The sequence below is a fragment of the Halomonas campaniensis genome (genome assembly GCF_014193375.1).
Taxonomy (GTDB): domain Bacteria; phylum Pseudomonadota; class Gammaproteobacteria; order Pseudomonadales; family Halomonadaceae; genus Halomonas; species Halomonas campaniensis.
The window spans coordinates 1-111,898 of the sequence record NZ_JACHZF010000007.1; the positions used below are offsets into that span (position 1 = coordinate 1).

At 68.9% G+C, this 111,898-nt stretch carries 101 protein-coding genes and 2 tRNA genes (1 of these 103 cut by a window edge); 63 read left to right on the forward strand and 40 right to left on the reverse strand.

Annotation, left to right across the window (positions count from 1 at the left end):
* The 7 genes from trkA to BDK63_RS05595 all read left to right on the forward strand — a co-directional run.
* The coding region (gene trkA / locus BDK63_RS05565; RefSeq protein ID WP_183330380.1) for a Trk system potassium transporter TrkA at positions 1 to 609 on the forward strand (609 nt) is incomplete at its 5' end.
* Between the two features lie 138 nt (positions 610 to 747).
* Positions 748 to 1,596 carry a hypothetical protein gene (locus tag BDK63_RS05570; RefSeq protein ID WP_183330381.1) on the forward strand — a complete coding sequence of 283 codons (849 nt, stop codon included), beginning with the start codon at positions 748 to 750 and terminating at the stop codon, positions 1,594 to 1,596.
* A 59-nt stretch (positions 1,597 to 1,655) separates the two neighbouring features.
* Positions 1,656 to 3,122, forward strand: coding sequence for an esterase/lipase family protein (locus BDK63_RS05575; protein WP_183330382.1), 1,467 nt, complete (start codon positions 1,656 to 1,658; stop codon positions 3,120 to 3,122).
* Between the two features lie 126 nt (positions 3,123 to 3,248).
* Positions 3,249 to 5,375 carry a type I restriction-modification system subunit M gene (locus BDK63_RS05580; RefSeq protein ID WP_183330383.1) on the forward strand — a complete coding sequence of 709 codons (2,127 nt, stop codon included), beginning with the start codon at positions 3,249 to 3,251 and terminating at the stop codon, positions 5,373 to 5,375.
* The gene (locus tag BDK63_RS05585; protein WP_183330384.1) at positions 5,372 to 6,520 is read left to right on the forward strand and encodes a restriction endonuclease subunit S; all 1,149 of its coding nucleotides are present in this window, start codon (positions 5,372 to 5,374) and stop codon (positions 6,518 to 6,520) included. The genes BDK63_RS05580 and BDK63_RS05585 overlap by 4 nt, the downstream gene beginning before the upstream one ends.
* Positions 6,517 to 7,992 (forward strand): ATP-binding protein, encoded by a 1,476-nt coding sequence (locus BDK63_RS05590; RefSeq protein ID WP_183330385.1) that lies wholly within the window; start codon positions 6,517 to 6,519, stop codon positions 7,990 to 7,992. The genes BDK63_RS05585 and BDK63_RS05590 overlap by 4 nt, the downstream gene beginning before the upstream one ends.
* Positions 7,992 to 11,231: a type I restriction endonuclease subunit R gene (locus BDK63_RS05595; RefSeq protein ID WP_183330386.1), complete on the forward strand. Its 3,240-nt coding sequence runs from the start codon at positions 7,992 to 7,994 to the stop codon at positions 11,229 to 11,231. Before BDK63_RS05590 ends, BDK63_RS05595 begins: the two co-directional genes overlap by 1 nt.
* A gap of 90 nt (positions 11,232 to 11,321) precedes the next feature.
* On the opposite strand, the gene BDK63_RS05600 is transcribed toward BDK63_RS05595, so the two are convergent.
* The 6 genes from BDK63_RS05600 to BDK63_RS05625 form a co-directional block, all read right to left on the reverse strand.
* The gene (locus BDK63_RS05600) at positions 11,322 to 11,762 is read right to left on the reverse strand and encodes a DUF411 domain-containing protein (protein WP_183330387.1); all 441 of its coding nucleotides are present in this window, start codon (positions 11,760 to 11,762) and stop codon (positions 11,322 to 11,324) included.
* On the reverse strand, positions 11,759 to 11,920 hold the full coding sequence (locus BDK63_RS05605; RefSeq protein WP_183330530.1) for a hypothetical protein: 162 nt from the start codon (positions 11,918 to 11,920) through the stop codon (positions 11,759 to 11,761). Before BDK63_RS05605 ends, BDK63_RS05600 begins: the two co-directional genes overlap by 4 nt.
* A gap of 82 nt (positions 11,921 to 12,002) precedes the next feature.
* Entirely contained in the window at positions 12,003 to 12,320 is a 318-nt protein-coding gene (locus BDK63_RS05610; protein ID WP_183330388.1) for a hypothetical protein, read from the reverse strand.
* A gap of 84 nt (positions 12,321 to 12,404) precedes the next feature.
* Complete coding sequence (locus tag BDK63_RS05615; protein WP_183330389.1) at positions 12,405 to 12,587, reverse strand: hypothetical protein; 183 nt, start codon at positions 12,585 to 12,587, stop codon at positions 12,405 to 12,407.
* Entirely contained in the window at positions 12,584 to 15,091 is a 2,508-nt protein-coding gene (locus BDK63_RS05620) for a heavy metal translocating P-type ATPase (RefSeq protein WP_183330390.1), read from the reverse strand. Before BDK63_RS05620 ends, BDK63_RS05615 begins: the two co-directional genes overlap by 4 nt.
* Positions 15,092 to 15,171: 80 nt before the next feature.
* Positions 15,172 to 15,864 carry a Spy/CpxP family protein refolding chaperone gene (locus BDK63_RS05625; protein ID WP_246385857.1) on the reverse strand — a complete coding sequence of 231 codons (693 nt, stop codon included), beginning with the start codon at positions 15,862 to 15,864 and terminating at the stop codon, positions 15,172 to 15,174.
* A gap of 643 nt (positions 15,865 to 16,507) precedes the next feature.
* On the opposite strand from BDK63_RS05625, the gene BDK63_RS05630 reads away from it, so the two are divergent.
* From BDK63_RS05630 to BDK63_RS05660, 7 genes are all read left to right on the forward strand, one after another.
* A complete protein-coding gene (locus BDK63_RS05630) occupies positions 16,508 to 18,274 on the forward strand; it encodes a multicopper oxidase family protein (RefSeq protein WP_183330391.1) in 1,767 nt (588 codons plus the stop codon).
* An 82-nt stretch (positions 18,275 to 18,356) separates the two neighbouring features.
* On the forward strand, positions 18,357 to 19,220 hold the full coding sequence (locus BDK63_RS05635; RefSeq protein ID WP_183330392.1) for a F510_1955 family glycosylhydrolase: 864 nt from the start codon (positions 18,357 to 18,359) through the stop codon (positions 19,218 to 19,220).
* Positions 19,221 to 19,235: 15 nt separating this feature from the next.
* Positions 19,236 to 20,024, forward strand: a complete 789-nt coding sequence (gene lgt / locus BDK63_RS05640) for a prolipoprotein diacylglyceryl transferase (RefSeq protein WP_183330393.1) — start codon at positions 19,236 to 19,238, stop codon at positions 20,022 to 20,024.
* Positions 20,021 to 20,386, forward strand: a complete 366-nt coding sequence (locus tag BDK63_RS05645; protein ID WP_183330394.1) for a cation transporter — start codon at positions 20,021 to 20,023, stop codon at positions 20,384 to 20,386. Before lgt ends, BDK63_RS05645 begins: the two co-directional genes overlap by 4 nt.
* Positions 20,387 to 20,427: 41 nt before the next feature.
* Complete coding sequence (locus BDK63_RS05650; protein ID WP_221202532.1) at positions 20,428 to 20,937, forward strand: hypothetical protein; 510 nt, start codon at positions 20,428 to 20,430, stop codon at positions 20,935 to 20,937.
* A gap of 124 nt (positions 20,938 to 21,061) precedes the next feature.
* On the forward strand, positions 21,062 to 22,459 hold the full coding sequence (cls, locus tag BDK63_RS05655; protein WP_281379240.1) for a cardiolipin synthase: 1,398 nt from the start codon (positions 21,062 to 21,064) through the stop codon (positions 22,457 to 22,459).
* Positions 22,460 to 22,618: 159 nt separating this feature from the next.
* On the forward strand, positions 22,619 to 23,671 hold the full coding sequence (locus BDK63_RS05660; RefSeq protein WP_183330396.1) for a L,D-transpeptidase family protein: 1,053 nt from the start codon (positions 22,619 to 22,621) through the stop codon (positions 23,669 to 23,671).
* A gap of 46 nt (positions 23,672 to 23,717) precedes the next feature.
* Here BDK63_RS05660 and BDK63_RS05665 read toward each other — a convergent pair whose 3' ends face one another.
* Positions 23,718 to 24,365: a c-type cytochrome gene (locus tag BDK63_RS05665; protein ID WP_183330397.1), complete on the reverse strand. Its 648-nt coding sequence runs from the start codon at positions 24,363 to 24,365 to the stop codon at positions 23,718 to 23,720.
* A gap of 269 nt (positions 24,366 to 24,634) precedes the next feature.
* On the opposite strand from BDK63_RS05665, the gene BDK63_RS05670 reads away from it, so the two are divergent.
* A complete protein-coding gene (locus BDK63_RS05670) occupies positions 24,635 to 24,847 on the forward strand; it encodes a hypothetical protein (RefSeq protein ID WP_183330398.1) in 213 nt (70 codons plus the stop codon).
* Here the strand turns inward: BDK63_RS05670 and BDK63_RS18750 are convergent.
* The 4 genes from BDK63_RS18750 to BDK63_RS05690 are packed head-to-tail and all read right to left on the reverse strand — an operon-like array spanning position 24,829 to position 28,414.
* Entirely contained in the window at positions 24,829 to 25,494 is a 666-nt protein-coding gene (locus tag BDK63_RS18750) for a response regulator (protein WP_183330399.1), read from the reverse strand. The two genes, BDK63_RS05670 and BDK63_RS18750, sit on opposite strands and share 19 nt — an antisense overlap.
* A 17-nt stretch (positions 25,495 to 25,511) precedes the next feature.
* Positions 25,512 to 27,095 carry a PAS domain S-box protein gene (locus BDK63_RS05680; protein ID WP_183330400.1) on the reverse strand — a complete coding sequence of 528 codons (1,584 nt, stop codon included), beginning with the start codon at positions 27,093 to 27,095 and terminating at the stop codon, positions 25,512 to 25,514.
* Entirely contained in the window at positions 27,095 to 27,763 is a 669-nt protein-coding gene (locus BDK63_RS05685) for a 2OG-Fe(II) oxygenase (RefSeq protein WP_183330401.1), read from the reverse strand. Before BDK63_RS05685 ends, BDK63_RS05680 begins: the two co-directional genes overlap by 1 nt.
* A gap of 6 nt (positions 27,764 to 27,769) precedes the next feature.
* Positions 27,770 to 28,414, reverse strand: coding sequence for a CoA pyrophosphatase (locus BDK63_RS05690; protein WP_183330402.1), 645 nt, complete (start codon positions 28,412 to 28,414; stop codon positions 27,770 to 27,772).
* Positions 28,415 to 28,517: 103 nt separating this feature from the next.
* Here BDK63_RS05690 and BDK63_RS05695 point away from each other — a divergent pair, with 103 nt between their 5' ends.
* From BDK63_RS05695 to BDK63_RS05755, 13 genes are all read left to right on the forward strand, one after another.
* A complete protein-coding gene (locus BDK63_RS05695; protein WP_183330403.1) occupies positions 28,518 to 29,075 on the forward strand; it encodes an NUDIX hydrolase in 558 nt (185 codons plus the stop codon).
* Between the two features lie 10 nt (positions 29,076 to 29,085).
* Positions 29,086 to 30,039 carry a sugar-binding transcriptional regulator gene (locus BDK63_RS05700; protein ID WP_183330404.1) on the forward strand — a complete coding sequence of 318 codons (954 nt, stop codon included), beginning with the start codon at positions 29,086 to 29,088 and terminating at the stop codon, positions 30,037 to 30,039.
* A gap of 152 nt (positions 30,040 to 30,191) precedes the next feature.
* Entirely contained in the window at positions 30,192 to 31,508 is a 1,317-nt protein-coding gene (locus BDK63_RS05705; protein WP_183330405.1) for an ABC transporter substrate-binding protein, read from the forward strand.
* Positions 31,509 to 31,576: 68 nt separating this feature from the next.
* Positions 31,577 to 32,464 carry a carbohydrate ABC transporter permease gene (locus BDK63_RS05710; RefSeq protein WP_183330406.1) on the forward strand — a complete coding sequence of 296 codons (888 nt, stop codon included), beginning with the start codon at positions 31,577 to 31,579 and terminating at the stop codon, positions 32,462 to 32,464.
* A 74-nt stretch (positions 32,465 to 32,538) separates the two neighbouring features.
* The gene (locus BDK63_RS05715; RefSeq protein WP_183330524.1) at positions 32,539 to 33,399 is read left to right on the forward strand and encodes a carbohydrate ABC transporter permease; all 861 of its coding nucleotides are present in this window, start codon (positions 32,539 to 32,541) and stop codon (positions 33,397 to 33,399) included.
* A gap of 109 nt (positions 33,400 to 33,508) precedes the next feature.
* Entirely contained in the window at positions 33,509 to 34,654 is a 1,146-nt protein-coding gene (locus tag BDK63_RS05720) for an ABC transporter ATP-binding protein (RefSeq protein WP_183330407.1), read from the forward strand.
* 9 nt (positions 34,655 to 34,663) lie between these two features.
* Positions 34,664 to 35,332 (forward strand): HAD family hydrolase, encoded by a 669-nt coding sequence (locus BDK63_RS05725; protein ID WP_183330408.1) that lies wholly within the window; start codon positions 34,664 to 34,666, stop codon positions 35,330 to 35,332.
* Between the two features lie 36 nt (positions 35,333 to 35,368).
* On the forward strand, positions 35,369 to 36,157 hold the full coding sequence (locus BDK63_RS05730; RefSeq protein WP_183330409.1) for an L-iditol 2-dehydrogenase: 789 nt from the start codon (positions 35,369 to 35,371) through the stop codon (positions 36,155 to 36,157).
* A gap of 124 nt (positions 36,158 to 36,281) precedes the next feature.
* Positions 36,282 to 36,920, forward strand: coding sequence for a nucleoside triphosphate hydrolase (locus BDK63_RS05735; RefSeq protein ID WP_183330410.1), 639 nt, complete (start codon positions 36,282 to 36,284; stop codon positions 36,918 to 36,920).
* Positions 36,921 to 36,972: 52 nt separating this feature from the next.
* Positions 36,973 to 38,460, forward strand: coding sequence for a mannitol dehydrogenase family protein (locus BDK63_RS05740; protein ID WP_183330411.1), 1,488 nt, complete (start codon positions 36,973 to 36,975; stop codon positions 38,458 to 38,460).
* Complete coding sequence (xylB, locus tag BDK63_RS05745) at positions 38,460 to 39,950, forward strand: xylulokinase (protein ID WP_183330412.1); 1,491 nt, start codon at positions 38,460 to 38,462, stop codon at positions 39,948 to 39,950. The genes BDK63_RS05740 and xylB overlap by 1 nt, the downstream gene beginning before the upstream one ends.
* A 50-nt stretch (positions 39,951 to 40,000) precedes the next feature.
* The gene (gene tal, locus BDK63_RS05750; protein ID WP_183330413.1) at positions 40,001 to 40,951 is read left to right on the forward strand and encodes a transaldolase; all 951 of its coding nucleotides are present in this window, start codon (positions 40,001 to 40,003) and stop codon (positions 40,949 to 40,951) included.
* Positions 40,952 to 41,056: 105 nt separating this feature from the next.
* On the forward strand, positions 41,057 to 42,574 hold the full coding sequence (locus BDK63_RS05755; protein ID WP_183330414.1) for a mannitol dehydrogenase family protein: 1,518 nt from the start codon (positions 41,057 to 41,059) through the stop codon (positions 42,572 to 42,574).
* On the opposite strand, the gene BDK63_RS05760 is transcribed toward BDK63_RS05755, so the two are convergent.
* A complete protein-coding gene (locus tag BDK63_RS05760; RefSeq protein ID WP_183330415.1) occupies positions 42,529 to 42,840 on the reverse strand; it encodes a YqfO family protein in 312 nt (103 codons plus the stop codon). The genes BDK63_RS05755 and BDK63_RS05760 overlap by 46 nt on opposite strands.
* A 244-nt stretch (positions 42,841 to 43,084) precedes the next feature.
* On the opposite strand from BDK63_RS05760, the gene BDK63_RS05765 reads away from it, so the two are divergent.
* Both BDK63_RS05765 and BDK63_RS05770 read left to right on the forward strand, forming a co-directional pair.
* Positions 43,085 to 43,600, forward strand: a complete 516-nt coding sequence (locus BDK63_RS05765; protein WP_183330416.1) for a fasciclin domain-containing protein — start codon at positions 43,085 to 43,087, stop codon at positions 43,598 to 43,600.
* Positions 43,601 to 43,744: 144 nt separating this feature from the next.
* Positions 43,745 to 44,590, forward strand: a complete 846-nt coding sequence (locus BDK63_RS05770) for a fructosamine kinase family protein (RefSeq protein WP_183330417.1) — start codon at positions 43,745 to 43,747, stop codon at positions 44,588 to 44,590.
* Positions 44,591 to 44,594: 4 nt separating this feature from the next.
* Here BDK63_RS05770 and cynS read toward each other — a convergent pair whose 3' ends face one another.
* From cynS to BDK63_RS05790, 4 genes are read right to left on the reverse strand one after another with little or no spacing between them, the layout of a single operon-like run.
* A complete protein-coding gene (cynS, locus tag BDK63_RS05775) occupies positions 44,595 to 45,035 on the reverse strand; it encodes a cyanase (protein WP_183330418.1) in 441 nt (146 codons plus the stop codon).
* Positions 45,028 to 45,975, reverse strand: coding sequence for an ABC transporter ATP-binding protein (locus BDK63_RS05780; protein ID WP_183330419.1), 948 nt, complete (start codon positions 45,973 to 45,975; stop codon positions 45,028 to 45,030). Before BDK63_RS05780 ends, cynS begins: the two co-directional genes overlap by 8 nt.
* 15 nt (positions 45,976 to 45,990) lie before the next feature.
* Positions 45,991 to 46,851, reverse strand: coding sequence for a nitrate ABC transporter permease (gene ntrB, locus BDK63_RS05785; RefSeq protein WP_183330420.1), 861 nt, complete (start codon positions 46,849 to 46,851; stop codon positions 45,991 to 45,993).
* Between the two features lies 1 nt (position 46,852).
* Entirely contained in the window at positions 46,853 to 48,274 is a 1,422-nt protein-coding gene (locus BDK63_RS05790; RefSeq protein ID WP_183330421.1) for a CmpA/NrtA family ABC transporter substrate-binding protein, read from the reverse strand.
* 292 nt (positions 48,275 to 48,566) lie between these two features.
* On the opposite strand from BDK63_RS05790, the gene BDK63_RS05795 reads away from it, so the two are divergent.
* Entirely contained in the window at positions 48,567 to 50,495 is a 1,929-nt protein-coding gene (locus BDK63_RS05795; RefSeq protein WP_183330422.1) for a sigma 54-interacting transcriptional regulator, read from the forward strand.
* A 10-nt stretch (positions 50,496 to 50,505) separates the two neighbouring features.
* Here the strand turns inward: BDK63_RS05795 and BDK63_RS05800 are convergent, their stop codons facing one another.
* Complete coding sequence (locus BDK63_RS05800) at positions 50,506 to 51,420, reverse strand: alpha/beta fold hydrolase (protein WP_183330423.1); 915 nt, start codon at positions 51,418 to 51,420, stop codon at positions 50,506 to 50,508.
* A 485-nt stretch (positions 51,421 to 51,905) separates the two neighbouring features.
* Here BDK63_RS05800 and BDK63_RS05805 point away from each other — a divergent pair, with 485 nt between their 5' ends.
* The 4 genes from BDK63_RS05805 to BDK63_RS05820 all read left to right on the forward strand — a co-directional run bounded on the left by BDK63_RS05805 (position 51,906) and on the right by BDK63_RS05820 (position 58,591).
* Positions 51,906 to 53,168: an efflux RND transporter periplasmic adaptor subunit gene (locus tag BDK63_RS05805; RefSeq protein ID WP_183330424.1), complete on the forward strand. Its 1,263-nt coding sequence runs from the start codon at positions 51,906 to 51,908 to the stop codon at positions 53,166 to 53,168.
* Positions 53,168 to 56,311: an efflux RND transporter permease subunit gene (locus BDK63_RS05810; protein ID WP_183330425.1), complete on the forward strand. Its 3,144-nt coding sequence runs from the start codon at positions 53,168 to 53,170 to the stop codon at positions 56,309 to 56,311. The genes BDK63_RS05805 and BDK63_RS05810 overlap by 1 nt, the downstream gene beginning before the upstream one ends.
* Complete coding sequence (locus tag BDK63_RS05815; protein WP_183330426.1) at positions 56,304 to 57,713, forward strand: efflux transporter outer membrane subunit; 1,410 nt, start codon at positions 56,304 to 56,306, stop codon at positions 57,711 to 57,713. Before BDK63_RS05810 ends, BDK63_RS05815 begins: the two co-directional genes overlap by 8 nt.
* Before the next feature lie 122 nt (positions 57,714 to 57,835).
* A complete protein-coding gene (locus tag BDK63_RS05820) occupies positions 57,836 to 58,591 on the forward strand; it encodes an enoyl-CoA hydratase/isomerase family protein (RefSeq protein WP_183330427.1) in 756 nt (251 codons plus the stop codon).
* Between the two features lie 45 nt (positions 58,592 to 58,636).
* Here the strand turns inward: BDK63_RS05820 and BDK63_RS05825 are convergent, their stop codons facing one another.
* Positions 58,637 to 59,266 (reverse strand): TetR family transcriptional regulator, encoded by a 630-nt coding sequence (locus tag BDK63_RS05825; RefSeq protein ID WP_183330428.1) that lies wholly within the window; start codon positions 59,264 to 59,266, stop codon positions 58,637 to 58,639.
* 193 nt (positions 59,267 to 59,459) lie between these two features.
* Here BDK63_RS05825 and BDK63_RS05830 point away from each other — a divergent pair, with 193 nt between their 5' ends.
* Positions 59,460 to 60,491, forward strand: a complete 1,032-nt coding sequence (locus tag BDK63_RS05830; protein WP_183330429.1) for a succinylglutamate desuccinylase/aspartoacylase family protein — start codon at positions 59,460 to 59,462, stop codon at positions 60,489 to 60,491.
* Between the two features lie 25 nt (positions 60,492 to 60,516).
* On the opposite strand, the gene dusA is transcribed toward BDK63_RS05830, so the two are convergent.
* From dusA to BDK63_RS05850, 4 genes are all read right to left on the reverse strand, one after another.
* Positions 60,517 to 61,530 (reverse strand): tRNA dihydrouridine(20/20a) synthase DusA, encoded by a 1,014-nt coding sequence (gene dusA, locus BDK63_RS05835; protein ID WP_183330430.1) that lies wholly within the window; start codon positions 61,528 to 61,530, stop codon positions 60,517 to 60,519.
* A gap of 189 nt (positions 61,531 to 61,719) precedes the next feature.
* On the reverse strand, positions 61,720 to 62,133 hold the full coding sequence (locus BDK63_RS05840) for a type II toxin-antitoxin system HicB family antitoxin (RefSeq protein ID WP_183330431.1): 414 nt from the start codon (positions 62,131 to 62,133) through the stop codon (positions 61,720 to 61,722).
* A 38-nt stretch (positions 62,134 to 62,171) separates the two neighbouring features.
* A complete protein-coding gene (locus BDK63_RS05845) occupies positions 62,172 to 62,354 on the reverse strand; it encodes a type II toxin-antitoxin system HicA family toxin (RefSeq protein ID WP_183330432.1) in 183 nt (60 codons plus the stop codon).
* 200 nt (positions 62,355 to 62,554) lie between these two features.
* Positions 62,555 to 62,770 (reverse strand): hypothetical protein, encoded by a 216-nt coding sequence (locus BDK63_RS05850; RefSeq protein WP_183330433.1) that lies wholly within the window; start codon positions 62,768 to 62,770, stop codon positions 62,555 to 62,557.
* A 170-nt stretch (positions 62,771 to 62,940) separates the two neighbouring features.
* Between BDK63_RS05850 and BDK63_RS05855 the strand changes: the two genes are divergently transcribed.
* Positions 62,941 to 63,180, forward strand: a complete 240-nt coding sequence (locus tag BDK63_RS05855; protein ID WP_183330434.1) for a hypothetical protein — start codon at positions 62,941 to 62,943, stop codon at positions 63,178 to 63,180.
* A gap of 35 nt (positions 63,181 to 63,215) precedes the next feature.
* Here the strand turns inward: BDK63_RS05855 and BDK63_RS05860 are convergent, their stop codons facing one another.
* Complete coding sequence (locus tag BDK63_RS05860) at positions 63,216 to 64,022, reverse strand: sulfite exporter TauE/SafE family protein (RefSeq protein WP_183330435.1); 807 nt, start codon at positions 64,020 to 64,022, stop codon at positions 63,216 to 63,218.
* A gap of 230 nt (positions 64,023 to 64,252) precedes the next feature.
* On the opposite strand from BDK63_RS05860, the gene BDK63_RS05865 reads away from it, so the two are divergent.
* Together BDK63_RS05865 and BDK63_RS05870 are read left to right on the forward strand one after the other, a co-directional pair.
* On the forward strand, positions 64,253 to 64,576 hold the full coding sequence (locus tag BDK63_RS05865) for a TraR/DksA family transcriptional regulator (protein WP_183330436.1): 324 nt from the start codon (positions 64,253 to 64,255) through the stop codon (positions 64,574 to 64,576).
* Positions 64,577 to 64,683: 107 nt separating this feature from the next.
* Positions 64,684 to 65,235, forward strand: a complete 552-nt coding sequence (locus tag BDK63_RS05870) for a hypothetical protein (RefSeq protein WP_425485936.1) — start codon at positions 64,684 to 64,686, stop codon at positions 65,233 to 65,235.
* Positions 65,236 to 65,269: 34 nt separating this feature from the next.
* On the opposite strand, the gene BDK63_RS05875 is transcribed toward BDK63_RS05870, so the two are convergent.
* Positions 65,270 to 65,860 carry a helix-turn-helix domain-containing protein gene (locus tag BDK63_RS05875; protein ID WP_183330438.1) on the reverse strand — a complete coding sequence of 197 codons (591 nt, stop codon included), beginning with the start codon at positions 65,858 to 65,860 and terminating at the stop codon, positions 65,270 to 65,272.
* 138 nt (positions 65,861 to 65,998) lie between these two features.
* A complete protein-coding gene (locus tag BDK63_RS05880; RefSeq protein WP_183330439.1) occupies positions 65,999 to 66,739 on the reverse strand; it encodes an SDR family NAD(P)-dependent oxidoreductase in 741 nt (246 codons plus the stop codon).
* A gap of 138 nt (positions 66,740 to 66,877) precedes the next feature.
* On the opposite strand from BDK63_RS05880, the gene gltX reads away from it, so the two are divergent.
* The 3 genes from gltX (at position 66,878) to BDK63_RS05895 (ending at position 68,594) form a co-directional block, all read left to right on the forward strand.
* Complete coding sequence (gene gltX / locus BDK63_RS05885; protein ID WP_183330440.1) at positions 66,878 to 68,359, forward strand: glutamate--tRNA ligase; 1,482 nt, start codon at positions 66,878 to 66,880, stop codon at positions 68,357 to 68,359.
* 58 nt (positions 68,360 to 68,417) lie between these two features.
* A tRNA-Ala gene (locus tag BDK63_RS05890) sits at positions 68,418 to 68,493 on the forward strand.
* A gap of 25 nt (positions 68,494 to 68,518) precedes the next feature.
* A tRNA-Glu gene (locus BDK63_RS05895) sits at positions 68,519 to 68,594 on the forward strand.
* 498 nt (positions 68,595 to 69,092) lie between these two features.
* Here BDK63_RS05895 and BDK63_RS05900 read toward each other — a convergent pair.
* Together BDK63_RS05900 and gltA are read right to left on the reverse strand one after the other, a co-directional pair.
* Complete coding sequence (locus tag BDK63_RS05900) at positions 69,093 to 69,983, reverse strand: NAD(P)-dependent oxidoreductase (RefSeq protein WP_183330441.1); 891 nt, start codon at positions 69,981 to 69,983, stop codon at positions 69,093 to 69,095.
* A gap of 94 nt (positions 69,984 to 70,077) precedes the next feature.
* Positions 70,078 to 71,361, reverse strand: coding sequence for a citrate synthase (gene gltA / locus BDK63_RS05905; RefSeq protein WP_183330442.1), 1,284 nt, complete (start codon positions 71,359 to 71,361; stop codon positions 70,078 to 70,080).
* A 451-nt stretch (positions 71,362 to 71,812) separates the two neighbouring features.
* On the opposite strand from gltA, the gene sdhC reads away from it, so the two are divergent.
* The 9 genes from sdhC to sucD all read left to right on the forward strand — a co-directional run bounded on the left by sdhC (position 71,813) and on the right by sucD (position 83,428).
* Positions 71,813 to 72,190 carry a succinate dehydrogenase, cytochrome b556 subunit gene (sdhC, locus tag BDK63_RS05910; RefSeq protein ID WP_110068261.1) on the forward strand — a complete coding sequence of 126 codons (378 nt, stop codon included), beginning with the start codon at positions 71,813 to 71,815 and terminating at the stop codon, positions 72,188 to 72,190.
* Complete coding sequence (gene sdhD / locus BDK63_RS05915) at positions 72,184 to 72,531, forward strand: succinate dehydrogenase, hydrophobic membrane anchor protein (protein WP_183330443.1); 348 nt, start codon at positions 72,184 to 72,186, stop codon at positions 72,529 to 72,531. Before sdhC ends, sdhD begins: the two co-directional genes overlap by 7 nt.
* Positions 72,532 to 72,534: 3 nt before the next feature.
* Positions 72,535 to 74,307: a succinate dehydrogenase flavoprotein subunit gene (gene sdhA, locus BDK63_RS05920; protein WP_183330444.1), complete on the forward strand. Its 1,773-nt coding sequence runs from the start codon at positions 72,535 to 72,537 to the stop codon at positions 74,305 to 74,307.
* Positions 74,308 to 74,333: 26 nt separating this feature from the next.
* Positions 74,334 to 75,038: a succinate dehydrogenase iron-sulfur subunit gene (locus BDK63_RS05925; protein ID WP_183330445.1), complete on the forward strand. Its 705-nt coding sequence runs from the start codon at positions 74,334 to 74,336 to the stop codon at positions 75,036 to 75,038.
* Positions 75,039 to 75,290: 252 nt separating this feature from the next.
* On the forward strand, positions 75,291 to 78,125 hold the full coding sequence (locus BDK63_RS05930; RefSeq protein WP_183330446.1) for a 2-oxoglutarate dehydrogenase E1 component: 2,835 nt from the start codon (positions 75,291 to 75,293) through the stop codon (positions 78,123 to 78,125).
* Between the two features lie 39 nt (positions 78,126 to 78,164).
* Entirely contained in the window at positions 78,165 to 79,745 is a 1,581-nt protein-coding gene (gene odhB, locus BDK63_RS05935; RefSeq protein ID WP_183330447.1) for a 2-oxoglutarate dehydrogenase complex dihydrolipoyllysine-residue succinyltransferase, read from the forward strand.
* Between the two features lie 64 nt (positions 79,746 to 79,809).
* On the forward strand, positions 79,810 to 81,249 hold the full coding sequence (gene lpdA, locus BDK63_RS05940; RefSeq protein ID WP_183330448.1) for a dihydrolipoyl dehydrogenase: 1,440 nt from the start codon (positions 79,810 to 79,812) through the stop codon (positions 81,247 to 81,249).
* Positions 81,250 to 81,389: 140 nt separating this feature from the next.
* Positions 81,390 to 82,556, forward strand: a complete 1,167-nt coding sequence (gene sucC / locus BDK63_RS05945) for an ADP-forming succinate--CoA ligase subunit beta (RefSeq protein WP_183330449.1) — start codon at positions 81,390 to 81,392, stop codon at positions 82,554 to 82,556.
* Positions 82,556 to 83,428, forward strand: coding sequence for a succinate--CoA ligase subunit alpha (gene sucD, locus BDK63_RS05950; RefSeq protein ID WP_183330450.1), 873 nt, complete (start codon positions 82,556 to 82,558; stop codon positions 83,426 to 83,428). Before sucC ends, sucD begins: the two co-directional genes overlap by 1 nt.
* Positions 83,429 to 83,510: 82 nt before the next feature.
* Here the strand turns inward: sucD and siaD are convergent, their stop codons facing one another.
* The 9 genes from siaD to BDK63_RS05995 all read right to left on the reverse strand — a co-directional run bounded on the left by siaD (position 83,511) and on the right by BDK63_RS05995 (position 92,911).
* Positions 83,511 to 84,293 carry a biofilm regulation diguanylate cyclase SiaD gene (siaD, locus tag BDK63_RS05955; protein ID WP_183330451.1) on the reverse strand — a complete coding sequence of 261 codons (783 nt, stop codon included), beginning with the start codon at positions 84,291 to 84,293 and terminating at the stop codon, positions 83,511 to 83,513.
* Positions 84,290 to 84,688 (reverse strand): biofilm regulation phosphoprotein SiaC, encoded by a 399-nt coding sequence (gene siaC, locus BDK63_RS05960; RefSeq protein ID WP_281379238.1) that lies wholly within the window; start codon positions 84,686 to 84,688, stop codon positions 84,290 to 84,292. The genes siaD and siaC overlap by 4 nt, the downstream gene beginning before the upstream one ends.
* Before the next feature lie 8 nt (positions 84,689 to 84,696).
* Positions 84,697 to 85,230 carry a biofilm regulation protein kinase SiaB gene (gene siaB / locus BDK63_RS05965; RefSeq protein ID WP_183330452.1) on the reverse strand — a complete coding sequence of 178 codons (534 nt, stop codon included), beginning with the start codon at positions 85,228 to 85,230 and terminating at the stop codon, positions 84,697 to 84,699.
* A gap of 9 nt (positions 85,231 to 85,239) precedes the next feature.
* Positions 85,240 to 87,291: a biofilm regulation protein phosphatase SiaA gene (siaA, locus tag BDK63_RS05970; protein WP_183330453.1), complete on the reverse strand. Its 2,052-nt coding sequence runs from the start codon at positions 87,289 to 87,291 to the stop codon at positions 85,240 to 85,242.
* Positions 87,292 to 87,579: 288 nt separating this feature from the next.
* Positions 87,580 to 89,520 carry an exoribonuclease II gene (locus BDK63_RS05975; RefSeq protein ID WP_183330526.1) on the reverse strand — a complete coding sequence of 647 codons (1,941 nt, stop codon included), beginning with the start codon at positions 89,518 to 89,520 and terminating at the stop codon, positions 87,580 to 87,582.
* 202 nt (positions 89,521 to 89,722) lie between these two features.
* Entirely contained in the window at positions 89,723 to 90,166 is a 444-nt protein-coding gene (locus BDK63_RS05980) for a universal stress protein (protein ID WP_183330454.1), read from the reverse strand.
* 92 nt (positions 90,167 to 90,258) lie between these two features.
* Complete coding sequence (locus tag BDK63_RS05985; protein WP_183330455.1) at positions 90,259 to 91,311, reverse strand: YcjF family protein; 1,053 nt, start codon at positions 91,309 to 91,311, stop codon at positions 90,259 to 90,261.
* The gene (locus BDK63_RS05990; RefSeq protein WP_183330456.1) at positions 91,308 to 92,699 is read right to left on the reverse strand and encodes a YcjX family GTP-binding protein; all 1,392 of its coding nucleotides are present in this window, start codon (positions 92,697 to 92,699) and stop codon (positions 91,308 to 91,310) included. The genes BDK63_RS05985 and BDK63_RS05990 overlap by 4 nt, the downstream gene beginning before the upstream one ends.
* Positions 92,700 to 92,719: 20 nt before the next feature.
* A complete protein-coding gene (locus tag BDK63_RS05995) occupies positions 92,720 to 92,911 on the reverse strand; it encodes a hypothetical protein (RefSeq protein ID WP_183330457.1) in 192 nt (63 codons plus the stop codon).
* A gap of 86 nt (positions 92,912 to 92,997) precedes the next feature.
* Here BDK63_RS05995 and BDK63_RS06000 point away from each other — a divergent pair, with 86 nt between their 5' ends.
* Positions 92,998 to 93,549 carry a DUF924 family protein gene (locus BDK63_RS06000; protein WP_183330458.1) on the forward strand — a complete coding sequence of 184 codons (552 nt, stop codon included), beginning with the start codon at positions 92,998 to 93,000 and terminating at the stop codon, positions 93,547 to 93,549.
* 26 nt (positions 93,550 to 93,575) lie between these two features.
* Positions 93,576 to 93,818: a GlsB/YeaQ/YmgE family stress response membrane protein gene (locus tag BDK63_RS06005; RefSeq protein WP_183330459.1), complete on the forward strand. Its 243-nt coding sequence runs from the start codon at positions 93,576 to 93,578 to the stop codon at positions 93,816 to 93,818.
* Positions 93,819 to 93,876: 58 nt separating this feature from the next.
* Here the strand turns inward: BDK63_RS06005 and BDK63_RS06010 are convergent, their stop codons facing one another.
* Positions 93,877 to 94,482 carry a hypothetical protein gene (locus tag BDK63_RS06010; RefSeq protein ID WP_183330460.1) on the reverse strand — a complete coding sequence of 202 codons (606 nt, stop codon included), beginning with the start codon at positions 94,480 to 94,482 and terminating at the stop codon, positions 93,877 to 93,879.
* 258 nt (positions 94,483 to 94,740) lie between these two features.
* Between BDK63_RS06010 and BDK63_RS06015 the strand changes: the two genes are divergently transcribed.
* The 6 genes from BDK63_RS06015 to BDK63_RS06040 are packed head-to-tail and all read left to right on the forward strand — an operon-like array spanning position 94,741 to position 101,524.
* The gene (locus BDK63_RS06015) at positions 94,741 to 95,685 is read left to right on the forward strand and encodes a TAXI family TRAP transporter solute-binding subunit (RefSeq protein WP_183330461.1); all 945 of its coding nucleotides are present in this window, start codon (positions 94,741 to 94,743) and stop codon (positions 95,683 to 95,685) included.
* Positions 95,682 to 96,641, forward strand: coding sequence for a TAXI family TRAP transporter solute-binding subunit (locus BDK63_RS06020; RefSeq protein WP_183330462.1), 960 nt, complete (start codon positions 95,682 to 95,684; stop codon positions 96,639 to 96,641). Before BDK63_RS06015 ends, BDK63_RS06020 begins: the two co-directional genes overlap by 4 nt.
* A gap of 11 nt (positions 96,642 to 96,652) precedes the next feature.
* Complete coding sequence (locus BDK63_RS06025) at positions 96,653 to 97,042, forward strand: DUF1850 domain-containing protein (RefSeq protein ID WP_183330463.1); 390 nt, start codon at positions 96,653 to 96,655, stop codon at positions 97,040 to 97,042.
* Positions 97,043 to 97,065: 23 nt separating this feature from the next.
* Positions 97,066 to 98,673 carry a HAMP domain-containing sensor histidine kinase gene (locus BDK63_RS06030; protein WP_183330464.1) on the forward strand — a complete coding sequence of 536 codons (1,608 nt, stop codon included), beginning with the start codon at positions 97,066 to 97,068 and terminating at the stop codon, positions 98,671 to 98,673.
* Complete coding sequence (locus BDK63_RS06035; protein WP_183330465.1) at positions 98,670 to 99,056, forward strand: response regulator transcription factor; 387 nt, start codon at positions 98,670 to 98,672, stop codon at positions 99,054 to 99,056. The genes BDK63_RS06030 and BDK63_RS06035 overlap by 4 nt, the downstream gene beginning before the upstream one ends.
* On the forward strand, positions 99,053 to 101,524 hold the full coding sequence (locus tag BDK63_RS06040) for a solute carrier family 23 protein (protein ID WP_183330466.1): 2,472 nt from the start codon (positions 99,053 to 99,055) through the stop codon (positions 101,522 to 101,524). Before BDK63_RS06035 ends, BDK63_RS06040 begins: the two co-directional genes overlap by 4 nt.
* Positions 101,525 to 101,577: 53 nt before the next feature.
* On the opposite strand, the gene gabT is transcribed toward BDK63_RS06040, so the two are convergent.
* Positions 101,578 to 102,870 carry a 4-aminobutyrate--2-oxoglutarate transaminase gene (gene gabT / locus BDK63_RS06045; protein WP_183330467.1) on the reverse strand — a complete coding sequence of 431 codons (1,293 nt, stop codon included), beginning with the start codon at positions 102,868 to 102,870 and terminating at the stop codon, positions 101,578 to 101,580.
* A 33-nt stretch (positions 102,871 to 102,903) separates the two neighbouring features.
* The gene (locus tag BDK63_RS06050) at positions 102,904 to 104,349 is read right to left on the reverse strand and encodes an NAD-dependent succinate-semialdehyde dehydrogenase (protein ID WP_183330468.1); all 1,446 of its coding nucleotides are present in this window, start codon (positions 104,347 to 104,349) and stop codon (positions 102,904 to 102,906) included.
* Positions 104,350 to 104,578: 229 nt separating this feature from the next.
* Between BDK63_RS06050 and BDK63_RS06055 the strand changes: the two genes are divergently transcribed.
* The 3 genes from BDK63_RS06055 (at position 104,579) to BDK63_RS06065 (ending at position 109,128) form a co-directional block, all read left to right on the forward strand.
* A complete protein-coding gene (locus tag BDK63_RS06055) occupies positions 104,579 to 107,044 on the forward strand; it encodes a DUF1266 domain-containing protein (protein WP_183330469.1) in 2,466 nt (821 codons plus the stop codon).
* 261 nt (positions 107,045 to 107,305) lie between these two features.
* Positions 107,306 to 107,905 carry a C40 family peptidase gene (locus BDK63_RS06060; RefSeq protein WP_425485939.1) on the forward strand — a complete coding sequence of 200 codons (600 nt, stop codon included), beginning with the start codon at positions 107,306 to 107,308 and terminating at the stop codon, positions 107,903 to 107,905.
* An 11-nt stretch (positions 107,906 to 107,916) separates the two neighbouring features.
* Entirely contained in the window at positions 107,917 to 109,128 is a 1,212-nt protein-coding gene (locus tag BDK63_RS06065; RefSeq protein ID WP_183330471.1) for an MFS transporter, read from the forward strand.
* Here the strand turns inward: BDK63_RS06065 and msrA are convergent.
* Positions 109,102 to 109,749, reverse strand: a complete 648-nt coding sequence (msrA, locus tag BDK63_RS06070; RefSeq protein ID WP_183330472.1) for a peptide-methionine (S)-S-oxide reductase MsrA — start codon at positions 109,747 to 109,749, stop codon at positions 109,102 to 109,104. The genes BDK63_RS06065 and msrA overlap by 27 nt on opposite strands.
* Positions 109,750 to 109,902: 153 nt before the next feature.
* Here msrA and BDK63_RS06075 point away from each other — a divergent pair, with 153 nt between their 5' ends.
* On the forward strand, positions 109,903 to 111,898 hold the 5' portion of the coding sequence (locus tag BDK63_RS06075; protein ID WP_183330473.1) for an FAD-dependent oxidoreductase. The gene runs 236 nt beyond the window's last position; the window shows 1,996 of its 2,232 coding nt (coding positions 1–1,996); the start codon lies at positions 109,903 to 109,905; its stop codon lies off the right edge, out of view.

Sequence of the window (111,898 nt, forward strand, 5' to 3'; positions counted from 1 at the left end):
GTGAAGATCATCGAGCACAACCTGGAGCGCTGCACGGTGCTCTCCGAGCGCCTCGACCGCACCGTGGTGCTGCACGGCAGCGCCACCAGCAAGCGGCTGCTGGAGGAGGAGAACGTCGAGGAGTGCGACATCTTCTGCGCGCTGACCAACGACGACGAGGTCAACATCATGTCGTCGATGCTGGCCAAGCGCATGGGCGCCAAGAAGGTGCTGACGCTGATCAACAACGCCGCCTACGTGGACCTGGTGCAGGGCGGCGAGATCGACATCGCCATCTCGCCCCAGCAGGCCACCATCGGCAGCCTGCTGACTCACGTGCGGCGCGGCGACATCGTCAACGTGCACTCGCTGCGCCGCGGCGCGGCTGAGGCCATCGAGGCGATCGCCCACGGCGACACCCAGTCGTCGAAGGTGGTGGGGCGTGCCATCGGCGAGATCGAGCTGCCGCGGGGCACCACCATCGGCGCCATCGTGCGCGGCAAGGAGGTGCTGATCGCCCACGACGACGTGGTGGTGGAGTCCGGCGACCACGTCATCCTGTTCGTGATCGACAAGCGCCGCATCCGCGACGTGGAGCGGCTCTTCCAGGTCGGCCTGACCTTCTTCTAGGGAGGGGGTACGTCTAGGGAGGGGGTACGTCAGTCCTCGCTAACCGGATGGCTTTCCTGGTCTACGCTGATCAGGGAAACCCTACGGGCTCCAGGGCAGGCGGGTGATGCGCATGGGGTCCTCGCACCGGAGGCTGCCATGGCGATCCGACTGACCGACCCCCTGCGCCGCGAGTACGAGCGGCTGTTCGAGAGCTGCGATACCCTGCCCCAGCGCCACGCCGAGGTGGAGCGCGGCGTCGACCGGCTGCTCCAGCACCGCGACCGCTACCAGGCCGTGGCCGACAGCCGCGGCATTCCCTGGGCCTTCCTGGCCGTGGTGCACCACATGGAGTCGGGCTGCCGGTTCGACTGCCACCTGCACAACGGTGACCCGCTCACCGGCCGCACAGTGCAGGTGCCGGCGGGCCGGCCCAAGCGCGGCGCGCCGCCCTTCACCTGGGAGCAGAGCGCCGAGGATGCCATGACTCTCAAGCGGCTGGGCGCCGACACCGACTGGAGCCTGGCGGGTACCCTCTACCAGCTGGAGCGCTACAACGGCTGGGGGTACCGCCTGTACCACCCCCACGTCCTCTCCCCCTACCTGTGGAGCTTCTCGGGGCACTACACCAGCGGCCGCTACGTGGCCGACGGGCGCTGGTCCGACAGTGCCGTGTCGAAGCAGTGCGGGGCGGCGGTACTGCTTCGCCGCATGTCCGAGCGTGGCCTGATCGACTTCACCGACCAGCCCGCCGCCACCCTCTACGCGGCCGTGGCGGCGGAGCCCGCCGGCGCCGAGGCGTCCAAGCGCAAGCCCCTGGTGCCGGCGCACCGCAAGCGCCGCGCCCGCCGCCAGGCCGAGGCCGAGGCGGCCGAGCACCTGCAGCGCTGGTTGAGCACCTTCCCCGGCATCTTCCTGCGCGTCGACGGCATCCCCGGCGACCGCACCTCGGATGCCTACCGTCTCGTGACCGGTCACTACCTGCCCGGCGACCCGCGAGTCGGATGAGCCTGCGGCGTCGCGTCGATGCCGTCCTCGCCGATGACCCACCATGGAGGAGCGTCAGGATGACCCAGGAGCGCTACCACCCCATCATCTACGTGCGCGGCTATGCCATGCGCGACAGCGAGATCGAGGCCACCGTCAACACGCCCTACATGGGCTTCAACCTGGGGGCGACCCGGGTCCGCCAGGGGCCCAGCGGACGGTTCGACACCTTCATCTTCGAATCCCCGGTGATCCGGCTGATGAAGGATCACGGCTATCGGGACGTCTACGCGGAGGGGGCGGTGAGCGAGGCCAGGCTGCCGCGCAAGACCCTGCTGATCCACCGCTACTACGAGGACGAGGCGGGGGAGGGGCAGCGCCCCTCGATTCCCGAGGCGGCCCGCGCGCTCTCCGAGCGCATCCTGTGGCTGCGCGAGCGCGTCTGCGGCGATGATGCCGAGGCGAGGGCGTCCTTCAAGGTCTACCTGGTGGCCCACTCCATGGGCGGGCTGGTGTGCCGCTGCCTGCTGCAGAACCCCGCGGCCGGCAGCGCCGAGGCCCGCGCCTGCGTGGACAAGGTCTTCACCTACGGCTCGCCCCACGACGGCATCGAGATGGCCGGCCTCAACGTGCCGGGCTTCCTGGGCCTGTGGGACATCAACAACTTCAACCGCAGGAGCATTGCCGAGTACCTCAAGCTCACGCCGCAGGATGGCCGGGTCAACCACCTGGGGGGCCACTTCCCGCCGGAGCGCTTCTTCTGCCTGGTGGGCACCAACCACCGCGACTACAACGCCACCCGTCACGTGGTGGGCTCGCAGAGCGACGGCCTGGTCAAGATCGACTGCGCCTGGATCCAGGACGCCCCGCGGGTGCACCTCTACCTGGCGCACAGCGGCCCCTTTGGCATGGTCAACTCCGAATCGGGTTACCAGAACCTGACACGCTTCCTGTTCGGCGATGCCCGCATGCTGGGGCGCATGGTGGTCGAGCACCTGCCGCTGCCGCCGTCGCTGCAGCAGGCCCGCGACGAGGGCCGCGACATCGAGGGCAGCTACCATTTCGAGTGCACGGTGTCCCCGCGCCTCTACCCGCCGGTGGCCCTCTCCGACCGCCGGGTGGAGCACGACTCGGCGATCTTCCGTCGCTACGACGAGATGTGCCATCCCGAGCGGGCCGGGGTGGATCATGCCCGCCACCCGGTGCTCTTCTCGGTCTACCTGGACAGCTCGAAGATCACCGTGACCCAGGGGCGCACCATGATGCTGGTGGCCGACATCGCCGTGCGCAGCACCGAGTTCAAGGTGGGCGGGCGCTGGTTCGTCAACCGCCGGGTCCCGGACGAGAACCTGTTTCGCGAGAAGGTGGTGATACTGGCCACCGCCGATGCCGGGGGCTGGCGCCTGCGCTATATCCTCGGCGACGAGGACTGGGGCGAGGGGCGCGGCCGGCCGGTCAGGGAGGACGCCGAGGGCCGCTACGTGCCGCTCACCAGCCGCAAGGGCTTCAAGGCGCGGCTCTACCTGCGCATCGATCCCTGGCAGTGAGGCGTCGCCCGGGCTGGCGGGCTGATGCCCGGGGCGTTCGGTGGTACTGTTCCCTCATTCGAATGAACTTAGGCTCGGGCGGTTTCATGCCGCCCGGGGCAACAGGGAACAGCAACGGAGCGGGCCTTGGCTCAACTGGAACATATCCAGGCGCTGGAGAAGCGCCTGTGGAGCGCCGCGGACAACCTGCGCGCCAACTCGAACTACGCCAGCAACGAATACTTCCTGCCGGTGATGGGTCTGGTCTTCCTGCGCCACGCCTTCAGCCGCTACCTGGCGGTGAAGGACGACATCCAGGCCAGCCTGCCGTCGCGGGGCGGCAAGACCCGCGAGATCACCAAGGAGGACTTCTCCCAGCGCAGCGCCATCTACCTGCGCCCCGAGGCGCAGTTCGACCACCTGGTGGCGTTGCCGGACAGCGCCGATCGCGCCCGCGCCATCATCGACGCCATGGAGGCCATCGAGAGCGACTATGCCTCGCTCAAGGGCGTGCTGCCCAAGAGCGAATACCAGGAGCTCGACAACGAGGTGCTGGGCCAGCTGCTGCGCACCCTCAACCCCGACGAGCTCAAGCGGGTCAAGGGCGACGTCTTCGGGCGTATCTACGAATACTTCCTGACCCAGTTCGCCGACCAGGGCGCCCACGACGGCGGCGAGTTCTTCACCCCGGTGTCGCTGGTCTCGCTGATCGCCCATGTGCTCGACCCCGAGCGCGGCACCGTACTGGATCCGGCCTGCGGCTCCGGCGGTATGTTCGTGCAGAGCGCGCGCACCGTGGAGGAGCATGGCGACAATCCCAGCGAGCGGCTGACCTTCCGTGGCCTGGAGAAGAACGCCACCACCGTACGCCTGGCCAAAATGAACCTGGCGGTGCACGGCCTGGAGGGCGATATCCAGCGCGCCATCACCTACTACGAGGACCCCCACGCGCTGGTCGGCAAGGCCGACTACGTGATGGCCAACCCGCCGTTCAACGTCGACGAGATCGACGCCGAGAAGATCAAGGCCGACCCGCGCCTGCCCTTCGGACTGCCCGGGGTGAACAAGAAGGGCAAGGTCTCCAACGGCAACTACGTCTGGATCAGCTACTTCTACAGCTACCTGAACGAGCGCGGCAGGGCGGGCTTCGTGATGTCCTCCCAGGCCTCCAGCGCCGGGCGCGAAGAGGCCCGTCTGCGACAGGCGCTGGTGGAGACCGGCGACGTCGACGCCATGATCGGCATCCGCGGCAACTTCTTCTACACCCGCAGCGTGCCCTGCGAGCTGTGGTTCCTGAACCGCGCCAAGCCTGCCGAGCATCGCGACAAGGTGCTGATGATCGATGCGCGCCAGATCTATCGCCAGGTGACGCGCAAGATCTACGACTTCAGCCCCGAGCAGCAGCAGAACCTGCAGGCCATCGTCTGGCTCTACCGCGGCGAGACCGAACGCTACCTGGCACTGGTGGAAGCTTATGGCCGGCGCACCCTGTTTGATGCCGCCGCCTGCTTCGAGCGGCAGGATGAGGAGGGAAGCACCGACGCTCCCTTGGCTGACTTCGACACGGCCCTGGATGCCCTGGGCGAGAGCGCCGCGCCTTTCCTCGACAGCCTCAACGACGCCTCGCCCTCGCTGGCGCCGCTCATGGAGGCCCGCGAGGAGCTGGCCCAGGCGCGTCGCGCCTTTGCCACCGACGTCGCCGCCTTCCGCGAGACCCTGGCCGCCGAACAGGCAGAATGGCGTGGGCAGTCATTGACCCATGGCGCCCTCAAGCAGGCCGTCGACCGCCTGGCGCCCCTGGCCGAGGCGAGCCGCGACCTGGTCAAGCAGACCGACCTGCTCTACAAGCTGGCCTGCCGGGTGCTCGACAGCTGCGAGCAGGAGTATGCCGCCAAGAAGAGCCGCCTGTGGCCCAGCCGCGAGATCAACCGCGCCCGCAAGGCCGCCGATACGGCGCGCCACGAGCTGGTCGAGCAGCTCAAGGCCGTGCGCTATGTCTGGAAGCAGGCCCACTGGCTCACCGAGCGCTTCCCGGACGCCGAGCTGCGCGACGTGGAGGGCCTGGTCAAGCTGGTCAGTATCGAGGAGATCGCCGCCAACGACTGGAGCCTGACCCCCGGCCGCTATGTGGGCGTCGCCCCGGAAGAGCAGGACGAAGATTTCGACTTCGAGGAAACCCTACGCGAGATTCATGTGGAGCTCGCCGACCTCGACGCCGAGGCCAGCAAGCTGGCCGCGAAGATCCGCCGCAACTTCGAGGAGTTGGGGGTATGAGCTGGCCGTTTAAGCCATTGAATGAGCTATGCCTTCTTGCGGTTGACTGTGTCAACAAGACAGCGCCTGTCGTTGACTATGACACCGGCTACAGGATGATAAGAACCACCAACATCAAAGGTGGCTTCATTGACCTTGATAACGTTCGTTATGTGACCGAGGAAGTGTTCGAGAAATGGACCCGTCGCTCCAGGCCGCAGTATGGTGATGTAATCTTGACCCGGGAAGCTCCTGTGGGGGAGGTCGGCAGATTCACAGAAGATGTTAATAATGTCTTTCTTGGGCAACGGCTATTTCACTATCGTCCAGACCCTGAGTTGCTTGACTGGAACTATCTGGCCTATGCCTTGCAGTCACGACAGGTCCAGGGGCGGCTCAAAGGTATGGGCTTTGGTGCCACGGTTGATCACATTCGTGTTGGTGATGCTGAGACTCTGGCGATCCCTTGTCCGACGCTTCCAGTGCAGCACAGCATTGGGGGTATTCTGGCTAGCTACGATGACCTGATCGAAAACAACCAGCGCCGCATCCAGCTTCTCGAGGAATCGGCCCGCCTGCTCTACAAGGAGTGGTTTGCCCATCTGCGCTTCCCGGGACATGAGCACGTCAAGGTCACCCATGGCGTGCCGGAAGGGTGGGAGCCACTTCCGCTTGGGGACTTGATCACTCTTCAGCGTGGTTTTGATCTTCCAGTGTCGAAGCGGGTAGAAGGCGAAGTGCCTATCTATGCTTCAACAGGTATAACGGGGTATCACGCCGAGGAGAAAGTTTCTGGTCCTGGTGTGGTAACCGGACGCTCTGGCTCTCTTGGCCAAGTGATGTATGTGAATAGTGACTACTGGCCTTTGAATACCACGCTGTGGGTCAAGGAGTTCAAGAAGATCCGGCCGCACTTTGCTCGTCATCTTTTGGCTGGGCTGCACCTTGAACAGTACAATGGTGGCGCAGCCGTGCCGACACTGAACCGCAACGATGTGCACCGTATTCAGGTCCTGCTTCCTCCGCCGACGCTGTTGTCACTCTTCGAAGAACAGGCTACGGATTTCTATCAACAAGTAGACGTGCTGACCAAGACCAATGAACGCCTCGCCAAGGCCCGTGATCTGCTGCTGCCCAAGCTGATGAGCGGAGAACTCGCCGCATGAACCGGCAGGCGCTGAACGACCTGCTCGCGCTCGGGGAGGGCTTTACCACCGAGTTCAAGAAGGCCGGCACCTCCGGCCTGGGCCGCGAAATCTGTGCCTTTGCCAACGCCACCGGCGGGGTGATCCTGATCGGCGTCACCGACGCCGGCGAGGTGGTCGGCGTGGCCGACCACAACAAGCTGAAGTCCGATGTGCAGGCCACGGCGCGCTCCGCCGAGCCGCCCATCGCCGTGGAGGTGGAGAGCGCCGGCGAGGTGCTGTGCGTGACCGTGCCGGCCCAGCACAGCAAGCCCTACTCCTTCGGCGGCAAGTTCTACCTGCGCGAGGGCGCCTCCTCCCAGCAGATGTCGCGCCAGGAGATCCGCGAGTTCTTCTACCGCGAGGGGTTGATCCACTTCGACGAGACGCCCTGCGAGCGCTTCTCCCTGGAGGAGGACCTGACCGACGAGGCCTGGGCCACCTTCCGTCGCCGGGCGCGCATCCCCGCCGAGATGCCGCCGCTAAACGCGCTCAAGAACCTGCATCTGTTGACCGAGGACGGCAGGATGACCCATGCCGGCGCCTGGCTGTTGGCACGCGACATCCAGAAATTCTCCATCAGCGCCGACGTGGCCTGCGCCCTGTTCATGGGCACCGACAAGGTGCATATCCTCGACCGCCGTGGCTTCCACGGCGACGTCTACTCGATGATCGACGAGGTGATGGCCTGGCTGCTCTCCAAGCTCAACGTCGCCTACATCATCAGGCACGTGAAGCGTGAGGAGCGCCCCGAACTGCCCGAAGAGGCGCTGCGCGAGGCGGTGGTCAATGCCCTGGTGCACCGCGACTACCGCTCCACCGCCAACGTGCATGTCTACGTGTTCAAGGATCGGGTCGAGGTGGTCAGCCCCGGCGGCCTGCCCGCCGGCATGAGCGAGGCGGACCTGGGCATCAAGAGCATTCCGCGCAACCCGCTGCTGTTCGGCATGCTGCACCGCATGGAGGCCGTGGAGCATATCGGCTCCGGCATCCGGCGCATTCGCCGGCTGTGTTCCGAGTACGGCGTGGCCGAGCCCGAGATCGAGGTGTCGCCGCACTGGTTCGTGCTGCGTTTTCCGCGGCCGGTGGTGGCGGAGGAGGCCAGTCAGGCGCGACCGGGTCCCGATGCCACGGAAGTCGGGGACCAGGCAGGGACCAAGTCGGCACCAAGTCGGCTCCAAGTCGGCACCAAGTCGGCACTAAGTCGGCACCAAGTTGCGATCCTGGTGAAATGCCACGAAGATCAAGGCATAACGGAGCTGATGGCGGTCGCCGGCCGTTCGGACCGCACCAAGTTTCGTAATCAGGTGCTGGCACCGCTGCTGGAGGAGGCCCTGCTGGAAATGACCATCCCCGACAAGCCCCGCAGCAGCAAGCAGCGTTACCGGCTGACCGAGCACGGTCGGCGCTACCTCGAAGAGCACGCCCCGGAGCCGAACGACAAGGATGCGTGATGAGCCCGAGCCCCTACAGCGAAGATACCCTGGTCCAGCAGACCACCGCCGACTATCTGGAACAGCGGCTTGGCTGGCGTTCGGTGCTGGCCTGGAACCAGGAGGACTTCGGGCCGGATAGCCTGCTGGGGCGAAGCTCCGAGCGCGAGGTAGTGCTGACTCGTACCCTGCGTGAGCGGCTGACTCGGCTGAACCCCGGGCTGCCGGCCGAGGCCTACGACGATGCCGTGCGCCAGGTGGTGGCCTCGCCGGTGGCCCAGTCCCTGGCGGCCACCAACCGCGACAAGTATGCCCAGCTGCGCGACGGCGTCTGGGTCACCTTCCGCGACGCCAAGGGCGAGCGCTGCCGCGAGCGCCTGCGGCTCATCGACTTCGACGAGCCGGACAACAACGACTTCCTCTGCGTGCGGGAGCTGTGGGTGCAGGGCGACCTCTACCGCCGCCGGGCCGATATCATCGGCTTCGTCAACGGCCTGCCGCTGCTGTTCATGGAGTGCAAGAACATCGGCAAGCACCTGCGTGCCGCCTTCGAGCAGAACTTCTCCAGCTACAAGGGCGAGGTGCCGCACCTCTTCCACCACAATGCCCTGGTGGCGTTCGGCAACGGCGAGAAGGCCAAGCTGGGGTCGTTGACCAGCCGCTGGGAGCACTTCACCGACTGGAAGCGCCTGGCCGAGGAGGACCCCGGCTCGGTGGACATGGAGACCCTGCTCAAGGGCGTCTGCGAGCGGCGCAACTTCCTGGATATCATCGAGAACTTCATCCTCTTCGACGATTCGGCAGGTGAGCCGAAGAAGATCATCGCCCGCAACCACCAGTTCCTGGGTGTCAACCGAGCGGTACAGGCCGTGCGCGAACGCCGCCAGCGGCAGGGCAAGTTGGGCGTGTTCTGGCATACCCAGGGCTCCGGCAAGAGCTACTCCATGGTGATGTTCACCCGCAAGGTGCACCGCAAGCTGGGCGGCAACTTCACCTTCGTGGTGCTCACCGACCGCGAGGACCTCGATACCCAGATCTACAAGACCTATGCCGGCTGCGGGCTGGTGGACAACGATCGGGACCCCTGTCGTGCCGGCAGCGGCGATCACCTGGAGGCGCTGCTGGGGCAGCACAAGGCCTACCTGTTCTCGCTGATCCAGAAGTTCCGCCCGGAGATGCCGCCCAACCGGCGCGACGACATCATCGTCATCTCCGACGAGGCCCACCGTACCCAGTACGGCAGCCTGGCGCTGAACATGCGCAATGCCCTGCCGCAGGCCAGCGTGATCGGCTTCACCGGCACGCCGCTGTTCAAGGACGACGAGATCACCCGGCGGATGTTCGGCGACTACGTCTCTACCTATGACTTCCAGCGCGCCGTGGAGGACCAGGCCACGGTGCCGCTCTACTACGACGCCCGCGGCGACAAGCTGGGTGTGGCCATCGGCGATATGAATGAACGCATCGCTGAGCGCCTGGAGCAGTTCGAGACCGACGACGTGGACGTGGAGCAGCGCCTCGAGCGTGATCTCAAGCGGGACTATCACATCATCACCGCGGGCAAGCGGCTGGACCGGGTCGCAAAGGACTTCGTCGAGCACTACGCCAACGCCTGGGAGACGGGCAAGGCGATGCTGGTGTGCATCGACAAGATCACCTGCGTGCGCATGCACAAGCTGATCGGCTTCTACTGGGACTCAAAGATCCACGAGCTGGAGAGGTCGCTGGCCAGGTGCGCCGATGAGCAGGAGGAACTGTTCCGGGCGCGGCAGCTCGCCTGGATGCGCGAGACGCGAATGGCGGTAGTGGTCAGCGAGGAGCAGGGCGAGGAGGAGAAGTTTCGCCGCTGGGACCTGGATATCACCCCCTATCGGCGGTTGATGAAGGAAGGCATGGCGCTGCCCGCATCGATGCGCGAGCTGCCCCAGTTCCGCCACATGCAGCGCATGGCGCTGGATGACGCCTTCAAGGCCGAACAGCACCCCTTCCGTATCGCCATCGTCTGCGCCATGTGGCTGACCGGCTTCGACGTGCCGAGCCTCGCCACCCTCTATCTCGACAAGCCGCTCAAGGCCCACACCCTGATGCAGACCATCGCCCGCGCCAACCGGGTCAGCGAGGGCAAGAACAACGGCCTGATCGTCGACTACTGCGGGATTCTGCGTCATCTGCGCAAGGCGTTGGCCACCTTCGCCGGCACCACCGGGGAGGGCGACCCGGGGGATGGCCGCGACCCCGCGCGTCCGGAGGAGGAGCTTCTGGCCGACCTGGACGAGGCCGTGGCGATGACCAAGGCCTTCCTGGCCGCGCGCGAGGCCTCGCTGGCGGCGGTGCAGACCACCAGCGGCTTTGCGCGCAATGCAGCCATCGTCGCCTGCAAGGAGGCGGCCAACGAGAGCGATGAGAGCCGCAAGCGCTTCGAGGTGATGTGCCGCGAGGTGTTCAAGAAGTTCAAGGCCTGTCTGAACGCCAAGGGCGTCAACGCCCGCCGTGCCGACCGGGACGCCATCGATATCGTCTACAAGAGCCTGCAGCAGGACCGCGAGCAGGCCGACATCTCGCATATCATCCGCGAGCTGCATGGCGTGGTGGATGAAGCCATCGAGGTTCGCGCACCGAACGACCGCGTACGTGAGGCCGGCGTCTATGATATCAGCGCCATCGACTTCGAGCGCCTCAAGAAGGAGTTCGAGAGGAGCAAGCAGCAGCGCACCCTGGTGCAGGAGTTGAGCCAGGTGGTCGAGCAGAAGCTGCAGCGTCTGCTGCTGCAGAACCCGCTGCGCACCGACTTTCAGAACCACTATGAGAAGCTGGTGGCCGACTACAACCGCGAGAAGGATCGCGCGACCGTGGAGCAGACCTTCGAGGGACTGCTGGATGCGCTGTCTGAACTGGATGAAGAAGCGGCTCGTGCCAAGCGGGAAGGGATGGATGAAGAGTCGCTGGCGATCTTCGACCTGTTGCGCAAGCCGGAACTGAGCGGCGCCGAGATTCGCCGCATCAAGCGGGTGTCGGTGGAGCTGCTGGAGAACCTGAAGGCGAGGATCACCGAGATCGACCATTGGCAGGAGCGCGAGTCCAGCCGCGATACGGTTCAGATCATCATCCGTGACTTCCTGTGGGACGACCGCACCGGCCTGCCGGTGGACCACTACAGCGAGGAAGAGGTGCTGGAGAAGACAGGCGAGGTCTTCCGGCACGTGATGCGGGCTTACCCCCGTGTACCCTCGCCGGTTTACTCAGGGCAGGCCTTGCACTGAGCCAAATTCGACATGGGCATATGCCCGTCACAGCGACGCCGCCCCGGCGCTGGCCGGGGCGGCGTCGAGGGGCCGGCGTGGCCCGCTGGCTCAGAGGGTCATGAAGGGCGAGGCCTCGCCGTCGCGGAACTGGTAGACGTTCCAGTCGCCCTGCTTGGGCCCGGGCATGCCGGGGGTGCCGATGGGCATGCCGGCCAGGCCAATGCCGCGGGTGTCGGGGCGCTCCTCGAAGAGCTTCTCCAGCGCCTCGAAGGGCACGTGTCCCTCGATGGCGTAGCCGCCCATCTGGAGGGTATGGCAGGAGCCCAGGCCATAGGGCAGCCCGACGCGCTGCTTGATCTTGCCCACCTCGATGTCGTCGACGATCTTCACCGTGACCCCGCGGGCCTCGAGCTGGCGGGCGTACTCGTCGCAGCAGCCGCACTGGGGGTTCTTGAACAGGGTCGCCTCGTCGGGCAGGGCGGCCTGGGCGGTGCCGGCGCCCAGCAGCAGGGCGGCGGAGAGCAGGAGGGTGGAGCCTGTGCGGTTCATGAGCGGGCCTCCGGAAGGTCGCGGGACGTGGGGCGGGAGGTGAACAGGTACTTGGCGAGGGCGGCGATGCCGAGGCCGAGCAGGGCGAGCATGGCGACGGGCATCAGCCAGCCCAGCCAGGACAGGTTGCCCATCAGGGCGAGGCAGTTGTTGAGCATGGGAGTATCTCCTGACGAACGGATCCGAATGGGTCGGGAAGGCGCACGGCCTTCGGGGCGGAGGGTTCCGCCGGGCGTTCGGTCAGGCCCTGGGAGGGCGCCGGGGGGGCCGGGGACGGTGGGCGATCACGGCCAGCGCCGGGGCGAAGGCCGGGAAGCGGTGAGCGGCCGTGGCCAGGTCGATGGAGGGCGGCAGCGCCGCGCAGCTGGCGCAGCGAGGCTCGTCCGGCGTGTCGCCGTCGAGCAGCTGTGCCGGGGCGGCGAGCCCGCAGTCGGCCTGGTGGCTCTCCATGGCGCCATGGCTCGAGAGGCTGGTCACCGCCAGCAGCAGCGCGAGGAGCAGGGCCAGCAGGCGGCCTCCTCCTGCGCTGTGCCTTGATGCGATGACGGGGCGAGTCATGACGATGCCTCCTGGATGATGGTGTCAGGATGCCGCGTCGGCAGCACCGGCGTATTGACCCAGGGCAACTTCCCGGCTGGCCGCTTACTCCTCATCTTGATGGGCGTGCCGGTGCAGGAAAAGATGCATTCCCAGGCAGAGCCCCATGGGCAGAAGCAGCAGCCAGGTGCCGGCGCCGAAGGGGTTGCCGCGCCACAGCACGACGAGCATGGCGACCCCCATCAGCACCAGGCAGGCGGTCATCATCCAGTGGTGAAGTCGGTTCATGTCGATTCTCCCGGCGGGTTCTCGCGGACGAAGCCCCGCTTGAGCAGCAGCGAGTTGCCGATCACCGAGAGCGAGCTCGCGGTCATGGCGATCACGCCGATCATGGGGTGCAGCAGGCCGATGGCGGCGATGGGAATGGCCGCCACGTTGTAGGCGCTGGCCCAGATCAGGTTCTGGACGATCTTGCCGTAGGTGGCGCGGGAAAGGTGCATGGCCTCCACCACGCTGGTGAGCTCGCCGCGCACCAGGGTCACGTCGGCGGCCTCGATGGCCACGTCGGCCCCGGCGCCGATGGCGATGCCGACGTTGGCCTGGGTCAGGGCGGGGGCGTCATTGATGCCGTCGCCCACCATGGCCACGTGCTGGCCGTGATTCTCCTGTAGCGCACGAATGGCATCGACCTTGCCCTCCGGCAGCACGCCAGCCTGGACCTCGTCGATGCCGACCTCGTCGGCCACGGTGCGGGCGGCGCGCTCGTTGTCGCCGGTGATCATCACCACGTGCAGGCCCAGCTCATGCATCCCGCGGATGGCCTCGATCGATTCCTCCTTGAGGGTATCGGCCACGGCCACCAGGCCGAGCGCCTGGCCGTCGGCAGCGACGATCACCACGGTGCGGCCCTTGGCCTCGAGCTCGTCCATGGCGTCATTCAGGGCGTCGAGGCCGGCCACGCCTTCCTCCTCGAGCAGCCGGCGATTGCCGATCAGCACCGTCTCGTCGCCCACCCTGCCGGAGACGCCGCGGGCGCCGGTGGAGCGGAACTCGCTGACCTCCTGGAGCTCGATGTCACGCTCTCGGGTGCCGTCGACGATGGCCCGGGCGATGGGGTGCTCCGAGGCGTTCTCCACGCTCGCCGCCAGGGCCAGCAGGCGTGTCTCCTCGACGCCCTCGGCGGTGACGGCCTCGGTGAGCCTGGGCTCGCCGCGGGTGATGGTGCCGGTCTTGTCGAGCACCATCACCTTGACGTCCTTGAAGGTCTGGATCGCCTCGCCGGAGCGGATCAGGATGCCGCGCTCGGCCCCGATGCCGGAACCCACCATCAGCGCCGTGGGGGTGGCCAGGCCCAGGGCGCAGGGGCAGGCGATGACCAGAACGGCGATGGCAGCCAGAATCGCCAGCACCGGGGTGGCGGCCTCGGGGTTCACCCAGGGCAGGAAGGTCGCGCCCCAGTCGAGGACCGGGCGCAGGGCGTCCGGGAACAGTGCCCAGACGATCAGGCTGGCCAGGGCGATCAGCAGCACCGCCGGCACGAAGCGGCCGGTCATGCGGTCGGCGAACTCCTGGATCGGCACCCGGGAACCCTGGGCCTGGTCGATCAGGCGCACCACCTGGGAGAGGAAGGTATCGCCGCCGACCCGGGTCGCCTTGACCCGCAGGCGCCCCTCCTTGTTGATGGTGGCACCGATCACGCTGTCGCCCGTGCTCTTGTAGACCGGGATCGACTCACCCGTGGCGATGGACTCGTCGAGATGGCTCTCGCCCTCGACCACCTCGCCGTCGGTGGGTATCTTGTCGCCGGGACGCACGACCATGATGTCGCCCGGGGCAAGCTCCTTCACCGGCACCTCGACCTCTTCGCCATCGCGCTCCACGCGTGCCGTCTTGGCGCCCAGGGTCAGCAGGCGGCGGATGGCCTGGGAGGCACGTCCCTTGGCCAGGGCCTCCAGGTAACGGCCCAGCAGGTGGAAGGTCATGATGGTGGCGGCCATCTCGATGAACGAGGTCATGGGGTAGACGAAGCCGACCAGGCCGATCAGGTAGGGCGGCAGGCTGCCCATGGAGATCAGCACGTCCATGTTGAAGGTGCGGTTCTTCAGCGAGCGCCAGGTCGACCTGTGGGTGGCGATACCGCCTTGGAGGAACACCACCGGGAAGGCCAACACGGCGATGATGGCCAGGTAGCCCGGGATCGGCTGCCAGAACATGTGCGGCATCATCAGCATCATGATCAGGGTGGTGGGGACCGCGGCGATGATCAGCCGCTTGCGTGCCTGAGCGAGATAGGCTTCCTCGATCTCGGCGTCGTCGGCTTCCTCCGTGTCGTCGGCCTGGACGGCGGCCACGTCATAGCCGGCGCCTTCGACGGCCTTCTTCAAGGTGTCGCCGTCGGGACCCTCGGCTTCGATGGCCACGCTGACATGGTGGTTGGCGATATTGGTCTGTATCTCGCCCACGCCATCGAGGCGTTCGAGCGTCTTGCGCACGATGCCGGCACAGTGGTCGCTGCCCATGCCGGGCACCGTCAGCCGCACCTGGCGCTTCTGGGAGCCGCCGCCGCTCACGGCGGCCACGTCATAGCCGGCCCCCTCGACAGCCTTCTTCAAGGTGTCGCCCTCGGGCCCCCCGGCTTCGATGGTCACGCTGACATGGTGGTTGGCAATATTGGTCTGTATCTCGCCCACGCCATCGAGGCGTTCGAGCGTCTTGCGCACGATGCCGGCACAGTGGTTGCTGCCCATGCCGGGCACCGTCAGGGTGATCCTGTTCGGCGTCGAATCGCTCATCACATGCCTCCTGCTCACATCGACGAGTGGACGGCCCTCACTGGCCGTCCCTTCTGTTGCCGGATCCTTGACAGCCCCGTTCAGTGATGGGAGTCGTGATCATTCGGGTCGACGGCGGCGGGTGGCGCCTCACGCAGCTGCTGCCGCTGCTCGTCGCTGAGCAGGTCGTGCATGGCGTTACGCATGCGCACCATCTCGGCCATCATCTCGCCCTGCAGCTCGGCCATGCGGCCATGGAGTTCCTGCACCTGCTCGGGATCTGGGCGCTCGCCATGCATCTCGGCCATCAGGTCGTCGCGCAGGTTCATCAGGCGGCCCTTGCGCTCGAACTGGGCGGGGCGATGTTCCTGCATCAGCTCGCGCATCTCGGCTCGCTGGCCGGGCTCGAGCATCTCCTGCATCATGCCCATGCCGGCGCCACCCATCATCGGGCAGGGCATCATGCCGCCACCCATCATCATGCCGGGACCCATGCCGCCCTGGCCGGGGCCCATCATTCCGCCCATTCCGCCCATCATCATGCCGGGGCCCATGCCGCTCTGGCCGCCATCCATCATGCCGGGGCCCATGCCGCCCTGGCCGCCGCCCATCATCATGCCGGGGCTCATGTCGCCCTGGCCGCCGCCGCTCATCATTCCACCCGTCATGCCGGGGCCCATGGCACCCTGGCCGGGTTGACTGTCCGGCATGCCCTGGGCCAGGGCGATCCCGGAACCACCGGCACCGATGGCCAGGGTGAGTCCGAGTGCGAGGGTCTGCTTGCGAAAGTCCATGATCATTCTCCTTGCGGCTATTGAGGCCCTTTCAAGGGCCTTTGGGCTGAGTGTAGAAGGTATGTGTCACACAAAGGTCAATGCCGCCATGGCATTCTTTTCCGTTGAGCAAGAGTAAAAGGTGTCAGACGGTAAACCTGCGGGCAGGACCCGGGTTGCGGTGCTCCACGTGGCCATGAAATACTCGCGCTTCCATTGCCTGACAAGGCCGTTTCACCCCATGCGCCGACTCTCCTGTCACTGGCTGCTCAGCCTGCTGATGTCCCTGGTACTGGCCATCGCGCCGCCCGCAGCCGCGGGTGGGCACCATGGTGATGCTGCCTGCCTGGAGAGTCATGTCATGGAGGGCTCGGCCATGCAGGCCCCGTCAGCCTGGGACCTCTCGGCAACCGCCGATCCGCATGAGCCGGAAGCCACCATGGCCTCCCCCTGCTGCATGCCCTGTGCCCAGTGTGAATCCTCGATGGATCTGCTGGCCGATCCCTCGTTGGCGTCTTCCCTGCCCCTGGCCGGTCCTGGCCTGGGCCATCCGGTGGGGCCTTCCGCTCCCTTCGAGCGCCCCCCTCGTACCTGAACCTCATCACCCGATGGCGCCGCGGGCAACTCCCCGCGGTGAGCGTGTTCATGTCACGAGGACTACCTGATGAATCGTCGCGAATTTCTGCGCTACTCGGCCCTGGGTGGCCTGGTGCTGTCTGCGGCCAGCCCCATGGCCCTCGCTGCCAGCCGCCAGCAACTCCACGGCATGGCACCTGCCATGCTGCCCGAAGGCGGCCAGCCGCTGCGGCCGCTGCCGCGTATCAACAACCTGAGCGAGACGGCCGGCCGTTTTCACAGCGCGCTGACGCCGGGCCCTCATTCGGTGCCGCTCGGCGATGAGCTCGAGGCCAGGCTGTGGCTCTACAACGGCAAGGTGGCGCCGCTGATCGAGGTGCGCGAAGGGGATGAGCTGGACATCACCCTCATCAACGAACTGGCGCAGGAGACCACGGTGCACTGGCATGGCGTGCCCGTTCCCCAGGCCCAGGATGGTGTCCCCTGGGACGCCGTGGCACCGGGCGAGTCGCGCCGCTACCACTACACCTTCCCCGAGGGCAGCGCCGGCCTGCACTGGTTCCATCCCCACCCTCACGGCGTGCTGGCCACACAGATCGCCCATGGCCTGGCGGGGGCCCTGCTGGTGCGCCCGCCCCGGGATCTGCTGCCCGTGGAGGTGGAGGAGCACCTGCTGGTGGTCAGCGACCTGCGCCTGGCGGCCAACGGCGCGGTGGCGCCGCATACCGCCGAGGACTGGATGAACGGCCGCGAGGGGGAGCTGGTGCTGGTCAACGGGCAGCGTGAACCGCGCCTGGACGTGGCACCGGGCACCACCCTGCGCCTGCGGCTGATCAACGCCTGCGCCGGCCGCTACCTGCGCCTGCGCCTGGACGAGCACCAGCTGACCCTGATCGGCACCGACGGCGGGCTGATCGAGCGGCCGCAGCTCCTCGAGGAGCTGCTGCTCACCCCGGGTGAGCGTGCCGACCTGCTGGTGCGGGTGAGCGAGCAGGCCGAGGGACGCTTCCAGCTGGCCAGTCATCCCTACGAGCGCGGCTGGATGGGGCCGCGGCCGTCCCACCTGGACCAGGTCGCCCCGCTGCTGGCCATCCACACCCTCGACTCGGGCGTACACCCCGCCGTCGCGCTGCCCGAACGGCTGGGTCGCGTCGAGCCCCTGGGCGAGCCGGGGGTGCAGCGTCGGGTGGAACTGACCGAGGTGATGCCCGGCCACGGCGACCACGACGCGGGCCATGGCGACGCAGGCAACATGCCGGAAGCCGGCCACGGCGATCATGGCGGCATGGCCGCGGCACCGGCCGGCCACGGCGATCATGGCGGCATGGCCGCGGCACCGGCCGGCCACGGCGATCATGGCGGCATGGTCGCGGCACCGGCCGGCCATGCCGCCCACGGCAGCGACGCGATGCCTCATGGTGGCGGTGGCCACGGCGCCGCTCACGGAATGGACCACGGCGCCGCCCAGGCGGGCCAGGGAGCGCGCCACGGCATGTCCGAGATGGCCGGCCGGCCGGCGGTGGACTTCCTGATCAACGGTCGTGCCTTCGCCATGGGCGAGGTGCTGTTCGAGGGGCAGGCCGGCGAGGTGGAGGAGTGGGAGGTCTTCAACAACTCCCACATGGATCATCCCTTCCACGTGCATGGCACCCACTTCCAGGTGATCGCCACCCGCGATGCCGACGGCGAGTGGCGCGAGGCGCCCTGGCTGGCCTGGAAGGACACCGTCAACCTGGCGCCCTACCAGCGCCTCAAGCTGCGCCTGGTGTTCCGCGAGCCCGGCGACTGGCTGTTCCACTGCCACATCATCGAGCACGAGGAGCTGGGCATGATGGCAACGATCCGCGTGAGCTGATCCTGCCTTGGCCTGCTTCGGCGCCATGCGGCGGCTTCGCATGGCGCCGGCCACACCTGATGAAGGAGAAGGAAGTGACGTCATGACCCACTATCGATGGCCACTCTTGATGGCCGTGCTGCTGACCCTGCTGGCGGGCTGTTCCCGCGAGCCGAGCGGCATCAGCCTCGAGCAGCTGCGACAGCAGACCCACATTCACGGCCTGGCCTTCGACCTGGCCGACGGCGAGCGACTGTGGCTGGCCACCCACCACGGCTTCTATGCCGTGGGTAGCGATGGGATGGCCCGCCGGGTCTCGGAGGAAACCCATGACTTCATGGGCTTCGCGCCCCATCCCGAAGAAGCCGAGACCTTCTTCGCCAGCGGCCATCCGGCCAGGGGAGGCAATCTCGGGGTGGTGAAGTCCCGCGATGGAGGTCGCAGCTGGTCACGGCATGCGGCGGGTGTCGATGGCCCGGTGGACTTCCATCAGCTGGCCATCAGCGCGGCCAGCACCAACGTGCTCTACGGGGCCCACGCCGGCCAGCTCCAGGTCAGCGAGGATGGGGGGAGCAACTGGCGGGTTCAGGGCAGGGCACCGGCCGGGCTGATTGCCCTGGTCGCCTCGAGCCGTGACCCCGGACAGCTCTATGCCGCGACTCAGACCGGACTCCTGATGAGCCCGGACGGCGGCGAGCGCTGGCGCCAGATCCATGCCGATCGCCGCCCTGCGAGCCTGGTGGTGGCCAGCCAGGGGACGCTCTACGCCTTCATGCTGGACATCGGCCTGATGCGAGCCGAGGAAGCCAGCCGGGACTGGGAGGTGGTGACGCGTGGTTGGGGAGAGCGCTATCTGATGCACCTGGCGGTGGATCCGAGTGACCCCCAGCGCCTGGTGGCGGCCGATGACCTGAACCAGCTGCTGATCAGCGAAAACGGTGGACGCGACTGGTCGCGTCTCGAGTGAACCGGGAGGTGCCGCATGTTGCAATATCCCCAGATTGACCCGGTGGCCATCAGCCTCGGCCCGTTCGCGATCCACTGGTATGGCCTGATGTACGTGCTGGGCCTCGTCGCCGCCTGGTGGCTGGGTCGCCGTCGCGCGCATCGCCTGGGCCTGACCCACGACGATATCGGCGACCTGGTCTTCTACGCCGCCGTGGGCGTGGTGCTCGGCGGGCGGCTGGGCTATGCGCTCTTCTACGGCAGCGACCAGTGGCTGGCCGACCCGCTATGGCTGTTGAAGATCTGGGAAGGGGGGATGAGCTTCCACGGCGGCCTGATCGGGGTGCTGGTCGCGGCCTGGCTGTTCGCGCGCAGGAAGCGGCTCGGCTTCCTGTCTCTGACCGACTTCATCGCCCCGCTGGTGCCGATCGGCCTCGGTGCCGGACGGATCGGCAACTTCATCAATCACGAGCTGCCGGGCCGGGTCAGCGAGCTGCCCTGGGCGATGCCCTTCCCGCACATGGGGCCGGAGCCGCGCCACCCCACGGCGCTCTACGAGTTCGCTCTGGAAGGGGTAGTGCTCTTCGCGGTGCTCTGGTGGCTGTCCCGCGAACCACGCCGCACCGGGCTGATCTCCGGGCTCTTCCTGCTGCTCTATGGCGTCTTCCGCTTCGCCGTGGAGTTCGTGCGCCTGCCCGACCCCCATATCGGCTTCATCGCCTTCGGCTGGGTGACCATGGGCATGCTGCTGACCCTGCCGATGATCCTGGCCGGCATCGCGCTGATCGGCTGGTCGCGGCGTCAAACCATGGAGGTGGCCTCATGAGTCATCACGATCATCGTGTCGGCGTATCCGAAACCCACCTGGTGACCCGGCACCTGAAGCTCGAGCCCAATGATGAGGCGGCGATAGGCGCCGCAGTGGCCGACATCGATGCGCTGTCCGGGCTGGATAGCGTCTCCTACGACGCTGGAAAGCACCGGCTGGACTTCGCCTATGACGCGACGCGGCTATGTCTCGACTGCATCGAGGAGATTCTCGAGAAACACGCCGTGACCATCAGCCGGGGGTGGTGGAACCGGTACAAGGAAGAACACTACCGATTCGTCGATCAGAACGTGAAGGATAACGCCCGCCAGGAACCCTGGAGCTGTCATCAGTCGCCGCCTAAGGGAAGGAGGAAGTGACAGGACGAAGGCACAGGCTCGCCAAGGTCGAAGGCGGCCCGGTGAGGCAACTTCTGGCCACCCCGGAATACAACGTGGCGCTGTTCGCCTTGCTGCTCAACTTCCCCTGGGAGTTCCTGCAGGTCCCCCTCTTCGCCGAGATGCCGTCCATGGCGCACTGGGACGCCGTCCTGTTCTGCGCACGGGCGACCCTGGGTGACGTGCTCATCGCCCTTGTCGCCTACTGGGTCGTGGCGGGGGTGCGGCGACGGCGCGACTGGCTGCGCTGCCCGGATGCGCGTGAACTTCTGGGCTTTGTTGCGGTGGGCGTCGTGATCACGATCGGCCTGGAGTGGCATGCCACGGTGCTGCAGGATCGCTGGCAGTACGGTGAGCTGATGCCCACCCTGCCACTGCTGGGGACGGGGCTGGCCCCGCTGCTGCAGTGGCTCCTGTTGCCGCCGCTGATCGTCTGGCTGGCGCGTCGCCAGCTGCTGGGCGTGAGCTATCTCCAGCAGGTTGACTCTGCCAGCGCCGCCTCCGCCGACTCGGCACGAGAGAAACGGCCATGATGAGCGTGAGGTTGCGTGCAGGACGCCAGAGAGGATGCCGCAGGTGAGTGGGTCACGAGTGACACCCGCCTCTGGCCAGGTGCCGGCCTGGCGACGTCGACCCTGGCGCCGGTTCCTGCTGGTGATGGGCATCGCCCACCTGGTGGGCCTGGCCTCGTCGCTGGATGCGATGATGTCGAGCCGTACCTCCCAGGGGGCCGTGGCGTGGATCGTCTCCCTGAATACGGTGCCCTATGTGGCCGTGCCCGCCTACTGGGTATTCGGACGAACCAAGTTCCAGGGCTATGTGTCTTCCCGACGTGACGAGGACTCGGCGCTGGGGCAGGCGCTGGCCGACAAGCTGGCGGAGCTGCGCGCTCACGGGGTCTCGGCCGCTCACGCCGACAAGCACCTGGTGGGCGTCGAGCAGCTGGCCAAGCTACCGTTTCTGGGTGGCAACCGGGTGGAGCTGCTGATCGATGGCGAGCAGACCTTCGGGAGCCTGTTCGCCGGTATCGAGTCGGCCGAGCGCTATCTGCTGGTGCAGTTCTATATCGTGCGCGCCGACGAGGTAGGGCTGGCGCTGCAGGCCCGGCTGATCGAGAAGGCACGGGAGGGCGTCGAGGTCTTCTTCCTCTATGACGAGATCGGCAGCTATGCGCTGCCGGGCCGCTATCTCCAGGAGATGGAGGAGGCCGGGATCCGGGTGCACCGTTTCCACTCTACCCGCGGGCCGGGCAATCGCTTCCAGCTCAATTTCCGCAACCATCGCAAGATCGTGGTGGCCGATGGCGAGCGGGCCTGGGTGGGGGGCTTCAACATCGGCGACGAGTACCTGCATGGCCACCCGAGCATCGGTCCCTGGCGCGACACCCATCTGATGATCGAGGGACCGGCGGCCCTGGCGCTGCAGCTGGTGTTCCTCGAGGACTGGCACTGGGCCACGGAGGAACTTCCCGAGCTGCCCTGGTCGCCGGTGTTGCCGAGTCACCACGGTACCCCGGTGCTGATCCTGCCGACCGGGCCCGCAGACCGCTTCGAGACCGCCAGCCTGATGATCCAGCAGGCAATCCACGCCGCCCATGAGCGGATCTGGATCTCCAGTCCCTACTTCGTGCCCGACGAGGGGGTGATCGCGATGCTCAAGCTGGCCGCACTGAGCGGCGTGGACGTGCGGGTGCTGATCCCGGAGCGCCCGGACAATCCGCTGACCTACTTCGCCGCCTACGCCTTCCTCGATTCGCTGCTCGAGGCGGGGGTCAAGGTCTATCGCTACGAGGAGGGCTTCCTGCATGGCAAGGCCTTCCTGGTGGACGACATCGGCGCGGCGGTGGGCACCGTGAATCTCGACAATCGTTCCTTCCGCCTCAATTTCGAGGTCACGGCGCTGGTGATGGACCCCGGCTTCGCCGCCGAGGTCCAAACCATGTTCGAGGCTGATTTTGCCGGATCGAGGCGGATGCGCCCTGGCGAGATCGATGGGTATCCGCTCTGGCATCGGGTTGCGGCCCGCGCGTCATACCTGCTGGCACCGGTCCTGTGAGGTCGGTTTGCCACGAAACGGCCGGTGTAAGGTGGTAGGGCCCACGGTGACAAATCTCAACACTCTTGCGGCTCATGGCCGCGGCTCGGCCCATTACACTACGGACACGATAATGATTCCGAGGCCATGTGGCCGAGGCTGCCTTGACGAGGTGAATCGATGGCAATAGCGAGACGAAGGCCGGAGGGGGCGGGGGAGACCCCGGCGTGGTTATCCGTGACCCTGGGCGGGCTTCTCGCCGGCGCGCTGGCACTTTCCGGCGCCGCCCTGGCGGAAGAGCCCGAATGGCCTAGCGGCCACCATCCGTTGCCCGCGGAGGGCAACGTGATCGGCGAGGCCTACACCGTGACGGTGGAGGACCACGAGGACACCCTGATCGACATCGCCCGGCGGCATAATGTCGGGTACGAGGAGATCGTGCGCGCCAACCCGGACGTGAGCATCTGGATCCCGGGCGAGGGCACCGAGGTGACGATTCCCGGTGGCTTCATCCTGCCCGATGCCGAGCGTACCGGGATCGTCATCAACATCGCCGAGCTGCGCCTCTACTACTATCCGGAGGTGGGCGAGGGCGAGACGCCGCGGGTCGAGACCTACCCCATCGGCATCGGCCGTGAGGGCTACGACACCCCGCTGGGGATCACCAAGACCACCATGCGTCTGGAGGACCCGGCCTGGTATCCGCCGCGCTCGATGCGTGAAGAGGCGGCTGCCCGAGGGGACCCGGCGCCGGCCGTGGTGCCGCCCGGCCCGGATAACCCGCTGGGTCGCCATGCCGTGCTGCTCGACATTCCCGGCTACCTGATCCACGGCACCAACGACCCCGACGGCATCGGCATGCGCGCCAGCCGCGGCTGCATCCGCATGTTCCCGGAAGATATCGAGTCGGTGTTCCACAACGTGCCGGTGGGCACCCAGGTCAACATCATCGACCAGCCCATCAAGGTGGGCTGGCAGGACGGCCAGCCGCTGGTGCAGGTCTACCAGCCCCTGGAGGAGCAGGAGCATGGCATGTCGGCGCTGATCGAGACCATCGCCCGCCTCAACGAGGGCAATGCCAACGGCCAGGCCTTCGACTACGAGCAGCTGCGCCGGCTGCTCGACGAGCCCAGTGGCCAGGTGGTGGCACTCGAGCCCCCGCCCGAGCCGGAACCCGACGAGGCGCCGGCCCTCAACGGGATCTTCGAGGAGCTGGCGCTGCGCGAGCAGTGAGGCCAGTCGCGATGACGGAGCGGGCGCCCTCGGGCGCCCGTTGTCGTCAATGGGCGTGGTTGCCGCTTTCGCCGGCAGCCAGTGCGTGGCGGACGTAGAGCACCACCGCCCAGATCTCCTCCTCGCCGAGCCTCCCGGCAAACTGCGGCATGGCGCTCTGCGGGTTGCCCGTCCTGACCAGCCAGGCATACTCGCCGGCCGCATGGCCCGCGCCGTGCAAGGTGAGGTTCGTCGGCGCCGGCACGAAGCCGGCGACGCCGGCGGCGACCCCGTCCCCGCGTCCCTTCTGGCCATGACAGGCGGCACAGAAGCGCTGATACACCTCCTGACCGAATGCCAGGTTATCGTCGCTGGGCCACAGGGGGCTCTCCCGTTCCAGCCATTCGTCAGGGATCGAGCGCTTCTGGCCGTTGTGGGCATGAGCCGGGGCATCGCCATGGCCTGCCGCATGGCGATCGGGCGTTGCGGTGCCGGCAGGGGGCGGTGCCTGGGAGGGGGCATGGTCGTCGTGGTGGCTGGCTGCTGCATCGGGATGCTCGTCGGCATGCCCGGGGGCCGGCTGGTCGTGTTCGTGGCTGGCCGCGGCGTGAGCGTGGGCGTCGCCGGGGCCGGAAAAGGCCTGAGGGGCCAGCAGGGCAAGTGACAGGCTGGCCAGGGCGATGGCCAGGACCCGGAAAGAGCGGTGAGCTGACATGGGAGTCTCCTGAAATCCGTGATTGACGAGCCGTCATGGCGGCTCGGGGCAGGCATCGGGTTTCAGGAGGCTCTGGGAGGGCGCTCGAGACGGTGGCTGGGCGCCTGCAGCCCCGGAGCAGGGGGGCACGGCAGGCTGCCTGCCTGCCAGGCGGCGGCCGCCAGGACGTGGCAGCCCGCGATGATGCTCAGGCAGTGGCCGGTGGCCAGGCACTCGGGGCCATGTTCGCCGTCCGGGCAGGCATCGGGCGGAGCGAGGTCGAGGTGGGCATGAACCTCGTGGACATGGCCACCCGTCCCGTCCGTCTCGGCCAGCACCAGATCGCTCGCCGTGAAGGCAAGCATAAGGCAGAGGCCGAGCAGCAGGGCGAGACGTCGCAAGGTGGCACCGTAAGCCATGTCAATGGCGGCATCATCGCGCTGGTAGAGCCCGGCGGCAAGGCGCCGGTTGCGCCGGAAGGGGGTCAATCGCCGTCGACTTGACCCCGGTCAGGCAGGGCGTCCACCAGCCCCAGCGCCACGCAGAGCCGCACCAGCTCGGCGAGGCTCGTCGCCCCCAGCGCCTTCATGGCGCGCAGCCGGTAGACCTCCACCGTCTTGGCACTGACGCCGAGGTGATCGGCGATCTCGCGGCTGGTCATCCCCTCGGCCACGTGCACCAGGATTCGCTGCTCCTTGGGGCGCAGCGCCGCGTAGCGGGCCTGCAGGGCGTCGCGCCGCTCGCGGGCCTGGCGGGCCCGCTGGTGCTCGCGCAGGGCCTGCTGCACGGTGTCGATCAGCTGCTGGTGGTTGAAGGGCTTCTCGATGAAGTCCTGGGCGCCGGCCTTGAGGGCGGCCACCGCCATGGGCACGTCGCCATGCCCGGTCATGAAGATCACCGGCGTCTCGTCGCCACGCTCGATCAGCCGCTGCTGCACCTGCAGGCCGGAGAGGCCGGGCATGCGCACGTCGAGCAGCACGGCGCCGAAGGTATCGGGGGCGGCGTCGAGGAAGGTCTCGCCGTCGGGGAAGGCGCGGGTGGCCAGGCCCACCGAGTCGAGCAGCCAGGCCAGCGACTCCCGCAGCGCCTCGTCGTCGTCCACGATGGCGATGCAGGGGGGCGCGTCATGGGGGCGGTCGAAGGGATTCACCGGGGGCTCCTGGGCAGTCACGGCGTGCGGGTCGCGGCCAGCGGCCCGGGCTCGGCCAGCAGTGTACCGGCAAAGGTGGCGCCGCCGGAACCGGCGGCCGCGGGCTTGAGGACGAGCCGGCCGCCCATGGCCTCCATCAGCGAATGGCTGATGGCCAGCCCCATGCCGAGGCCGTCGGGGCGGCCCGAGTGGAAGGGGGCGAAGATCCACTCGGCGTCGGCCTCGGCGACGCCGGGGCCGCGGTCGCTCACCGTGAAGGTGACCTCGCGGCGGCCGGTGCGCCGGGCGTGGATGGTGACCCGGTCCGCGCCGGGACATCCGCGGCTCGCCTCCAGGGCGTTGAGCAGCAGGTTGACCAGCACCTGCTCCAGGGCCACGGGGTCGGCCATCACCCGGGGCAGGGCGTCCTGCAGCTCGTGCTCCAGCGCCACGCCGGCCTGCTGGTACTGCCACTCGCAGAGCCGGCAGGCGGCATCGACCACCTCGAGCAGCGCCACCGGCCGGGGGCGGGTCTGGCCCTTGCGCACGAAGGTGCGGATATGGCGAAGCCGCTCGGCCAGGCGCTGGATCTGCTCGTTGATGCGGGTCAGCGGCAGCAGGAGGTCGCCGGCGGGGCGGTCGGGGTCAGCCTGCAGCTGCATCAGCGCACCGCTGGCGTAGTTGGCGATGGCGCCCAGCGGCTGGTTCAGCTCGTGGGCGATGTTCGAGGCCAGCTCGCCGGTGGTGGCGAGGCGGTTGGCGTGGGCGATCTGCTCCTGGTGGCGACGCTCCTGGTCCTCGTTGGCCTTGCGCAGGCCGATGTCGCGGTTGAGCAGCGAGAGGTGGTCGGGCTCGGCCCCGGGGCCGCGGTGGGCGAGCACCACGCTGAGCACCGGGACCGGGCCACGGGGCCCGCGCATCTCCAGTTCGCCGCTCCAGGAGCCGTAGCGGGCCACGGCCGGCAGCACGATCTCGCGCAGTTCGGCCAGGGAGTCCGGGGTGTAGGCCAGCGCGAGGCGGGCCTCGCCGCCCTCCTGCAGCGGGCGCGCCAGCAGCCGGCGGGCGGCTTCGTTGGAGGAGAAGATGCGTTCCTCGCCGTCGACGAACAGCACGTAGTCGGTGGTCGACTCCACCACCCGGGCCAAGCGCTCGCGGTTGGCCTCGGCGCGGATGCGCCGGCTCACGTCGCGGGAGACGCAGAGGATGTCGATCAGCTCGCCGGTGGCCGGGTCGCGGCGGGTGCGGCTGGTGGTCTCGAACCAGACGTAGTGGCCGTCCCGGGCGCGGAAGCGGTAGGTCTGCTGGTAGAAGCCGTCGTGGTAGTAGACCCGCGGCGACTTGTTGAGCAGATCGGCCAGGTCCTCCGGGTGGAAGAGGTCATAGGCGGAGACGCCGATCAGCTCCTCGGGCGCATAGCCGAGCAGGTCGCGGGCGGCCTGGGAGGCATAGAGGAAGGTGCCGTCCCGGGCGTGGCGGCTGATCAGGTCGGTGGTGCGCTCGGCCAGCCATCGGTAGTGCGCCTTCTCCTCCTCCAGGGCCGCGTTGGCCTCGGCCAGGCGGGCGTTGCGCGCCTCGAGCCAGGCCAGGCGCTGCGCCGGATCCCGTGGGGCGTCGTCCGCCATCAGCGCGCCGGGTCCACCCGGCCACCCAGCGAGGCGTTGCGCCGGAACCAGCCGGCGATGCTGGCGCGGGGGCGTCGCGTCGGCAGCACCTCGTGGGGGATGGTCTCGGAGAGGAAGCAGGCGAAGTTGCCGGCGCAGGGCCTGACCCGCGCCACCTCGCGTTCGGGGTCGTCGGCGGCGAAGATCACCATCTCGCCGCCGCCATCGGCGGGCCAGTCGGGATTGAGGTAGCCCACGGTGGAGACCACGCGGTTGGCGCGGCCGCGGAAGCTGTCCAGGTGCCGCCGGTAGAAGGCCCCGGCGGGGTAGTGGGCGAAGTGGGCCTCGTACTCGAACAGCCCGAGGTAGAGCGCCTGGTTGAGCTCGCGCTGCAGCTGGCCCATGGCCTCGAGGTAGCGTCGCTGGGCGAGGCTCTCGCGGTCCAGCCAGTGGATGGCGTCGCCACGGATGTCGCGGCGCAGGGTGTGCTCGGTGCCGCGGCCGATACCGGCGGCCTCCAGGGCATCGTGCTCGACCAGCGCCGCCAGCTCGCGCTGCAGCCCGGCGCAGAGCTCGGCGTCGAGGACCCCCTCGCCGATGTACCAGCCCTGTTCCACCAGGGCATCGATCAGCTGGGGCAGGGCGTGGGGGGCCAGGGCGGGAGCGTAAGGGTGCGTCAGCGGGGTCATCCGGGGTCAGGTCTCGGGCGTGGCGTGCTGCTGGATGCGCAGCAGGCGTTCGGGGAAATAGCACAGGGGGCCGCAGCCCGGCTCGCGATGCAGGCTGATCGGGCGCTCGAACCCCTCGACCAGCAGCTCCACCAGCATCATCGCCGACAGGCCCCAGATCACCTGCCCGGCCACATGGTAGTTGGGCACATAGAAGGGGCGGCCATCCACCGGGATCACGTCGGTATGGTGGCGGCGGTCCTCCAGAAAGTGACGCAGCGGCACCTCGAAGATGGTATCCAGCTCGGTGGGGTCGGGGATCAGCGGCAGGTCGGGCGGGATCAGGCCCACATAGGGGGTGACGCGGATGCCGTGCAGCGAGACCACGTCCGACAGCCGGCCGAGCAGCTCGACCCGCTCCGGCGGCAGGGCGATCTCCTCCTCGGATTCCCGCAGGGCGGTGAACAGCAGGTCGGGGTCGTGGGCCTCGCGCTTGCCGCCGGGGAAGGCCACCTGGCCGCTGTGGGTGTTGAGGTGGTCGGCGCGGCGGGTGAACAGCAGGGTCGGCTCGGCCCGGTCGACGATCGGCATCAGCACCGCCGCCTCGGGCATGCGCGTCATCACCCGGCGGGGGCGGTGCGCTTGCAGGCGTTCGCGAAGTTTCTCTAACATGAGGCTTCCATCGGGTTTGATTCCTTCTAACCGGCCGCCATTGCCGGCGTCAAGCCTGGACCGGGCGGCTGCCGTGCCGCTTCTCAGCCTGCCAGGGAGCCCCATGAACTTCTGCAGCCACTGCGGCCATACCGTGCGCTTCGCCATTCCGGACGGGGATGACCGTCCGCGCTACCTGTGCGACGAGTGCGGCACCATCCACTACCAGAACCCGCGCATCGTCGCCGGTACCCTGCCGGTGAGCGGCTCCCGGGTGCTGCTGTGCCGCCGCGCCATCGCCCCGCGCAAGGGCTACTGGACCCTGCCGGCCGGCTACATGGAGAACGCCGAGACCACCGTGGAGGCCGCCGCCCGGGAGACCCTCGAGGAGGCCTGCGCCGAGGTCGAGATCCACGGGCTCTATACCCTGATCAACCTGCCGCACATCAACCAGGTCTACATGATGTTCCGCGCCGACCTGTCCGGCGGTTTCGACGCCGGGCCGGAGAGCCTCGAGGTGGCGCTGTTCGAGGAGCACGAGATCCCCTGGGACGAGCTCGCCTTTCCCACCATCGAGCGCACCCTGCGCCACTTCTATGCCGACCGTCGCGACCAGCGGTTCCCGCTGCATATCAGCGATATCACCCCCGAGGATCGCGAGCGCTACTTCGGTTCTGCCTGAGGACACGCCATTGGACAAGTTCGAGGTTAGGCTGGATCAGGCGGCGAGGGCCGCCTGGATGTCCTTCGTGGGCGGCATGACCCAGGACGAGATCGCCCACCAGCTGGGGGTGTCGCGCCCCGGGGTGCAGCGGCTGCTGGCCCTGGCGCGCCAGGAGGGGCTGGTCAAGGTGCATATCGACCATCCGGTGGCGGCCTGCATGGCGATGTCCAGCGCCATTCGCCAGCGCTTCGGCCTGGACTTCTGCGACGTGGTGCCTGCCGAGCCGGAGGCTGCCGACGGGGCCGCCCACTACCTGGCCGTGGCCGGTGCCGAGCGCGTCAGTCGCCTGGTGGAGCGCAGCAAGCCGCTGACGCTGGCACTGGGCACCGGGCGCTCGGTGCGAGCGACCGTGGAGGCGCTCAGCCGGGTGGAGCGTCCCCAGCATCGCTTCGTCTCTCTGGTGGGCAACGTGGCCCGTGACGGCTCCTCCAACCGCTACGATGGGGTCATGGTGCTGGCCGACAAGACCGGTGGCGAGCGCTTCCTGCTGCCGGCGCCGGTGGTGGCGAGCACGGTGGAGGAGAAGGAGGCCATGCAGCGCCAGCGGTTGTTCCAGTCCGTCGCCGCCGTGGCACGCCAGGCCGAGACCGCCTATATCGGCATCGGCAAGATCGACCGTGAGGCTACCCTGTTTCAGGATCACTTCATCTCCGAGGGAGAGCTGGAGGAGCTGCTGGACCTCGAGGCGGTGGGGGAGCTGCTGGGCTGGCCGATGAATGCCCGGGGCGAGGTGATCGACTGCTCGACCAGTCGACGCATCACCAGCCTGCCGCTGGACATGCTGGTCAGCCAGCCGCTGGTGGCGCTGGCCGGCGGCCGGGACAAGGCGCCCGCCATCCTGGCCGCCCTGCGCGGCGGCTGGCTCAAGGGGCTGGTCACCGACGAGGTGGCGGCACGGTTCATCACCGAGCAGGCAGGGTGAGCCCCTGCCGGCTTGCCTCTCCCCTCCGACCAAAGTCTAGCCATCCCGGCTTTGCTTTTTTTGGGCTGCTGTCCGATCATTTGATTGCACGATGATCAAAATGATCAGATCGCGACAACACATAACAACGCGATACCCCAAAGGAGCCCCCCATGAAGCTCACCCGAGCCCTGCCGCTGGCCACCCTGGCGGCCGCCGTTGCCGCCGCCTCCCAGGTCCAGGCCGAGACCCTTCGCGTCGCCACCGTCAACAACAACGACATGGTGATCATGCAGAGCCTGACCAGCGAGTTCGAACAGGCGCATCCCGGCATCGAGGTCGACTGGGTCATCCTGGAAGAGAACGTGTTGCGTCAGCGCCTGACCACCGATGTCGCCACCGGCGGTGGGCAGTTCGACGTCATGACCATCGGCACCTACGAGGTGCCCATCTGGGCCGAGCGCGAGTGGCTGGTGCCGCTCACCGACCTGCCCGACGACTATGACGTCGACGACCTGCTGACCTCGGTGCGCGACGGTCTCTCCCATGACGGCACGCTCCATGCGCTGCCCTTCTACGGCGAGAGCTCGATGCTCTTCTACCGCACCGACCTCTTCGAGGAGCACGGCATCGAGATGCCGGAGCAGCCCACCTGGGAAGAGGTCCATGACTGGGCCAGCCGGATCCACGACCCTGACAACGGTGCCTATGGCATCTGCCTGCGTGGAAAGCCGGGCTGGGGCGAGAACATGGCCTTCGTCTCGACCCTGGTGAACACCTTCGGCGGACGCTGGTTCGACGAGGAGTGGCAGCCGCAGATCAACTCGCCCGAGTGGCAGGAGGCGATCGCCTTCTATGTCGATCTGCTCGGCAACTACGGGCCGCCCGGCGCCAGCTCCAACGGCTTCAACGAGAACCAGGCGCTGTTCTCCAGCGGACGCTGCGCGATGTGGGTCGACGCCACCTCGGCGGCGGGGCGCATCTACGATGCCCGCGAGTCCGACGTCGCCGATGTGCTGGGCTTCTCCCAGGCGCCGGTGGCCGTGACCCCCAAGGGCTCCCACTGGCTGTGGTCCTGGGCCCTGGCCATCCCGGCCTCGTCGGAGCGGCAGGAGGCGGCCCGGCAGTTCATCACCTGGGCGACGTCGCGCGACTACGTCGAGATGGTCGGTGAGCGCGAGGGCTGGACCAGCGTGCCGCCGGGAACCCGCACCTCCACCTACCAGGACGAGCGCTATAGCGAGGCGGCGCCCTTCGCCAGCTTCGTGCTCGAGGCCATGCAGAACGCCGACCCCACCGACTCGACCCTGGAGCCGAGCCCCTATGTGGGCGTGCAGTTCGCCGGCATCCCGGAGTTCCAGGCCATCGGTACCCAGGTGGGGCAGATGGTGGCTGCGGCGCTGACCGGCCAGATGCCGGTGCAGCAGGCCCTCGACAACGCCCAGCGTAGCGCCGAGCGGACCATGCGCCAGGCCGGCTACTACGACTGAGCCGCGCGACAGGGCCGGCCGGCGTCGCCGGCTGGCCCCTTCCTCTCCGACATCAAGTGGTAACTCCCATGACGACGCGTGCCTCCGGGCGTACCGTCGGTGGCCTGCGCTCCCTTTCGCTGCAGGCACCGGCCGTCACGCTCCTTCTGATCTGGATGCTGATCCCCCTGGGGATGACCCTGTGGTTCTCCTTCCAGCGTTACAACCTGCTGATGCCCGGCATGGAGCAGTTCGCCGGCCTGGAGAACTACCGCTACCTGCTGACCGACCCGGCCCTCTGGTCGGCCATGGGCACCACCCTGGTGCTGGTGGGCTCGGTGCTGGCGATCTCGGTGATCGGTGGCACCCTGCTGGCGGTGCTCTACCAGCAGGAGTTCTTCGGCCGCGGGATCGCCCGGGTGCTGGCGATCTCACCGTTCTTCATCATGCCCACCGTCAGCGCCCTGGTGTGGAAGAACATGATGATGCATCCGGTCAACGGCGTGCTGGCCTGGTTCACCGGCCTGTTCGGCCTGCCGGCCATCGACTGGTTCTCCTCCTACCCGCTGCTGTCGATCATCATCATCGTCTCCTGGCAGTGGCTGCCCTTCGCGCTGTTGATCCTGCTCACCGCCATGCAGTCCCTGGACGATGACCAGGTCGAGGCGGCGCGCATGGATGGGGCGGGACCCATCGCGGTGTTCTTCTTCATCACGCTGCCGCACCTGAAGCGGGCGATCAGCGTGGTGATCATGATCCAGATGATCTTCCTGCTGACCATCTTCGCCGAGATCTTCGTCACCACCTCGGGCGGTCCCGGCCTGGCCACCACCAACCTGGCCTACCTGATCTACATCCGCGCGCTGCTGGAGTTCGATGTCGGGGGCGCCTCCGCCGGCGGTGTCATCGCCATCATCCTGGCCAACATCGTGGCGATCTTCCTGATCCGCATGGTCGCCAGGAACCTGGAAGACTGATGCCGGCACGACACACGCAACGAGGTCACAAGATGTTCAACAAGACACCCACCAGCGGCCCGGCGACGGCCGCGATGCCTCCGGCCCAGCAGGCGCTGGGCGGTCAGGGCATCGGCGCCGCGCTGGCGCGCCACCGGCGCCTCTGGCTGGCGCTGCTGGCCTGGACGATCACCTTCGTCATCTTCTTCCCGATCCTGTGGATGATCCTGACCGGCTTCAAGACCGAGGCCCAGGCCATCGCCACGCCGTCACTCCTCTTCACGCCGACCCTGGAGAGCTATGAGGCGGTGCATGCGCGCGCCGACTACCTCAAGTTCGCCTGGAACAGCGTCTACGTGTCCGTGGGGTCGACCCTGCTGGCGCTGCTGATCGGCATCCCGGCGGCCTACTCCATGGCCTTCCTGCCCACCAAGCGCACCAAGGGCACCCTGCTGTGGATGCTCTCCACCAAGATGCTGCCGCCGGTGGGCGTGCTGGTGCCGATCTACCTGATCTTCCGCGATCTGGGCATGCTGGATACCCGCACCGGGCTGACCGTCGTCTACACCCTGATGAACCTGCCGATCGTCATCTGGATGCTCTACACCTTCTTCAAGGACCTGCCCAGGGACATCCTCGAGGCCGGGCGCATGGACGGCGCCAGCACCCTTCAGGAGGTGGGCTACCTGCTGATTCCGCTGACGCTGCCGGGCATCGCCTCCACCGGCCTGCTGTCGGTGATCCTGAGCTGGAACGAGGCCTTCTGGAGCCTCAACCTGACCTCCTCCCAGGCCGCCCCGCTGACCGCCTATATCGCGTCGTTCTCCAGTCCCGAAGGGCTCTTCTGGGCCAAGCTCTCGGCCGCCTCGACCATGGCTGTCGCGCCCATCCTCATCTTCGGCTGGCTGACCCAGAAGCAGATGGTGCGCGGCCTGACCTTCGGCGCGGTGAAATAAGTTCTCGACGACGGCGAAGGCGGGTCTTCGGCTGGTGCTCTCGCCAACGACAGAAGCAGAGGGTCCGCGGCCTGACCTTCGGCGCGGTGAAATAATCAAGGAGCCTTCCATGGCAACGCTACAACTCAAGCAGGTCACCAAGAGCTTCGGTGACACCGACGTCATTAAGGGCATCGACCTGGAGGTCAACGACAGGGAGTTCGTGGTCTTCGTCGGCCCCTCCGGCTGCGGCAAGTCGACCCTGCTGCGCATCATCGCCGGCCTGGAGAGCGCCACTTCCGGAGACCTGGTCATCGACGGCCAGCGCATCAACGAGGTGGGGCCGGCCGACCGCGGTCTGGCCATGGTGTTCCAGAGCTATGCCCTCTATCCGCACATGACCGTCGAGGACAACATGGGCTTCAGCCTGCGCCTGGCCGGCGTCGGCAAGGAGGCCCGCCGCGAGAAGGTGCGCGAGGCGGCGCGGATCCTGCAGCTCGAGCCGCTGCTCGACCGCAAGCCCAAGGCGCTCTCCGGCGGCCAGCGCCAGCGCGTGGCCATCGGCCGAGCTATCGTGCGCAACCCCAGCATCTTCCTCTTCGACGAGCCGCTCTCCAACCTGGATGCGGCCCTGCGGGTGCAGATGCGCATCGAACTGGCGCGTCTCCACGAGGAGCTCGACGCCACCATGATCTACGTCACCCACGACCAGATCGAGGCCATGACCATGGCCGACAAGATCGTGGTGCTGCAGGGCGGCGTGGTGGAGCAGGTGGGCTCGCCCATGGAGCTCTACCACCATCCCCGCAACCGCTTCGTGGCCGGCTTCATCGGCTCGCCCAAGATGAACTTCCTGCCGGTCTCGCTGAGTGGCGCGAACGACCAGGGCGTCGAGGTGACGCTGCCCGGCGGTCGACGCTGCCGGGTGCCGGTGGAGGGCGCTGGGCTCGCCAGCGACTCCTCCCTGGAGCTGGGTGTCCGCCCCGAGCACCTGGTGCTCGATGACGACGGTCCCCTCGAGGGCGAGATCCAGGTGATCGAGCGCCTCGGCGGCCAGACCTCGCTCTACCTCAAGATGGGCGACGAGCTGATCACCCTGATGGCCGACGGCGACGTGGCCCACCGGGTGCATGACCGCGTGCGCTTCGGCTTCGAGACCCATCGCGCCCATCTGTTCGACGGCCAGGGCCTGGCGCTGCCAAGCCTGGATCGCCACCCCCTGGCCGGCCTGCGCCGCCAGGACAACCGGGCCGCAACCGACGCCGACGGTGCCTGAGGGAGAACCATGGATACCCTGATCTTCGACTGCGATGGCGTGCTGGTGGACAGCGAGGCGATCGCCGAGGCGACCCTGGTGGCGCTGCTTGGCGAGTGGCTGCCCGACCTCGATGCCGACGCCGCGCTCGGCCAGGCACTGGGGATGACCACTGCCGATATCCTCGCCCACCTGGAGGGGCTGAGCGCACACCGGCTTCCCGCCCGGGCTGCCGAGCGGGTGGACGAGACCATCGAGGCGCGGCTGGCCCTGGAGCTGCGGGCCATGCCCGGGGTGGCCGCGGCCATCGCCGCCATCGACCTGCCCAGGGCGGTGGTTTCCAACAGCCGACGCCAGCGGGTGCTCGCGTCCCTGGGGAGCACGGGACTCGCCAGCGTGCTCGGCGAGGTTCCCATCTTCACCGCCGAACAGGTGGAACGGCCCAAACCGGACCCCGCCCTCTACCGCCTGGCGGCCACGACGCTTGGCGTGGTCCCGGAGCGCTGCCTGGTGGTGGAGGACAGCGTCTCCGGGGTCACCGCCGCCCATGCCGCCGGCATGCGGGTGATCGGGTTCACCGGTGCCAGCCACGTGCAGCCCGGCCAGGACCGGCGCCTGGTCGCCGCCGGCGCCTGGCGCGTCATCGAACACATGCAGGAGCTGCCGGCCCTGGTGGGCGCGGCGCGCTACTCGGCCTGACCCACGCCATCATCCCAGCAAAGCGAGACACGACTCATGAAACTCGAGAACAAGATCGCCGTCGTCACCGGGGGTGCCCGTGGCATCGGCCTTGCCATCTCCCGCGCCTATGGGGAGGAGGGGGCCTGTGTGGTCATTGCCGATATCGACCAGGGCGCCATCGACGACGCCCTGGGCACCCTGCAGGACGAAGGGCACGCCGCCGAGCGGCTGATGGGGGTGCGCCTCGACGTCCGCGACCGCGCCCAGATCGATGCCATGGTGGAGGGCGTGACTGCCCGCTTCGGCGGCATCGACATCCTGGTCAACAACGCCGCCGTCTTCGACATGGAGCCGGTGCTGGAGGTGACCGAGGCGAGCTACGACCGCCAGTTCGACATCAACGTCAAGGGGCTCTTCTTCACCCTTCAGGCCGTCGCCGGGGCGATGGTGGCGCGCGGCCGGGGCGGGGCGATCATCAACATGTCCTCCCAGGCCGGGCGCCGCGGGGAAGCGCTGGTGAGCACCTACTGCGCGACCAAGGCGGCGGTGATCAGCCTGACCCAGTCCTGCGCCCTGGGCCTGATCGAGCACGGCATCCGCGTCAACGGCATCGCCCCCGGCGTGGTGGACACCCCCATGTGGGAGGAGGTCGACGCGCTCTTCGCCCGTTACGAGAAGCGCCCCCTCGGCGAGAAGAAGCGCCTGGTGGGCGAGGCGGTGCCCTACGGGCGCATGGGGCGGCCGGAGGACTACGCCGGGCCGGCGGTCTTCCTGGCGTCCGACGACAGCGACTATATCGTCGCCCAGACGCTCAACGTCGACGGCGGCAACTGGATGAGCTGAGCCCGGCTCGAGATCGCCCCCGTATCGACGAGACCCCGGCGGCCCATGCCATGGCCTGCCGGTCGAGCCGCGGATCCGGTCGCGGTGCGACCCCCGACCGATGCGACAGACGAGGAGTGATGCCATGACATCCACGCCCCACGCCGACTCCCTGCCCGAGGTGACCCAGCGGGTCCTCGCCCTTGCCGAGGGGCGTCAGCGCCTGCTGGTGGCCCTGGCCGGGCCGCCCGGCGCCGGCAAATCCTACCGCTCGGAGCAGCTCTTCCGGACGCTGGAGGATGCCCTGCCGGGGCAGGTGGTGGTGGTCCCCATGGACGGCTACCACTTCGACAATGCCGTGCTCGAGCCCCTGGGGCTGCTCCCCGTCAAGGGGGCACCCGAGACCTTCGACTGTGACGGGCTCAGGCATGACCTGGAGCATATCCGGCGCACCGATGCCAGCGTGGCGGTGCCGGTGTTCGATCGTCCCCTGGACCTGGCCCGAGCCGGAGGCCGGATGGTGGCCCCCGAGCATCGCATCGTCATCGTCGAGGGCAACTACCTGCTGCTCGACCAGGCGCCCTGGACCGGGCTGCATGGCCTGTTCGACCTGCGCGTGATGCTCGAGGTCGACGACGCCACCCTGGAGCGGCGCCTGATCGAGCGCTGGATCGACATGGGCCAGGACCCTGTCGGCGCCCGGGAGAAGGCGCGCCACAAGGACATGCTCAACGCGCGACTGGTCAAGTCGCACTCCATTCAGCCCGACGTGGTGTGGCGCTGACGTCCATGCCCCGGGCCCACCAAGCCGAGCCCAGCTCGGCCGGAGATCCCCTATGACCCGACTCAACAACGCCAACCTGGGCCGGCTGGCCCCCGCGGTCGCCACGCCGGCCTATGACCGTGGTCGTGTCACGCCTGGCATCGTCCACTTCGGGGTCGGCGGTTTCCACCGTGCCCACCAGGCCATGTATCTCGATGTGCTGATGAATCGCGGCGAGGCGCTGGACTGGGGCATCGTCGGCGTCGGTGTCATGGCCGGCGACCGCCGCATGCGCGATGCCCTGGCCGCCCAGGATCACCTCTTCACCCTGGTGGTGAAGCACCCGGACGGCCGCCGCGAGCCCCGCGTCATCGGCAGCCTGGTGGACTACCTGTTCGCCCCCGACGACCCGGCGGCGGTGGTGGAGCGGCTGGCCGACCCGGCGATCCGCCTCGTCTCGCTGACCGTCACCGAGGGGGGCTACAACTTCCACCCGGTCAGCGGCGAGTTCGACCTCGACACCCCCGATATCCGCCACGACCTTGAGCACCCCGAGGCGCCGAAGACCACCTTCGGGATGATCGTCGAGGGGCTGGCGCGGCGTCGGGAGAGGGGGGTGCCCCCCTTTACGGTGATGTCCTGCGACAACATCCAGGGCAACGGCGAGGTGGCCAGGGAAACCTTCTGCGCCTATGCCCGCGCCCGTGATCCGGGCCTCGCCGACTGGATCGCCAGGGAGGTGGCCTTCCCCAACGCCATGGTGGACCGTATCACCCCGGTGACCAGCGAGGCCGACATCACCGAGCTGAGGGAAGGCTTCGGCATCGAGGACGCCTGGCCGGTGGTCTGCGAGCCCTTCACCCAGTGGGTGCTGGAGGATCATTTCGTGGCCGGCCGGCCACCGCTGGAGGCGGCCGGGGTGCAGCTGGTCGACGACGTGGTGCCCTACGAGCTGATGAAGCTTCGCCTGCTCAATGCCAGCCACCAGGCGCTGGCCTATTTCGGCACCCTGGCGGGCTACCGCTATGCCCACGAGGTGTGCCAGGACCCGCTGTTCGTCGATTTCCTGCTCGACTACATGCGCCAGGAGGCCTCGCCCACCCTGGCCCCGGTGCCGGGCATCGACCTGGAGCGCTACCGTCAGACGCTGATCGAGCGCTTTGCCAACCCCGAGGTGCGAGACACCCTGGCGCGGCTGTGCGCCGAGAGCTCGGATCGCATCCCCAAGTGGCTGGTACCGGTCATTCGCGAGCAGCTGGCCTCCGGTGGCCAGATCCGCTGCAGCGCCGCGGTGGTGGCCAGCTGGGCGCGCTATGCCGAGGGCGTCGACGAGCAGGGCCGGCCCATCGAGGTAGTGGATCGCCTGCGGGACGAGCTGATGGCCATCGCCGCCGAGAACCAGACCCGGCCCACCGCCTTTATCGAGAACCGCGAGCTGTTCGGTGACCTGGCCGAGGACGCGCGCTTCCGCGAGGCCTACCGCTGGGCCCTGGCCTCGCTCCATGAGCGCGGTGCCCGTGCCACCCTGGAGACGCTGGCGACGACGCGAGAGGGGGCCTGATGTATATCGGCGTGGACTGCGGGACCCAGAGCACCAAGGTGGTGGTGATCGATGTCGACGGCGCACGCCTGCTGGGCGAGGCGAGCCGGCCGCACCGCCTGGACGAGCAGGTGGGCGGCCGCCGCGAGCAGTCTCCCGCGCAGTGGATCGAAGCGCTCGGCGGTGCGCTCAGGGAAGCGGTGTCGCGGGCCGGCATCGATGCCCGGGCGATCCGCGCCATCGGCGTCTCCGGCCAGCAGCACGGCCTGGTGGCCCTGGACGCCGCCGGCGAGCCGGTGCACCCGGCCAAGCTGTGGTGCGACACCGAGACCGCGCCCTGGAACGCCGACCTGGTCGAGCGCCTGGGCGGCGAGGCGGGCTGCCTGGAGCGGCTGGGGCTGGTGCTGCAGACCGGCTACACCGCGTCGAAGGTCGCCTGGCTGCGCGAGGTGCACCCCGAGGCCTACGGGCGCATCGCCACCCTGCTGCTGCCCCATGACTACCTCAATTTCTGGCTCACCGGCGAGCGGGTGGCCGAGGCCGGCGATGCCTCCGGCACGGGCTACTTCGATACCCGCACCCGGTGTTGGCGCCACGACGTCCTGGCCGAGATCGCCCCGGAGCTCGATCCCGCACGGGTCCTGCCGCGGCTGATCGAGTCCCGGGAGCCGGCCGGCACCCTGCGTGGCGCGGCGGCCCGCGAGCTGGGGGTGCCCGAGGGCATCCTGGTCTCCAGCGGGGGAGGCGACAACATGTTGGGCGCCATCGGCACCGGCAACATTCGTCCCGGCCTCATGACCCTGAGCCTCGGCACCTCGGGCACCCTCTGCGCCTACTCCCCGGACCCGGTGGTGTCCGACAGCGCCATGGTGGCCAACTTCTGCGCCAGCCACGGGGGCTGGCTGCCGCTGGTCTGCACCATGAACGTCACCTCGGCGACCACGCGAGTCCGTGAGCTGTTCGGCCTGGACCTGGCGGCCTTCGGCGAACGGGTGGCCGCGGCCCCCATCGGCGCCGGGGGGATCACGATGCTGCCCTTCTTCAATGGCGAGCGGGTGCCCATGCTGCCGGAGGCCACCGCCAGCCTCGACGGTCTGACCGGCCTGAATGTCACCCAGGCCAACCTGTGTCGCGCGGCCATGGAGGGCGCGACCCTGGGCCTGCGCTATGGCCTGGAGCAGTTCGGGAGCCTGGCCGAGGGCGTTCGCGAGATTCGCCTGATCGGCGGCGGCGCCAGGAGCGCGGCCTGGCGGCAGATGGTGGCCGACGTCACCGGCAGCCGGGTGGTATGCCCCGCGGTCACCGATGCCGCGGCCCTGGGGGCCGCCCTGCAGGCGGCCTGGTGCCATCGCGCCGGCAAGGGGGACGGTGAGCTCGCCGAGCTCTGCGAGCGCCTGGTGACCCTCGACGAGGCGTCCCGGGCGGAGCCCGACGCCAACCACGTTGCCGCCTATGACCGGGTGTACACCCGCTATCGCCGCGTCCTGGCCGAGCGTCACGCCGTGACCTGAGCCCACCCATCGCATCGCTATCCGCCCTTACCGCAAATGAGGAGAACCCCATGACGACCCGACTCGACAGCCTCAAGACCCACTCCCTGGTGGTCGCCGACACCGGCGACCTGGAGGCGATCAGGCGCTATCGGCCCCATGACGCCACCACCAATCCCTCGCTGCTGCTCAAGGCCTTCGATCTGCCGGGCTACCAGGCGCTGATCGACGAGGAGCTCGCCGCCGTGAAGGCCGAGTTCCAGGACCGACAGGCGCGGGTGGAGCACGCCGTGGACCGCCTCGCCGTGGCCAAGGGCACCGAGATCGCTCGGCACATTCCCGGGCGCATCTCCACCGAGGTGGCGGCACGGCTCTCCTTCGACGAGGAGGCCAGCGTGCGCAAGGCCCATGAGCTGATCGAGCACTACGACCGCCGTGGCGTTGGGCGCGATCGCGTGCTGATCAAGCTGGCCTCCACCTGGGAGGGCATTCGCGCCGCCGAGCGCCTGGAGCGCGAGGGCATCCAGTGCAACCTGACCCTGCTGTTCAGCGAAGCCCAGGCCCAGGCCTGCTTCGATGCCGGGGTCTTCCTGGTCTCGCCCTTCGTGGGCCGGGTCACCGACTGGTACAAGAAGGAGACCGGCAAGGAGTATGCCCCCGACGAGGATCCGGGCGTGCGCTTCGTGCGCGGGGTCTGCGAGCGAGTCGGCCGTGGCGGCTACGACACCGTGGTGATGGGGGCGAGCTTCCGCACCGTCGGCCAGGTGCTGGCCCTGGCCGGCTGCCCGCGGCTGACCATCTCGCCGGCGCTGCTCGAGGAGCTGGCGGCCGAGGAGGGCGAGGTGGCCCCGGCAGTGACCATCCCCGCCGCCGGCGAGCGCCCGGCGCCCCTGGACGAGCCCGCCTTCCGCTGGGGCCATAACCAGGATGCCATGGCCAACGACAAGCTGGCCGAGGGCATCCGCCGCTTCGACGAGGACCAGCGCACCCTGGAGGCGCGCCTCGCCGAGCGGCTCGGCTGAGAGGGGAAGGCGGCGTGCCGAGCCCGGGTGCGCGATCGGCCTGATGCGCGGATAATGTCAGCGACCGACATCGCCCGGCCCGCTGCAGGGCCAGGAGGAGATCCCATGGCGCTGACAATCTCGCAGCAGACCCTTGCCGCCCTCGGCCAGGACGTCGGGGTGCCGGCCTATGACCGGCGCGGGCTGGCGCCGGGGATCCTGCATATCGGCCTGGGCAATTTTCACCGTTCGCACATGGCGATGTACCTGGATCGCCTGCTCGAGCGAGGCGAGGCCCACGACTGGGCGATCGTCGGCTCCGGCGTGATGCCGGCGGATACCCGGATGCGCCGGCGCCTGCAGCAGCAGGACTGGCTCTCCACCATCGTCGACCTCGACCCCGGGGGGAGCTCGGCGAGGGTGGTGGGCGCCATGGTCGACTTCGTTCCCGTGGCGCCTGCGGCCATCGTCAGGGCGCTGTGCGACCCGCGTATCCGTATCGTCTCGCTGACCATCACCGAGGGAGGGTACTTCCTCGACACGGCCACCGGCCGGTTCGACCCGGGTCATCCGCGGATCCGGGCCGATGCCGCCGCCCCGGCGCAGCCCAGGACCCTGTTCGGCATGCTGGTCAGGGCGCTGGGCGAGCGTCGGGCCAGGGGGCTTGGGCCCTTCACGGTGCTCTCCTGCGACAACCTCCCCGGCAACGGCGCAGTGACGCGCAGCGTCGTGGTCGGCCTGGCCGAACTCATCGACCCTTACCTGGCCGCCTGGATCAGGCGGGAGGTGACGTTTCCCAACTCGATGGTCGACTGCATCACGCCGCGCACCACCGCCCGTGAGCGGGAACTGGTCAGTCGTCGCTTCGGCATCCGGGATGCCGCCCCGGTGGTCTGCGAGCCTTTCCGGCAGTGGGTGGTGGAGGATCGCTTCTGCGCCGGGCGACCGCCCTGGGAGAACGTCGGCGTCCAGTTCGTGGACGACGTCTCTCGCCACGAGACGATGAAGCTGAGGATCCTCAACGCCGGGCATGCCAGCCTCGCCTATCTGGCGGCCCTGCTGGGGTATCGTCATGTGCATCGGGCGGTGGCGGACCCGGATATCCGTGACTGGCTGCTCGCCCTGCAGCAGCGGGAGATCATCCCCCTCCTGAAGGCGGCCGACGGGGTGGACTACCGGGCCTATCTGGACAGGGTCCTCGAGCGCTTCGGCAATGCCGAGGTCGGCGACACCGTTGCCCGGCTCTGCGCCAACGGGTCGACCCGACAGCCGAAGTTCGTGCTCCCGGCGATCCGCGACGCCCTCGCCAGGGGCCGGCCCATCGAGGGCCTGGCGCTCGAACTGGCCCTGTGGTGCCACTTCTGCCGGCAGGCGGGCGAGGGCCATGGCGTGCCGGCACTCTCGGACCCCCTGTCGTCACGGCTGAAGGAGGGGGCGCGACGGGCCCGCCGGGACCCTCAGGCCTTCCTGGCGGTCCGCGGGATCTTCGATGACCTGGTCGATTCCCGGGCACTGCTGGTGGCCCTGGCGGGATGGCTCGCGGTCATCGACGACCGCGGGCCCCGGGAGGCGGTGCGGCGCTACGTGGCGTCGGGGGCTCACAGCGTTTCCAGCTTCCACACGTCGAACGCCGGCTCCTCGTAGGGGTGGGCGGCCTTGAGCGCCGCCACCGCCTCGCGGATCAGCCGGTCCTCGCAGACCAGCTCCACCTTGAGTTCCTCGACCCGTTCCAGGTCGCCGACCCGGCCGATATGCGGGTTGGCGCCGGCCAGCGGGCGGAACTGCCCGGTGCCCCGGGTCTGGAAGCAGCACGCCTCGTAGTCGCCGATGCGCCCCGCGCCGGTGGCGAACACGGCTTCCTTGACCGCCTCGGCCTCCGCCACGGGAACGAAGAAGGCCAGCTTGTACATGTTGCCCTCCCGATGGGAATTCACGTCAGTGGAGCCTTCCTTGTGCCACAGCGATCCGGGCCGCGTCAGCCCCTCGGCAGGCATGACGAAAAAAATCCCCGCGGCGTCGAACTTATTATCCAAGACATGTACAAACAGACTGTCCATGTACAGGATGGCGGTGTCGCCTCCTCGACTGGCCACTGCACAACGCACCAGCAAGGTCCCACGCAATGGGAAAGTCCCACGCAATGAGGAAGCCAGCATGAAGATGTTCAAGGTCGCAGCAACCCAGTGGATCGGCGCCGGTCTGGCCGGCCTGATGATGGCGGGCGCGGTACAGGCCGGCAACCACGGACACGACGAGGCGTCTGCCGACATCGTCGATACCGCCGTCGCCGCGGGACAGTTCGAGACCCTGGTGGCCGCCGTCGAGGCCGCCGGCCTGGTCGACACCCTCAAGGGCGAGGGTCCCTTCACCGTCTTCGCCCCCACCGACGAGGCCTTTGCCGCCTTGCCCGAGGGCACCCTGGAGGAGCTGCTGATGCCCGAGAACCAGGAGACCCTGCAGGCGATCCTCACCTACCACGTGGTGGCCGGCCAGGTGATGGCCGAGGACGCCATGGGCCTGGAGAGTGCCGAGACGGTCCAGGGCCAGTCGATCACCATCACCACCATGGATGGCAGCGTGATGATCAACGACGCCACCGTCATCCAGGCCGATATCGAGACCAGCAACGGCGTGATCCATGTCATCGATGGCGTGCTCCTGCCCGAGTGAGTCATCTCCGGGGCTACGGCCCCGTCCAGTCCCTTGCTCTTGCCGTCCTTCGGGGCGGCTTTTTTACGTTGGGCGGGTGGCCGTTGACACGCCACCCGGCCGGCCGCGAGGCTGTCGCGGTGGTCGACGCGACAGGAGGTGAGCATGGAGAGGGCGCTCGAGGCGCTGCTGGCATCGGCCGGGCTGACCCCGTGCGGCGAGATGACCCCGCTGGGCGGTGGGGATATCGCTGCGGTCTATCGCCTGGCCACCGACCGCGGCGACGTGGTGGTGAAGCGCGATGACCCGCTACGCCTGGCCGGCGAGGCGGACGGCCTGCAGGCGCTGGCGGCGGCCAGCAGCGGCCTGGTGGTCCCCGAGCTGCTCGCCGAGGGGGAGGGCTGGCTGGTGATGGAGGCCCTGGCGCCGGTGACGCGCCGACGTCGCGACGAGGCGGCCCTGGGCGAGGGGCTGCGCCGGCTGCACGCGGTGACCGGCGAGGCCCACGGCTGGCCCCGGGACAACGCCTGCGGGCGCACGCCCCAGCCCAATGCGCCGCTGGCCGACGGTCGCGCCTTCCAGCGTGAGCGGCGGCTGCTGCCGCTGGTTGATGCCTGCCAGGTGCGAGGCCTGATGGATCAGCGGTTGCGCGCCCGCGTGGAGGCCATCGCCCACGGCCTGGAGGCCTGGCTCCCGGATGCGCCGGCCAGCCTTCTGCATGGCGACCTGTGGTCCGGTAACGTGCTCTTCACCCCGCGGGGGCCGGCGATCATCGACCCGGCGGTCTATCGCCACTATCCCGAGGTGGACCTCGCCATGCTGACGCTGTTCGGCGCCCCCGGCGAGGCCTTCCTCGAGGCCTACTGGAACGGCCGCGCCCCGGCCGACTGGCCGAGGCGCGAGACGCTGTTCCAGCTCTATCCGCTGCTCAATCACCTCTTGCTGTTCGGCGGCGGCTACCGCCAGGCGGTGGAGAGCGCGGTGGCGCGGCTTGCGGCCTACCAGGCCTAGCCGTTTACCAGGACTTGTAGGGCAGGAACTTGCCGCTGAGGGTCAGCAGCACACGGTCGCCCTTGGGATCCTCGACCTTGTCGACCTCCATGGTGAAGTCGATGGCGCTCATGATGCCGTCGCCGAACTTCTCCTGGACCACGTCCTTGAGGGTCTCGCCGTAGACGCCCACCACCTCGTAGAGGCGATAGATGAAGGGGTCCTGGGGGATCGCCTCGTCCCAGGCCTTGGTGGGGAAGGCCTGGAGGGCCTCGGCGGCCTCGGCCTCGACGCCGAGGACATCGCACAGCTTGTGGGCGACCTCGTGGCTGGCGCTGTTCATGCCGTAGCAGGCGGAGGCCACCCAGACGGGTGACATGTTCACGGCGGTGGCGATATCGTCCCAGCTCATCTTCTTGCGGGCCTTGGCGGCGAGCAGGGTGTGGCGCATCTCGAGCTTATCCATGGTGCGTCTCCTTGGGAGTGAACTTGACCAGCTTGTCGGTGGCGGAAGCGGATGACGGGGCATCCGCGCTGTCGGAATCGGTCGCCGACTCGGCGACCGGATTGACCGCGCGCGGGTAGTGCAGGCCGCGGCGGTCGAGGTCGGCGGTGCGCAGCTCGCCCGAGCGATTCACCAGGAAATCGACCAGGTAGTTGCGGATCCGATAGAAGTGCGGGTGCTTGACGATCTCGGCCCGGGCGCGGGGCCGCGGCAGGTCGATCTCCACCGCCTCGGCGATGCGGGCCTGGGGTCCGTTGGTCATCAGGAAGATGCGATCGGCCAGCAGGATCGCCTCGTCCACGTCGTGGGTGATCATGAACACCGTCTGGCGGTCCTGGCCCCAGATCTTGACCAGCTCGTCCTGGATGACCCCGCGGGTCAGGTCATCCAGCGCGCCGAAGGGCTCGTCGAGCAGCAGCAGCTCCGGCTTGGTGGCGAAGGCCCGGGCGATGCTGACCCGCTGGCGCATGCCGCCCGAGAGCTGGGCCGGCTTGCGGTCCTCGACGCCCTTGAGCCCCACCATCTCCAGGTACTCGAGGCTGTGCTCGGTGACCCTGGCCTCGTCCCAGGCCTTCCAGCGGGCTCGGACCCCGAAGCGCACGTTCTCCAGGGCGGTGAGCCACGGCAGCAGGCTGTAGTTCTGGAACACCACGCCGCGCGCGAGGCTCGGGCCCTGGATCTCGCGGCCATCCATGATCATCGCGCCGTCACTCAGGCTGTCGAGCCCGGCCAGGGCGTTCATGATGGTCGACTTGCCGCAGCCGGAGTGGCCGATGATGCAGACGAACTCCCCCTTGTCGAGCTGGAAGCTGACGTTCTCGAAGACCGTCAGGTCCTCCTCGCCGCGGGCGCCGGGAAAGCGCTTGGCGGCCTGCTGGACTTCCACGAAGGCATGACTCATGTCTTTCTCCCGGGGTTATTCCTGATAGGTGACCAGTCGCGCGACCGCCGACAGCGCCAGGTCGAGCAGCATGCCCACCACGCCGATCATCAGGATCGAGAAGATCACGCTGGTCAGGTCGAGGTTGTTCCACTCGTTCCACACGTAGTAGCCGATGCCGGTGCCGCCCACGAGCATCTCGGCGGCCACGATCACCAGCCAGGCGATGCCGATGGAGATGCGCATGCCGGTGAGGATGGTCGGGGCCGCGGCGGGCAGGATCACCTTGAAGGCGGTCTTCATCGGCGAGAGTTCGTGGGTGCGGGCCACGTTGACCCAGTCCTGCCGCACGCCGGCCACGCCGAAGGCGGTATTGAGCAGCATCGGCCAGATCGAGCAGATGAAGATCACGAAGATCGCCGAGGCCTCGGAGTCGCGGATGATGAACAGCGCCAGGGGCATCCAGGCCAGCGGCGAGATCGGGCGCAGCACCTGGATGTAGGGATTGAGCGCCTTGTACATCAGCGGCGACATGCCGATCAGAAAACCGATCGGGATGGCGATCACCGCGGCCATCAGGTAGCCGGAGAGCACCCGGTAGAGCGAGTAGCCCAGCTGGATGCCGATCCCCTTGTCGTTGGGGCCGGCGTCATAGAAGGGGTTGGAGAGCTCCTCCCAGGCCCGCTCGAGGATCTGCGAGGGGGGCGGCACCCTGGCCATCTCGTCGGCGCCGCCCATCAGCAGCTCGTACTCGCTGAGCTCGGCGCCGGCGCCCCCCATCACCGGCGTGCGGTTGAGCCCCTCCCACAGCCCCAGCCCGGCGACCAGGATCAGCACGGCCAGCAGCGCGGCGCGGATGTTGAGGCTGAACTTCCATTCGGTGGTGGTGCGGTCCATGTCAGCTCCTCCGGATGTCGAAGCTCTCGAGGTAGGCCTCGGGCTGGGTGTAGTCGAAGGTCTTGCCCATGATCTGGTAGTTGCGCGCCGTCTCCTCCGGGGCGTCATAGCCGAGCTCGCGCATCACCGCCGCGGCATCGGTGGCCAGGTAGACGTCGCGGGCCACCTGCTGGTAGTCCACGTGCCCCTCGATGTAGCCCCAGCGCTTCATCTGGGTGAGGATCCACACCGCCATGGAGTGCCAGGGGAAGGGATCGAAGTCGATGCGGTCGGGTACCCGTTGCACCTCGCCCAGGCCATCGGCAAAGGTGCCGGTCAGTACCTGCTCGATCACCGTGACCGGCTGGTTGAGGTAGTTGGTGGGGGCAATGGCCGCGGCGATCTCCGAGCGGTTCTCGGGGTTCGAGGAGTACTGGGTGGCGTCGATGATCGCCCGCAGCAGGGCGCCGTAGGTGTTGGGGTTCTCGGTGGCGAAGCGCTGGCTGGTGGCGAAGGCGCAGCAGGGGTGGCCGTCCCAGATCTCCTTGGTCAGCAGGTGGATGAAGCCGATGCGCTCGAACACCGCGCGCTGGTTGAAGGGGTCCGGCGAGAGGAAGCCGTCGATGTTGCCGGCGCGCAGGTTGGCGACCATCTCGGGGGGCGGGATCACCCGGATCTGGATGTCCTGGTCGGGGTCGAGGCCGTGCTCGGCGACGTAGTAGCGCAGCAGGAAGTTGTGCATCGAGTACTCGAAGGGCACGCCGAAGGTGAAGCCCTTCCACTGCCGGGGATCGCGCTTGTCCTGGTGGTCGTTGTGCAGCACGATCGCCTGGCCGTTGATGTTCTCCACGGCGGGCATGATGAAGGGCTCGGGGGTGGAGCCCGCGCCCAGCGTCATGGCCAGGGGCATCGGCGTCAGCATGTGGGCGGCGTCGTACTCGCGGTTGAGCGACTTGTCGCGGGCCACCGCCCAGCCGGCGGTCTTGATCACCGAGACGTCCAGGCCGTAGCGCTCATAGAAGCCCATGGGGTGGGCCATGATGATCGGCGTGGCACAGGTGATCGGCACGAAGCCCACGTCCAGGCGGGTCTTCTCCAGCGGGCCCAGGTCCTCCTTCACGGCGGCCTTGATGGCGTCCATGGGGAACAGGCTGGCCAGGGCGGCGGCCACGGTGCCGCCGCCCACCAGCTTCATGAACTGGCGGCGGTGCATGTCGCTGTGGCCGAACATGCCGCGGACCAGGGCGCTCTCCACCATCCGGTCCATCATCGCCTCCTGCTGCGACGGGGCGGAGGATGCCGGGGCGTCGGCGCCGTCCGAGGCGGAGAGCGTGGCGGCCGCCCGCTGCTCGTCGGTGCAGGTCGCACAGTCGCAGCCGCGTCCATGGACCAGGGACTGCCGGTGATCGAAGGGGTTACCCAGACTGTTGTGGTCGTTGTTCATGGTCGTCTCGCTTCGCTGGTGCAGGGGAGGGCCACTCATGCTCCGGACCGGTGCAACGGGATCGCGGATGGGCCGTTCACGCATAAACCTGCGAAGCCCGTGCCATGTCGGGCTTGCCGATGAATAGCGATGGTTTTTCATGGGCTTGGCAGTCGATCTCACCCGGCGTGCCCGGCTGGCCAGCGGTGACGAGATCTCGCCAATGACGAGATCTCGCTGAAATCCTGACGATTTCTCGTCATTGGCCCGGGGATTGTATGGGTGAGGCATCCGTCCCGATGCGAGTGCCGTCATGCCCCTGCCCGATGCTCCCCCGCCATCCCTCGTCCAGGAGGCCTTCGCCCGGGCGCCCCAGGCGCTGGTGGTGATCGACCCGGTGGCCGACCGGCTGCTGGGTGCCAATGCGGCGGCCTGCCGGCTGCTGGGCGGCGAGGCCGAGGCCCTCTGCGGGCTCCCGTTCAGCCATCGGCTGGGCGCCTCGCTGCCGCTGTGGGTCAGCTTCACCGACGAGGCCCTCACCCGGTCCACCGCCTGGTCGGACGACCTGGTGGTCCTCGACCTCAAGCGCCAGCCCCGCCACGTGGAGGCCCAGGCCCAGACGCTGGACGAAGGGCGGCTGCTACTGACCCTGGTCGATCGCCAGAAGGCCGAGCAGCGCCGCGCCAGGGCCGACCTGCGGCGCCAGCACCGGCGCGGCCAGGTGGGCTGGGAACGGGTCGAGCAGGTGTTCGAGCGCATCGAGCGGCAGAACCAGCTGATCCTCGGCGCCGCGGGGGAGGGGATCTATGGCCTGGACGCCGAGGGCCGCACCACCTTCGTCAACCCGGCCGCCGAGCGGATCCTGGGCTGGAGCAGCGAGGACATGGTGGGTCACGATGCCCACCAGCTGTTCCACCATACCCAGGCCGATGGCCGCCACTTTCCGGTGCAGCAGTGCCCGATCCATGCCTCCTTCAGCGACGGCCAGGTGCACCGGGTCGACGACGAGGTGTTCTGGCACAAGAACGGTGAGGCGATCCCGGTGGAGTACACCAGCACGCCGATCTTCGAGATGGGGCGGCTGGTGGGGGCCGTGGTGCTGTTCCGCGACATCTCGGAGCGCAAGCGGGCCGAGCAGCAGCTGCGCGATGCCCTGGCCGAGGTGGAGTCCCTCAAGCAGCGCCTGGAGCTGGAGAACCAGTACCTGCAGGAGGAGATCAAGGCCGAGTTCAACCATCGCGAGATCGTCGGCGAGAGCGCCGCCGTGGCCCACCTGGTGCGCCAGATCGCGCTGGTGGCGCCCACCGATGCCAACGTGCTGATCAGCGGCGAATCGGGGACCGGCAAGGAGCTGATCGCCCGAGCCATCCATGCCGGGGGCCCACGCGGCGGCCGCCCGCTGATCCGGGTCAACTGCGCCGCCATCCCCCGCGATCTCTTCGAGAGCGAGTTCTTCGGCCACGTGAAGGGCGCCTTCACCGGGGCGGTCAACGACCGGCCGGGCCGCTTCGAGCTGGCCGATGGCGGCACCCTGTTCCTCGATGAGGTGGGCGAGATCCCCCTCGAGCTGCAGGGCAAGCTGCTGCGCGTGCTGCAGGAGCAGCAGTTCGAGCGGGTCGGCGACAACCGCACGCGGCAGGTGGATGTGCGGGTGATCGCCGCCACCAACCGCGAGCTGCGCGAGATGGTCGCGGCGGGGACGTTTCGCGAGGACCTCTACTTCCGCCTCAATGTCTTTCCGATCGCCTCGGTGCCGCTGCGCGAGCGCAGCGAGGACGTGCCCCTGCTGGCGCGGCACTTCCTGATCCGCGCCTGCCAGAAGTTCAACAAGCCCGGGGTGCGCATCCCCCCGTCCCAGCTGGAGGTGCTCAAGCGCTACCCCTGGCCGGGCAACATCCGCGAGCTGGAGAACGTGATCGAGCGCCAGGTGATCGTCGCCCAGGGCCGCGTGCTGGCCTTCGACGACCTGAGCCCGGCCGCCGGTCCGCCGCTGGCCGGCCCGTCCAGCGCCGAAGCTGCCCCGTCGACCCGGCAGGCACCGGCGCCGGCCGAACCCGCGCTGCTCACCGAGCACGAGCTGGCGAGCCGCCAGCGCGAGAATGCGCTGGCGGCGCTGCGCGCCTGCGGCGGCAAGGTGTCGGGGCCGGGCGGGGCCGCCGAGCGGCTGGGCGTCAAGCCCACGACCCTGCGCTCGCGCCTCAAGGCATGGGCGATCGACCCCCGGGATGTCAGAGCGTCATGACGGTCGTGACTTATCCCTTGAGTCGCGCGAGCAGGCGCTGCCACCAGCGGCGGGCGGGTGCCTCCGGCGTGGCCGGCATCAGGGCCTCCCTCGGCCGTGCGAGGAAATCGGCGATGGGGTCGACCTGGGCCGCCCGGTCGAGCATGGGGGCATGGCCGCAGCCGGGGACCTCCAGCGTGACCAGGCCCGGCTGGGCCTCGGCCATCTTCGCCACGCTGTCGTGGCGCAGCAGGGGCGAGTCGGCGCCGCGCACCACCATCAGCGGGCAGCGGATGGCCCGCCAGTCGGCCCAGGTATCGCGGGGGGTGTCGTGGATGAATTGCTCGCCGATGCGGGGATCGTAGTGGTAGGTCCAGCTGCCGTCGGGCAGCCGGCGTGCGCTGCCCAGGGCCAGCCGCCGCCAGGCGTCGTCGCTGTCGATGCCGAACCCGGCATAGTGGCGGCGCAGCTCGGCCTCCAGGTCGCCGAAGCGGGTGAAGCGGTGGGGCGCGGCGAAGTAGCGGCCCAGGTCGGCGAGGCCCTGGGGGTCCAGCTCCGGTCCCACGTCGTTGAGCACCAGCCGCTCGATGCGCGGGGCCGTCTCGGGGTCCGCCGCCAGCAGCATGCCGATCAGCCCGCCCATGGAGGTGCCCACCCAGGGCACGCTGTCGAGCCCGAAGTGGTCGAGCAGGGCGATCGCCAGGGCCGTGTAGCGCGAATAGAGGTAGTCGTGGGCGGGGAAGAGCGGCCAGCCCGAGAGGCCCCGTCCCGGGGTGTCGGGGGCGAGCACTCGCCAGCCGGGACCCAGTGCCCGGGCGAAGTCCTCGAAGTCGCCGCCGTGGCGGGCCAGGCCGTGCCAGGCCACGACCGTCCGGGGTGCCTCGGGGTGCCAGACGCGCACCGCGACCTCCAGCTGTTCGACCTTCACCAGTTCCAGCGCATCCATGGGCGACTCCCTGCGGCGGTTCATGCGGCAAGGCAGCATAGCCGACCCGTGGCGCCAGTTCGAGGCCGCCGGAAGGGTCAGTGGCCGCAGGCCAGGTCTCGGGGCTCCGGCAATCCTTTACAGGACTTGAACAAATGACCTTGGTTGTCTAGGATTCAAGACAGGGAGGCATAAGCCCCTCCCGGCTTGAACGACGTACTCCGCGTTACTGTTTCAAGCTCCGTCTGCAATCCCCTGCTTTATTCCGCCCTTGCCCCGAGGGCGGTTTTTTTTTGCAAGGCAAGCCGAGGGCAGGATGCGCGGGCGGCGACTATGCTGCAATGCATTATTTCGCCGCGTTCGGCGGTGCCGGCAAGTAGGAAAGATTCTCGGGTGGCTAGTATACATACATGAATGTAGCTATAATTGCCCGCTGTTCTCGAACCCCTGACGGCGCGCCCCGGCGGTGAGCGTGCCCGACGACACGACCCTGAGTGGAGGCATTCATGCGATTGGTACCCCCGGTGGGGCTCGCGCCCCTGAGATCCCTGGCGCTGGTGGGCCTGATGGCCGTTGGCCTGGCTGCCTGCGGGCAGGACAACGGCGATCAGGCCGGCGGTCCCATGGGCGGCGGTGACCGTCCGCCGCCTCCCGTGGTGGTGGTGGGCGTGGAACCGCAGAGCGTGGAGGTGATCGAGGAGTATGCCGGGCGGGCCCGGGGCTCCCGCGAGGTCGAGGTGCGCGCCCGGGTCGACGGCATCCTCGAGGAGCGCCTCTACACCGAGGGCCAGGTGGTCGAGGAGGGCGCGGCGCTGTTCCGTATCGATCGTGAGCCCTACGAGATCGCCCTCACGCGCGCCGAGGCCGAGCGGGCCAACGCCCAGGCCGAGCTGAACCAGGCCAACCGCGAGTGGCAGCGGATCTCGACCCTGTTCAACCAGAATGCGGTCAGCGAGCGCGAGCGGGACAGCGCCCTCTCCGCCCGCGAGCTGGCCCAGGCGCGCCTGGCACTGACCGAGACCGGCGTGGCCAATGCCGAGCTCAACCTCAGCTACACCGAGGTGCGCGCGCCGCTGGCCGGGTTGACCGGCCTCGAGAGCTTCCCCGAGGGCAGCCTGATCGAGCGCGGCACCCTGCTGACCAGCGTGACCCAGCAGGACCCCATCCACGTGCGCTTCTCGCTGCCGGAGCGCGACGCCGCCCTGCAGCGGGCCGCCCGCCGGGCCATGAGCAACGCCGAGGCGGAGGCGCCCCGCGAGGCCTGGCTGACCCTGCCCGACGGCAGCGAGTACGCCGAGCCCGGCCTGCTCGACTTCACCGACAGCACCATCGACCCGCGCACCGGCAGCGTCTCGGCGCGGGCGGTGTTCCCCAACCCGGAGGGCATGGTGGTGCCCGGCCAGTTCGTGCGCGTGCGGGTGCTGGTGCAGGAGCTCGACGAGGTCTTCCTGGTGCCCCAGGAGGGGGTCGGCCAGGGGCCCGAGGGGCCGCGGGTGTTCGTGGTCGAGGAGGAGACCGCCCAGGCGCGCAACGTCGAGCTGGGCCCCATCGTCGACGGCCGCCAGGTGGTGCTGTCGGGCCTCGAGGCCGGCGATCGCATCGTGGTCAGCGGCCTGGTGACCCTGCAGGACGGCATGGCCGTGCAGGCCAGCGAGGCGGAGTCCGCCGATGAGGTCGATGGCACCGAGACGGCCGCCGAGGCGCTGCCGGACGACGCGGAAGAAGCCGATGAAGCTGATGAAGCGGACGACGCCGACGAGGAGGCATGATGCTCAGGTTCTTCATCGATCGGCCGATCTTCGCCTCGGTCATCTCCATCATCATCATGCTGGCCGGCCTGGCGGCGCTGCGCGCCCTGCCGGTGGAGCAGTACCCCGACGTGGTGCCGCCCCAGGTGGTGGTCCAGGCCGCCTATCCCGGGGCCAGCGCCGAGGTGATCGCCGAGGCGGTGGCCGCGCCGCTGGAGCAGGAGATCAACGGCGTCGACAACATGCTCTACATGGAGTCGACCTCCACCGATTCCGGCAGCCTGCAGATCACCGTCTCCTTCGAGATGGGCACCGACCCGGACCAGGCCGCCATCAACGTCAACAACCGCGTGCAGGCCGCCACCGCGCGGCTGCCCCAGCAGGTGCGCGACCAGGGCGTGCGGGTCGAGGCGCGCTCCAGCAACATCCTGATGGTGCCGGTGCTGTTCTCCCCGGACGGCAGCCGCGACGTGCTGTTCATGTCCAACTATGCGCTGCTCAACGTGCTCGACGAGCTGGTGCGCATTCCCGGGGTCGGCGACGCCTCGCTGTTCGGCGCCCAGGACTACTCCATGCGCATCTGGCTGTCGCCGGACAAGCTGGCCCAGTATGACCTGACGCCCAACGACGTGGCCGCGGCGATCCGCGAACAGAACGCCCAGTTCGCCGCCGGCAGCCTCGGTGCCGAGCCGTCACCCCCGGGGCAGGCCTTCACCTTCTCGGTGACCACCCGCGGCCAGCTCTCCGACCCCGCCGAGTTCGAGTCGATCATCCTGCGCGCCGAGCAGGATGGCAGCACCCTGCGGCTGGGCGACGTGGCCCGCGCCGAGCTGGGCTCACAGAACTACGCCTTCTCGGCCACCTACAACGGCCAGAACGCCGTGCCCATGGGCGTCTACCTGCAGCCGGGCGCCAATGCCCTGGAGACCGCCGAGGCGGTGCACGAGACCCTGGCGGGCATGTCCGACCGCTTCCCCGAGGGGCTCACCTACACGGTGCCCTACGACACCACCGAGTTCGTCGAGATCTCCATCCGCGAGGTGTTCATCACCCTGCTGATGGCGGTGGGGCTGGTGGTGGTCGTCACCTTCCTGTTCCTCCAGCACTGGCGCGCCACCCTGATCCCGGTGGCGGCCATTCCCGTGTCGCTGATCGGCACCTTCGCCGGCATGCTGGCCTTCGGCTTCTCGGTCAACCTGCTGACGCTGTTCGGCCTGGTGCTGGCCATCGGCATCGTGGTGGACAACGCCATCATCGTGCTGGAGAACGTCGACCGGCTGATCAACGAGAAGGGCATGAAGGCCCGCGAGGCCTCCATCGAGACCATGAAGCAGGTGGCCGGCGCGGTGGTCGCCTCGACCCTGGTGCTGGTGGCGGTGTTCGCGCCGGTGACCTTCCTGGGCGGCCTGACCGGCGAGCTCTATCGCCAGTTCGCGGTCACCATCGCCGTCTCCGTGGTGGTCTCCGGGGTGGTGGCGCTGACCCTGACCCCGGCCATGTGTGCGCTGCTGCTGGACAAGCAGTCCCATACCGTGGCGAAGCCCTTCCAGTGGTTCAATGCCGGGTTCGACCGGCTCACCGCCGGGTTCGGCTGGCTGGTCGGCAAGCTGCTGCGCCACGCGGTGATCGGCATCGTGCTGTTCATCGGGGTGATCGCCGCCACGCTGTTCTCCATGTCGCGCCTGCCGCCCGGGCTGGTGCCCCAGGAGGACCAGGGCGTGGCGCTGGTGGTCTACCAGCTGCCCCAGGTCTCGGCGCTGCCGCGCACCGAGGCGGTGCGCGACCAGGTCTCGGCGATGCTGCTGGAGATGGACGAGGTCGACGAGTTCACCTCCTTCGCCGGCTTCGACATCATCGCCGGCGCACTGCGTTCCAACACCGGCGTGGGCTTCGCCAACCTGGCCGACTGGAGCGAGCGGGAGGGCCCCGGCCAGGACGCCCAGTCACTGACCGGCCGGATCATGGGCATGGGCGGCGGCATTCCCGAGGCGCTGGTGATCTCCTTCGCCCCGCCGCCGATCATGGGCCTGTCGCTGACCGGCGGGGTCGAGGGCTACCTGCAGGTGCGCGGCGAGACCACGCCCCAGGAGATGGCCGAGCTGGCCGGCCGCCTGGCCGCTGTCGCCAACGAGCGCCCCGAGCTGACCAACGCGCGTACCACCCTGGACACCTCGATCCCGCGCTACCGTGCCGAGCTGGACCGCGAGAAGGCGCGCGCCATGGGCGTGCCGGTCAACGAGGTCTTCGCCAGCATGCAGAGCACCTTCGGCTCGCTCTACGTCAACGACTTCACCCTGGCGGGCCGCAACTGGCAGGTGAACCTGCAGTCGGAGGGCGAGTTCCGCAGCCAGCCCGAGGACCTCAACCGGGTCTTCGTGCGCTCGGAGACCGGCGAGATGATCCCGCTCTCCTCGGTGGTGACCCTGAACCGCGAGTCCGGGGCGGACATCCTCAACCGCTACAACGTCTACTCGGCCGCCAAGTTCCTGGCCGATGCGGCGCCCGGCTACACCACCGGCCAGGCCAAGGCGGCCATGGAAGAGGTGGCCGCCGAGGTGCTGGCGAGCGGCAACGTGATGCTCGGCTGGACCGGCGAGGCCTACCAGCTCGACGCCGCGGCCGGCGCCGGCGGCCTGGCCTTCGGCCTGGGCCTGCTGATGGTGTTCCTGATCCTGGCTGCCCAGTACGAGCGCTGGTCGCTGCCCCTGGCGGTGGCCACGGCGGTGCCCTTCGGGGTGCTGGGGGCGGCGCTCGCCGCCATGCTGCGCGGCTTCCCCAACGACATCTACTTCCAGGTGGGCCTGCTGGTGCTGATCGGCCTGGCGGCCAAGAACGCCATCCTGATCGTGGAGTTCGCCGCCCAGAACCGCCGCGAGGGCAAGAGCTCCACCGAGGCCGCCCTGGCCGCCGCCCGCCAGCGCTTCCGGGCGATCCTGATGACGGCCCTGACCTTCATCATCGGCACCCTGCCGCTGGTGTTCGCCAGCGGTGCCGGTGCCAACAGCCGCCAGGAGATCGGCACCGTGGTGGTGGGCGGCATGATCCTGGCCAGCTCGCTCGCGCTGATCTTCGTGCCGCTGGCCTACAAGGTGATGGAGGACCTGGCCAGCTGGCGCCGCGGCCGCCGGGCGGACCGGGCCCGGAAGGAGACGACCCATGCGTAAGGCCATGCCTGTGCTGCTGCTCTCCACCGCCCTGCTGGCCGGCTGTGCCGTGGGGCCCGACTACCGGGCCCCGGCACTCGACCTGCCCGAGCAGTGGCCCGACCACGTGCTGCTCGGCGACGAGGCCCGCGCCGACTGGCAGCAGTGGTGGCGCCAGTTCGAGGACCCGCACCTGGATGCCCTGGTGGCGCGGGCGGTGGACGACAACCTGGAGCTGCGACTGCAGCTGGCGCGCATCCAGGAGGCCCGGGCGAGGCTCGGGCTGGCCCGCGCCGAACAGCTGCCCTCGGTCAATGCCCAGGCCGAGGCGTCCCGGGAGCGCACCCCGGGGACCCTGTCGCCCTTCGGGGAGAGCACCGACAACACCTTCTCCCTGGCCGGCGTGCTCGACTACGAGCTGGACCTCTGGGGTCGCCTGGCCCGCGAGCGCGAGGCCGCCGAGGCCCAGCTCGAGCAGAGCGCCTTCGCCCACGACGCGGTGCGCCTCAACGTCATCGCCGACGTGGTGGCCACCTACTTCGACCTGCGCAGCGCCCAGCGCCAGCTGCGCATCACCGAGGCGACGGCGGAATCCCGCGAGGAGACCTTCCGGCTGGAGCAGCTGCGCTTCGACGTGGGCGAGAGCGACGAGCTGGCCCTGCGCCAGGCCCAGTCGGAGCTGGAGTCGACCCTCGCCCAGCTGCCCTCCCAGCGCGAGCGGGTGAGGGTGCTGGAGGGGGCGCTGGGACTGCTGGTGGGGATGACGCCCGCCGAGCTGATGGCCGAGCTGGACTATGGCGACACCCGCCTGGAGGCGATCGCCCTGCCCGACGGCGTGCCGGCGGTGCTGCCCTCGGCGCTGCTGGCTCGCCGTCCCGACATCCGCTCCGCCGAGGCGGGGCTGATCGCTGCCAATGCCGGCATCGGGGTGGCCGAGGCGAGCCGCCTGCCGCGCTTCAACCTGGGCGGGCTGCTCGGCACGGCGGCCGGCGACGCCGGTGACCTGTTCACCTCGGCGGCCGGCACCTGGGGGCTCTCCGCCACGGTGATGGGGCCGCTGTTCGACTTCGGGCGCAGCGCCTCGCGCATCGACACCGCCGAGGCCCTGGCCGAGCAGGCGGAGATCCAGTATCGCGCCACCGTGGCCCAGGCCTTCAACGAGGTGCGCAACGCCCTGGTCACCTACGAGACCAGCGGCGAGCGGGTCGAGGCGACGCGCCACCAGGTGGCGGCCTTCGAGCGGACCCTGGAACTGGCCGAGGTGCGCTACCGGGAGGGCTTCGTCGGCTTCATCGAGCTGCTCGATGCCCAGCGCGCGCTGCTCGCCGCGGAGCTGGCGCTCTCCGAGGCGATGCGCGACCGCCTGACCGCCACCGCCACGCTGTTCAAGGCGCTGGGCGGCGGCTGGCAGGTCGACGGCTGAGTCGAGATGGCCGCTCACCTCGTGCGCGGGCGCGCTACGCTCGCGGACGACTATCCTGCTGACAGGGTAATGGAAGGCCTGGCGATGGGATCAGGCCGCTGGATCACAAGGGAGAGACTGTCATGGCGACCCGAATCACCTCCACCCGGCGGGAGGACGGCATCCAGGTACTGAAGATCAGCTGCCCCGAGCGCCGTAACATCCTCGACGAGGCGAGCTATACGCAGCTGATCGAGGGGCTCGAGGCGGCCGAGGCGGACGAGGGGATCAAGGTGCTGATCATCACCGGCACCGAGAACTGCTTCACCGCCGGCAACGATCTGGCCAACTACCGGGCGCTGGCCCAGGCCGACCGCGTGCCGGCCATCACCTTCCTGCGCCGCCTGCACGCCTTCCCCAAGCCGGTCATCGCCGCCGCGGAGGGCATCGCCATGGGGCTGGGGATCTCGATGCTGCTGCACAGCGACTTCGCCTACGCGGGCAACGCCACTCGCTTCCAGCTGCCCTTCACGAACTTCGCCCTGACCCCGCTGGGGGGCACCACCTGGCTGCTGCCGCGGCTGGCCGGCGGCAAGGCGGCCAGCCAGATACTGCTGCTGGGACAGCCCTTCAGTGCCCGGCAGGCCTGCGACATCGGCCTGCTGACCGATACGGCACCCGATGGCCGGGCGCTGGAACAGGCCTTCGACTGTGCCGCGCGGCTGCTGGCCAAGCCCGTCGATGCGCTGCTGGCCACCAAGGCGCTGATGCGCGCGGCCGACGCCGAGGCGATCGGCGAGGCGCTGGACCGGGAGGAGCAGGCGCTGCTGGCGCGCTGCCGCTCTTCAGAGGCCCAGGGCGCCATCGACGCCTTCTTCGCCACCCGGCACGGGCGCTGAGAGAGGGAAGCGGGGGCATCGCCCGGGCGGGTCGCGCCGCCCGGGTCACTCACCGGCGGCAGGCGGGGGGGCGACGAGCCTGAGCTGGGTCTCCACCAGTACCATGCCCTGCTCGACGATGGAGAACCGTTCGTGGTTGCGCAGCCAGTCGTGGAACAGGCCGCCCAGCATGGACTGCATCAGGCTGGCGGCCAGTTCCGGCGAGAGGTCCCCGCGGAGCTGGCCCAGGCGGGCGGCGCAGGCGAAGTAGTCGCGCAGGGCGCCGCAGGCCTCCTCGGCCATCTCGTTCTGCATGGCCAGCGGGTCGATGTCGCCGAACACCTCGCAGTGGTGGATCAGGATGGCGTGGACGCGGCGATAGCGCGGCTGCTCGAGGCGTTCGAAGCCCTTCCGGATGGCCAGCCGGATCGCCTCCAGGGGGCGTTCGGCGAGGCTCGGATCGCCGATCTCCTCCACCAGCTCCCGGAACGGCATGCGCACCCGCTGCAGCATGGCCTGGAAGAGGTCGGCCTTGTTGCGGAAGTGCCAGTAGACGGCGCCTCGCGTCATGCCGGCATGGCGCGCGATCTGCTCCAGCGAGGTGCGCGCCACGCCCTTCTCCAGGAACACCGCCTCGGCGGCATCGAGCAGGGCCTCGCGGGTCGCGGCCGCCTCGGCTTTGGTCTTTCGGGCCATGCAGGACGATCTCCCTGAATCACTGACGACCCGCATTCTACCCGAACGACGCCGATTTTACATTCGCTGCTGTATGGTTCCCGGGCCGGGGGCTGCACCGCTCGCCAGCGGGCTCCGGGCTCGACACCGCTCGTCAGCGGGCTCCGGGCCGGGTATAAACGGGAGCCATGCCCCTGTCACAGGACGACACCCCATGGCCCGTGCTCCCTTCGAACTCGCCGACATCCGCATCGCCCCGGGGTCGCGCACCCAGATCGACGTCCCCGTGGCACGGCTCTACACCCATGCGCCCCTCTACATCCCGGTGGAGGTGGTGCACGGCCGCCAGGCGGGGCCGACGCTGCTGGTCTGCGGCGGCATCCACGGCGACGAGATCAACAGCGTGGAGATCGTGCGCCGGCTGCTGCGCTCCAGGCAGCTCCAGGGCCTGCGCGGCACGCTGATCGCCGCGCCCATCGTCAACGTGTTCGGCTTCGTCCAGCACAGCCGCTACCTGCCGGACCGCCGCGACCTCAACCGCTGTTTCCCCGGCAGCGAGTCGGGCTCGCTGGGTGGCCGGGTGGCGGCGCTGTTCCGCGAGCAGATCGTCGACCACGCCTCCCACATCATCGACCTGCATACCGGGGCGATCCATCGCACCAACCTGCCGCAGATCCGCGCCCAGCTGACCCCGGGCGGCGAGACCGAGCGCATGGCCAACGCCTTCGGGGCACCGGTGATCCTCAACGCCGAGCTGCGCGAGGGCAGCCTGCGCCACTATGCCCAGAACCGTGGCATCCCGGTGCTCACCTACGAGGCGGGGGAGGCGCTGCGCTTCGACGAGTGGGCGATCACGCCCGGCGTGCGCGGCGTGCTGCGGGTAATGCGTCGGCTGGGAATGCTGGCCGGCGAGCGGCGCCGTCGGACGCCGCCGGCGGCGGAGATCGCCAACGGCTCGAGCTGGGCGCGGGCGCCCATCGACGGCATCCTCAGGCCCCAGGTGCGCCTGGGGGCGCGGGTGGCCCGGGACGAGCTGCTGGGCCGGGTGGCCGACCCGTTCGGCAACGCGGAAGGGGAGGTGAGGTCCATGGCCGACGGCATCGTCATCGGCATGAGCCGGCTGCCGCTGGCCAACGAGGGGGAGGCGCTCTTCCACATCGCCCGCTTCGATGCCATCGAGGAGGCCGAGAGCGCCATCGAGGACTTCCACTCCAGCCTGGCGCCCCCGCCCGACTCGCTCTACTGAGGCAGGGCGCCCGCGGGGCGTGTTGTCACGCCGCGTCGGCCGGTTCGCGCTCGGGGACCAGGCTCAGGGCGTCGTCGAAGACGCGCAGGCAGGCACCCTCGAGGTGGCCGTTCTCGGAGAGGTGGCGGCGGAAGCGCCGTCCCCCCGGCTGGCCCTGGAAGAGCCCCAGCAGGTGGCGGGTGATGTGGTTGAGCTTGGCGCCCTCCTCGAGGCGCCGGGCGATGTAGGGGCGGAAGGCTCGCGCCGCCGCGTGGCGGCTGATCGCCGGCCCCGGCTCGCCGTAGAGCGCCTGGTCCACGCCGGCCAGCAGCCAGGGGTTCTGGTAGGCCTCGCGACCCACCATCACGCTGTCCACCCGCTCGAGCTGCACCCGACACGCGTCGAGGGACTTCACGCCGCCGTTGATGCCGATATGCAGCTCGGGGCGGCTCGCCTTGAGGCGGTGCACCCGGGGGTAGTTGAGGGGCGGGATATCGCGGTTCTCTTTCGGCGAGAGCCCCTGCAGCCAGGCCTTGCGCGCGTGCACGATGAACACCTCGCAGCCGGCGTCGGCCACTGTGGCGATAAAGCGCTCGAGGTCGGCGTCCTCGTCCTGGTCGTCGATGCCGATGCGGCACTTCACGGTGACCGGGATCGACACCGCGTCGCGCATGGCGCGTACCCCGGCGGCCACCGTCTCGGGATGGCCCATCAGGCAGGCGCCGATCAGGTTGTTCTGCACCCGGTCGCTGGGGCAGCCCACGTTGAGGTTGACCTCGTCAAAGCCCCAGGCCTGGGCGATGGCCGCGCACTCGGCGAGCTCGCCCGGGTCGCTGCCGCCCAGCTGCAGGGCCAGCGGATGCTCCACTTCGTCGAAGCCCAGGAAGCGCTCCCGCGGGCTGCCGTGCAGGATGGCGCCGGTGGTGACCATCTCGGTGTAGAGCAGCGCTCGACGGGTCAGGGTGCGGGCGAACGCGCGGTAGTCGCGGGTCGTCCAGTCCATCATCGGCGCGACGGAGAAGGTCCTGTCTAGCGTGGGGCGCGGGGTCTCGGTATGCATGCGGAGCTTGGCGGTTGCCTTCTCTGGTCATGAAAAGGGCCGCATTTTCGCATAACCGGCCGCGATACGCACTGCTTCGGCGGCGGTGGCGCCTCGATGGCATGGACAGGTTGGCGAAGTGGTCAGCCAGGTGCGGCGATATGCATGGTGAGGTAAAACCCGTCCCGGCCGAGAGGCCGGGGGAGTGTGCTACTGGGCGTGACGCTCGAGTTCGTGCAGCGCGGCGCGGGCGAGGAAGCCGGAACGACTCTTGTAGTCGCCGTGCTTCGCCACGGTGCTGTCGATGCGCTTGATCAGCAGGTCGGGCAGGGTGACGTTGATCTTGTGGCTCTTGCCCAGGTAGGGGGTCATGTCGATCTCTACCGTGGCCCAGACCCACCCGGCGAAGTCGGGGTGCTTCAGGTGCTGCTGGATAGCGGTGGCCGTCGGAATGGGGTCACCGTGCTCCGACAGGCTTTCCAGGTGCCCCTCGATGGCCTCGCGAGCGTTGGCGATGGCTTCGTCGAAGGAGTCGCCAGCGGAGAAGCAGCCGGGCAAGTCGGGCACGACCACGCTACAGGCGTGCTGCTCGTCGCCGATCTCGATGGCAATGGGGTAGTGCATGTGGTGTCGCTCCCGTGTAGTGCCCGATGCAGTAGCCGTCACTTCAGTCCGGCCTGCTTTCTGACTGCCTGGATCAACCCCGTCTTCAGGTCCTTCTTAGGGTGAGGCACGGTGATGGTGCCGGGCTTGTGGGGGTGCCGAAAGTGATGGTGGCTGCCCTTGATTCGGTCCAGCCGCCAGCCATCCGCTTCCAGTTCCTTGATCAGGTCCGCGCTCTTCACCCCGGCTCCTTGTGGCCGTTTAGGGTTATAGTAACCCTGGGATGTTCGAGAGGCAATTGATCAGAACCCTGAAAACTCCGAGCAATGCGATATCTGTCGCATCGCCTCAGGTGGTGGCGGTTGTGCATTCGGCGCGTGCGGCGTCTCAGGCAGTCCTGCTCGCCGCCGGCGGCCATGGCCAACATACCGAGAGATCACACCTAGCCGGCCCGGGAGAAGGCGATCGGGTCCAGCTCGTGGAGGCCGATGGTGACGGCGGCCTGGCAGTTAAGGCAGCGCAGGGTGCCGGTGTCGCGGGAGAGCCCCTCGACCCTGAAGCGGCCGAGGCGGAGGTCGGTCGGTTCTTCGCGGTTGCCGCACTGCCGGCAGATGAGGGTCAGGCCATGTACCTTGTGGGTGAGGGTGATGGTGTCCACGCCTACCTCCTGCTTCGTGATGGGGAGTCTTGCCGGGATGCGGGAAGGCAGGTCCGGGCGTCCCGGCGTCCCACTCAGGAACCCTATGCCATCCCCGTCGCGAGCGCCCGTGAAAATGCTTCAAGCGCAACCGGCGATAACCTTGGAACCCTTTCTGCGAGATGACGGCCATGTCCCACGAACTGACGGACCACCAGAGGGAGCTGCTGGCGCGCGTGCTGCAGCATGGCGGGGTGCTCTCCTCGCCCTTCGGCCATTCCGATGAGGATGCCCTGCTGCCGGCGCTGCGCGAGGCTATCGCGGCGCTCGAGGCGCAGGGGCTGATCACGGTGACGGCACATGATGCCCCCGGGCAGGGCGAGACCCTGACGCTGACCGAGCAGGGCTATGCGGCCCTCGGCATTCGCTGAACGCCACGCGTCCGCTGTCGGCGCGAGCCTGGCGCTCAGGCGGTGAACACCGTGTAGAGCATCTGCAGCGCCAGGGCCATCAGCATGACGGCGAACACCCGCCTGAGGATGCCCACCGGCAGCCGGTGGGCGAGCCGCGCGCCGAGAGGGGCGGTGAGGATGCTGAACGGCGCCATGAGCAGCAGCGCGGGCAGGTAGACATAGCCCCAGGCGGCATCCGGCAGGCCCGCGGTGCCCCAGCCGTTGATGACGTAGCCCAGTGCCCCGGCCAGGGCGATCGGCAGCCCCACCGCGGCCGAGGTGCCGATGGCGTGGGGCAGCCGCACGTTGCACCAGGTGAGGAAGGGCACGGTGAGCGAGCCGCCGCCGATGGCCACCAGCGCCGAGATGCCGCCGATGCCGAGCCCGGCGCCGGACAGGCCCACCGCCCCCGGCAGGGTGCGGGTCGGCTTGGGCTTCAGGTTGGCGAGCATCTGCAGCGACATCAGCACCATGAAGCCGGCGAAGAAGATCGCCAGGCCGCGGGTCGGCATCAGGGCGGCGACGAAGGTGGCCAGGAAGGTCCCGGCGAGGATGGCCGGGGTGATGTGGCGCACGATGGGCCAGCGCACCGCGCCATGCCGATGGTGCGACCAGAGGCTGGCCGAGGCCGACGGCACGATGGCCGCCATGGCGGTACCCAGCGCCAGGTGGGCGATGTGCTCGTGGGGGACCCCCTGGATCACGAACAGCGATGTCAGGATCGGCACCATGATGCCGCCGCCGCCGATGCCGAGCAGGCCGGCCATCAGGCCGACGAAGCTTCCCAGGGCCAGGTAGGCCAACCACCAGATGGGATCCAATGCCCTCACTCCTTCCGCGGGTTCGTTCGGTGCCTGGTCTCAGGCGATGAAGGCAGCAGTGTAGAGGAAAACGCGCGGCGAAGGGGCCCGGGGCCCCGACCAGCCACTGTCGAGGCGCCGCGGCTTGACCCCCGTCGGGGTCGGCGGCGGCGGCAATGTGCTATGAAGAAGGGGCAGGGCAGTGCCGTCAGGGCGCTGCCGGCCATGTCACGACCACAGGAGAGGGCATCATGGCGGACCGCAAGGCGAGACTGGAGGGGCTGCGCGACGAGCTGATCGAGCGGATCGAGCGCTACCGGGCCCACAAGGAGCAGAGGAACGGCCCGCTGGACAAGGACATGGAGGAGCAGGCCGTCGAACTGCAGAACGATGAGGTGGTCGATTCCCTGGAGAACGAGGCCGAGGAGGAGCTGCATCAGGTGATGCACGCCCTGGGGCGCCTCGAGTCGGGGGAAGGGGAGCGCTGCGAGGCCTGTGGTGAGCCGATCCTGCCGGCCCGGCTGGAGGCGCTGCCCTATACCACCCTGTGCCGGGAGTGTGCCGAGTCGCGTTGACCCGCCATGCAGGACGCGCGCCCCGTGCCGGTGGTAGCCTGAGGCCAGGATCATCGGCTGGGAGGTCGCGAATGAATGCGTGGTGTCGGTGGTGTGGTGCGGGCCTGTTGGCCCTGCTGCTGGCGGGCTGTGGCGGTGACGGGGGCGATCCGGCGCCGGACGAGGGCCTGGACGAGGCCGGGCGGACCGAAGAGGCCCAGGCCCAGCCGGCGCCCGAGCCCGAGGTGGAGCCGTTCGCCGAGCCCGTCGCGATCGATTTCACGGCCAGCCTGCGCAGCGATCGGCGCCTGATGGTGGAGGGCGAGAGCAACCTGCCCGATGATACCCGGCTGCGGGTCGTGGTCGAGCGCGAGCTCAGCGGCGTCCGCTGGCAGTCGAGGATCACCCTGAATGACGGGCGCTTCGCCGCGGGGCCCTTCGGACCGGGCAGCGGTCTCCCCGACGGTGGCTACACCATCACGGTTCACCTGCCCGAGGCGAGCGTCCAGCCGCTGGAGGTGCGTCGGCGCCTGGGCGACCAGGGCGAGCATCTGACGGGGCCGCTGGTCAGCATGTCGCGCCATGGCCTGGGCCAGGTGGCCAGCACCTCCCGCCGCTTCCTGGTGGGCAACGAGCCGCGACGCACCACCGACCGGGTCGAGGTGCTGGGCATCGAGTGATGGGGGGTCCGAGAGTGGGGCGGACGAGGAGGGCTCAGAGCGCCTCTGCCCGCCAGCGTGCCACCAGCTTGCCGAGCAGGCGGGTGTCGGGGGTATAGCCGACCACCTCGTCGCTCTCCTCGGCCTGGAACTGCAGTTCGCCGGTGGGGCCCTGGCTCACCCGACGGATGCAGTGGCGCCCCTCGCGCTCGACCAGGTAGAGCCCGGTCTGGCGGAAGATCTCGGTGGGCGCCACCGCGACCAGGTCGCCTGCCGCGATGAAGTCGAAGGTTTCGCCCGGTACCGGGGTGAGCAGGAAGCAGTCGCCCTCCCACTCCTGGGCGGGGACCAGTTCGAAGGGCATCTCGATGCGGCCGGCCCCCGGATCCTGCCAGGGGGCCGGAGGGTCGCTGCGCAGGTAGAGCGGCTTCGCCCGTCCGCTGGACTCCCCCTCGATCAGCCGCGAGAGGGGGCAGCCCAGGGCCTCCGCCAGCGCGACCAGCCGCTCGTGGCCGATCTGCTTGATGGCGCCGGACTCCCAGTACGAGATGGTCACATCGGAGACGCCGACCCGGCGCGCCAGGGCGGCCTTGTTGAGGTTTGCCTCCAGCCGAAGCTCCTTGATACGCGGGCCTAGTGAGTCCATGGGCGTTTCCTGTCGAGACATAATCGGGGGGGTAATGGCCCCGGGGATGATCTGCGATCGGCCGGGGTTGTGCAACAGCGCGCCTCAACGCTTGGATGCGACGCTGCGTTGAATCATCGGCTTTGGCGACAGGCCGGGCTACCAGGCGACGGGGTCGCCGGCCCAGTCGTAGAAGCTTCCGCTCTCCTCGGGGGTGCGTTCGCCCAGCACCGCGAGCAGCCGCTCGGCCACGAAGGCGGGGTCGAACAGCTTGCCCTCGGGCACCCGGGCCTGGAAGGGCTTCGACAGCGGGGTATCGGTGGTGCCGGGGTGCAGGCAGACCACCGTGCTTTCGGGGTTGAGGCGGCGCAGCTCCACCGCGGCGGTCTTCATCAGCATGTTGTGGGCGGCCTTGCTGGCGCGGTAGGCATACCAGCCCCCCAGGCGGTTGTCCCCGATCGACCCCACCCGGGCGGAGAGGCTGCCGATGAGAACCGGGTGGCGCCCCTGCAGGCCGGCCTGCAGGGCCTTGAGCAGCAGGGCGGGCGTGGCGGCGTTGACGTGCATCAGCCGGGCCAGGGCCTCGGCCTCCAGGGCGTCCAGGCGCTTCTCGGGGGCAATGCCGCGCGAGGTGTCGTGGAGCAGGCCGATGGCATTGAAGAGCAGGTGGACGGGGGCATCCTGCAGGTGTCGCGACACCGCGGCCAGGCCCTCGGGGGTCGTCACATCGGCGCAGAGTGATGCGTAGCGCGGGTCCCCTCGGGAGGTCTCGCGCCGGCTGACGCCGATCACCCGGCCGGGGCGGTCGCTGGCCAGCAGGGTATCGATCACGGCACTGCCGATCCCTCCCGAGGCGCCGGTGACCAGGGCGGTGAATCCATGGGGCAGTCGGGGCAGCATCCGGTGGTCTCCTCGTGACGGTGTCCGACATGGACCGCAGGCGTGGGCGATGATTCCCCGCGGCGGCTGCCCACGCCAGGCGAGGTGCGTATAATGCCGCCAGTCAATTCCATTCATGGTTCCGGGATAACGCACGACATGACCGTACGCACTCGTATCGCGCCGTCACCGACCGGTGATCCCCATGTGGGCACCGCCTATATCGCCCTGTTCAACCTCTGCTTCGCGCGCCAGCACGGTGGCCAGTTCATCCTGCGCATCGAGGATACCGACCGGGTGCGCTCCACCGCCGAATCCGAGCAGATGATCCTCGACTCGCTGCGCTGGCTCGGCCTGGAGTGGGACGAGGGGCCCGACGTGGGCGGCCCCCACGGCCCCTACCGGCAGAGCGAGCGCGGCGACATCTACGGCGAGTACGCGCGCCAGCTGATCGAGGCCGGGCACGCCTTCAGGTGCTACCGCACCAGCGAGGAGCTCGACGAGCTGCGCGAGGCGCGCAAGGCGGCCGGCATGCAGCTGGCCCTCAAGCCCGCCGACCTGGCCCTGCCGGCCGAGGAGCAGGCACGCCGCGAGAAGGAGGGCTGGCCCCACGTGGTGCGCATGGCGGTGCCCAGCCACGGCACCTGCGTGATCCAGGACATGCTGCGCGGCACCATCGAGGTGGACTGGGCTCAGGTGGATGCCCAGATCCTGCTCAAGTCCGACGGCATGCCCACCTATCACCTGGCCAACGTGGTGGATGACCACCTGATGGGCATCACCCACGTGCTGCGCGGCGAGGAGTGGATCAACTCGGCGCCCAAGCACCAGCTGCTCTACGAGTACTTCGGCTGGGAGATGCCCCGGCTCTGCCACATGCCGCTGCTGCGCAACCCCGACAAGTCCAAGCTCTCCAAGCGCAAGAACCCGACGTCCATCAACTACTACCGGCGCATGGGATTCCTGCCCCAGGCGGTGATCAACTACCTGGGCCGCATGGGCTGGTCGATGCCGGACGAGCGCGAGAAGTTCAGCCTCGACGAGATGATGGCCCACTTCGACATCCAGCGGGTCTCGCTGGGCGGCCCGGTGTTCGACCTGGAGAAGCTCACCTGGCTCAACGGCCTCTACATCCGCGAGGAGCTCGACGACGAGGCGTTTCTCAAGGCACTGATGGAGTGGGCCTTCAATGAGCGCTACGTCAAGGAGATCCTGCCCCAGGTGCGCCCGCGGGTGGAGACCCTCTCCGAAGTGGTGCCCCTGGCCGGCCACTTCTTCTCCGGGCTGCCGGCGATCGGCGAGGAGAGCTTCGACAACGTCAAGCTGGGCCGCGAGGACCTGGTCAGGCTGCTGCAGTTCCTGGTGTGGCGCTTCGAGGCCGTGCCGGCCTGGCACAAGGAGGTCCTGCTCGGCGAGGTGAAGGCGCTGGCCGGCCACTTCGACCTGAAGATGAAGGAGTTCCTGGCGCCGGTGTTCATCGCCATCACCGGCTCCAGCGCCAGCACCTCGGTCATGGACGCCATGGCGATCCTCGGCTCCGACATGACCCGGGCGCGCCTGCGCCATGCCATCGAGGTGCTGGGCGGCGTCTCCAAGAAGCAGGCCAAGCGCTTCGAGAAGGAATTCCGCGAGCTCCCGTGATTTCCTGTTGACGAAGTCGGGGCGGATCAGTAACATACGCCTCGTCTTCACGACACGTGGGGCCTTAGCTCAGCTGGGAGAGCGCGACACTGGCAGTGTCGAGGTCAGCGGTTCGATCCCGCTAGGCTCCACCACTTCACCTCGTGCAACGACATCTGCGTCCCATTCGTCTAGTGGCCTAGGACACCGCCCTTTCACGGCGGGAACAGGGGTTCGAACCCCCTATGGGACGCCACTCTTCTTCCCCCTTGCCGCGTGGCGAGGGGTCGACACAGGGACGCCTTCGGGCGTCCTTTGCGTCTCTGGGCCGACCGTTGGTCCTTTCGTTGACTCCGGCGTCCCGGACCGCGTGATCCTCCCCCCATTTTCGGCTTGACAAGCCCTTGACTTGTCCACGTTGCCGGTCCCTTCGCGGCTGCCTGTGCACAGGGCGCGCGCAAATCCCCATGGCTGTGGGGTTTTTGATTATTCCTTTCTAAATCAATGGCTTATCAAAGATCAAAATTTGACCAATCTGAGTCGAGCCCCCAGTTCATGGCGATTCGAGGGCCTTTTCGCGTGGTTGTGAACAGGGTTATCCACAGAATGTGTGGAAAACGGTACGGGGTTGCGGTACGACGGCTTTCAGGCACGAGTAGGGGGGAGCGTCAACCCTGAAAGATGAGATTTCTGATGCTCCTGGAGGGAGGGGGGGAGAAGAGGCCGGCAGGCGATGTCGCCTGCCGGCGGGGGCTCACGCCTTGCCGAAGGCGCGCAGGCGGCGCAGCAGCGAGGAGGTGTCCCAGCGGCTGCCACCCATCACCTGGACGTCGGCATAGAACTGGTCGACCAGCGCGGTGACCGGCAGGCGAGCCTGGAGGCGACGGGCCTGCTCCAGGCAGATCCCCAGGTCCTTGCGCATCCAGTCCACCGCGAAGCCATGCTCGTACTCGTCGCGGATCATGGTCTGGTGGCGGTTCTCCATCTGCCAGGAGCCGGCGGCCCCCTGGGAGATCACCTCGACCACGCGCTGCTGGTCGAGGCCCGCCTGCTCGGCGAAGTGAAGCCCCTCGGCGAGCCCCTGGACCAGGCCGGCGATGCAGATCTGGTTGACCATCTTGGTCAGCTGGCCGCTGCCGGCGGGGCCCATCAGGGTCACCGCACGGGAGTAGTGGGCAAGCACCGGCTCGGCGCGGGCGAAGTTGGCCTCGCTGCCGCCGCACATCACGGTCAGCGCGCCGTTCTCGGCCCCCTGCTGGCCGCCTGAAACGGGGGCGTCGACAAAGCCGATGCCGCGCTCGCGGCAGGCGGCGTCCAGCTCCTCGGCGAGGTCCGCCGACGCCGTGGTGTGATCCACCAGCAGGCTGCCCTCGGTCATGCCGGAGAGGGCGCCATCCTCGCCGGTGGTGACCTGCCGGACGTCGTCGTCATTGCCCACGCAGACCAGTACCAGGTCGGCGCCCTCGGCGGCCTCGCGGGGGGTGGGGTGGTGGCTGCCACCGTGCTCGGCGGCCCAGGCCTCGCCCTTGGCGGCGGTGCGGTTGTAGACGCGAACCGTGAGGCCGGCGCGGGCCAGGTGGCCGGCCATGGGGTAGCCCATCACGCCCAGGCCGATGAAGGCGACGGTGGAGATCGGTTGGCTCATTGCTGATTCCTTGCTCTTCAGGGTGGGAGAACGCAGAAAGCCGCCCGAGGGCGGCTTTCTGGTGACGCTGGCGGCAGTGCCGCGACCTGCCGACTTACTTGGCAGGATAGTCGCGCTGGGTGTGCCCGGTATAGAGCTGGCGCGGGCGGCCGATCTTGTAGCTGTCGCTGAGCATCTCGTGCCAGTGGGAGATCCAGCCGATGGTGCGCGACACCGCGAAGATCACGGTGAACATGTTGGTCGGAATGCCCATGGCCTTGAGGATGATGCCGGAGTAGAAGTCGACGTTGGGGTAGAGCTTGCGCTCGACGAAGTACTCGTCCTCCAGGGCGATCTGCTCGAGGCGCTTGGCGATCTTGAGCTGCGGGTCGTCGATGCCGAGCTCGGCCAGCACCTCGTCGCAGGTCTCCTTCATCACCTTGGCGCGCGGGTCGAAGTTGCGGTAGACCCGGTGGCCGAAGCCCATCAGCTTGAAGGGGTCATCCTTGTCCTTGGCCTTGTCGATGAAGCGCTGGATGTTCTCCTCGGAATCGTCACCGATCTCGTCGAGCATCTTGAGCACCGCCTCGTTGGCGCCGCCGTGGGCCGGGCCCCACAGGGCGGCGATGCCGGCGCTGATGCAGGCGAAGGGGTTGGCGCCGGTGGAGCCGGCCAGGCGCACCGTGGAGGTGGAGGCGTTCTGCTCGTGGTCCGCGTGCAGCATGAAGATGCGGTCCATGGCCTTGGCGTAGACCGGGTTGACCTGGTACTCCTCGCACGGGTTGCTGAACATCATGTAGAGGAAGTTCTCTGCATAGCTCAGGTCGTTGCGCGGGTAGTTGAACGGCTGGCCGACGTTGTACTTGTAGGACATGGCCGCGATGGTCGGCATCTTGGCGATCAGGCGGATCGCGCTGATGATGCGATCCTCCTCGATGTTGATGTCCATGTGGTCGTGGTAGAAGGCGGCGAGGCCACCGACCACGCCACACAGGATCGACATCGGGTGGGCGTCGCGGCGGAAGCCCTTGAAGAAGTTGTTGATCTGGTCGTGGACCATGGTGTGGTTGCGGACCCGCGACTCGAAGTCGGCGTACTGCTCGTCGTCGGGCAGGTCGCCGAACAGCAGCGTGTAGCACAGCTCGACGAAGTTGGACTCCTTGGCCAGCTGGTCGATCGGGTAGCCGCGATGCAGCAGCACGCCCTTGCCGCCGTCGATGTAGGTGATGGCGGACTGGCAGGAGGAGGTGGACATGAACCCGGGGTCATAGGTGAACAGGCCTTCGGCACCCAGTCCACGCACGTCGATCACATCCGGGCCCAGGTTGCCCGAATAGACAGGCAGTTCGATCGTCTTGTCCAGACCGTCTACCGTCAGCGTCGCTTTCCTGTCAGCCATGGAGGCCTCCTCTCGAGTTCGTGATAAGGGCGATAAGTTGTTATTTCGCGGTGCGTGTTCACCTGGAACGCCGGCGAAAAGGTTCGCCTACTATAGAAGCGTTCCAGCGATTGTCAATTAGCCCATGGCGACCCGCATGCTATACGAAATGTTCTATGATGAATAAGTGTCGTACAATAAATGGTGCTATGCACCATCGTGCCGCGCGCGGGCGGCGGGTGGCCGTGCCGACGGGCGGGAGACCGCCTCCGACGGCTTTGCACCATGGTCTAGTCCGGGCTCCGGTCATTTGTCATGGGGCGGCCATGTCCCTATAATCCACCCCGCGCGACTGGCAGGAAAAGGCGGTCTTGCTGTCAAACGGCAAGTGCCGATCCTTCCCGAAACCACCGCCCGCTCGGGCCATGCCCGACCTGTCGTAGAGCGGGCCATAGAGAGTGTGTAGAGAGCCGTGAATAGCAAACGACCCGTAAACCTGGATCTGTCCACGATACAGTTTCCACTCCCCGCCCTGACCTCCATCACCCACCGCATCACCGGCGTGATCCTGTTCGTCGGCCTGATCTTCGCCTTCTGGGCGCTCAGCAAGTCGCTGTCGTCGCCGGCCGGCTTCGCCGCGGTCAGTGATGCGCTGGCCAACAACTTCCTGGCCAAGCTGATCGCCTGGGGCCTGCTGTCGGCGCTGGCCTTCCACTTTGTGGCCGGCATCAAGCACCTGCTGATGGATGCAGACATCGGTGTCACCCTCGAGGGCGGCGTCAAGAAGGCACAGATCACCGTGGTGGTGAGTGCGGTCCTGATCATTCTGGCGGGAGTCTGGGTATGGTAACCAACATCACGAACCTCGGCCGCAGCGGCCTCTCCGACTGGCTGATCCAGCGCGTCTCGGCGGTCATCCTGGCGGTCTACACGCTCTTTATCGTTCTCTACCTGCTGTTCAATCCGGGTCTCGACTATGCCACCTGGAGCGGCCTGTTCGCCCAGACCTGGATGCGCATCTTCTCGCTGCTGGCCTTCGTGTCGCTGGCCGCCCACGCCTGGGTCGGGCTGTGGACCGTGACCACCGACTACCTCAAGCCGACCGGCATCCGCGTCGGCGCCCAGACCGTCATCATCCTGGCCATCTTCGTGTTCCTGGTCTGGGGCATTCAGATTCTGTGGGGAGCCTGATACATGTCCAACCTGCGTAGCCTTTCCTTCGACGCCATCATCATCGGCGGTGGCGGTGCCGGCCTGCGGGCCGCCCTGGAGCTGGCCAAGTCCGGCAAGAAGACCGCCGTGCTCTCCAAGGTCTTCCCGACCCGCTCCCATACCGTTTCCGCCCAGGGCGGCATCACCTGTGCCATCGCCTCGGCCGACCCCAACGACGACTGGCGCTGGCACATGTACGACACCGTCAAGGGCGGCGACTATATCGCCGACCAGGACGCGGCCGAGTACATGTGCTCCGAGGGCCCCAAGGCGGTGTTCGAGCTCGAGCACATGGGCCTGCCGTTCTCCCGCTTCGACAACGGCCGCATCTACCAGCGCCCGTTCGGCGGCCAGTCCAAGGACTTCGGTGCCGGCGGCCAGGCGGCCCGCACCTGCGCGGCGGCCGACCGCACCGGTCATGCCCTGCTGCACACCCTCTATCAGAACAATCTGAAGAACAACACCACCTTCCTCAACGAGTGGTATGCGGTTGACCTGGTCAAGAACGCCAACGGCGACGTGGTGGGCTGCATCGCCATGGACATCGAGACCGGCGAAGTGGTGCACGTCAAGTCCAAGGCCACCGTGCTGGCCACCGGCGGCGCCGGTCGCATCTACGCCTCCACCACCAACGCCCTGATCAATACCGGCGATGGCATCGGCATGGCGCTGCGCGCCGGCTTCCCGATGCAGGACATGGAGATGTGGCAGTTCCACCCGACCGGCATCTACGGCGCGGGCACCCTGGTGACCGAGGGCTGCCGTGGCGAGGGTGGCTACCTGATCAACAAGGATGGCGAGCGCTTCATGGAGCGCTATGCGCCCAACGCCAAGGACCTGGCCGGCCGCGACGTGGTCGCGCGCTCCATGGTCATGGAGATCCTCGAGGGCCGCGGCTGCGGCGAGAACGGTGACCACGTGTTCCTCAAGCTGGACCACCTGGGCGAGGAAGTGCTCGGCAAGCGCCTGCCCGGCATCGTCGAGCTCTCCAAGACCTTCGCCCACGTGGACCCGGCCAAGGAGCCGATCCCGGTGGTGCCGACCTGCCACTACATGATGGGCGGGATCCCCACCAACGTGCATGGCCAGGCGATCATGCAGGACGCCGACGGCAACGACCAGATCATCAACGGCCTGTTCGCCTGCGGCGAGGCGGCCTGCGTGTCGGTGCACGGCGCCAACCGCCTGGGCGGCAACTCGCTGCTCGACCTGGTGGTCTTCGGCCGCGCGGCCGGCATGTTCATCGAGGGTGCGCTCAACGAGGGCATCGAATACCTCGACGCCTCCGAGTCCGACGTCGAGTCGGCCATGAAGCGCATGACCCGCTGGAACGAGTCCGAGGGCGGCGAGACCGTGCCGGAGCTCAAGCGCGAGCTGCAGGGCATCATGCAGAACTCCTTCGGCGTGTTCCGCGAGGAGGAGAACATGCAGAAGGGCGTCAAGCAGCTGGCCGAGCTGCGCGAGCGCATCGCCAAGGCTCACCTGCCGGACAAGTCCAACGCCTTCAACACCGCCCGTGTCGAGGCGCTGGAGCTCGACAACCTGATGGAAGTGGCCGAGGCAACCGCTATCGCCGCCCTGGAGCGCAAGGAGAGCCGTGGCGCCCATTCCCGCTACGACTATCCGGACCGTGACGACGTCAACTGGCTGAAGCACTCGCTCTACTTCCCGGCCGAGAAGAAGCTCGGCAAGCGCGATGTCAACTTCGCGCCCAAGACCGTCGACACCTTCGAGCCGAAAGTCCGCACCTACTAATTCAGCCAATACGAGGGTGAGCCACGATGCTTCAGGTATCCATCTACCGCTACAACCCGGAGACCGACTCCGCGCCCTACATGCAGGAGTTCCAGGTCGACACCCAGGGCCGTGACATCATGGTCCTCGACGTCCTGCACATGATGAAGGAGCAGGACAACGGCCTGGCCTACCGCCGCAGCTGCCGCGAGGGCGTGTGTGGCTCCGACGGCATGAACATGAACGGCAAGAACGGCCTGGCCTGCATCACCCCGCTCTCCGAGGTGGTGAAGAACGGCAAGCTGGTGCTGCGCCCGCTGCCGGGCCTGCCGGTCATCCGCGACCTGGTGGTCGACATGGGGCTGTTCTACAAGCAGTACGAGCGCATCCAGCCGTACCTGCAGAACGACACCCCGGCGCCGGCCATCGAGCGCCTGCAGTCGCCGGAAGATCGCGACAAGCTCGACGGCCTCTACGAGTGCATCCTGTGCGCCTGCTGCTCCACCTCCTGCCCGTCGTTCTGGTGGAATCCGGACAAGTTCGTCGGCCCGGCCGGCCTGCTGCAGTCCTACCGCTTCCTGGCCGACTCCCGCGACGAGGCCACCCGCGAGCGCCTGGCCGAGCTGGAGGACCCGTTCTCCGTGTTCCGCTGCCGCGGCATCATGAACTGCGTCGCGGTCTGTCCCAAGGGGCTCAACCCGACCCGCGCGATCGGCAAGATCCGCGAAATGCTGCTGGCCAATGCCACTTAAATCGTGGCCCGTGGCTTGTTATCATGGGCCGCGGATTCCGGCTGCGACGCCTTGTCGCGGCCGGAGGATGGCACAGTAGTGTCAGGAGCCGGTGCCTTGGGCACCGGCTCCTGAGCATCGAATTCAAGGCTTTCGGCCGCGTGCCGTGAGCGCCGGAAAGCGAGATGCCCCGCCGGCAGGGCACCACCGATGTCGCCGCGCCCGCGTCGCGGTGACGCCGATACCACCCCATCAGTGCAGGGTGACCGAGAGATGCAACAAGGCATAATGGAGTTGATGTGGCGCTCCTCCCACGTCAGTGGCGGCAATGCCCACTATGTGGAAGCGCTCTACGAGCAGTACCTCGATGATCCCGATGCTGTCCCCGGCGAGTGGCGCACGTATTTCGACCAGTTGCCGCGCCCCGAAGGCAGCGCCTCCCATGACGTTCCGCTTGCCCCGATCCGTGACCAGTTCTATCAGCTGGGCCGCGCCCGTCGCACCAGCGTGGCAGCCGCCGCCTCGGACAGCGACGAGAGCCGCAAGCAGGTCAAGGTCCTCCAGCTGATCAACGCCTACCGCTTCCGCGGCCACCAGAAGGCGAACATCGACCCCCTGGGCCTGCGCAGCCCGACGCCCGTCCCCGACCTCGACCTCTCCTTCCACCAGCTGTCGAAGAGCGACCTCGACACCGAGTTCCAGACCGGCTCCTTCTTCCTGGGCCTGGACCGCGCGCCGCTGAAGGATATCGTCTCGGCGCTGGATCAGACCTACTGCCGCTCCATCGGCTGCGAGATCATGCACATCGTCGACACCGAGGAGAAGCGCTGGCTGCAGCAGCGCTTCGAGTCGGTGCGCAGTGCGCCGACGTTCAGCCCCGAGGTGCGCAGGCACGTGCTCGAGCGGCTGACCGCCGCCGAGGGCCTCGAGAACTACCTGGCCTCCAAGTACCCGGGCACCAAGCGCTTCGGCCTGGAGGGCGGCGAGGCCTTCATCCCGATGATGGACGAGCTGATCCAGCGTGCCGGCGGCTACGGCACCAAGGAAGTGGTGATCGGCATGGCCCACCGCGGCCGCCTCAACCTGCTGGTCAACATCCTCGGCAAGAACCCCGGCGAGCTGATCGACGAGTTCGACGGCAAGAAGGTCATCGAGCGCGGCTCCGGCGACGTGAAGTACCACCAGGGCTTCAGCTCCAACGTCATGTCGCCGGGCGGCGAGGTGCACCTGGCGCTGTCGTTCAACCCCTCCCACCTGGAGATCGTCGCTCCCGTGGTCGAGGGCTCGGTGCGCGCCCGCCAGGATCGCCGTGACGACCCGGTCGGTGACAAGGTACTGCCGATCAACGTCCACGGCGATGCGGCCTTCGCCGGCCAGGGCGTGGTCATGGAGACCTTCCAGATGTCCCAGACCCGCGCCTACAAGACCGGCGGCACGGTGCACATCGTCATCAACAACCAGGTGGGCTTCACTACCTCCCACCCGCAGGATGCGCGCTCCACCGAGTACTGCACGGACATCGCCAAGATGGTCCAGGCGCCGATCTTCCACGTCAACGGCGACGACGCCGACGCGGTGCTGCACGCCACCCAGGTGGCGCTGGACTACCGCCAGCAGTTCAAGAAGGACGTGGTGATCGACCTGGTCTGCTACCGCCGTCGCGGCCACAACGAGGCCGACGAGCCGTCCGGCACCCAGCCGCTGATGTACCAGAAGATCCGCGAGCAGAAGACCGCCCGCGAGCTCTACGCGGCGCGCCTGGTCGGCGAGGGCGTGATCAGCGAAGAGGACGCCAAGGCGCTGATCGAGACCTATCGCGAGGACCTGATCGCCGGCAACCACGTGGCCAACGCCCTGGTGCAGGAGCCCAACACCTCGCTGTTCGTCGACTGGAAGCCCTACCTGGGCCACGAGTGGGTCGGCTACACCGACACCAGCTTCGACATGAAGCGCCTGCAGCAGCTGGCCGCCAGGATGTGCGAGATCCCCGACGGTATCACCGTGCAGCGCCAGGTGGCCAAGATCTACGAGGATCGCCGCAAGATGCAGGCCGGCGGCATGGCGCTGAACTGGGGCTTCGCCGAGACCCTGGCCTACGCCACCCTGCTCGACGAGGGCCACCCGGTGCGCATCACCGGCCAGGACGTCGGCCGCGGCACCTTCTCCCACCGCCATGCGGTGATCCACAACCAGAAGGATGGCTCCAGCTACGTGCCGCTGCAGCACATGGCCGACGGCCAGCCGTGCTTCACCATCCACGACTCCTACCTCTCCGAGGAGGCGGTGCTGGCGTTCGAGTATGGCTATGCCACCACGGCGCCCAACGACCTGGTGATCTGGGAGGCCCAGTTCGGCGACTTCTTCAACGGCGCCCAGGTGGTGGTGGACCAGTTCATCTCCTCCGGCGAGACCAAGTGGGGACGGCTGTGCGGCCTGACCATGCTGCTGCCCCACGGCTACGAGGGGCAGGGGCCCGAGCACTCCTCGGCCCGCCTGGAACGCTTCCTGCAGCTGTGCGCCGAGCACAACATGCAGGTCTGCGTGCCGACCACCCCGGCTCAGATCTTCCACCTGCTGCGCCGCCAGGTGATCCGCAAGCTGAGAAAGCCGCTGGTGGTGATGTCGCCCAAGAGCCTGCTGCGCCACAAGGAGGCGACCTCGACCCTCGACGAGCTGGCCAACGGCCACTTCCAGATGGTGCTGTCCGACCAGGGCAACCTCGAGGCCGAGAAGGTCGAGCGCATCATCCTGTGTGCCGGCAAGGTCTACTACGACCTGGCCGCCTGGCGGGCCGAGAACGGGCGTGACGACGTGGCCATCCTGCGCCTGGAGCAGCTCTACCCCTTCCCCAAGGAGGAGCTCTTCGAGGCGATCCAGGCCTACACCAACGTCACCGACGTGGTGTGGTGCCAGGAGGAGCCGCTCAACCAGGGGGCCTGGTACCCGAGCCAGCATCACATGCGTGCGGTAGCCGACATGCTGCGCGACGGCATGGGGGGCAAGCTCAAGTTCGCCGGTCGCCCGGCATCGGCAGCACCCGCGGCGGGCTACATGTCCGTGCACACCGAACAGCAGCGCCAGCTGGTGGAAGACGCCTTCAATCTCTGAGGCGCCCACCGGGACGAGAGAACAGACAAGGGAAACGACATGGCTACCGAGATCAAGGCACCCACCTTTCCGGAATCCGTTGCCGAGGGCAGCGTCGCCGCCTGGCACAAGAAGCCGGGTGACAGCGTCGAGCGCGACGAGCTGATCGTCGAGATCGAGACCGACAAGGTGGTCCTCGAGGTGCTGGCGCCGGAAGCCGGCACCCTCTCCGAGGTGCTCGCCGAGGAGGGCGACACCGTCGAGTCGGAGCAGGTGCTGGGCCGGATCGGGGAAGGCAAGGCCCAGGGCGGCGACAAGCCGAAGAGCGAGAAGGCCGACGCCAAGGCCGAGTCGAAGAGCGACGCCAAGGCCGAGTCGAAGGGCGACGCCGAGGCCGAGAAGAAGGCCTCGGGTGGCGGCAAGCAGCACGAGGTGAAGGCGCCGACCTTCCCCGAGTCCATCCAGGAAGGCACCGTCGCCAGCTGGAACAAGCAGGTCGGTGAAGCCGTCAAGCGCGACGAGGTGCTGGCCGAGATCGAGACCGACAAGGTGGTGCTCGAGGTCGTGGCACCGGCCGACGGGGCGCTTGCCGAGATCAAGGCCGAGGAGGGCAGCCAGGTCGAGTCCGAGGCGGTGCTGGCGATCTTCACCGAGGGCGCCGGCGGCGAGGCCGACACCTCCGCCGACGAGGCCCCGGCCGCTTCCGCCGACGACGGCGCCAGCGACGAGAAGGTGGGCGACAAGATCCTCGCCCCCGCTGCGCGCAAGCTGGTCGCCGAGCACGACCTCGACGTCAGCCGCATCGAAGGCACCGGCAAGGGTGGCCGCATCCTCAAGGAGGACGTGCAGAAGGCCGTGAAGGAAGGCACCGCGAAGAAGGCGGCCAAGCCGGCCGGTGGTGCCGCCAAGGCCGCCGCGGCGGCACCGGCCGTCGAGGGCGAGCGCCCCGAGAAGCGCGTGCCGATGAGCCGCCTGCGCCAGACCATCGCCAAGCGCCTGGTCCAGGCCCAGCAGACCGCCGCCATGCTGACCACCTACAACGAGGTGGACATGGGCGCGGTGATGGACCTGCGTTCCCAGTACAAGGACGCCTTCCTCAAGGCCCACGACACCAAGCTCGGCTTCATGGGCTTCTTCGTCAAGGCGGCCTCCGAGGCGCTCAAGCGCTTCCCGGACGTCAACGCCTCCATCGACGGCACCGACATCGTCTACCACGGCTACCAGGACATCGGCGTGGCGGTCTCCACCGACCGCGGCCTGGTGGTCCCGGTGCTGCGCGACACCGACAGCATGAAGATCGCCGATGTGGAGAAGGGCATCGTCGACTTCGGCAAGCGCGCCCGTGACGGCAAGCTCGGCATCGACGAGATGCAGGGTGGCACCTTCACCATCACCAACGGCGGCATCTTCGGCTCGCTGATGTCCACGCCGATCCTCAATCCGCCGCAGACCGCCATCCTGGGCATGCACAAGATCCAGGAGCGTCCCATGGCGGTGAACGGCAAGGTCGAGATCCGCCCGATGATGTACCTGGCGCTCTCCTACGACCACCGCATGATCGACGGCAAGGACGCGGTGCAGTTCCTGGTCACCATCAAGGAGCTGCTCGAGGATCCGTCACGTCTGCTGCTGGACATCTGAACGGCCCGAGACGCCGGAAGATCCCGGCGAAGCCTGAACCACAAGACATGCAACGGGAGCCAACATGGCTGACAAGTATGATGTGATCGTGATCGGCGCGGGCCCTGGCGGCTACGTGGCCGCCATCCGTGCTGCCCAGATGGGGCTGAAGACGGCCTGCGTCGAGAAGTGGATCGGCAAGGAAGGCAATGTCGTCTTCGGCGGCACCTGCCTCAACGTGGGCTGCATCCCCTCCAAGGCGCTGCTCGAGGCCTCCCACAAGTTCGTCGAGGCCAAGCATGACTTCGACGACATGGGCATCCAGGCAGGCGACGTCCAGATGGACGTCAAGAAGATGATCGCCCGCAAGGACAAGATCGTGAAGAACCTCACCGGTGGCATCGCCGGCCTGTTCAAGGCCAACGGCGTGACCGGCATCGAGGGTACCGGCAAGGTGACCGGCGCCAAGCAGGTCGAGGTCACCGACAAGGACGGCAAGGCGACCACCTACGAGGGTGACAGCATCATCATCGCCGCCGGCTCCGTGCCGGTGGAGATCCCGCCGACGCCGCTCACCGAGGGCCTGATCGTCGACTCCACCGGCGCGCTGGAGTTCACCGAGACGCCCAAGCGACTCGGCGTGATCGGCGCCGGCGTCATTGGCCTGGAGCTGGGCAGCGTCTGGAACCGCCTGGGTTCCGAGGTCACCGTGCTCGAGGCCATGGACAGCTTCCTGCCGATGGTCGATACCGCCATCGCCAAGGAGACCCAGAAGCTGCTCAAGAAGCAGGGCCTGGACATCAAGCTGGGCGCCCGCGTCACCGGCTCCGAGGTCAAGGGCAAGGAAGTGGTCGTCAAGTACACCGACGGTGACGGCGACCAGGAGATGACCTTCGACAAGCTGATCGTCTGCGTCGGCCGCAAGCCCTACACCAAGGGCGTGGTCGCCGACGGCCTGGGCATCGAGCTGGACGAGCGCGGCTTCATCCACGTGGATGACCAGTGCCGCACCAGCGTGCCGGGCGTCTATGCCATCGGCGACTGCGTGCGCGGCCCGATGCTGGCCCACAAGGCGTCCGAAGAGGGCGTGATGGTCGCGGACATCATCGCCGGCCACAAGGCCGAGATGAACTACGACGCCATCCCCAACGTCATCTACACCTTCCCCGAGGTGGCCTGGGTCGGTATGACCGAGCAGGACGCCAAGGCGGCCGGCATCGAGGTCAAGACCGGCAGCTTCCCGTTCGCGGCCAGCGGCCGCGCCATGGCCAACAACGCCACCGAGGGCCAGGCCAAGATCATCGCCGATGCCGAGACCGATCGCGTGCTGGGCATGCATATCGTCGGCCAGCACGCCGGCGAGATGATCGCCCAGGGCGTCATCGCCCTGGAGTTCGGCTCCAGTGCCGAGGACCTGGCGCTGACCTGCTACGCCCACCCGACCATGTCGGAGGCGGTGCACGAGGCGGCGCTCGCCGTGGACGGCCATGCGATCCACATGGCCAACCGCAAGAAGCGCAAGTAGGACAAGAAGCGCCGCCCTGACGGGCGGCGCATCCCTTCCGGCCATGTACCGGAAGGGGTCGGTGGTAGCCGTGTACGCCACGCCGCTCGGGCGTCGGCCCGGTTACCGTTCGAGTCACATGCAACCAATGGCATGAATCGATGAACCTTCACGAGTATCAGGGCAAACAGCTGTTTGCCGACTATGGTCTGCCGGTGTCCAAGGGCTTCGCCGTCGACACCCCCGAGGAAGCGGCGGAAGCCTGCAAGAAGATCGGCGGCGAGATGTGGGTGGTCAAGGCCCAGGTCCACGCCGGTGGTCGCGGCAAGGCGGGCGGCGTCAAGCTGATCAAGAGCCCGGAGGAGGCCAAGGCCTTTGCCGAGCAGTGGCTGGGCAAGAACCTGGTGACCTACCAGACCGACGAGAAGGGTCAGCCGGTCGCCAAGATCCTGGTCGAGAACTGCACCGACATCGCCGAGGAGCTCTACCTGGGCGCCGTGGTCGACCGTGCCACCCGTCGCGTGGTCTTCATGGCCTCCACCGAGGGCGGCGTCGAGATCGAGAAGGTTGCCGAGGAGACGCCCGAGAAGATCCTCAAGGCCGAGATCGACCCGCTGGTCGGTGCCCAGCCCTACCAGGCCCGCGAGCTGGCCTTCGCCCTGGGCCTCAAGGGCGATCAGGTGAAGCAGTTCACCAAGATCTTCCTGGGCCTCTCCAAGCTGTTCCACGACAAGGACCTGGCGCTGCTCGAGATCAACCCGCTGGTGATCACCGACGAGGGCAACCTCCACTGCCTCGACGCCAAGATCAACCTGGACAGCAACGCCCTCTACCGCCATCCGGACCTGCAGGCGATGCGTGACCCCTCCCAGGAGGACGCGCGCGAGGCCGAGGCGGCCGCGTGGGAGCTCAACTACGTGGCGCTGGACGGCAACATCGGCTGCATGGTCAACGGCGCCGGCCTGGCCATGGGCACCATGGACATCGTCAACCTCCACGGCGGCTCCCCGGCCAACTTCCTCGACGTGGGCGGCGGTGCCACCAAGGAGCGCGTCGCCGAGGCCTTCAAGCTGATCCTCTCCGACGACAACGTCAAGGCCGTGCTGGTCAACATCTTCGGTGGCATCGTGCGCTGCGACATGATCGCCGAGGGCATCATCGGTGCCGTCGAGCAGGTCGGCGTCAACGTGCCGGTCGTGGTGCGCCTGGAAGGTACCAACGCCGAGCTGGGTGCCGAGAAGCTGGCCTCCAGTGGTCTGAACATCATCGCTGCTACCAGTCTGACCGATGCGGCTCAGCAGGTCGTCAAGGCAGCGGAGGGCAAGTAATGAGTATCCTGATCGACAAGAACACCAAGGTCATCTGCCAGGGCTTCACCGGCGGCCAGGGGACCTTCCACTCCGAGCAGGCGATCGCCTACGGTACCCAGATGGTCGGCGGCGTGACCCCGGGCAAGGGCGGCCAGGAGCACCTGGGCCTGCCGGTGTTCAACACTGTCAAGGAAGCCGTCGAGAAGACCGGCGCCGAGGCCAGCGTGATCTACGTGCCGGCCCCGTTCTGCAAGGACTCCATCCTCGAGGCCGCCAACGCCGGCATCAAGCTGATCGTCTGCATCACCGAGGGCATCCCCACCCTCGACATGCTCGACGTCAAGGTGAAGTGCGACGAGCTGGGTGTGCGCCTGATCGGCCCGAACTGCCCGGGCGTGATCACCCCCGGCGAGACCAAGATCGGCATCATGCCGGGCCACATCCACAAGCCGGGCAAGGTCGGTATCGTGTCGCGCTCCGGCACCCTGACCTATGAGGCGGTCAAGCAGACCACCGACCACGGCTTCGGCCAGTCCACCTGCGTGGGCATCGGCGGCGACCCGATCCCGGGCTCCAACTTCATCGACATCCTCGAGATGTTCGAGAAGGACCCGGCCACCGAGGCGATCGTGATGATCGGCGAGATCGGCGGCACCGCCGAGGAAGAGGCAGCGGCCTACATCAAGGCCAACGTCTCCAAGCCGGTGGTCTCCTACATTGCCGGCGTCACCGCCCCTCCGGGCAAGCGCATGGGCCACGCCGGTGCGATCATCTCCGGCGGCAAGGGCACCGCGGACGAGAAGTTCGCCGCCCTCGAGGACGCCGGCGTGAAGACCGTGCGTTCGCTGGCCGAGATCGGCGACGCCCTGAAGGAAGTGACCGGCTGGTAAGCCGCTCCCTGCCGACAGGCGTGGAACCACAGGACGGGCACCCCCAGGGGTGCCCGTCCTGCATTTCGGGGCCCTTCAGGCCTCAGCGGTCGGCGGTCAGGCAGCGGTCCCGGCCGTTGCGCTTGGCCTCCAGCAGGGCCTGGTCGGCGCGCTGCAGCGTGGTCAGGTGGCGCTCGCCGATGCGGTGCTCGCTGATCCCGGCACTCAGCGTCACCGATAGCCGCTCCTCGCAGCTGGTGATGGTGACGGCCGACACGCGCTCGCGCAGCCGCTCGACGATCCGGCGCGCCTCGTCGAGCCGGGTCTCCGCGAGCAGCAGGATGAACTCCTCGCCGCCCCAGCGTCCGCACAGGTCGGACTCGCGCAGGACCTCGCGCATGGTGGCGGCGATGGCTACCAGCAGCCGGTCGCCGACGTCGTGGCCATGGCGGTCGTTGATGCTCTTGAAACGGTCGATGTCCAGCAGGGCCAGGGTATAGGGCCGGCCGGCGGCCTCGAGCTGGCGAAGCCGCTCGTCGATCAGTCGACGGTTGGCCAGCTGGGTGAGGGGGTCGTGGGTGGAGGCCTGGTGGAGCGCCTGGTTGCGCTCGCGCATCATCGCCTGGTAGCCATCGGAGATGCGCGACAGCTTCTGCTGGCGGCGCAGGCTGCGCTCGTAGCGCTTCTGGGTGACCTGGCGCGCCTCCAGGGCCAGCTGCTGGTAGCGGTCGGAGATGCTGATCAGGCGCTCCAGCTGATGCTGCTGGCTGCGGTATTGGGCGGCGAGGGCCTCCAGCACCTCGTGGAGGGGGTGGCCGGCATGGTCTGGCTCCGCCAGCAGCGCCTCGACCCGCTCGAGCAGCGCCTGCTCGTCCCGGCGTGTCATGCCGGCGCCGCCGTCGGGGTGATGGCGAAGGGGTAGCTGCAGTCCTCCCGGAACTCGTCGGCCAGCTCGGCGATGCGCTCGTTGCGGGGGTCGTAGCGCCACTCGACGGAGACCTCGCGGCCCTCGCCGTGGGCCTCCTCGAGCAGGTCGAAGATATCCATCATCGCCTTCACCGAGCTGGTGTTGAGGTAGACCAGCGCCAGGGAGAGGTGCAGCGGCCGTGCCTCCTCCTCGAGGTAGCGGCGCACCCAGTCGATCACCTGGTCGAAGAGTTCATAGGAGTTCTCGGGGTAGGAGTCGCCCTGCATCGCCAGCCGGCCTGCCTGCCAGCTGCTCTGGATGGCCGGTGTCGACTGGCTGCCGGGAATGTCGAGGTCTTGCGTCATGGTGATCATGGTACCCCTCAGATGGTAGCGGTCAGGCTAAAGAAACCCTGCCCGTCGGGCAATGCCTGCAGCGAGGCCTGCAGGGGGCGAGAGGTCTTGCGGGCCATGTCCAGCAGCCCCAGGCCGGCGCCGCTGCCGCCCTCGGGCTCGCGGGGGCGACGCAGCTGCTGCTTGTAGGCGGCCTTGAGCTCGGCGCGGTCCAGCGGCCCCAGCGCCTCGACCGTGCGCACCAGGCGCTCGCCGTCGGCCAGCTCGACCAGGTTGCCCGCCGAGATCAGGTAGCGCCCCTCGGCGTCCCTGGCCACCGCCACCGTGGCCGAGGCCTGGGCCTCGTCGTAGCCCCGCTGACGGGCATAGTGGCGAATGTTCTGGGTCATCTCGATGTACACGGCGAACACGTCCATGGCGGCCGACGGGGTCGCCTGCTGGGTGTCCAGGTAGTTGCGCAGCGCCTTGCCGATCTCCTCGATCAGGCTGCGCGAGATGGGGCCGTTGAAGCACAGCATGATGCGGTCGCGCTGGTAGCTCTCGCGCATGCTCAGCAGGTCCATGGGCTCTCCTCAGCGGGTGTCTCCCGTCTCCTCGGGTGGCAGGGGGGAAGCGGCAGCAGGGGCCTCCGGCTCGAGGCGGAAGGCCAGCAGCGTGATGTCGTCGCGCTGGGGAAGCTCCCCCTGGTGGGCACGCAGGGCCGCCTCGTAGGCCGCCATCTGCTGCTCGAGGGGCCTGGCGGCCTGGTCCAGCAGCAGCGCCCGGAAGCGGCGGTTGCCGAAGCCGAAGCCGTCGCTGCCGCCGGCCTGGTCGAGGAAACCGTCGCTGCACAGGGTATAGGTCCAGCCGGGGCGCAGCGGCGCCACCCGGTTCTCGTAGCGGGCCGGCCGGCGATGGCCGAGGGCGCGGCGGTGGCCGGCCAGAATCTCCAGGCGCTCGCCGTCGCTGGCATGCAGGTCGATCTTGGCCCCGGCGTAGGTCAGCGTGCCGGCGGCGGGATCGACCCACGCCAGGCCGATGTCCATGCTGGTGGCGATGGAGGCGGGCAGCTGCTCCCGGGGCAGCAGCGTCCGGCCCTGGCGGTCGATCTCGCCGAGCAGGGCGGCCGGGTCCTGGGCGCCCTCCTGGGCGAGGGCGTGGTCGATGATGGCGCGGGCGAGCATGGTCATCATGGCCCCCGGCACGCCGTGCCCGGCGCAGTCCACGATGCCCAGCAGGTACCCGCGCTCGGTGGCGCGGAAGACATAGAAGTCGCCGCCCACCACATCGCGGGGCTTCCAGAGCACCGCGTAGCGATGCCGCAGGTGCTGCTCGAGGGCGTCGTCGGGCAGGATCGCCTGCTGGATGATGCTGGCGTACTGGATGGAGGCCTCGAGCTGGCGGTGGGCCGACAGCATCTGCGCATGAGCCTCCTCCAGGGCCTGGGTGCGCTGGCGGACCTGCCCCTCGAGGTCGCGGGTGTAGTGCTCCACCCGGCGCGCCATATGGGAGAAGGAGCGCGAGAGCTCGCCGATCTCGTCATGCCGTTCGGTGGGCAGCCGCGAGCGGTAGTGCCCCTCGGCGATGGCCTGGGCGGAGCGCTTCAGGTGGTGCAGCGGGGCGAGGATCAGGCGATGGGTGCTGTAGGCGAAGCTGGCCATCAGCAGCGCCAGCAGCAGGCCGAAGGCCAGCACCAGGGGCCAGAGCCAGCGCCCCTCGAGGAGCGGGGCGGCCTGGAGGTCCAGGGCCGTGACCAGCAGCCACTGGAGTTCCGGCAGGTAACCCACGCTCATCAGCCGGGGGGCTCCCTCCAGCTCGGCCTCCAGGGAGACCACGGTGCCGGGACGGCGCATGGCGTCGTGCATGGCCCGGCGCAGCGGCTCCCGGTCGCTCTCGCCGACCATGGCCTGGATCCGCTGTCCGGCGCCCGCCTCCTGGGGGTTGCGGCCCGAATCGAGGGCGATGCGGGCGCTGTCGGGATGCACCTTGAGGGTGCCGCGGGCGTCGACCAGCATCGGGGTCATGCCGGGCGGCGGGCTGCCGAGGAAGCGCCGGATGAACTGCTGCAGGTCGATGCCGCCGCCGGCCAGGCCCAGCAGGGCGCCGTTGTCCATCACCTTGACGTTGATCCAGACCATGGCCCGCTCGAGGGCCCGGTCGGTGCCGACGTTGATGTCGTAGGTGGAGGTGCTGCCCATGGTAGCGAAGTACCAGGCATCGTCGGGGGCCTCCGGCGAGAGGCGGTAGCGCGGATCCGCCCCGTTGTCCCGGGAGCCGTCGCCGAGGTAGTAGTCCCCGGAGGCATGGTCGACGACGAAGTAGGCGCGGCTGGCGAAGTGCTGGCGGAAGCCCTCGGCCTCGGCGAGGAATCGTGCCTGGCGCGCCGGGTCGTCCGGTGCGCGCAGCCATTCCCGGGTCACCACCGAGTCGGCGAAGCGCCGGGAGAGGGCGAGCTCCCGCGTCACGGGCGCGGTCACCCGCTGCATCTGCAGCAGGGTGTACTGCTCGGCGTAGGCACCGGCGAAGTGGTCGCGTACCTCGGCGACCGCCTTCCAGCCGATCAGCCCGGCCGGAATCAGTGCCAGCAGGCAGGCCAGCAGCAGGAAGCTGACCGATTTTCCGCGCAGGCCGAGTCGTGCTGCCATGGCATCCGGGTCCCGTGGAGGCTGGGTTGCATGATCCCCAACCTTGTCACAATGCGTCACAAAGGGCGATGGCCTGGCCGCCGGACGCCTCAACGCAGCCGACATTGCCGACTTCGCCCCCCATGCCGGGTAAGCCGATCTCCTACACGGGATGGCGGCGAGAGCGACTTGATGCCCGAGTCGATGGGCGGCTGGCTCGGATTGACCGGGTCACAACGAGCCGGCCCCGGTGGGGTCTCCACCGGGGCCGGATCGCTGTTGCGTGGTCCTGGGGCGGCGCCCCCGCCGTCACTCGGTGGGGCGTCCCACCAGCGAGCGGGTCTCCTCGCGGGCCTCGGTCAGCGCCACGCGGATATGGTCGCCGAGCTTGAAGCGCTCCTCGCCCTCCACCTGGATGCGGCCCTCCTTGTCGTCGATCACCACCTTGTCGCGGTCGCTGTGCATCAGCGGGGCGGGGATGAAGGCGGTGGCGCCGTTGGCGGTCAGGCGCACCCGCATGCCGCCCCGGTTGATGGCGATGATCTCGGCGTCGAAGGCCTCCTGGGCCTCGGCGGCCGGGCTCAGGTAGCGCACGTAGAGCCAGTCCTTGACGTCGCGCTCGGCCATGCGGTTGAGCCGGCGGCGTTCGGTGAGCTGCTCGGTGAGCTCGAGGCTGGCCTCGGCCGGCGCCTGCTCGCCCTTGAGCACCCGCTTGATCAGGCGGTGGTTGACCATGTCGCCGTACTTGCGGATCGGCGAGGTCCAGGTGGCGTAGGCCGGCAGGCCGAGGCCGAAGTGGGGGCCGGGCCGGGCCGACATGCTGGTGAAGCCCTGGAAGCGGCGCAGGCGCACATCGAGCCAGGGGTCGTCGCGACCCTCCAGCTCGCGCTTCAGCTCGGTGTAGCGGGACAGCTCGGTGAGCTGCTCGCGCTCCACCTGGATGTCCTGGCTGGCGAGGAACTCCTGGGCCGCCTCGGCCTTCTCGGGCTCGAAGGCGCGATGCACGTTGAAGATGCCGTGGCCCACGTGCCTGGCGAGCAGGTCGGCGCAGCAGGCGTTGGCCGCGATCATCGACTCCTCGATCATGCGGTTGGCGATGCGCCGCTCCTCGGTGCGGATGTCCAGCACGTTGCCGGCCTCGTCCAGGTCGAAGACGTAGTCGGGACGGTCCTTGAACACCAGCGCATGCTCGGCGCGCCAGGCGCTGCGGGCCTCGGTGAGGTCGCGCAGGGCCTTGAGCTGCCCGGCGATCGCCTCGTCCGGGGCCCAGTCGCCCTGGCCCTCCAGCCAGTCGGAGACGCGGTCATAGGCCAGCTTGGCGTGGGACTGCGCGGTGGCCGCGAAGAAGCGATAGTCGCCCAGGCTGCCGTCGGCGTGCACGGTGAGGGTGCAGGCCAGCACCGGGCGCTCCTTGCCCTCCCACAGCGAGCAGAGGTCGTCGGCCAGCTGCTCGGGCAGCATGGTGACGTTCTGGCCCGGCAGGTAGACGGTGAAGGCCCGGGTGCGCGCCTCCAGGTCCGCCGCGTGGCCCTCCTCGACGTAGGCGGTGGGGTCGGCGATGGCCACGCTCAGGTTCCAGCCGCCATCCTCGCGGGAAACGATGCGCAGGGCATCGTCCATGTCGCGGGTCTTCTCGCTATCGATGGTGAAGAAGGGCTCGGCGGTGAGGTCCTCGCGCTCGAGGCCCTCGTCGAGCAGCGGCCAGTCGTCGCCGGCATCCGGGCACTCCTGCTCCAGAGCGTGGCGGGCCAGGGTGACCCGCCATGGCACGGCGGGGTCGTCGGCCTTGGCCACCAGCTCGTCGATCTGGGTGAAGAAGGCGCGGTCATCGGGCTTGAGGGGATGACGCACCAGGCGGGCCACCACCCAGTCGCCGTCGGCGATGCTCGCCTCGTCCAGGCTGCGCTTGATGCGCGCCTTCAGGACATTCTTGATCGAGGGGTGGTCGGGCACCACGGCGAGACGCCCCTCGCGGAGCTGGACGCGAGCGATGAAGCGCGACAGCCCGGCTTCGATCAGGGTGTCGGGCTCGGCGCTCTTCTTGTCGCCCTCCTCGTGGACGACCGCCTGGACACGATCGCCGTGCAGCACCTGCTTCATCGCGGGGGGCGGCACGAAATAGGAGTCGCCCTCGTCGGTCTCGAGGAAGCCGAAGGCCTTCTGGGTGGCCTTGATCACCCCCTCGACGCGGGGCGTGGTCTCGCGGATCTGTTGCTTGAGCTGGGCAAGCAGGGCGTTGTTCTGCAGCATGGTCACGATCGGGTGGCGGGAGTAGGGGGCCACTATACGGATTCCCTGGCCCGGGGCCAAACGCCGGGCGTGCGCCCCATGGGGAATCAGCGGCTTGCGTCGGGATGGTTCGCCGACGCTGGTGCCGGGGCCGGGTCATCCGGCCGTGCCGGAACGCCGACGGCGCCCCGCGGGGCGCCGTCGGTGGGTGGGGGGACGGGGGTCAGCGCACGGTGATGACGGTGCACTCGGCGGTGTGAGCCACCTTGTGGGAGACGCTGCCGACCACGAAGCCCTGCAGGTCGCTGAGGCCGCGGCTGCCCATGACGATGGCGTCCACGCCACGGCGGCGTGACTCGCTGAGAATGGTGCGGGCCGGATCGCCCTGGCCGATCACCGTCTCGATGTTGGTGGCCCCCTGCTCGCGGGCGGCCTCGGCGGCACGGCTCATCACCAGCTTGCCGGCTTCCTCGCGCTCCTCGCGGGAGGCCTCGATGGCGATGGCGCCGATGCCCCAGACCAGGGTGGTCTCGTGGGCGAGCTCCTCGGGGATGTGCACCAGGTGCAGCGTGCAGCCCTCCTCCTGGCGGGCCAGCTGGCAGGCCACGGAGAGGGCCTTCTGGGCATGCTCGGAGCCGTCGACGGGGACCAGGATGGACTTGAACATGGCGGACTTCCTTGATGGGTTGGATGGACGATGCCTTGATCCTAGCGCTTCGGGGACGGGCTGTCATGACCCCGGTCAAGTCGCCGCGGGGCTCAGCGCCGCGCATCCGGCGAGTCGCGGCTCTCCAGCCGACGCAGCTGCTGCCAGAGTTCGCTGCGCAGGTCGCTCATGCGCGGGGCCTCCTGGGTCGTGAAGGGCAGCGGGCGGGTCAGGCGCTGGGTGCGCAATCCCAGGCGAGCGCTGAGCAGGCCGATGCCCAGCCCCTGGCCGGCCCGCGCCGAGATCCGGCCGGCCAGGTTCAGGGAGAGCATGTCCATGCCCGCCTCGCCGGCCATCTCGGTGGCCCCGGCGAAGGCCATCTGGTGGAGCACGCTGCGCAGCAGCCGGATCCGCCCCGCATAGCCCAGCTCCAGTCCGTAGAGCCGACAGAGGCGGTCGATCATCGCCAGGCTGCGCCAGGCCACCAGGGCCATGTCCACCAGGGTCAGGGGGCTGACCGCCACCATCACCGCCGTCTCGCCGGACATCCGCGAGATCAGCCGGCGCGCCTCCCGGTCGCGGGGGGCGAGCAGGTGGTGGTCCAGTAGCAGCTGGATGTCGCGCCCGTCGTGGTGGGCCTGGCGGGCGGCGAAAAAGCCCTGCCAGTGGGGGTGATCCTCGTCCAGCCCCAGCCCCTCTCTCAGGGCCTCGGCGGCTGCCATGGCCGCCCGGGTCTCGGCGCCGGGCAGCGCCGCCAGCCGCTCGCGCAGCCGCTCATGGCGGCGCAGCCGCCGCAGCCGCCACAGCTCGCGCAGCAGGGCGCCACCTCCCAGGCCGAGGGCCAGCAGCAGCAGCAGGCTCCAGGCGCCCGCCAGCCAGTCGCCGCCCAGGGTTGCCGCCTGCAGGGTCAGCCCGGCCTCCAGGGCACCCAGCCCCAGGGTGCCGCCCAGCAGCACCAGCAGCCCCCAGCGCCGTCGCCGGGGAGGGGCCAGGCAGGCGTCCAGGGCATCCGCCGCGGCCTGGTCGTCCGGGCTCGGCAGCGCCTGGCTGGGCAGGCCGGCGTCGTACGGCTCGGCGGGGCGCGGGTCAGGCGCCTCGGGCCGGTCGTGAGGGGGCTCCTCCAGGGTGAAACGCCGCCCGGGGCGCGGATCGCGGGGCTCGGTCATGTCAGCTTGTCTCCGATCAGCCAGTCCAGGGCGGCATCCAGGCGGATATGGGGCAGGGCCCCTCCCTCCAGGGGCAGCGGGCGGAAGGCCGGGAAGTGGAACCCCTGGCGGGCCCAGAAGTCGGCATCGGGCAGCCGGTCGGGTACCTCGCCGGGAAACAGCAGCAGGGGCTCCCCGTCCAGGGAGGTGCCGCGCAGCGCCGGGGACCTCTGCCCGCGGTGCTCCACCTCCCGCGCCTCGCTGGCCCGGATCGATGCCAGCGACAGGGCGCGTACCGGGACACTGGCGAAGCGCAGGTCCTTGAGGGGCTCGGCGAGCAGCGCCTCGAGCAGCCCGACCAGCCGCCCATGCTGTTCCGGGGTGACGTGGTCGGCCTTGGTGGCGGCGATGGCCAGGCGGTCGATGCGCGGCGCGAACAGCCGCGACAGCAGGCTGCGCTGGCCATAGTCGAAGCTCTGCATCAGCGTGGCCAGGGCCCGGGAGAGGTCCTGGAAGCGCTCCGGCCCGGCATTCAGGGCGCCGAGCAGGTCCACCAGCACGATCTGGCGGTCGAAGCGGCGGAAGTGCTCCCGGTAGAACGGCCTGACGATATGCTGCTGGTAGTACTGGAAGCGCCGGGCCAGGGTCGCGTAGTTGCTCTCCGGCGGCAGGCGCTCGCGTTCGGCCGGGTCGAGCCGCGCCAGGCCGGGCAACGGAAAGAACTGCAGGACCGGGGCGCCGGCCAGCTCGCCGGGCAGCAGGAAGCGTCCCGGCTGCAGGTCGGCGAAGCCCGCCTCCCGCGCGGCGCGCAGCCCCTCGGCATACCGCTCGGCGATGGCGGCCAGCTGGGCCTCGTCGGCCTCGGCGGTGGGGTCCAGGGCCGCTACCGCGGCATGCCAGTCGGCAAACAGCGAGCGCCGCTCGGTGCCGGTCAGTGCCTGCTGGGCCTGGCACCAGCCGGGGTAGTCGTGGGCCAGCAGCGGCAGGTCGAGCAGCCACTCGCCGGGGTAGTCGAAGAGGTCGAGGGTCAGCTGGCGGGTGTCGCTGCCCAGCAGGCCACGCCGGGGCGGGCGGTAGCGGATCGCCAGGCGCAGCTCGCTGATGCCGCGGGTCGGCTCCGGCCAGCGCGGGGGCGTCTCCTCCAGGGCGGCCATGGCCTGGTCATAGGGGAAGCGCGGCACGCCCAGGTCCTGCTGATTGACGCGGCGGGCGCCGAGCAGGCGCCCCTCCCGCGCCGCCGGCAGCAGGTCGAGCCTGGCCTCCAGGCCGGCATGGCGCATCTGGTTGACCAGCGAGGTGAGGAAGGCGGTCTTGCCCGAGCGCGACAGGCCGGTGACCGCCAGCCGCAGCTGGCGGTCGCGGCCACGCTCGAGCAGGTCATGGAGTTCGCGGGCCAGGGGCTGGCGCATGGTCTGGGTTCCGTGGCGGGTCAGGGAGCGGGCGTGGCGATCAGCGGGTAGAGCACCGGCGAGGCGGCAATCAGGAAGCCCAGGCCGGCGAGCAGGTAGCCGGGCACGCGGTGGCGGGTGCGGTGGGCCAGGGTGAGGCCGCCGATGCAGACCACCAGGCCGACCAGGTTGAAGGTGAAGGTGGCCATCTCCAGGAAGTGCTGGGGAGACATGCAGGCTCCTCGGGTTGCCGTGTGGTGCCGGGAATGGTATCAGGAGTCGTGATGCCACCGAAGCGTCCCGAGTGAGGAGGAACGACATGGCGAGACTGCCTGCGGTGGACGAGGTGATCGGGTTCTGGTTCGGCGAACTCGAGCCGGCCCAGTGGTTCCGCAAGGACCCGGCCCTCGATGCCGAGATCGCGACACGCTTCGCTGCGCTGCTGGAGGCCGCCGGGCGCGGCGAGCTGTGGTCGTGGCGGCTCTCGGCCCGGGGACGCCTGGCCGAGGTGATCGTGCTCGACCAGTTCTCGCGCAATATCCACCGCGACACGCCCCTGGCCTTCGCCCGGGATCCGGTGGCGCTGGTGCTGGCCCAGGAGGCAGTGGCCCACCGCATCGACCGCCACCTGGACGTCGCCTGGCGTGCCTTCCTCTACATGCCCTGGATGCACAGCGAGTCGCTGGCCATCCACGACGAGGCGCTCGGCCTGTTCGACCAGCCGGGGCTGGAGGAGAACCTGCGCTTCGAGCATCGCCACCGCGACATCATCGCCCGCTTCGGGCGCTACCCGCATCGCAACGCCATCCTGGGGCGATCCTCGACCCCGGAGGAGCTGGCCTTTCTCGAGCAGCCGGGCTCCTCCTTCTAGGAAACCCATCTCACAAGGAGCGACACATGGGACTGATTGCCTGGTTGATCATCGGCGGCCTGGCGGGCTGGATCGCCGGCCATATCATGCGCGGGGGCGGCTTCGGCATCCTCGGCAACATCGGCGTAGGGGTCGTGGGCGCGGTGATCGGCGGCTTCCTGTTCAGCCTGCTGGGGCTGCAGGCCGGCGGCTTCATCGGCTCCTTGGTCACCGCCATCGTCGGTGCCGTGGTGCTGCTCTGGGTGATCGCCAAGGTCAGGAAGGCCTGACGCCCATCCCCGTCCTGCCTCGACGGCGCCCGGCCTCGGCCGGGCGCCGTCGTTTTCGTCAGGGGGCGGCGGAGCGCGGCAGGATGCGCCGGTAGCGATCCAGCATCCGGTCGAGCCAGGCGCCGGAAGGGGCACCCTCCACGGGAGGCGAGGGCACCCGAACCTCGAGCAGGAAGCACCCGTGGTGGCCTGCGGTCTCGGTGCCGAGCAGGCGGTGGGCCAGCGCCTCGGGCAGCCCGCCGGGGCGCCGCCAGGTCAGCCGCAGGGCCTGCTGGTCCAGCAGGTACTGGAAGCGCGCCGTATCGGTGAGCACCGCGGCGGCCCCGTGCACCAGCCCCTGGGAGAGGCTCTCCAGGGTGCGGTAGCGCGGGGCCCCGGCGGCCCGGCAGGCATGGGTGCCCACGACGAAGCAACGCTCTCGCTCCGCCGGGTCTTCAGGCCACTTGCCGCCGGCGAGGCGTGCCGGGGTGGCGACGAAGGACAGGGTGACGACCACCGCCGGGGTGCCGTCGGCCAGGGCGGCATCGGTGCGGGTGATCACGCCGCCGCGCAGCGCCTCGCGCAGCCAGCGATAGTCGCAGGCCTGCTGCACGGTGGCCTGGGCATCCTTGAGGGAGTGGTGGGCGCCCTGCAGGGAGCGCAGCAGCGTCAGGGTGCGAAACATCGAGCGTCCGGAGCCGAGTGTTGGAGTGGGGGGCGTGCCCTGGCCGGAATAGTGGGGCAACCCGTGGCCATTGGCAAACCCCGCGCCGGCGGAGAGAGACGGGGCAGGGTGCCATGTGACGCCTGACGGCGACAGCCACCCGGTTAGGCACTAAGCTGGACATTGACCTCGTACAGGTGTGATGCGCCGCTCGGCAACCCGCCGGCGCGCGCTCGATCTGCGCTGAGGCCGTGGCGGCATCCTTCGCCGAGGTGGACCATGACAACAACAACAAGACGGCTGCTTGGCCTGCTCTTCGGTACCCTGCTGTCAATGCAGGCCATGGCGGACCACTATGCGATCCTTACCGGCGGTACCTCCGGGGTCTACTATCCCGTCGGGTTGGCCCTCAAGAGCGTGCTCGACCGGGAATTGCCCGAGCACACCTTCAGCGTCGTCTCGACCCAGGCCTCGGTCGAGAACCTCAACCTGCTGCAGAAGGGCGAGGGCATCATCGCCCTGGCCCAGGGCGACATCCTCTCCGATGCCTGGGAGGGCAACCCCGAGGCCGGCTTTCCCAGTTCGCGAACCCGGATCCGCCTGATCGGGGCCGCCTACCCCAACTTCATCCACCTGCTGGCCAGGTCAGACGCCGGCATCACCTCCCTGGAGGACCTGGCGGGCAAGCGCGTCTCGGTGGGCGCCGCACGCAGCGGCAACGAGCTCAACGCTCGGGCACTGCTCGGCGCCGCAGGCCTCAGCTACGCGGATCTGACCCTGGTCGAGTACCTGCACTACGGCGAGAGCGTCGAACTGCTGGTGAGAGGAGAGCTCGACGTGGTGATCGTCTCGGCCGGGCTCGGCGTGGCGGCCGTCACCGAGGCGAGTCGGCGGGCCCGGGTGGACCTGGTGCCCATCGCTCCCGAGTTCATCGAGCGCCGGGCGAGCATGTTCATGCCCGGCGTCATTCCGGCGGGGAGCTATCCCGGCCAGGCCGAGGCGGTGCCCACCGCGGCGCTCAACAACTTCCTGGTCACGACGTCCGAGGCCCCCGACGCCCTGGTCTACCGGATCACCCGGGCAATCTTCGACAACCTGGAGTCGATCTACGCCGCTCATCCGGCGGCCGAGGTGATCTCCCGCGAGGGCGCCGTGGCAACGCTCCCGATCGACCTTCACCCGGGAGCCGCCCGCTACTTCCGACAGGCGGGGGTGATGCCATGAGAGGGGGAGCGCTACGCCGCCGCGCCAGGGCCCTGCTGGCGGGCGTGATGCTGTGCCTGGCGCCCGTCGCCGTGGCGAGTGAGCTGGCGATCCTCACCGGCGGTACCTCGGGTGTCTACTACCCGGTCGGCCAGGCGCTGAAGGTGCTGCTCGAGGAGTCCATTCCCGAGCATCGTTTCCGCGTGATCTCCACCCAGGCCAGCGTGGAGAACCTCAACCTGCTGCAGCGCGGGGCCGGCGTGCTGGCCCTGGCCCAGGGCGATATCCTGGCGGACGCCTGGGCAGGCCGGCCCGAGGCGGGCTTCGCGGCCGCGCGGGACAAGATCCGGCTGCTGGGGGCGGCCTACCCGGACTTCATCCACCTGCTGGCAAGGACGGATGCGGGGGTCGTGGTGCTGGAGGACCTGGCGGGCAAGCGCGTCTCGGTCGGCGCCGCGCGCAGCGGCACCGAGATATCGGCCCGTGCCCTGCTGGGTGCCGCCGGCCTGAGCTATGCGGACCTGCTGCAGGTCGAGTACCTGCACTACGGTGAGGGCGTCGAGCGGCTGGTGAGCGGGGACCTCGATGCGGTGATCATCTCGGCGGGTCTCGGCGTGGCCGCCGTCGGCGAGGCGGCAAGGCGCACCGCGGTAAGCTTCGTGCCCATCGCTCCGCACCTCATGACGGCAAGTTCACGGTTCCAGCCCATTGCCATCCCGCCGGACAGCTATCCCGGCCAGGCGGAACCGGTGCCCACCGCGGCGCTCAGCAATTTCTTCGTCACCAGTGCCGACGTGCCCGAGGCGCTGGTCTATCGCATCACCCGGGCGATCTACGACAACCTGGACAGGATCCATGCCGCCCATCCGGCGGCCCGTGCGATCCGCCTGGAGCATGCCCTGGCCACTCGCCCCGTCGCGGCCCACCCTGGCGCCCTGCGCTACTTCCGCGAGCTTGGCCTTGCGGAGTCACCCTGATGGAGGCTCACATGGCGCCGTTCTGCCTGGGGCTCGTCACCGCTGCCGCGGCCGTGGTGCTGCCGACGGCCACCCTGACCCTGGGCTGGCGCCACAGCGTCGAGGGGAGTCGCTGGGAGGAGGACTACCAGGCACTGGCCGGCGGGGTACTGATCACCGAAGCGAGGATCGAGGCGTTCGGTGCCGGCATGGAGCCGCCCGCCACGGCCGTTCGCCTTGGCCGCTGGTGGCACTACGTCCCCGCCCTGGGACCGCTTTCCGCCGTGCACCTGGCCAACTCCGACCGGGTGGGAGGCTACACCCTGTGCTGGGCGGAGGGCTGCCGTCCGCTGGACGGGATAGTGCCCAGAGGCCAGCCGGTCTCCCTGGTGTCGGCGAGCTGTGCGGCCGACGGTCAATGAGCGCGAACCGGGAGGCGCCTGCCATGACGCTATCGGGAAACTGGTCGATCAAGGCCCAGGTCTTCGTCGCTCCCGGCATCATCATCCTGCTGATGCTGACGACCATCCTGATATTCGACCAGGTGCTTCGCCGCCAGCAGGCCACCTTCCTCGAGGTGGTGCATGGCCCCCTGGCCCGGGCGACCAATTCCGCCACCCAGCTGTTGCTCGGTGTCTCCGAGGTGCAGGCCGACGTGCTGCGCTATGCCCAGCGTCGCGAGCGCCTCCCGGAGGATGACCTGGTGCTGGTCGAACTCCGGCGCTCGATCCTGCATCGCTACGCGCGTATCGAGGCGACCTTCGAGGCGCTCCGGCAAGATGCCGAGGGGACCGGCGAGACGGATGTGATCGCCAACATCCAGGATTTCCTGACCATTCACCGCGCGGTCTCGGAGCGGCTGATAGGCGGGCCGTCGATCGACAGCGTGGCCATGAGCAGCCTCATGGCCCACTACCAGCAGCTGCAGAGCTACATCACCGAACTGACCGAGCGGTCGCTGGCGTCCGCACAGCACACCGTCGACCAGGCCGAACGGCATGTCGGACGACTGGCCGCCATGCTGATGGCCGGGTCGGCGATCATCATCCTCTTCTCGGTGCTGATCACCCTCTACATCGGGCGTGCCATCTCGCTGCCGATCGCCCGGCTGATCGGCATCATGACCTCGGTGGCCGAGGGCAGGCCGGTGGTCGAGGTGCCCGGCCAGTGGCGTCGCGACGAGATCGGCGAGATGGCGCGTGCCGTCGGCGTGTTCGACCGGGTCACCCGGGAGCTGCGTCGACGCGAGGTGCTGCTCGAGGAGGCGCGCCACACGGCCGAGCAGGCCAACGTGGCCAAGTCGGTGTTCCTGGCCAACGTCAGCCACGAGCTGCGTACGCCTCTGACCTCGATCCTCGGGTTCACGCGCATCATCCAGCGCCGCCTGGAGCGCTACGTGTGGCCGCGGGTCGACACCCGAGCGCCGCGGGTGGGGGAGGCCATGGCCCAGGTGTGTGACAACATCGAGATCATCCTCACCGAGGGCGTGCGGCTCACCACCTTGATCAACAACCTGCTCGACCTGGAGAAGATCGAGGCGGGCAAGATGTGCTGGCGCCTCGAGGCGGTCGAGCCCCGCACGCTGATGGCGCTGGCCGCCGATGCCACCGCCGCCCTGCATGCCCGGGAGGGGCTGCATTTCGAGATGGCGCTGCCGGAGACCCTGCCCCGGGTCCGCGCCGACCGCGATCGGGTGGTTCAGGTGCTGATCAACCTGATCTCGAACGCGGTCAAGTTCACGCCGCACGGGCGGATCCGCTGCAGTGCCGCCGACCTCGGTGATGGTCGCGTCGAGCTTGCCGTCAGCGACACGGGGCGAGGAATCGCGCCCGAGGACCTGCAGCGGATCTTCGACAAGTTCCAGCAGGTGGGCGACACCCTGACGGAGAAGCCGACCGGCACCGGCCTGGGGCTGGCGATCTGCCGCGAGATCGTCACGCACCTGGGCGGCGAAATGCGCGTTCAGAGCGAGCCGGGGAAGGGCAGCCGCTTCGCCTTCACCCTGCCGGTCGCCGAGTCGGGCGCGATCCCCGAGATGAAGGAGAGTCCATGACCGCGAAGATCCTGATCTGCGACGATGAGCCCCATATTCGCCGCCTCATCCAGCAGAGCCTGGAGGAACTCGAGGAGGAGGGGGTGACGCTCTTCCCCGTCGGTGACGGCGAGGAGGCCCTGGCCGTGATCCGCGACCAGCGCCCGGACATGATCATCCTGGATATCATGATGCCGGGTCGTGACGGCTTCGACGTCTGTGCCGAGGTCAAGGCCGATGCGATGCTTCGCTCGGCCTACGTCATGCTGCTGACCGCCAAGGGCCAGGAGTACGACCGACAGCAGGGTGACCGGGTGGGGGCCGACTGCTACATGACCAAGCCCTTCGATCCCGACGAGCTCCTGGCCGTGTCGCGCCGGGTCATCGAGGCGCGGGGGGCATGAGGTCGAGGGGGCCGGCCGAGTCGTCGCCGGAGGATGAGCCGTGCGACGACGGCGGCATCCTGCGCCGCCTGCTGGGCCAGCCCGCGCTGCGTGAACTGACCCAGCGGCCACCCTTCGCTGCGGCGGTGATCAGCGACCCCTTCGGCCACGCCCTGCTGGGCGACCCTCGCCAGCGCACCGGCTGGCCCGAGCCGGTGCGGGTCGGGGGCACCCGGATCGGTTACGTCGAGGGGAAGCGGGCCGCCGAGCTGGCCGACTTCCTGTCCGCCTGTGCCGAGCTCAACGAGGAGAACCGCGCCCTGGCCGCGGAGTCGCTGGCCAAGTACCGCGAGCTGTCGATGCTCTATCAGGTCACCGATCGGCTGCTGGGAGCGCCCGATGACGGCGAGGTGATGGCGCTGGTGGTCGAGGAGGCGAAGCGCTTCCTGCGGTGCGACAGCGCCTGCGTGCTGCTGCTCAACGAGGAGACGGGCAGCCTGGAGCGATTCCGGTGCTGCGGCATGCCCTTCCACTCGCGCGCGACCCTGGAGGTCGGCAACGATCCCCTGGGGACGGTGCTGCAAAGCGGCGTCGGCGAGATCGTCAACGATGTGCAGGCCGACCCGCGCCCGGTGCTGGCCGACGGCGGCCTGTGCTCGATCATCTGTAGCCCCATCAAGTCGCGCAACCGGTTGATCGGGGTGGTGGTGGTCGGCAGCGAGTCACCGCGCCACTTCAATGCCGCCGACCTTCAGCTGCTGAACAACCTGGCCGCCCAGGGCGGCATCGCCATCGAGGTGGCACGCCTGTACGTGGCCCTCAGGCGCGACTCGGCCACCCCCGCGGATCTCATCTACGGCCTGGAGGACCGCCCCCCGGCCGTCACCATGCTGGTGCTGGGGGCCCAGCACGTGTTCATTGCCTTCATGTACCTGGCCGTGCCCGTGCTGATCGGCCTGGAAGGGGGGCTGGCGCCCCGTGAGATCGCCTCTCTGGTGAGCATGTCGCTGATCGCCATGGGGTTGACTACCCTGCTGCAGTTCCGTCGCCTGGGCCCGGTCGGCTGCGGCTACCTGGCGCCGGCGATCACCTCGGTGATCTACCTGCCGCCGCTGCTGCTGGCGGTGAATCTCGGCGGCATTTCCCTGGTCTTCGGCATGACCCTGATGATCGGCCTGTTCGGGCTGGTCTTCTCCCAGGTGCTGGGGCGGCTGCGGCGGCTCTTCCCGCCGGAAGTCTGCGGCGTGGTGGTGCTGATGACCGGCCTGTCGATCATCGGGGTGGCGCTGCCGCTGTTGCTGGGGCTCGGCGAGACGGGGACGGTCGACCCCGATGCCCTGACGGTGGGGCTCGTCACCCTGGCCGCCATGGTGGTCTGCACCATCTCGCGAGTCGGCCGGGTTCGCCTCTATGCGACGCTGCTGGGGCTGCTTGCCGGCTACGTCCTGAGCCTGTGGCTGGGCGTGGTCGATCGTTCGCTGCTCGACCAGCTGGTGGCCCAGCCCTGGGTCGGCCTGCCTGCGGCGCCCGCCCTGGAGCTGTCGTTCAGTCCACTGCTCGTCGTGCCCTTCGTGATCGCCAGCCTGGCGGCCAACATCAAGGTGCTGGGGCTCATCACCAGTGCCCAGATGACCAACGACGTCCACTGGAAACGGCCCGACATGCGCTCGATCCGTGGCGGGATCGTTGCCGATTCGGTCGGCAACCTGGCCTCCGGCGTGCTGGGAGGTGTCGGCACCTCCATGAGCGCCGGCAACATCGGACTCACCGCCGCCACCGGCGCGACCTCCCGCCACATCGGCATCGTCGTCGGTGGCATGTTCATCGCCCTGGCCTTCGTACCCAAGCTGACGGCGGCGATCACCCTGATGCCGGCCCCGGTGATGGGCGCAGGGCTGCTCTACACGGCCTGCTTCCTGGTCATCTCGGGGTTGGAGATGATCGTCTCGCGGCTGCTCGACTCGCGGCGCACCTTCGTGGTGGGGCTCGCCGTGCTCGCCGGGCTGGGACTGGAGCTGGTGCCCGGGGCCGCCGCCCAGGCGCCGCCCTGGGCGGCGGCCTTCCTGGCCAGCCCGCTGGCCTTCTCCACGACCCTGGCCGTCTGCCTGCACCTGCTGATGGGGATCGGCGTGTCACGTCGTGCCGCAGCGTGCTGGAAGGGGCGGGTCCCCGGGGAGGAGATCTTTCGCTTCATGGAGCGACAGGGGGCGGCCTGGGGCGCGCGGCCGGACGTGGTCCGACGGGCCAGCCCGGCGCTGGTGGAGCTGTGCGAGGAGGTGTGGTCCCGGGGGGGCGAGACCGAACTGGGGGTGTCCCTCGTCTATGACGAGCTGCACCTGGCGATGGAGGTGCGCTGGCAGCCGGGGCCGCACGAGGAACCTGCCCGGCTGGAGCGCCTGATCGGCCACCTGCAGCGTCGCCATGACGGCCGGGCCAGGCTTCATGCGGGGAACGACGGCTGGCTGGTGCGCTTCGACTTCGAGAACTGAAACGCCCGGCTGTCTCCAGCCGGGCGTGGTCGCGAGCGAGTCGTGACGGTCGATCAGGCGGTGGCGGTCTGCCCCACCAGTTCCTTGAGGGATTCCTCGACGATGGCCAGGCCCTCTTCCAGCACCTCGTCCTCGATGGTGACGGGCATCAGGAAGCGGATGGTGTTGCCGTAGAGGCCGCAGGAGAGCAGGATCAGGCCCTTCTCGCGGGCCCGCTTGCACAGCGCCGCTGCCAGGTCGGCATTCGGGGTGTGCTTGGCCTTGTCGGAGACGAGGTCCACCGCGGCCATGGCCCCCATGTTGCGGCCGTTGTCGACGCAGTCGAACTCCTGCTCCCACTGGGCGAAGCGCTTGGCCAGCTTGTCACCCAGCGCCTGGCTCTTCTCGAGGATGTTCTCCTGCTCGAAGACCTCCAGCACGGCCAGGGTGGCGGCGCAGGAGACCGGGCTGCCGGTGTAGGTGCCGCCCAGGGAGTTGGGGCCGGAGGCATCCATGTGGACGTCGGTGCCCACCACCGCGGAGATCGGCATGCCGTCGGCCATGCTCTTGGCCATGGTGATGATGTCCGGCTCGACGCCGCTGTGCTCGATGGCGAACATCTTGCCGGTGCGGCCGAAGCCGGACTGCACCTCGTCGATGATCATCAGCATGCCGTGCTCGTCGCAGATCTCGCGGATCGCCTTGAGGAAGCTGGTCGGCGCCGGGTAGAAGCCGCCCTCGCCGAGCACCGGCTCGAGCACGATGGCCGCGGTGTCGCGGGGGTTGGCGTCGGTCTTGAGCGCCATCTTCAGGCCGCGCAGGGCCTCGTCCTCGCTGACGCCGTGGTAGGGCACCGGGTAGGGGGCGCGGAACACGTTGCCCGGCATGCTGCCGAAGTCGGCGGCGTAGGGGGCGACCTTGCCGTTCATGGCCATGGTCATGAAGGTACGGCCGTGATAGCCGCCGTCGAAGCAGATCACGTTGTTCTTGCCGGTGGCGGCGCGGGCGACCTTGACGGCGTTCTCCAGGGCCTCGGCGCCGGAGTTGGCCAGCATCACCTTGGCATGGCCGCGCACCGGGGTGATCTTGCTCAGCTGCTCGGCCACCTTCACGTAGCCCTCGTAGGGCATCACGGTCTGGCAGGTGTGCATGACGCGGTCGAGCTGCGCCTTGACGGCCTCGACCACCTTCGGGTGGCGATGGCCGATGTTGAGCACGCCGATGCCGCCGGCGAAGTCGATGATGCGGTTGCCATCGGCATCCCAGACGAGGGCGTTCTCGGCGCGGTCGGCGAACTGGGTCGCCGGGCTGGCCGCGCCGTTGGCGACATAGCGTTGCTTGAGTTCGTTGAGTTCTGCGTTGTTCATGATGCCTCCTGGTGGAAAGTGCGTAGCGGGCGATCAGAGTCCGCCGACACAGACGTATTTTAGTTCAGTGTACTCATCCAGGCCGTGGCGCGAACCCTCGCGGCCCAGCCCCGACTCCTTGACGCCGCCGAAGGGGGCCAGCTCGGTGGAGAGGATCCCCTCGTTCACCGCCACCATGCCATACTCCAGCCCCTCCATGACATGCCAGATGCGACGGTAGTCGCGGGCATAGAAGTAGGCGGCCAGGCCGAACTCGGTGGCGTTGGCCATGGCGATGGCCTGCTCGTCGGTCTCGAAGCGGAACACCGGGGCCAGGGGGCCGAAGGTCTCCTCGCGAGCGACCCGCATCTCCTCGGTGACATCGGCAATCACCGTCGGTTCGAAGAAGGTGCCGCCCAGGGCGTGGGGCTTGCCGCCGGTGACCAGGCGCCCGCCCTTGGCCAGGGCATCGGCGATGTGCGCCTCGACCTTCTCGATCGCGGCGGGGTTGATCAGCGGGCCCTGGACCACGCCCTCCTCGAGGCCGCTGCCGACCTTGAGCTCGGCGACCCGGGCGGCCAGCTTCTCGACGAAGGCGTCATGGACGCCGGCCTGTACCAGCAGGCGGTTGGTGCAGACGCAGGTCTGGCCGGAGTTGCGGTACTTGGAGGCGATGGCGCCCTCCACGGCGGCATCCAGGTCGGCGTCGTCGAAGACGATGAAGGGGGCGTTGCCGCCCAGCTCCATGGAGGCCTTCTTCACGGTGCCGGCGCACTGGGCCAGCAGCCGCTTGCCCACCGGGGTGGAGCCGGTGAAGGAGATCTTGCGCACCCGCGGGTCGGTGGTCAGCACCTCGCCGATCTCGGCCGGACGGCTGGCGGTGACCACGTTGATCACCCCGGCGGGGAAGCCGGCCAGCTCGGCCAGGCGCGCCACCGCCAGGGCGGTGAGCGGGGTGGCCTCGGCGGGCTTGATCACCACCGGGCAGCCGGCGGCCAGCGCCGGGGCGCACTTGCGGGTGATCATCGCCAGCGGGAAGTTCCAGGGGGTGATCGCCGCCACCACGCCGATGGGCTCGCGGAACACCAGGATGCGCTTGTCGACGCCGTGGCTCGGCAGGGTCTCGCCGGCCACCCGCTTGGCCTCCTCGGCGTAGAACTCCACGAAGGAGGCGCCGTAGGCCACCTCGCCGCGGGACTCGGCCAGCGGCTTGCCCTGCTCCAGGGTCATCAGCCGGGCCAGCGCCTCCTGGTGGGCCATGAGGGCGTCGTACCAGGCGCGCAGCAGGTTGGCGCGCTCCTTGGCGGTGCGGCGCTTCCAGGCCGGCCAGGCGGCCTCGGCGGCGGCCACGGCCTCCCGGGCGTCAGCGGCGCCGAGGTCCGGCACCTCGGCCAGGGTCTCGCCGCTGGCCGGGTCGGTGACGGCGAAGCGTCGCTCGGCATCGCGCCATTCGCCGGCGATGAAGGCCTTGGGGATCAGGATGTCGGGCAGCTCGGCCATGGGTCCTCCGGGGAGTGTTGTCATCATATTTTACGCAGTGTGCATTATTTAAAACGTTCCGCCAAGTCCTCCGGGAGCGCCTTGCTGGCACCGGCCGTGCCGGGAATTCCACCCTCGACCCATCGGCGCCGGCCGCGCTTTCCGCTACACTAGTGCGCCGAATTCTGTCCGGCCTGCGCCTTCTCCCCGTGCGCGGCCGTCCGTCACACCCTGGATGTCGAGGTGAGCCTTGGTCGATCCCCTGAACGCCTGGTGGGCCCAGCAGCTGGTGCTGTGTGACTGGGCCTTTGCGCCCGATCCACTGACCGTCGAGCCGGATGCGGCCGTGGCCCGGCTCGCCGCCCTGGGCGTCGCCGACCGAGGCGAGCTGGGCTGGCGCCTGGTGGAGTCGCACGGCGTCGGTGGCGCCGCGGCGGACCCCGCCCGCCTGCTCGAGGCCCTGGAACTGGTCGCCCTGGCCGGTGCCGCCGGCTGGCTCTCCGAGAGCCGCGCCCGGGAGTGGGCCCACGCCCTGGCCGGCGAGATCAGCGCCCACCATGCCGACCTCGATGCCTGGCTGGAGGCGCTGCGCCGCGCGCGCAGCGCCACCGGCTGGGTGCACGGCGACGACGGCTTCGTCGAGGCCTGCCAGGCGCTCTCGGTGCTGGAACACGATGGCGAGGGCATCACCTGGGAGCGGCTGGGCGAGTGGCTGGCGATCCATGACCACCCGCCGGTGCTGTGGCCCGACGCCCCCGAGGCGCGGGTCTGGCGACTGCGCGCGGGCTTCGCCCCGGTGGTCGAGCTGCCGGCCCGGGAGAACGACTGGGCCGGCCTCGCCGCCTGGCTCGGCGAGGCCTGGCAGGTCCACGGGCGCGACGACCTGGTGCGCGCGCTGCTGTGGCTGGGGGCCCAGGGCGACCGCCAGGGCTGGGACCTGGATGCCGCGCGGCTGCTGGAGCTGGATGCGACCGGGCGGGCCGAGTGGATGGAGCGGCTGGAGGGGCCCGACCGGCCCTTCGGCCGGGTGATGCTGGGCTTCGTCGAGCATGGCGAGCCCCTGGAGTGGGCGGCCTGGGACTGGCTGCGCCTGGTCGACCTGGCCTGGGCGGGGGCCTGCCTGGGCTGGCTCGAGGCGCACGAGGCCGCCGACTTCGCCCTGCATGCGGCCGACCTGGTGGAGCACCGCTACAGCGACTGGGCGGCGCTGGCCCGTGCCTACCAGCGCGGCAGGAGCCTGTTCGAGGGACGAAACCTGCTCTCCACCTTCGACGCCGACTGGAAGCTGCTGCTGCAGTCGCCGGTGAGCCCCTGGCGGCCCGCCCTGCAGGGGCTGATCGACCCGACCCTGCTGGAGCGCTCCCGTGTCGCCATGCGCCAGTGGCGTCGCGACCCGCGGCACTGGGTGCTGGCGCTGGCGGCGGTGCGTGAGCCCGAGCTGGCCGGCCGCCAGGGCCCTGCCGCCCCCGTGCCGGCGGCGCGCCGCGAGGATGCCCGCCAGTACCTGGCCGAGACCCTGGACCTGCACCCCGACGAGGGGGTGGAAGCGCTCTCGCGCTACTGGCTGCCGGCCCAGGCGCACCACCTCAACCAGCTGGCCGCCGATGCCGCCCATGGCGCCTTGCCGCCGGCCGAGACGCCCTTCGGGGCCCCCGAGCCGGCGGCGCTTGAGGTGCGCGACGGGCTGCGGCGCGGCAGTCGCCATGCGGCCACCGTCCACATGGCCGAGAAGTATGCCTTCTACCTGCAGATGGCCATGGACTGCGAAGGCTTCGAGGCGGAAGGCCTGGCCGCCCTGGCCGATGCGCTGCGCGCCTCGCTGTGCCGCTTCTACCCCGACGCCCGCCGACTGCTGGAGGCCTGGGCCGGGTGGGAGGCGCTGCTGCCCGAGGAGGGCCAGCCCTCGCTGACCGCCGAGATCCGCTGGCACCAGGAGGATCCCGGCAGCCTCTTCCACTGGCTGGACTGGCGCGCCGGCGAGTGGCAGGAGCCCGGGCCCCGGCCGAGCCTCTCGCACTTCACCGCCATGTCGCTGGTCGGCCCCCTCAACAGCCCGGCCTGGAGCCTGCCCCACCCGGAAAGCGCGCGGGAGTGCGTGTCGATTCGCGAGTGGGTCGACGGCCACTACGGGCTCCACTCGGCCGAGGAGCTCGCCGACTTCCTCGACTTCCTGCTCGAGGCCGGGGATCGCCAGGAGTACCAGATCAACTACGCGCCCTACACCCTCAACGAGGGACGGCTGGCCTCGGAGATCGCCACCCTGGAGAGCGGCGAGTGCAGCGACGAGGAGCACACCCACCTGCTGCGGCTGCAGCGGGTGCGCGACAACGAGGATGGCTGCAACGACACCGACCTGGCCGCCTGGGACATCGCCCAGGCGGTGGACCTGGCGATCGCCGCCCGCCAGCTGGGCTGGCTGGAGGCCGCGGCCTTCACCGCGACCCTTGAGCGGGCCCACGCCCTGGCGGCCGCCCACTATGCCGGCTGGGAGGAGTATGCCCGGGCCCTGCATGCCGGCTTCTCGTTCTTCATGGGCGAGACCCCGGAGCGCGAGAGCTTCCTGGCCGGCTTCCGCCAGGCGCTGGTCGCCTGGCTCAGTGCGGCGCCGCCGCTGGCCGGCCCTTGGGCCAGCCTGGACTTCCCGGGCGCCCGGCCGCGCCACTGGGCCCCCCTGCACATCGATACCCTGCCGGGGGACTCCCGCCAGCTGCACTGAGCCGAAGGACGCCGGGGGGCTCGCCAGCCCCCCGGCGGCTGGTTTATAGTCACCGCGTTGCAGCACACGGCTCCACCTGTCGGGAGCCATCGCCGGAAGCGAGCCGCCGACAGGCCGCTCTGGCAGTGATACCGGCATGCCCGGCACCACTGCCACAGCGACAATGTTCCAGCGCGGGGTGTCGACACCCCGACCGCAGGGATGCGGCTCACGGATCGAGGTCGCTCAAGGATGGTTGTCGCGCGTAGGTGTCGTGCCCTGTTGGTCTCCGTCCCGCTGGCCCTGCTGGCCGGCTGTGTCACCGCCCCCCAGGAGAGTGCTTCCCTGGCGTCCGGCGATGACTATTTCTCCCGACAGCTGCCCGGCCTGCCGGGGGGCTGGGACCCCATGATGTCCCGGGTGGACAACCCCATTCTGGAGGCGCGCAGCCTCGCCAATCCGCCGCCGGCGCTGGTCCAGCAGGCCCTGCTCGCCCAGCACGAGCGCTGGGTGGGAACGCCCTATCGCCTGGGGGGCACCTCCCGCCAGGGGATCGACTGCTCGGCGCTGGTCCAGCATGTCTTCAACGATACCTTCCGGGTGGAGCTGCCACGCTCCACCGGCGAGCAGGTCCACCAGGGCATGCCCGTCGAGCGCGACGCGCTGCAGCCCGGCGACCTGGTGTTCTTCCGCCCGCCGGGCCGCTACGACCACGTGGGGATCTACCTCGGCGAAGGGCGCTTCTTCCACGCCTCTACCTCGCGCGGGGTGATGATTTCCGAACTCGACAATCGCTACTGGCAGCGCCACTTCTGGCAGGCCAGGCGCACCCTGGAGCCCACCACCCTGGCCCAGCGCGTGCTGGCGTCCGGCGAAGGGTAACCCGGCCGTTGATGGCCGATCCCAAGATCCAGACACGTACGCGTGCCTGGTGGCGCGCCACCCTGGCCCTCAGCCTGGGCTCCCTGCTGGTGTTCCTGAACCTCTATGCGCCCCAGCCGCTGCTGCCCGACCTGCGCGCTGCCTACGGGGTCTCCACCCTGGTGGCCGGCCTGGTGATGTCGGTCTCGACCCTGGCGCTGGCGGCCTCGCTGCTGGTCTTCGGGCCGCTCTCGGATGCCATCGGCCGCGACCGTATCATGCGCCTCACGCTGCTGGCGGCCGGCGTCCTCTCGCTGGCGCTGGCCCTGGCGCCCAACTTCGAGAGCCTGCTGCTGCTGCGCACGCTGCAGGGTTTCGTGCTCGGGGGGCTGCCGGCGGTGGCGATCGCCTGGATGGGCGACGAGTTCGAACCGGACGCCATGATGGCCGCGGTGGGGCTCTACATCGGCGCCAATACCCTGGGCGGCATCAGCGGCCGCGTGGTGGGCGGGGCGGTGGGGGAGGTCGCCGGCAGTTCCGCCAGTTTCCTGGCGGTGGGACTGATCACCCTGGTCGGGGTCGTCGTCTTCTGGCGGCTGCTGCCGCCGGCGCGGCGATTCCGGCCGCGCCGCTTCGCACTGGGCGGTGCCGTGGCCGACCTCGCCGCCCACCTGCGCAACCCGCTGCTGCTGGCGGCCTACCTGCTGGGAGGCCTCAACTTCCTGATCTTCATCAACCAGTACAGCTACATCACCTTCCGCCTGGCCGAGGCGCCCTTCGGGCTGGGGGCCAGGCTGCTGGGGCTGATCTTCCTCACCTACCTGGGGGGCACCCTGGGCTCATCGCTCTCGGGGCGCCTGGTGCGACACCTGTCGGCACCGGCCTGCATGATGACGGGGATCGCGGTCCTCATGGGGGGCACCCTGGTGACCCTGATCGACAGCCTGCCGGTGATCCTGCTCGGACTGACCATCAACGCCTTCGGCTTCTTCCTGGCCCACGCCATGGCCTCGAGCTGGGTAGGGCGCAATGCCCGGCAGGCGCGAGGCAGCGCCTCGGCGCTCTACCTGGTCTTCTACTACGGCGGTGCCAGCCTGGGGGGCCTGTGGCTGGAGCCCTTCTGGCAGCTGGGCGCCTGGCCCGGCGTGGTCGTGGGCTCCTGGCTGGTGCTGGGCATCACCCTGGGGATCGCGACCTGGCTGTGGCGCCGCGAGGGCTCAGCGCGCCGCCGCCAGGTCGCCTGACAGGCCGCCGGCCTCGTCGCCCCATACCTCCTCGAGGCGCTCCACGCGGCGGCAGGCGGACTTGTAGAAGTTGTAGCGAACCGGGTTCTTGCGATAGTAGTTCTGGTGGTACTCCTCGGCGGGGTAGAAGGCTTCGAAGTCGTTGATCTCGGTGGCAATCTCGCGGCCGAAGCGCTCGGTGAGGGCCTCGAGACTGGCCTCGGCGAGGCGGCGCTCCTCGTCGTTCATGGGAAAGATCGCGCTGCGATAGGGCTCGCCGGCGTCACAGAACTGGCGGTCCACGGCGAAGGGGTCGATGTTGCGCCAGAACACGTGCAGCAGGGCCGAGTAGTCGACCACGGTCGGGTCGTACTCCACCTGGACCACCTCGGCATGGCCGGTGCCGCCGGCCACCACCTGGTTGTAGCCGGGATTCTCGACGTGGCCGCCGCTGAAGCCTGAGGTGGTCGAGAGCACGCCGTCGACCTGGTCGAAGGCCTCCTCGACGCACCAGAAGCAGCCGCCGGCGAAGACGGCACTGGCCGGAGGGGCCTCGGCAAGGCTCTGGCCGGCCAGGCCGATCGACAGGGGCAGGCCGAGCAGGGCGAACCAGCGGGGTGCGGGCAGGGAAGGGAAGGACATGGGGTGGCTCCGTCGTTCAGGGGTGATAGATTGGAGGCTGTCACTGAGCCAGGGTTCCGTACAACTCCTGTTGAAGTGTATTCCCTGTAAGGCATCGCGTCGCGGGACGACAGAATCGCCATGCCTTCCGCCAGCCACCCCTGGAGCCTTCCCTTGACCCGACGTCGCCTGATCCTCGCGGCCCTGATCGCCCTGGCCATCGCGGCCTGGTTCCTCAGCGGGGCCCACGATGCCCTGACCCTCCAGGCCCTGCAGGCCGAGCAGGCCCGCTTCCGGGCCTGGCTGGCCGCCGAGCCGCTGGTCGTCGCCGGTGGCTTCTTCCTGATCTACGTGCTCATGGCGGCAGTCTCGCTGCCCGGCGCGACCCTGCTCACCGTGCTGGGGGGCGCCCTGTTCGGCCTCGGCTGGGGGCTGCTGATCATCTCCTTTGCCAGTGCCCTGGGGGCCACCCTGGCCGCGCTGATCGCCCGCACCCTGGCCCGCGAGCCCCTGGAGCGGCGTTTCGCGCCCCAGCTGGCCCGGATCAATGCCGGTATCGCCCGGGAGGGGGCCTTCTACCTCTTCACGCTGCGGCTGATCCCGCTCTTCCCCTTCTTCGTGATCAACCTGGTCATGGGCTTGACCCGCATGCGGCTGTGGACCTTCTACTGGGTCAGCCAGCTCGGCATGCTGCCCGGCACGGCGGTGTTCGTGAACGCGGGGCGTGAGCTGGGCAGCCTCGAGTCGCTCTCGGGCATCCTCTCGCCGGGCCTGATCGGCTCCTTCGCGCTGATCGGCCTGTTCCCGTGGCTGGCCCGCGGCGGGGTGGCGCTGGCCAAGCGCCGGCGCCTGGCGACGCGGTTCTCGCGTCCCGCCCGCTTCGATCACGACATCGTGGTGATCGGCGGCGGTTCGGCGGGGCTGGTGGCGAGCTACATCGCCGCGGCGGTCAGGGCCAGGGTGGCGCTGGTGGAGCGCGACCGGCTGGGGGGCGACTGCCTCAACACCGGCTGCGTACCCTCCAAGGCCCTGATCCGTGCCGCCCGGCTGGCCAGCGAGGTGCGCGGTGCCGGTCGTTTCGGCGTGCAGGCGGGTGAGCCGGAGATCGATTTTCCGGCGGTGATGGGCCATGTACAGCGTGCCGTCCAGGAGATCGAACCCCACGACAGCCGCGAGCGCTACGAGGGGCTGGGCGTGGCGGTGATGGCCGGTGAGGCCGTCCTCGAGGACCCCTGGCGGGTGCGGGTGACCGATGGGGCCGGCGCCTCGCGGGTGGTCACCACCCGCCATGTGATCATCGCCAGCGGGGCGCGGCCGCGGGTGCCGCCGCTGCCCGGGCTCGAGGCCATCGAGGTGCTGACGTCCGACAACCTCTGGCGGCTGGAGGCACTCCCCGAGAGGCTGCTGGTGCTGGGCGGTGGCCCCATCGGCTGCGAGCTGGGCCAGGCGTTCGCCCGCCTGGGCAGCCGCGTGGCCCTGGTCGAGATGGGCGGGCAGCTGCTGCCCCGCGAGGATCCCGAGGTCGCCGCCGAGGTCGGCCGGCGCCTCGGCGAGGAGGGCATGGCGCTGCATCTCGGCACCCGGGCGCTTGGCGTGGTGGCCGGGAAGGACGGCGGCCATGCCCTGGAGGTCGAGCGCTTCGATGCCGAGGGTAAGCCGTTGCGCGAAACCCTGCCCTTCTCTCACCTGCTGGTGGCGGTGGGACGGCAGGCCAACGTCTCCGGCATGGGGCTCGAGGCGCTGGGCGTGGAGACCCGCGGCGACGGCACCCTGGCGGTGGACGAGAGCCTGCAGAGCGTGCTGCCCAACGTCTGGGCCTGCGGGGACGTGACCGGCCCCTACCAGCTCACCCACGCCAGTGCGCATCAGGCCTGGCACGCCACGGTCAACGCCCTGTTCGGCGAGTTCAAGCGCTTCCGGGTGAGCTATCGGGCCCTGCCGGCGGTGACCTTCACCGCCCCCGAGGTGGCCCGGGTGGGGCTCAACGAGCGCGAGGCCCGGGAGCGGGGGGTGGCCTTCGAGGTCACGCGCTATGCGCTGGCCGAACTGGACCGCGCCATCGCCGAGGGCGAGACCGAGGGGTTCATCAAGGTCCTGACGGTACCCGGCCGCGATCGCCTGCTCGGGGCGACCATCGTCGGCGAGGGGGCGGGGGAGATGCTCGCCGAGT

Excerpts from the sequence above, each read along its gene's own strand:
- BDK63_RS05985 (WP_183330455.1), bottom strand. The coding sequence starts at position 91,311 with ATGACCGAGCCCCGCGATCCGCGCCCCGGGCGGCGTTTCACCCTGGAG.
- BDK63_RS05900 (WP_183330441.1), bottom strand. The coding sequence starts at position 69,983 with ATGAGCCAACCGATCTCCACCGTCGCCTTCATCGGCCTGGGCGTGATG.
- BDK63_RS05590 (WP_183330385.1), top strand. The coding sequence starts at position 6,517 with ATGAACCGGCAGGCGCTGAACGACCTGCTCGCGCTCGGGGAGGGCTTT.
- BDK63_RS05680 (WP_183330400.1), bottom strand. The coding sequence starts at position 27,095 with ATGGCGGACGACGCCCCACGGGATCCGGCGCAGCGCCTGGCCTGGCTC.
- BDK63_RS06020 (WP_183330462.1), top strand. The coding sequence starts at position 95,682 with ATGAGAGGGGGAGCGCTACGCCGCCGCGCCAGGGCCCTGCTGGCGGGC.
- BDK63_RS05930 (WP_183330446.1), top strand. The coding sequence starts at position 75,291 with ATGCAACAAGGCATAATGGAGTTGATGTGGCGCTCCTCCCACGTCAGT.
- BDK63_RS05690 (WP_183330402.1), bottom strand. The coding sequence starts at position 28,414 with ATGTTAGAGAAACTTCGCGAACGCCTGCAAGCGCACCGCCCCCGCCGG.
- BDK63_RS05865 (WP_183330436.1), top strand. The coding sequence starts at position 64,253 with ATGGCGGACCGCAAGGCGAGACTGGAGGGGCTGCGCGACGAGCTGATC.
- BDK63_RS05600 (WP_183330387.1), bottom strand. The coding sequence starts at position 11,762 with ATGAACCGCACAGGCTCCACCCTCCTGCTCTCCGCCGCCCTGCTGCTG.
- msrA (WP_183330472.1), bottom strand. The coding sequence starts at position 109,749 with ATGTCCTTCCCTTCCCTGCCCGCACCCCGCTGGTTCGCCCTGCTCGGC.
- BDK63_RS06015 (WP_183330461.1), top strand. The coding sequence starts at position 94,741 with ATGACAACAACAACAAGACGGCTGCTTGGCCTGCTCTTCGGTACCCTG.
- BDK63_RS05990 (WP_183330456.1), bottom strand. The coding sequence starts at position 92,699 with ATGCGCCAGCCCCTGGCCCGCGAACTCCATGACCTGCTCGAGCGTGGC.
- lgt (WP_183330393.1), top strand. The coding sequence starts at position 19,236 with ATGTTGCAATATCCCCAGATTGACCCGGTGGCCATCAGCCTCGGCCCG.
- BDK63_RS05620 (WP_183330390.1), bottom strand. The coding sequence starts at position 15,091 with ATGAGCGATTCGACGCCGAACAGGATCACCCTGACGGTGCCCGGCATG.
- BDK63_RS05800 (WP_183330423.1), bottom strand. The coding sequence starts at position 51,420 with ATGGATGCGCTGGAACTGGTGAAGGTCGAACAGCTGGAGGTCGCGGTG.
- BDK63_RS05855 (WP_183330434.1), top strand. The coding sequence starts at position 62,941 with ATGTCCCACGAACTGACGGACCACCAGAGGGAGCTGCTGGCGCGCGTG.
- odhB (WP_183330447.1), top strand. The coding sequence starts at position 78,165 with ATGGCTACCGAGATCAAGGCACCCACCTTTCCGGAATCCGTTGCCGAG.
- BDK63_RS05625 (WP_246385857.1), bottom strand. The coding sequence starts at position 15,864 with ATGGACTTTCGCAAGCAGACCCTCGCACTCGGACTCACCCTGGCCATC.
- BDK63_RS05705 (WP_183330405.1), top strand. The coding sequence starts at position 30,192 with ATGAAGCTCACCCGAGCCCTGCCGCTGGCCACCCTGGCGGCCGCCGTT.
- BDK63_RS05830 (WP_183330429.1), top strand. The coding sequence starts at position 59,460 with ATGGCCCGTGCTCCCTTCGAACTCGCCGACATCCGCATCGCCCCGGGG.
- BDK63_RS06010 (WP_183330460.1), bottom strand. The coding sequence starts at position 94,482 with ATGTTTCGCACCCTGACGCTGCTGCGCTCCCTGCAGGGCGCCCACCAC.
- BDK63_RS05805 (WP_183330424.1), top strand. The coding sequence starts at position 51,906 with ATGCGATTGGTACCCCCGGTGGGGCTCGCGCCCCTGAGATCCCTGGCG.
- BDK63_RS06065 (WP_183330471.1), top strand. The coding sequence starts at position 107,917 with ATGGCCGATCCCAAGATCCAGACACGTACGCGTGCCTGGTGGCGCGCC.
- BDK63_RS05730 (WP_183330409.1), top strand. The coding sequence starts at position 35,369 with ATGAAACTCGAGAACAAGATCGCCGTCGTCACCGGGGGTGCCCGTGGC.
- lpdA (WP_183330448.1), top strand. The coding sequence starts at position 79,810 with ATGGCTGACAAGTATGATGTGATCGTGATCGGCGCGGGCCCTGGCGGC.
- BDK63_RS05975 (WP_183330526.1), bottom strand. The coding sequence starts at position 89,520 with ATGCTGCAGAACAACGCCCTGCTTGCCCAGCTCAAGCAACAGATCCGC.
- siaA (WP_183330453.1), bottom strand. The coding sequence starts at position 87,291 with ATGGCAGCACGACTCGGCCTGCGCGGAAAATCGGTCAGCTTCCTGCTG.
- BDK63_RS06040 (WP_183330466.1), top strand. The coding sequence starts at position 99,053 with ATGAGGTCGAGGGGGCCGGCCGAGTCGTCGCCGGAGGATGAGCCGTGC.
- xylB (WP_183330412.1), top strand. The coding sequence starts at position 38,460 with ATGTATATCGGCGTGGACTGCGGGACCCAGAGCACCAAGGTGGTGGTG.
- BDK63_RS05605 (WP_183330530.1), bottom strand. The coding sequence starts at position 11,920 with ATGCTCAACAACTGCCTCGCCCTGATGGGCAACCTGTCCTGGCTGGGC.
- BDK63_RS05645 (WP_183330394.1), top strand. The coding sequence starts at position 20,021 with ATGAGTCATCACGATCATCGTGTCGGCGTATCCGAAACCCACCTGGTG.
- BDK63_RS05815 (WP_183330426.1), top strand. The coding sequence starts at position 56,304 with ATGCGTAAGGCCATGCCTGTGCTGCTGCTCTCCACCGCCCTGCTGGCC.
- BDK63_RS05615 (WP_183330389.1), bottom strand. The coding sequence starts at position 12,587 with ATGAACCGACTTCACCACTGGATGATGACCGCCTGCCTGGTGCTGATG.
- BDK63_RS05715 (WP_183330524.1), top strand. The coding sequence starts at position 32,539 with ATGCCTCCGGCCCAGCAGGCGCTGGGCGGTCAGGGCATCGGCGCCGCG.
- BDK63_RS05810 (WP_183330425.1), top strand. The coding sequence starts at position 53,168 with ATGCTCAGGTTCTTCATCGATCGGCCGATCTTCGCCTCGGTCATCTCC.
- BDK63_RS05880 (WP_183330439.1), bottom strand. The coding sequence starts at position 66,739 with ATGCTGCCCCGACTGCCCCATGGATTCACCGCCCTGGTCACCGGCGCC.
- BDK63_RS05790 (WP_183330421.1), bottom strand. The coding sequence starts at position 48,274 with ATGAACAACGACCACAACAGTCTGGGTAACCCCTTCGATCACCGGCAG.
- gabT (WP_183330467.1), bottom strand. The coding sequence starts at position 102,870 with ATGAACAACGCAGAACTCAACGAACTCAAGCAACGCTATGTCGCCAAC.
- BDK63_RS05840 (WP_183330431.1), bottom strand. The coding sequence starts at position 62,133 with ATGCACTACCCCATTGCCATCGAGATCGGCGACGAGCAGCACGCCTGT.
- BDK63_RS05795 (WP_183330422.1), top strand. The coding sequence starts at position 48,567 with ATGCCCCTGCCCGATGCTCCCCCGCCATCCCTCGTCCAGGAGGCCTTC.
- gltA (WP_183330442.1), bottom strand. The coding sequence starts at position 71,361 with ATGGCTGACAGGAAAGCGACGCTGACGGTAGACGGTCTGGACAAGACG.
- BDK63_RS05820 (WP_183330427.1), top strand. The coding sequence starts at position 57,836 with ATGGCGACCCGAATCACCTCCACCCGGCGGGAGGACGGCATCCAGGTA.
- BDK63_RS06005 (WP_183330459.1), top strand. The coding sequence starts at position 93,576 with ATGGGACTGATTGCCTGGTTGATCATCGGCGGCCTGGCGGGCTGGATC.
- BDK63_RS06000 (WP_183330458.1), top strand. The coding sequence starts at position 92,998 with ATGGCGAGACTGCCTGCGGTGGACGAGGTGATCGGGTTCTGGTTCGGC.
- BDK63_RS05735 (WP_183330410.1), top strand. The coding sequence starts at position 36,282 with ATGACATCCACGCCCCACGCCGACTCCCTGCCCGAGGTGACCCAGCGG.
- BDK63_RS05575 (WP_183330382.1), top strand. The coding sequence starts at position 1,656 with ATGACCCAGGAGCGCTACCACCCCATCATCTACGTGCGCGGCTATGCC.
- BDK63_RS06050 (WP_183330468.1), bottom strand. The coding sequence starts at position 104,349 with ATGGCCGAGCTGCCCGACATCCTGATCCCCAAGGCCTTCATCGCCGGC.
- siaB (WP_183330452.1), bottom strand. The coding sequence starts at position 85,230 with ATGGACCTGCTGAGCATGCGCGAGAGCTACCAGCGCGACCGCATCATG.
- BDK63_RS05875 (WP_183330438.1), bottom strand. The coding sequence starts at position 65,860 with ATGGACTCACTAGGCCCGCGTATCAAGGAGCTTCGGCTGGAGGCAAAC.
- BDK63_RS05760 (WP_183330415.1), bottom strand. The coding sequence starts at position 42,840 with ATGTACAAGCTGGCCTTCTTCGTTCCCGTGGCGGAGGCCGAGGCGGTC.
- BDK63_RS05725 (WP_183330408.1), top strand. The coding sequence starts at position 34,664 with ATGGATACCCTGATCTTCGACTGCGATGGCGTGCTGGTGGACAGCGAG.
- BDK63_RS05570 (WP_183330381.1), top strand. The coding sequence starts at position 748 with ATGGCGATCCGACTGACCGACCCCCTGCGCCGCGAGTACGAGCGGCTG.
- cls (WP_281379240.1), top strand. The coding sequence starts at position 21,062 with ATGGGCATCGCCCACCTGGTGGGCCTGGCCTCGTCGCTGGATGCGATG.
- BDK63_RS05670 (WP_183330398.1), top strand. The coding sequence starts at position 24,635 with ATGAACCTCGTGGACATGGCCACCCGTCCCGTCCGTCTCGGCCAGCAC.
- BDK63_RS05710 (WP_183330406.1), top strand. The coding sequence starts at position 31,577 with ATGACGACGCGTGCCTCCGGGCGTACCGTCGGTGGCCTGCGCTCCCTT.
- BDK63_RS05685 (WP_183330401.1), bottom strand. The coding sequence starts at position 27,763 with ATGACCCCGCTGACGCACCCTTACGCTCCCGCCCTGGCCCCCCACGCC.
- dusA (WP_183330430.1), bottom strand. The coding sequence starts at position 61,530 with ATGCATACCGAGACCCCGCGCCCCACGCTAGACAGGACCTTCTCCGTC.
- siaC (WP_281379238.1), bottom strand. The coding sequence starts at position 84,688 with ATGATCACCATGACGCAAGACCTCGACATTCCCGGCAGCCAGTCGACA.
- BDK63_RS05660 (WP_183330396.1), top strand. The coding sequence starts at position 22,619 with ATGGCAATAGCGAGACGAAGGCCGGAGGGGGCGGGGGAGACCCCGGCG.
- BDK63_RS05925 (WP_183330445.1), top strand. The coding sequence starts at position 74,334 with ATGCTTCAGGTATCCATCTACCGCTACAACCCGGAGACCGACTCCGCG.
- siaD (WP_183330451.1), bottom strand. The coding sequence starts at position 84,293 with ATGACACGCCGGGACGAGCAGGCGCTGCTCGAGCGGGTCGAGGCGCTG.
- sdhA (WP_183330444.1), top strand. The coding sequence starts at position 72,535 with ATGTCCAACCTGCGTAGCCTTTCCTTCGACGCCATCATCATCGGCGGT.
- BDK63_RS05755 (WP_183330414.1), top strand. The coding sequence starts at position 41,057 with ATGGCGCTGACAATCTCGCAGCAGACCCTTGCCGCCCTCGGCCAGGAC.
- BDK63_RS05720 (WP_183330407.1), top strand. The coding sequence starts at position 33,509 with ATGGCAACGCTACAACTCAAGCAGGTCACCAAGAGCTTCGGTGACACC.
- BDK63_RS05770 (WP_183330417.1), top strand. The coding sequence starts at position 43,745 with ATGGAGAGGGCGCTCGAGGCGCTGCTGGCATCGGCCGGGCTGACCCCG.
- BDK63_RS05780 (WP_183330419.1), bottom strand. The coding sequence starts at position 45,975 with ATGAGTCATGCCTTCGTGGAAGTCCAGCAGGCCGCCAAGCGCTTTCCC.
- BDK63_RS05610 (WP_183330388.1), bottom strand. The coding sequence starts at position 12,320 with ATGACTCGCCCCGTCATCGCATCAAGGCACAGCGCAGGAGGAGGCCGC.
- BDK63_RS05765 (WP_183330416.1), top strand. The coding sequence starts at position 43,085 with ATGAAGATGTTCAAGGTCGCAGCAACCCAGTGGATCGGCGCCGGTCTG.
- BDK63_RS06025 (WP_183330463.1), top strand. The coding sequence starts at position 96,653 with ATGGCGCCGTTCTGCCTGGGGCTCGTCACCGCTGCCGCGGCCGTGGTG.
- BDK63_RS05665 (WP_183330397.1), bottom strand. The coding sequence starts at position 24,365 with ATGTCAGCTCACCGCTCTTTCCGGGTCCTGGCCATCGCCCTGGCCAGC.
- sucC (WP_183330449.1), top strand. The coding sequence starts at position 81,390 with ATGAACCTTCACGAGTATCAGGGCAAACAGCTGTTTGCCGACTATGGT.
- BDK63_RS05740 (WP_183330411.1), top strand. The coding sequence starts at position 36,973 with ATGACCCGACTCAACAACGCCAACCTGGGCCGGCTGGCCCCCGCGGTC.
- BDK63_RS05825 (WP_183330428.1), bottom strand. The coding sequence starts at position 59,266 with ATGGCCCGAAAGACCAAAGCCGAGGCGGCCGCGACCCGCGAGGCCCTG.
- BDK63_RS05980 (WP_183330454.1), bottom strand. The coding sequence starts at position 90,166 with ATGTTCAAGTCCATCCTGGTCCCCGTCGACGGCTCCGAGCATGCCCAG.
- gltX (WP_183330440.1), top strand. The coding sequence starts at position 66,878 with ATGACCGTACGCACTCGTATCGCGCCGTCACCGACCGGTGATCCCCAT.
- sucD (WP_183330450.1), top strand. The coding sequence starts at position 82,556 with ATGAGTATCCTGATCGACAAGAACACCAAGGTCATCTGCCAGGGCTTC.
- tal (WP_183330413.1), top strand. The coding sequence starts at position 40,001 with ATGACGACCCGACTCGACAGCCTCAAGACCCACTCCCTGGTGGTCGCC.
- ntrB (WP_183330420.1), bottom strand. The coding sequence starts at position 46,851 with ATGGACCGCACCACCACCGAATGGAAGTTCAGCCTCAACATCCGCGCC.
- BDK63_RS06035 (WP_183330465.1), top strand. The coding sequence starts at position 98,670 with ATGACCGCGAAGATCCTGATCTGCGACGATGAGCCCCATATTCGCCGC.
- BDK63_RS05695 (WP_183330403.1), top strand. The coding sequence starts at position 28,518 with ATGAACTTCTGCAGCCACTGCGGCCATACCGTGCGCTTCGCCATTCCG.
- BDK63_RS05635 (WP_183330392.1), top strand. The coding sequence starts at position 18,357 with ATGACCCACTATCGATGGCCACTCTTGATGGCCGTGCTGCTGACCCTG.
- BDK63_RS05595 (WP_183330386.1), top strand. The coding sequence starts at position 7,992 with ATGAGCCCGAGCCCCTACAGCGAAGATACCCTGGTCCAGCAGACCACC.
- BDK63_RS05995 (WP_183330457.1), bottom strand. The coding sequence starts at position 92,911 with ATGTCTCCCCAGCACTTCCTGGAGATGGCCACCTTCACCTTCAACCTG.
- BDK63_RS05630 (WP_183330391.1), top strand. The coding sequence starts at position 16,508 with ATGAATCGTCGCGAATTTCTGCGCTACTCGGCCCTGGGTGGCCTGGTG.
- BDK63_RS06030 (WP_183330464.1), top strand. The coding sequence starts at position 97,066 with ATGACGCTATCGGGAAACTGGTCGATCAAGGCCCAGGTCTTCGTCGCT.
- BDK63_RS05585 (WP_183330384.1), top strand. The coding sequence starts at position 5,372 with ATGAGCTGGCCGTTTAAGCCATTGAATGAGCTATGCCTTCTTGCGGTT.
- sdhD (WP_183330443.1), top strand. The coding sequence starts at position 72,184 with ATGGTAACCAACATCACGAACCTCGGCCGCAGCGGCCTCTCCGACTGG.
- cynS (WP_183330418.1), bottom strand. The coding sequence starts at position 45,035 with ATGGATAAGCTCGAGATGCGCCACACCCTGCTCGCCGCCAAGGCCCGC.